The organism is Enterobacter cloacae complex sp. P29RS (assembly GCF_014893445.1).
GTDB lineage: Bacteria > Pseudomonadota > Gammaproteobacteria > Enterobacterales > Enterobacteriaceae > Enterobacter > Enterobacter intestinihominis.
On the sequence record NZ_JADBPZ010000010.1, the window covers coordinates 1 to 115,343 of the forward strand.

Sequence of the window (115,343 nt, forward strand, 5' to 3'; positions counted from 1 at the left end):
CCTGGCACGTTCACCGGTCATGTCGTTACAGAGTAGCAAGGAACATAAAGTGAACGGAATGACCACCACCGCCGTATGTTCCCCTCACCCTAACCCTCTCCCCGGAGGGGCGAGGGGATTGCTCAGTGCTCGGATTAATTTGTGGGGAACCCTCAGCCCACCGGGAGAGGGGATAAGGACAACATCACATCTCGATCTCTATATCGCCTTTTGCCCGGCAGCAGCAGGGCAAAATTTCCCCTTCACTGATAAAGGCCAGCGGTTCGGTCAGCCAGTCTACCTGGCCTGCGACCAGACGGCAGCGGCAGGAGCCGCAGTAGCCTTCACGACACTGGTACTCGACTTCTACCTGATGTGCTTCAAGCGCCACCAGCAGAGAAGGGTGCTCTTCCTGGCACAACACCTCTGTACCCGAAAGGCTCAGCGTTACGCGGCTCATCAGAGCTGGAAATCGCTCAGGTCGTCGGTGTTGACTTCAGAATCAATCTGACCGACCAGGTAAGAACTCACTTCCACTTCCTGCGGCGCGACCTGCACGTTATCGGACACCAGCCAGGTGTTGATCCACGGGATTGGGTTAGAGCGCGTCTGGAACGGCAGGTCGAGACCGACGGCCTGCATGCGGATATTGGTGATGTACTCAACGTACTGGCACAGAATGTCTTTGTTCAGGCCAATCATGGAGCCGTCGCGGAACAGGTAGTCTGCCCACTCTTTCTCCTGCTGGGCCGCCAGCACGAACAGGTCGTAGCATTCCTGTTTGCACTCTTCCGCAATTTCCGCCATCTCCGGATCGTCTGCACCGCTGCGCAGCAGGTTCAGCATATGCTGAGTCCCGGTCAGGTGCAGGGCTTCGTCACGGGCAATCAGACGGATAATTTTGGCGTTGCCTTCCATCAGTTTGCGCTCGGCAAACGCGAAGGAGCAGGCGAAGCTCACGTAGAAGCGGATTGCTTCCAGGGCGTTGACGCTCATCAGGCACAGATAGAGCTGTTTTTTCAGGGTCCGCAGGTTTACGGTGACGGTTTTACCGTTCACGTTGTGCGTACCTTCGCCCAGCAGATGCCAGTAGCTGGTCATCTCGATCAGTTCGTCATAGTAGTGTGCAATGCCTTCGGCGCGCTTCTGGATCTGTTCGTTGGTGACGATATCATCAAACACCACCGCCGGATCGTTCACGATGTTGCGGATGATGTGGGTGTAAGAGCGGGAGTGGATCGTCTCGGAGAACGCCCAGGTCTCAACCCAGGTTTCCAGCTCAGGAATCGAGATCAGCGGTAGCAGCGCCACGTTCGGACTACGACCCTGAATGGAGTCCAGCAGCGTCTGGTATTTCAGGTTGCTGAGGAAGATGTGCTTTTCGTGTTCCGGCAGCGCCTGGAAATCGATACGGTCGCGGGAAACGTCAACTTCTTCCGGACGCCAGAAGAAAGAGAGTTGCTTTTCAATCAGCTTTTCGAAGATGTCATATTTTTGCTGATCGTAGCGTGCCACGTTGACCGGCTGGCCGAAGAACATCGGCTCTTTGAGCTGGTCGTTTTTCGTCTGTGAAAAGGTGGTATATGCCATTGCGGTGAGTCCTGTGGTGTTATTTCCCCTCACCCCGGCCCTCTCCCACAGGGAGAGGGGGAAAGAGTTCCCTCTCCCTGTGGGAGAGGGTTAGGGTGAGGGAATTTATTAGATCTTACATGCGCCGCTTTCGCAGCCATCATCCTGAATTGACGGCGCCAGGTCGTCCTGGGCGTCTTCCGCACCATCACGGGTGTTGTGATAGTACAGGGTCTTCACGCCAAATTTGTAGGCGGTGAGCAGGTCTTTCAGCAGTTGCTGCATCGGAACCTTGCCTGACGGGAAGCGCGTCGGGTCGTAGTTGGTATTGGCAGAGATCGACTGGTCGATAAACTTCTGCATGATACCCACCAGTTGCAGGTAGCCATCGTTGTTTGGCATTTCCCACAGCAGCTCGTAGTTGTTGCCCAGCGTTTCGTAATCCGGTACCACCTGACGCAGCACACCGTCTTTCGACGCTTTGATGCTGACGTGGCCGCGCGGTGGCTCAATACCGTTGGTGGCGTTGGAGATCTGCGAAGAGGTCTCGGACGGCATTAAGGCAGAGAGCGTGGAGTTACGCAGGCCGTGAGTTTTAATGGACTCGCGCAGGCCTTCCCAGTCGAGGTGCAGCGGCTCGCTGACGATCGCATCCAGGTCTTTTTTGTAGGTGTCGATCGGCAGAATGCCTTTCGCGTAGGTGGTTTCATTGAACCACGGGCACGCGCCTTGCTCTTTCGCCAGCTCGTTGGAGGCTTTCATCAGGTAGTACTGAATGGCTTCGAACGTCTGGTGCGTCAGATTGTTGGCGCTGCCGTCGGAGTAACGCTTGCCGTTTTTCGCCAGCCAGTAGGCGAAGTTGATCACGCCGATACCTAAAGTGCGACGGCCCATTGCGCCGCGTTTTGCCGCCGGGATTGGGTAATCTTGGTAGTCCAGCAGGGCGTCGAGCGCACGAACCGCCAGCACGGCCAACTCTTCCAGCTCGTCCAGGCTCTTAATCGCACCCAGGTTGAACGCAGAGAGCGTACACAGGGCGATTTCACCATTTTCATCGTTCACATCGTCCAGCGGTTTGGTCGGCAGGGCGATCTCCAGGCACAGGTTGGACTGGCGCACTGGCGCAACCACCGGATCGAACGGGCTGTGGGTATTGCAGTGGTCAACGTTCTGGATGTAGATACGGCCGGTAGAGGCACGTTCCTGCATCATCAGGGAGAACAGATCGACCGCCTTCACGCGCTGCTTGCGGATGCTGTCGTCTTTTTCGTATTTGGTGTACAGACGCTCGAATTCGTCCTGATCGGCGAAGAACGCGTCGTACAGACCCGGGACGTCGGATGGGCTGAACAGGGTGATATCTTCACCTTTCAGCAGGCGGGTGTACATCAGCTTGTTGATCTGCACGCCGTAGTCCATGTGACGCACGCGGTTGCCTTCCACGCCGCGGTTGTTCTTCAGAACCAGCAGGCTTTCCACTTCCAGGTGCCACATTGGGTAGAACAGGGTCGCAGCGCCACCGCGCACGCCGCCCTGAGAGCAGGATTTTACTGCCGTCTGGAAGTGCTTGTAGAACGGGATACAGCCGGTGTGGAACGCTTCACCGCCGCGGATCGGGCTGCCAAGCGCACGGATACGACCAGCGTTGATGCCGATACCAGCACGCTGGGAGACGTATTTTACGATGGCGCTGGAGGTCGCGTTGATGGAATCCAGGCTGTCACCACACTCGATCAGTACGCAGGAGCTGAACTGACGGGTAGGGGTACGCACGCCAGACATGATTGGCGTAGGCAGAGAAATCTTGAACGTAGAGACCGCATCGTAGAAACGCTTCACGTAGTCCAGACGGGTTTCACGTGGATAATTAGAGAACAGGCAGGCGGCCACCAGAATATAGAGGAACTGAGCGCTCTCGTAGATTTCGCCCGTCACACGGTTCTGAACCAGGTATTTGCCTTCGAGCTGCTTCACCGCCGCGTAGGAGAAGTTCATGTCGCGCCAGTGATCGATAAACCCGTTCATCTGCTCGAACTCTTCTTCCGTATAGTCTTCCAGCAGATGCGTGTCGTATTTGCCCAGCTCAACCATTTTCACTACGTGATCGTAAAGCTTCGGCGGCTCGAACTGGCCGTAGGCTTTCTTACGCAGGTGGAAAATCGCCAGACGCGCAGCGAGGTACTGATAATCCGGTGCGTCGCGGGAGATCAGATCTGCCGCTGCTTTGATAATGGTTTCGTGGATATCAGACGTTTTGATGCCGTCGTAGAACTGAATGTGAGAACGCAGTTCGACCTGGGATATAGATACGTTGTTCAGTCCTTCTGCTGCCCAGTCGAGAACTCGATGGATTTTGTCCAGATTGATACGCTCGGTAGTACCGTCGCGCTTTGTCACCAGCAGACTCTGATTCATGTGGGTTTTTACCTGTCCGTGAAATAAAAAAATATCCCCCGCTTATCCACAGAACCGCCTTGTGACTAACTCTGTGGATAAATACTACATATAGGGGTTTTGCGATAAGAAGAACGCTATATGGTGAGTATTCTAGTATCGAATCTTTTCAGCACAAGGGTTGATTTTGACGTTAAATTGAGGTTGTGAAAGGGTAAAAAAGGCTAAGTCCTCGTACCGTAAGGCCTGGAAGAGATGTCAATATTCCAGAAAAAAAATTCAAAATTTGATCGAGTGCTGATTTCTTCAACGGGAGGTTAGAATTGCGCAACATGATGTCGCGCAATCTTTATAAGAATAACGAATGACGTTAGTCGTTTTTGGCGGTTGTGTGCAACATATAGTTAACATCCACGCCCGGGGCAAGTTTGAATTTATCCGTCAGAGGATTGTAGTGCAGACCCGTCATGTGCTGTTCCTTAAGCCATGTCTGGTCAACCCAGCCCAGCAGTTCGGCAGGCTTGATGAACTTCTTCACGTCGTGCGTCCCTTTCGGCACCATGCGCAGCACATATTCCGCGCCTACCACGGCCATCAGCCAGGCTTTGCCGTTGCGGTTGATGGTCGAGAAGAAGACCTGTCCACCCGGTTTCACCAGTTTTGCACAGGCGCTGACGACCGACTGCGGATCGGGAACGTGCTCCAGCATCTCCATGCAGGTCACCACGTCATACTGGTGCGCATGTTTTGCCGCGTGCTCTTCCACGGTTTCCTGGACATATTCTACCTGTACGCCGGACTCCAGCGCATGAAGACGCGCAACCTGTAGAGGTTCGAAGCCCATGTCCAGACCGGTGACGGTGGCCCCTTCGCGCGCCATGCTTTCCGCCAGGATGCCGCCGCCGCAGCCGACGTCGAGCACTTTCTTACCGAACAGACCGCCGGAACGCTCCGCGATATAGCCCAGACGTAGCGGGTTAATACGATGCAGAGGTTTGAACTCACCTTCGAGATCCCACCAGCGGGACGCCACCGCTTCAAATTTGGCAATCTCTTCGTGGTCAACGTTGTGAGCCACCGGGGATTTTTCGGCATTCATGGGCGCTTTTACTCCTTATTTAGCAAGACAAATGAGTATATCAGGCAATCCCTGTGAATAAAGCGTATAGGTTTACCTGTATCACCGCGGCTGTGTTATAATTTGCGACCTTTGAATCCGGGATACAGTAGAGGGATAGCGGTTAGATGAGCGACCTTGCGAGAGAAATTACACCGGTTAACATCGAGGAAGAGCTGAAAAGCTCCTATCTGGACTATGCGATGTCGGTCATTGTTGGCCGTGCGCTGCCGGACGTCCGCGATGGCCTTAAGCCGGTACACCGTCGCGTACTATACGCCATGAACGTATTGGGCAATGACTGGAATAAAGCCTACAAAAAATCTGCCCGTGTCGTTGGTGACGTAATCGGTAAATACCATCCCCATGGTGATTCCGCGGTGTACGACACCATTGTCCGTATGGCGCAGCCTTTCTCGCTGCGTTACATGCTGGTAGATGGTCAGGGTAACTTTGGTTCTATCGACGGCGACTCCGCCGCGGCAATGCGTTATACGGAAATCCGTCTGGCGAAGATTGCCCATGAGCTGATGGCTGACCTGGAAAAAGAGACGGTTGATTTCGTTGATAACTACGACGGCACGGAAAAAATTCCTGACGTTATGCCAACGAAGATCCCAAACCTGCTGGTGAACGGTTCGTCCGGTATCGCAGTGGGTATGGCAACCAACATTCCGCCGCACAACATCACGGAAGTGATTAACGGCTGCCTGGCCTACATCGACGATGAAGACATCAGCATTGAAGGGCTGATGGAACACATCCCGGGCCCGGACTTCCCGACGGCGGCAATCATCAACGGCCGTCGCGGTATTGAAGAAGCGTACCGTACCGGTCGCGGCAAGATTTACATCCGTGCCCGCGCCGAAGTGGAAGCGGACGCCAAAACCGGCCGTGAAACCATTATTGTTCACGAGATCCCGTATCAGGTGAACAAAGCGCGTCTGATTGAAAAAATCGCCGAGCTGGTAAAAGAAAAACGCGTTGAAGGCATCAGCGCGCTGCGCGACGAGTCTGACAAAGACGGTATGCGCATCGTGATTGAAATCAAGCGCGACGCGGTGGGTGAAGTTGTGCTGAACAACCTTTACTCCCAGACTCAGCTTCAGGTCTCCTTCGGTATCAACATGGTTGCGCTGCACCATGGCCAGCCGAAGATCATGAACCTGAAAGAGATCCTGAGCGCGTTTGTGCGTCACCGCCGTGAAGTGGTGACTCGCCGTACCATCTTTGAACTGCGCAAAGCGCGCGATCGTGCCCATATCCTTGAAGCACTGGCCGTTGCGCTGGCGAACATCGACCCGATCATCGAACTGATCCGCCGTGCGCCGACGCCGGCAGAAGCGAAGGCGTCGCTGGTTGCGCGTCCATGGGATCTGGGTAACGTGGCGGCGATGCTGGAACGTGCCGGCGATGATGCCGCGCGTCCTGAGTGGCTGGAGCCGGAATTCGGCGTGCGTGACGGTCAGTACTACCTGACTGAACAGCAGGCCCAGGCGATTCTGGATCTGCGTTTGCAGAAACTGACCGGCCTTGAGCATGAAAAACTGCTCGACGAGTACAAAGAGCTGCTGGAGCAGATTGCCGAGCTGCTGCATATCCTGGGTAGCGCAGAGCGCCTGATGGAAGTGATCCGTGAAGAGCTGGAGCTGGTTCGCGATCAGTTCGGCGACGAGCGTCGCACCGAAATCACGGCCAACAGCTCTGATATCAACATTGAAGATCTGATCAACCGCGAAGACGTGGTCGTGACGCTGTCTCACCAGGGTTACGTGAAGTATCAGCCGTTGACCGACTACGAAGCACAGCGTCGTGGCGGTAAAGGTAAATCTGCGGCGCGTATTAAAGAAGAAGACTTCATTGACCGTCTGCTGGTGGCCAACACCCACGACACGATCCTCTGCTTCTCCAGCCGGGGCCGTCTGTACTGGATGAAAGTCTATCAGCTGCCGGAAGCGAGCCGTGGCGCGCGGGGTCGACCTATCGTTAACCTGCTGCCGCTGGAAGCGAACGAACGTATCACCGCCATTCTGCCGGTACGCGAGTACGAAGAGGGCGTGAACGTCTTTATGGCAACCGCGAGCGGTACCGTGAAGAAAACCGCGCTGACCGAATTCAGCCGTCCACGTTCCGCCGGGATCATCGCGGTGAACCTGAACGAAGGCGACGAGCTGATCGGCGTGGATCTGACCTCCGGTTCTGATGAAGTGATGCTGTTCTCTGCGGCCGGTAAAGTGGTGCGCTTTAAAGAGAACGCCGTGCGCGCAATGGGTCGTACGGCGACCGGCGTGCGTGGTATCAAGCTGGCGGGTGAAGACAGCGTGGTTTCCCTGATCGTTCCGCGTGGCGAAGGCGCAATCCTGACCGTCACCCAGAACGGCTACGGTAAACGTACGGCGGAAAGCGAATACCCGACCAAGTCTCGTGGCACGCAGGGCGTTATCTCCATCAAAGTGACCGAGCGCAACGGTTCCGTTGTTGGCGCGGTACAGGTGGACGACGCGGACCAGATCATGATGATCACCGATGCCGGTACGCTGGTGCGTACCCGCGTGTCAGAGATCAGCGTGGTGGGTCGTAACACCCAGGGCGTTATCCTCATCCGTACTGCGGAAGATGAAAACGTCGTCGGTCTGCAACGCGTTGCTGAGCCGGTGGATGACGAAGAGCTCGACTCTATCGACGGCAGCGTCGCGGAAGGGGATGATGAAATCGTCCCGGAAGCGGACACCGATGATGAAGCAGCGGATGACGCTGACGAGTAACGTCTCCTGACGCATAAAGGGCCGGTTTCCGGCCCTTTTGTTTTGCGCAAGCAGACAAGTGAACGTTGCGACAAGCCGCGTTTACCGCTACCTTAACCACATTCTTTTTTCCCCGATGGCGGAGCCTCGCCCCTTTGAAATACCTCGTCTCCTTTCGTACCACGTTAAAAGTCTCTCGCTATCTGTTTCGGGCGCTTGCGCTACTGCTATGGTTGCTGGTGGCACTGCTCTCGGTGTTTTACATCGTTAACGCGTTACACCAGAAAGAAGCGGAGATCCGCCAGGAGTTTAACTTAAGCTCGGATCAGGCCCAGCGCTATATCCAGCGCACGTCTGATGTGATGAAAGAGCTTAAGTATATCGCTGAGAATCGACTGACGGCGGAGAACGGCATTCTTGCCCTCCGCGGTCGGGATGAAAAAACCGAAGTACCTGATTTCGAACCGCTCTTCCCGGACTCCGATTGTTCCGCGATGGGCAAAGCCTGGCGTGGCTCACTGGAGTCCCTGTCATGGTTTATGCGCTACTGGCGCGATAATTTTTCGGCCGCTTACGATCTAAACCGCGTCTACCTGATTGGCAACGAAAATCTTTGCATGGCGGACTTCGGTCTGCGGGATATGCCCGTCGAACGCGAAGACGCGCTGAAAAGCCTGCATGAGCGGATAGTGAAATACCGCAATGCGCCTCAGGAAGAGCGCGGGAACAACATCTTCTGGATAAGCCAGGGGCCGCGCATGGGCGTCGGCTATTTCTATGCCCTGACTCCGGTTTACCTCGGAAACCGTCTGCAAGCGCTGCTGGGGATTGAACAAACCATCCGCATGGAAAACTTCTTCACGCCGGGCAGTCTGCCGATGGGCGTGACCATTCTGGATGAGAACGGCCACCCACTCATCTCCCTTACCGGGCCTGAAAACCGCCTGAAGGTGGAGCCCAGCTGGATGCAGGAGCGGTCATGGTTTGGCTATACCTCCGGGTTCCGTGAGCTGGTGCTGAAGAAAAGTTTGCCGCCATCATCGCTGAGCATTGTCTATTCGCTGCCGGTGGACAAGGTGCTGGAGCGCATTCGCATCCTGATCCTTAACGCCATTTTGTTGAACATCGCGGTAGGCGTCGCGCTGTTTATGCTGGCGAGAATGTATGAGCGGCGGATCTTTATTCCGGCGGAAGCGGATGCTCAGCGTCTGGAGGAGCACGAGCAGTTTAACCGTAAGATTGTCGCCTCGGCGCCGGTGGGGATCTGTATCCTGCGTACCCAGGACGGGACAAATATCCTCAGTAACGAGCTTGCCCATAACTACCTGAACATGCTCACGCATGAAGACCGCCAGCGGTTAACGCAGATCATCTGTGGGCAACAGGTTAACTTTGTAGATGTGCTGACCAGCACCCACACCAACCTGCAAATCAGCTTCGTCCATTCGCGCTACCGCAATGAAAACGTGGCGATTTGCGTGCTGGTGGACGTCTCCGCGCGCGTTAAGATGGAAGAGTCATTGCAGGATATGGCGCAGGCGGCGGAGCAGGCCAGCCAGTCGAAATCGATGTTCCTCGCGACCGTCAGCCATGAGCTGCGTACGCCGCTGTACGGCATTATCGGTAACCTCGATCTTCTCCAGACCAAAGAGCTGCCGAAAGGGGTCGACCGCCTGGTGACGGCGATGAACAACTCGTCCAGCCTGCTGCTGAAAATTATCAGCGATATTCTCGACTTCTCTAAAATTGAATCCGAGCAGTTGAAAATAGAACCGCGTGAGTTTTCCCCGCGCGAGGTGATGAACCATATCAGCGCCAACTATCTGCCGCTGGTGGTGCGCAAACAGCTGGGGCTGTACTGCTTTATCGAGCCGGATGTGCCGCTGACGCTGCATGGCGATCCGATGCGTCTGCAACAGGTCATCTCGAACCTGCTAAGCAACGCCATCAAATTCACCGATATCGGCTGTATTGTGCTGCATGTCTGCCGGGCAGGGGAGTACCTGACTATTCGCGTACGCGACACGGGTGTTGGCATTCCGGCGAAAGAGGTCGTTCGCCTGTTCGATCCGTTCTTCCAGGTGGGGACGGGCGTCCAGCGTAATTTCCAGGGGACCGGGCTGGGTCTGGCGATTTGCGAGAAGCTTATCAGCATGATGGACGGGGATATCTCCGTCGATACCGAGCCGGGTATGGGCAGCCAGTTCACCATCCGTATCCCGCTCTACTCGGCACACTATCCGGTGAAAACCACGGTCGACGGGCTGAGCGAAAAGCACTGCTGGCTGGCGGTGCACAACGCCTCCTTACATGATTTCCTGACCTCGATGCTGACCAGCAGCGGCGTGCGGGTCTCACGCTATGAAGGCCAGACGCCGGACGCAGATGATATGCTGATTACTGACGTTGAGCCAGACAAGGCGTGGGCGGGGCGGGGCGTGGTGATGTTCTGCCGCCGTCATATCGGTATTCCGATTGAGCGTTCGCCCGGGGTATGGGTGCACAGTGTGGCGACACCGCACGAAATGTTGGGCTTGCTGGCGCGTATTTACAGTGTACAGCTTGAGGACAGCGATGGCGCTACCGTGCTGGCTTCCCCTGATGAGCTGGCATCGGTGAATGACGATATGATGATTCTGGTCGTCGACGATCATCCGATTAACCGTCGTCTGCTCGCAGACCAGCTTGGCTCTCTGGGCTATCAGTGTAAAACGGCCAATGATGGCGTGGATGCCCTGAATGTCTTAAGTAAGAATCATATTGATATTGTGCTCAGCGATGTGAACATGCCTAACATGGACGGCTATCGTCTGACGCAGCGTATCCGACAGCTGGGGCTGACGCTGCCGGTGGTGGGGGTGACAGCCAACGCACTGGCGGAGGAGAAGCAGCGCTGTCTGGAGTCGGGAATGGACAGCTGCCTGTCGAAGCCGGTCACGCTGGATGTACTGAAGCAGACGCTATCCGTGTATGCGGAGCGGGTGCGAAAAGCGAGACAATAAAAAAGGCCCGAAAGGGCCTTTTTTATGTGTCCGACGGCACTGCGCTTGCGCGGGCCTACGGGGTCTTTAGACCGGGTAACCGCGAGGGTCACCCGGCGTAGACAGCGACGATCAATCTTTGTCCGTTGCGCTCAGCGTCACGGAAGAGAGATAGTTCAGCAGGGCGATATCGTTATCCACACCCAGCTTCATCATCGCGGATTTTTTCTGGCTACTGATGGTTTTGATACTGCGGTTCAGTTTCTTGGCGATTTCAGTAACCAGGAAACCTTCAGCGAACAGACGCAGAACTTCACTCTCTTTAGGCGAGAGACGCTTGTCGCCATAGCCACCTGCGCTGATTTTTTCAAGCAGGCGTGAGACGCTCTCAGGCGTGAATTTCTTCCCTTTCTGTAGCGCCGCCAGCGCTTTAGGCAGATCGGTAGGTGCGCCTTGTTTCAGCACAATCCCCTCAATATCAAGATCCAGAACGGCGCTCAGGATCGCCGGGTTATTGTTCATGGTCAGAACAATGATCGAAATGTCCGGGAAGTGGCGTTTAATGTATTTGATGAGCGTAATCCCATCACCGTATTTATCCCCAGGCATGGAGAGATCGGTAATGAGCACGTGCGCATCAAGTTTAGGCAGGTTGTTAATAAGGGCTGTGGAATCTTCAAATTCACCGACTACATTCACCCACTCGATCTGTTCAAGTGATTTGCGAATACCGAACAGTACAATCGGATGGTCATCGGCAATAATTACGTTCATATTGTTCATGTATAAGGCTACCTTGCTACAGCAAGCTCTTGACGTAAGCGTCAATGTCGCTGATGTATTTTTCAATGCCAGAGGCATCTTTCTCACGAATTAGATGTTCCAGCGTTTCACATAACTGCTTGCCGGGAACCAGATTAAGCATGGCAAACACCCCTTTAAGCCGGTGTGCTGTCTGTGCCAGCGCTGCAAAATCCTGCGCAGCGGACTCAGTATACAACCGCTTAACATCATCTGGTACTGTATCAACGAAGAGCGAATAATATCCGCTGGCATGGAGTTCGGCATTTTCATCGCCGCCTAACGGTGACTCCAGGATCTCTTCCTGCGCCAGATTCTCTTCAATCAGTTGTAATACAGCTTCCTGCATTGCATTGCTCATATTAAAGTTGACGCGCAGCTGCCCAGGGCCGATTTTCCGCACGCCTGGCTCATCATCGCTTAAAAGCAAGCCGGAGGCAGTAAGATTAGACGGATTATCAGTTAAAAATAGATCAAATTCTTGACTCGCGAGCCTTTCGTCCGGGGTAATGCAGGACGCGCCCCAGTTTTCCAGCTGACGAACGACGATATTACGGATCTCACTGGAGGTCACGTCCACCATCACCACCACATCATCCAGCAGACGCTCTTCATCCTCTTCCTGAGGATTCGCCGCCATTTTAACATGCAAGGAGTAGCGGGTGCCGAGGGATTCGCGCGCCTTAATGTTCAGATGACCGCCCAGCTTACGCGCCAGCTGATCGCAGAGCCAGAAGGTGAGGGCATTCGCCTTACCGTAGTGGTCGCGCTGGGTATCGTTCAGGAACGGGAAGTGCAGGTTATCGATTTCGCTCACGGTGACGCCTTCGCCCGTATCCAGAATACGGAACGTCAGACGATCGTCGGTGGACTCATCGGTGCTGACTTCAAGGGTGATCTTGCCGATCTGTGTCGTGGTGACGGCATACTGAATCAACATCATCAGGATGCGACGCAGCGCATCGCGATCGCCGTGACGCTCGTCGTTGGCCGGTAAATGGTTGTTGATCAGCAGCTGGAGCCCTTTGCGCTTGATCACCGGCAGGACTTCCGGAACCACCTCATCAATCAGATCCTGGATGGAGAAGAGCGTAGGGGTGCCCTTCCAGATGTCATTCTCCAGCATGTTCGCAAGCTGGATTTCGTCCACCAGACGAACCAGCGAGTCGGCCTGGCTGCTAAGCTGTCGGCTTTCCGGCGTGCTTAAATCAGCAATCTGCGTGGCGAGTGACTTCAGCGGCTGTTTAAAGGCATCGCCAATGTTTTGCATAAACGCCGCGCGGCCATGCTGGTTTTTCTCATACAGCCTTTGCGCCTGCTTGAGCTTTTTATTCACCAGCACTTCGCGATCCTGATCGCGGATGATGAAGATTTGCGTGCGCGAGGCGACCTGACTGCGGAACTGACGGATCTCATACAGTTCATTATTAATGGTGGCCTGAATGACGCCCTGATGCTGGTCCGCCATGGCCGTAATATTTTGCAGGTTAAGATGCGGCAGAAGGTGATCGGCAATTTTGTTGCTCATCACCGTCCGGTTTGCTTCCTGATCGTGAACAAGCACCCCAAGCGGCAGCACGGAAATAATCTCTTCATTCAGGGCACGAAGAACACGCAACTCGTTGCTGGTCCCGGCTGATACCGACGTCGAGTCGCTCTGGCGGCCCGACTGGAAACGGAAGGTGCTGTAGCCAAACAGCGCCAGCGCCAGCAGGCCGATATTCAACAGCAGCGGCAGCATAATGTTTTGCAGGGTATCAAGCATCAGGGTGCCAAAAGGCACCTGCCACACCAGCCGCATACCTGTTGAGTTGAGCGATGAGGCAATCTCAATCTTCGAGCCATTAAAGGAGATCGCTACGCTGTCCGGGCCTTCTTTATCCGACGGCGTGCGCATATTTTGGGTGCTGTTGTCTGGCTCCAGTCGGAAACTGTCCAGCGGCATATCCGGCGGGATAAGATCGTTAATTGGCAGATCGAAGGCAACCACGGTCGCCAGATGGCCCGGCTGGTTAAAGGTGGTTCGCAGCGTAAAGTAGTGGCCATTCTGCCAGGCAAGACGGCGTAATGACGAGAAACTTTCGCGCTCGTCCAGCGCGTTGGCCTGTTGCAGCATTTCTGCCCGACGGGAATCGACAATGCTGCCAACGGTGGTCTCTTTAAAGCCCGACGAGAGATCCTTAAGCGGCAGGGTCGAGATTAGGATCATGCTGTTGTCCTGACCGTTCAGGTAATACATGGACCACGGTACGGTCTCGGCGCCCCACAGGGTGTCCAGATAGGAGGAGATCCGCTGCGTCATCTCAAGCGTTGCGCTGTCGTGCGAGCCGAAAATCAGGGCTTCCGTCTTGCGCTGCGGTTTTTCAAGGTAATACACATCCTGCTTAAGGCGCGTTTCCTGCAACCCTTCGCCTGATGAGGTGGCAGGTGCGGCGGCGATATTGTCGTAGATTTGCCAGGTCGCGTAGCGCCACGTATCAATGCGCTTATGCACCGCATGGGTGATATCGACAATTTGATAGCTTTTATCTTTAAGCCAGGTATTCACGGCGCTCTGAACCATCACTCCCATTGTGACTAACAGCACAACGATCAACAGAAGAAAGAAACGGGTGATGCTGCCCGGTAGAAGGGAGAATTTGCTCGGGGCGGTAGTTTCAGTCTGACTCATCGATGTGTTTAACCCGTAATGGCCGCGCGGTAATGGGATAGGGCAGTATAAAGGGTAATAACTGAATTTCCAGCGTCGTTATCGGTATGACCTTGACTTTTTATCTGTCGCAACCCGCTTCAACGTCATCCGTGTGAAAGATGTACAAAACCCAGTGAAATGTACAAATATGCTGTTACAACGGCAGTAAAATAGCACGAATTAACAAGAAATTAATTTTGAAAGTGAAAAGGAAAATCTGTAAACGCCGGGCGATGGATTTAGTTAATAGTCGTTATCATTACAGACGGGTAGCACATAAAATGTCTGTTGACGTAAAGAAAGGTAAAAAAAAACCGAATGCGGAGCATCCGGTTCAATTAGGGATAAACAGACATTCAGAACTGAATGACGGTAATAAATAAAGTTAATGATGATAGCGAGGGTTATTTTAGTGGTGTTGACGGGAATTTTTTTGTCATTCAGTGCTGTACTCTTTTTTAAGTTAGTCTTTTGAATTTTATAGGATATATTTTTGTTTTGATTATCCGTGCTATATTTTTAAACTTTTGATGCTTTGTGAAAGTTCCTTGAAATTTACATATTGAAACATCTTGATGGTAAAGTGAAACATCTTCAAAGTTTTCGTATCATATTCCTGTTGGATTATTCTGCATTTTTGAGGAGAATGAACTTGCCGACTGGTTAAGAGGGTTGACCAGTAAGCAGTGGTAAATAATAAGGCATATAACAGAGGGTTAATAAAATGAAAGTTAAAGTACTGTCCCTCCTGGTACCAGCTCTGCTGGTGGCAGGCGCAGCAAATGCGGCTGAAATTTATAACAAAGACGGCAACAAATTAGATCTGTACGGTAAAGTGGATGGCCTGCACTATTTCTCTGATGACGACAGTGCAGACGGCGACCAGACCTACATGCGTCTGGGCTTCAAAGGCGAAACTCAGGTTAACGACCAGCTGACCGGTTACGGCCAGTGGGAATACCAGATCCAGGGTAACTCTGGTGAGAACGAAAACAACTCATGGACGCGTGTGGCGTTCGCAGGTCTGAAATTCGCTGATGCGGGTTCATTCGACTACGGTCGTAACTACGGCGTTGTTTATGATGTGACTTCCTGGACCGACGTTCTGCCGGAGTTCGGCGGCGATACCTACGGTTCTGACAACTTCATGCAGCAGCGTGGTAACGGCTTCGCGACCTACCGTAACCAGGACTTCTTCGGTCTGGTTGATGGTCTGAACTTCGCGTTGCAGTACCAGGGTAAAAACGGCAGCCCAAGCGGCGAAGGCCAGACCAACAACGGTCGTGACGCGCTGCGTCAGAACGGTGACGGCTACGGCGGCTCTCTGACTTACGATCTGGGCGAAGGCTTCGCACTCGGTACGGCAGTCACCAGTTCTAAACGTACTGCTGACCAGAACGCTGCGGGCTACTACGGTGAAGGCGATCGCGCAGAGACCTACACCGGTGGTCTGAAATACGACGCGAACAACATCTACCTGGCTGCACAGTATACTCAGACTTACAACGCGACCCGCGTTGGCGATCAGGGCTGGGCTAACAAAGCGCAGAACTTCGAAGTGGTTGCTCAGTATCAGTTCGACTTCGGCCTGCGTCCATCCGTGGCTTACCTGCAGTCTAAAGGTAAAGACATCGAAAACTATGGCGATCAGGATATCCTGAAGTATGTTGACGTGGGTGCGACTTACTACTTCAACAAAAACATGTCCACCTATGTTGATTACAAAATCAACCTGCTGGATGAAAATGACTTCACCCGTCAGACAGGTATCGGTACTGACGATATCGTCGCGCTGGGTCTGGTTTACCAGTTCTAATTGCTCATACAGCGACAAAGGGGCCATCAGGCCCCTTTTTTCATGCTTTTTTAGGGTCTTACAAATACGCTGTTTTAGTGTACTCTTGCCGCCCTGGCATGAGGATAATAACCAATGGATATGACTTTTTTACGCGCCAGCGTTCTGGCGACTTTTTTACTCCTGACCGCGTGTGACTCTTCTACACAGCCCGCAAAAATCGACGCACCCGCCGCGACGGTGCTGGAAGGGAAAACCATGGGGACCTTCTGGCGCGTCAGCGTGATGAATATCGATAAATCCCGCGCTGAAGAACTACGCGGTAAAATTCAGGCGCAGCTGGATGCCGACGATCAGTTACTCTCTACCTATAAAAATGACTCAGCGCTGATGCGTTTCAATCGCTCCAGCAGCACCTCGCTGTGGCCGGTGAGCGAAGCAATGGCCGATATCGTCACGGAAGCCATGCGCGTGGGCTACAAAACCAACGGCGCAATGGATGTGACCGTTGGGCCGCTGGTGAACCTGTGGGGATTTGGCCCCAACAAGCAGCCGGTGACCACACCCGATCAAGCCGCCATCGACGACGCCCGCGCGCGTACAGGGTTACAGCATCTGGCGGTGATCTCCCAGTACGGTCAGCAATACCTGCAAAAAGACATTCCCGACCTGTTTGTGGATCTCTCCACGGTAGGCGAGGGGTATGCTGCGGATCATCTCGCGGCCCTGATGGCGCAGGAAGGTATTCCCCGTTATCTGGTTTCCGTCGGGGGCGCGCTCGTCAGCCGGGGCATGAACGCCAGCGGCAGGCCGTGGCGAGTGGCCATCCAAAAACCAACCGATCAGCAGAACGCGGTGCAGGCGATTGTCGACATCAACGGGCATGGTATCAGCACCTCCGGAAGCTACCGCAACTATTACGAGCTGGATGGCAAACGTATCTCGCATGTGATTGATCCGCAAACCGGACGCCCGATTACCCACAACCTGGTGTCCGTGACGGTGATAGCGCCAACTGCGCTGGAAGCCGACGCCTGGGATACCGGATTGATGGTGCTCGGCACGGAGAAGGCCAAAGAGGTGGTGCGTCAGGAAGGGCTGGCCGTTTATATGATCACCAAAGAGGCTGACGGGTTTAAAACCTGGAGTTCACCGCAGTTCAACAGCTTCCTGGTGAGCGAAAAAAATTAAAAAGCAAGGTTGCGGGTTTTTGTTCGATGGCGTTCAGGCAAGCTGAGCGTATGCTTGTAAGAGGAGCCGATGATGAAAAACACAACCTATCTTACCGATGAGGATCGCTGGCAGGCTGTTCTGGCCCGCGATCCGCGTGCGGATAACCAGTTTGTCTTTGCCGTGCAGACGACCGGCATTTATTGTCGTCCGTCCTGCCGTGCCCGCCACGCGCTGCGTAAAAATGTCTGCTTTTATCCTGATGCTCACCAGGCCGCGCAGGCGGGTTTCCGCCCCTGTAAGCGCTGTAGGCCGGACCAGGTCGACCCTATGGCGCAGAAAAAGGCCAACGTTGCGCTGGCCTGCCGACTGCTTGAGCAGGATGCCGCGCTGAACCTGGAGGCACTGGCGCAGCAGGTTGGCATGAGTCCGTTCCATTTCCACCGCTTGTTTAAATCCGTCACCGGCATGACGCCGAAAGCATGGCAGCAGGCCGCGCGTGAACAACGCCTGCGTAGCCTGCTTGCACAGGGCGGTAAAATCACCGACGCCGTACTGGCCGCTGGCTTCCCGGACGGCAGCAGCTACTACCGTAAAGCCAACGGCGCGCTGGGCATGACGGCGAAACAGTACCGTAACGGAGAGGCTGCGGTCCGCTATGCCATCAGCGACTGCTCGCTGGGCCACTGTCTGGTGGCGGAAAGCGAGCGCGGGATCTGCGCAATACTGCTGGGTGATGACGACGCCGGGCTGACGGCTGAGCTGCTGTCACTGTTTCCGCTTGCCGTCCGCGAACCGATGGAAGGCGCATTTGCCGGGCGTGTTCGTCAGGTGATTGCCTCTGTCGACAGCCGCGCGACGCCGTTGACGCTGCCGCTGGATATCCGGGGTACCGCCTTCCAGCAGCAGGTCTGGCAGGCGCTGCGGGCTATCCCCTGCGGTGAAACGGCAAGCTATCAGCAGGTGGCGAAGGCCATTGGTAAACCCAATGCCGTACGTGCCGTGGCGGGGGCCTGCGGAGCCAACAAACTGGCGATAGTTATCCCCTGTCACCGCGTGGTGCGTAACGACGGTGCGCTGTCGGGTTATCGCTGGGGCGCAGCGCGTAAGGTGCTATTGTTGAAACGTGAGGCGAACAACCCGGAGGGATAATGCTCGATCTTTTTGCTGATGCTGAACCCTGGCAGGAGCCGCTCGCGCCGGGGGCGACGATCCTGAGACGTTTTGCGCTTTCCCGCGCGGCGGCGCTGTTCGACGGTATTGATAACGTCACCGCCCGTTCGCCGTTTCGCCATATGGTCACGCCGGGCGGGTATACCATGTCCGTGGCGATGACCAACTGCGGCGAACTGGGATGGGCGACGAATGAGCGGGGCTATGTATATGCCGCGAACGACCCGCTGACGGATCGGCCGTGGCCGCCGATGCCGGAGGCGTTTCAGGCGCTGTGTCACGATGCCGCCGTCGCGGCCGGCTATCCTGATTTTCGTCCCGATGCCTGTCTGATCAACCGCTATGCCGTCGGGGCAAAGCTCTCCCTGCATCAGGATAAGGACGAGCCTGACCTGCGCGCGCCGATTGTCTCGGTATCCCTTGGGCTGCCCGCTGTCTTTCAGTTTGGCGGCCTGCGGCGCAACGACCCGCTCAAACGGCTGATGCTGGAGCATGGCGATGTGGTGGTCTGGGGCGGTGAATCACGGCTTTTTTATCACGGTATTCAGCCACTTAAACCAGGCGATCACCCGTTGGCGGGGGCGTTTCGCTACAACCTCACGTTCCGCCAGGCAGCGTACAGAGAATAAAAATAAGAATTATTCTTGATGTGTGTGAAAGGCAGTTTACACTGCTGGCTGATTTTTCTTGTCCGGATTGCTCTGCATGCAACTACTTCTTCTTGTCTGGCGGCAGTATCGCTGGCCTTTTATCGCGGTGATGGCGCTAAGCCTTGCCAGCGCGGCGCTGGGGATCGGCCTGATTGCCTTCATTAACGTGCGTTTGATCGAAATGGTCGACACGTCACTCTCCGTCCTGCCGGAATTTCTGGGTTTACTGCTGTTGCTGATGGCAGTCACGCTCGGGTCACAGCTGGCGCTGACCGCGCTCGGCCACCACTTCGTTTTCCGTCTGCGCAGCGAGTTCATCAAACGGATCCTTGATACTCAAGTGGAACGCATCGAACAGCTGGGAAGTGCTTCTCTGCTGGCGGGGCTGACCAGCGATGTGCGCGCCATTACCATCGCCTTTGTACGCCTGCCGGAGCTGGTGCAGGGGATCATCCTGACCTTTGGCTCGGCAGCCTATCTCGCCTGGCTCTCCAGCAAAATGCTGGCGGTAACGGCGCTGTGGATTGTTATTACCATCTGGGGCGGGTTCCTGCTGGTATCACGCGTCTATAAGCACATGGCGGTGCTGCGCGAAACGGAAGACAAGCTCTATAACGATTATCAGACAGTGCTGGAAGGGCGCAAAGAGCTGACGCTGAACCGCGAGCGCGCCGAACATATCTTCAACCATCTCTATATCCCGGATGCGCACGAATATCGTCATCACATTATTCGCGCCGATACGTTCCACCTGAGCGCCGTGAACTGGTCCAACATCATGATGCTGGGTGCCATTGGCCTGGTGTTCTGGATGGCGAACAGCCTGGGGTGGGCGGATACCAACGTGGCGGCAACGTACTCCCTGACGCTGCTGTTTTTACGCACGCCGCTGCTGTCGGCCGTTGGCGCACTGCCGACGCTGCTGAGCGCACAGGTGGCCTTCAACAAGCTGAAGAAGTTCGACCTTGCGCCGTTTAAGGCTGAGTTCCCGCGCCCGCAGGCCTTCCCGAACTGGCAAACGCTTGAGCTGCGTAACGTGACCTTCCGCTATCAGGATAACGCCTTCTCCGTGGGGCCGATAAATCTGACCATTCACCGCGGCGAACTGCTGTTCCTGATCGGCGGCAACGGCAGCGGCAAATCCACGCTGGCGATGCTGCTGACGGGCCTCTACCAGCCGCAGTCAGGCGAAATTTTGCTTGATGGCAAAGCGCTGAGCGCGGAGAAACCGGAGGACTACCGCAAGCTCTTTTCGGCGGTATTTACCGACGTCTGGCTGTTCGACCGGCTGCTGGGCCCGGAAGGGCAGCAGGCGGATCCGGCGCTGGTGGAGAAGTGGCTTGCGCACCTGCAAATGTCGCACAAGCTGGAGCTTCAGGATGGCAAAATCCTGAATCTCAAGCTGTCGAAAGGGCAGAAGAAGCGCGTGGCGCTGCTGCTGGCGCTGGCCGAAGAGCGCGACATCATCCTGCTGGATGAATGGGCCGCCGATCAGGACCCGCACTTCCGTCGCGAGTTTTATCAGGTCCTGCTGCCGCTGATGCAGGCGATGGGGAAAACCATTTTTGCCATCAGCCATGACGATCACTACTTCATTCACGCCGACCGTCTGCTGGAGATGCGCGACGGCAAACTGAGCGAGCTGACCGGCGATGAGCGCGATGCGGCGTCACGGGACGCGGTGGCGCGCACGGCCTGATTGCAATTGTGCCGGGTGGCCCCCGGCACACTCATTTTTCATATATGCCGTTTTTTTCTCCATCCCGACCCGCCGTTTATTCTTATTTACATATCCCCGCGCTATGCTTAACGCCAACTCATTTAATGGATTTATGATTGATGTCGGTATTAAAGAAAAACAGCGCCAGGCAGCGTGACCAGGAGCGTGCGCGGCTCATCTGGCTCCTGACGACCGATAAAGCGGTCACGTCAACGTTATTGGGTAAGCTAACCCTGGCTGAGCAATATGATGTCGGCACGCTGGCCGACGATATTGCTGAGGTAGGTGCGCTGGTTGCACATTTACCGCCTCCGGATCTGGCGGACACCCTGGAGGCATTGCCTTCCGAGGAGCGCCACGCCCTGTGGCGGCTGGTGCAGGATCATGAGCGCGGTCAGGTGCTGCTTGAAGCCTCGGAAAACGTCTGGGATGACCTTATCGATGAGATGAGCGATCGGGACATTCTTGACGCCCTGCAAACGCTGGATATCGATGAGCAGATTTACCTCGTTCAGCATCTTCCGCGCAACCTGACCGGACGCCTGCTGGCTTCCCTGCCTGCCGAGGAGCGGGCGCGCGTGCGTCAGGTGATGCACTACGAGAAAAATAGCGTCGGCGCGATCATGGAGTTTGGCGTCATCACCGTGCGTCCGGACGTCACCCTGGGTACGGTGCAGCGCTATCTTCGTCGCTTGGGCAGTATGCCGGACAACACCGATAAACTGTTCGTCACCTCGCGGGATAAGACCCTGCTCGGGGAGCTGGAGCTTAAAACGATCCTGCTGAACAGCACCCAGCAGCGGGTAAGTGAGGTCATGGAAACCGAGCCGATGGTCTTCTCGCCGGAAGACGATGCCGAAAAAGCCGCGCGTACCTTCGAACGTGATGACCTGGTGAGCGCGGCGGTGGTGGATTCGGTGGGCAAGCTGATGGGGCGTCTGACCATTGATGAGATCGTTGACGTGGTCTATGAAGAGACCGATAACGACCTGCGTGCCCTTGGCGGTATCAGTGCCGAAGACGATGTTCATGCCTCCGTCGGCAAGGCCGTCAAAACCCGCTGGGCGTGGCTCGCCATCAATTTATGCACCGCGTTCGTGGCGTCCCGCGTTATTGACGGCTTCGAACATACTATTTCCCAACTGGTGGCCCTGGCGTCGTTGATGCCGATTGTGGCGGGGATCGGCGGGAACACCGGCAACCAGACTATCACCATGATCGTTCGCGCCCTGGCGCTGGAAAACATTCAGCCGGGTAATTTTTCGTGGCTGATTTTCAGGGAGATGGGCGTCGCGCTGATTAACGGCCTTGTCTGGGGCGGCATCATGGGCGGCATTACCTGGTGGCTGTACGATGATATGGCGCTGGGCGGGGTCATGATGCTGGCGATGGTGCTGAACCTGCTGGTGGCGGCGATGATGGGCGTGATTATCCCATTAACGATGACCCGGCTGGGGCGCGACCCCGCGGTGGGGTCGAGCGTGATGATCACCGCCATTACCGATACCGGCGGTTTCTTTATTTTTCTTGGACTGGCGACGATTTTTCTTCTGTAGCCAGCGCTTTTTGCTTCAGCCGGGCAGGGAGGATGAACATCATCACAATCCCGCCCAGCACGCCAATCGCCAGGTTGCCGGTGGAAACCGTTGCCACAACCGTCACCAGCATCACGACGGTTTCAGCCACCGGCGCGTTTTTCAGCGTTCCGGGCTGAACGCTATGCCAGCTAAAGGTCTTGACGGCCACAATGGCCATAATACCCGCCAGTACCGCCATCGGGATTTTGGCCATCACCTCGCTGAGCGCCGTAACCAGCACAAGCAGTACGATACCCGCCGCAAGGGTGGAGATACGGCTTCTGCCTTTCCCCATCTCCACGTTAACGATGGTCTGCCCAATCATCGCGCAGCCCGCAATGCCGCCGTAGAACCCGGCCATAATATTCCCCACGCCCAGACCGATGCTCTCGCGGCGCTTGCTTGAAGGGGTAACGGTCAGTTCATCCACCAGTTTTGCCGTCAGCAAGGATTCCAGCAGGCCAACAAAAGCGATACTTAGCGCGCACGGCCAGATAATGCTCAGGGTTTCCAGATTGAGCGGCACCAGCAGTTGCGTAAAGCCCGGCAAACCGCCGCTCATGGAGCCTTCATCCCCTACCGTTGGCAGGATTTGCCCGCTGGTGACGGTGAACAAAGTCAACAGCACAATGGCAATCAGCGGGGAGGGCACGCTTTTGATATAGCGTGGCACCCACAGCACAATCAGCAGCGTCAGCACGAACAGGCCCACTATCAGCGGGCTTCGGCTCCAGAAATGGGGCACCTGGGCAAAGAAAATCAAAATGCCAAGGGCGTTAACAAACCCGGTCATCACCGACTGGGGAATAAAGCGCATCAGCCGCGCCATTCCCAGCGCGCCGAACAGGATCTGAATCACGCCAGCCATCACCACCGCGGGCAGAATGTACTGTACGCCGTGTTGATGGACCATCGGGCCAATCACCAGCGCGACGGAACCGGCCGCCGCCGTCACCATGGCCGGACGCCCGCCGAGCAGGGAAAGGGCGAAACAGAGCACCACGGAGGCGATAAGGCTCACTTTCGGATCCACGCCCGCGACCACGGAAAACGAAATCACTTCCGGGATCAGCGCCAGCGCGGTAATCACGCCGGCCAGGGTTTCGCGCATCAGACGTTGAGGCGAACGTAAAACGGTGGCGACATGGCCTTCTTGGGGTACAGACGAGTGAGGTAATGACATAACAATTCGCTGGTAGGGGCAGGCTTCCGTGCGCGCGATCACAAAGTGCAGCATCATAGCCAGGAAAATCGTCGGGTGCCAGCCTGTATGCCAAAACCCTACAAACAATCCATCATTAAATTTCACAATTACAATAATTTCGTAACCTTTAAACAATATTTAAAAGTTGCTACCGTGCCACCGCAGCGTGTTTCACCTGTAATTTCTACGCATCAAGCACTATTCAACTAAGGCATAAATGATGAAAAAAATGACTGCCGTGCTCTTTTCTCTGGCCGTGGGGCTGAACGCCGTCTCGCTGGCGGCGAAGGCTGACGCACCAAAAGAGCAGGAAACGGATGTCCTTTTAATTGGTGGCGGCATCATGAGCGCCACGCTGGGCACATATCTTCAGGAATTAGAGCCGAACTGGTCCATGACCATGGTCGAGCGCCTTGATGGCGTGGCGCAGGAAAGCTCTAACGGCTGGAATAACGCCGGGACGGGGCACTCGGCACTTATGGAACTGAACTATACGCCGCAGAAAAAGGACGGTTCCATTAGTATCGAGAAGGCGGTAGAGATCAACGAAGCGTTCCAGATCTCACGTCAGTTCTGGTCTCACCAGGTGAACAGCGGTGTGTTGCACAATCCGCACTCCTTCATCAACACCGTTCCGCACATGAGCTTTGTGTGGGGCGATCAAAACGTCAACTTCCTGCGCGCGCGCTACGCAGCCCTGCAACAGAGCACGCTGTTCCGCGGGATGAAATACTCTGAAGATCACGCTCAAATCAAAGAGTGGGCGCCGCTGGTTATGGAAGGCCGCGATCCGAACCAGAAAGTGGCGGCGACCCGCACTGAAATTGGTACTGACGTTAACTACGGTGAAATCACCCGTCAGCTGGTGGCCTCTCTGAAGAAAAAAGAGAACTTTAACCTGCAACTCAGCTCCGAAGTGCGTGGTTTCAAGCGCAACGCGGATAACAGCTGGAGCGTGACCGTTGCCGATCTGAAAAACAACGAAGCCGAGCATGTGATTAAGGCGAAGTTCGTGTTTATCGGTGCTGGCGGCGCGGCGCTGAAACTGTTGCAGGAGTCCGGTATTCCGGAAGCGGACGACTACGCCGGCTTCCCGGTTGGCGGCCAGTTCCTGGTGTCGGAAAACCCTGAAGTGGTTAACCGTCATCTGGCTAAAGTGTACGGTCAGGCTTCTGTTGGTGCACCACCGATGTCCGTTCCCCATATCGACACCCGTATGCTGGACGGTAAGCGCGTAGTGCTGTTCGGGCCGTTCGCTACATTCTCTACCAAGTTCCTGAAAAACGGTTCCCTTTGGGATCTGCTGAGCGCGACCACGACGTCAAACGTCAAGCCAATGATGGACGTGGGGCTGGATAACTTCGATCTGGTGAAATACCTGATTAGCCAGGTGATGCTCTCTGATGAAGAACGCTTCGAGGCGCTGAAAGAGTACTATCCGCAGGCGAAGAAAGAAGACTGGCGTCTGTGGCAGGCGGGTCAGCGCGTGCAGATCATCAAACGCGATCCGAAAGAGGGCGGCGTGCTGCGTCTGGGTACCGAAGTAGTAAGCGATAAGGATGGCACTATTGCCGCGCTGCTGGGAGCATCCCCGGGGGCGTCTACCGCTGCGCCAATCATGCTACACCTGATGGAAAAAGTGTTTAAGGACAAAGTATCCAGCCCGGAATGGCAGGCGAAGCTGAAAACCATTATTCCATCCTACGGTACGAAGCTGAACGGTAACGTTGACGCCACGGAACAAGAGCTGGAATACACCAGTCGCGTTCTGCAACTGCAATACGTCAAACCGCAGGCTGCGGATGCTGCGCCACAGGCAGAGCTGAAGCCTCAGGCGGAAAACAAGCCGGTTGCGGATATCGCGCTGTAAGGTAAACGCAAAACGGTAACATCCGTTACCGTTTTTCGTGTTTTCTCCCTCTCCCACCGGGAGAGGGTTGGGGTGAGGGCACCAGAACGCACCCTTTCCAGGTCGGGTAAGCGTGAGCGCCACCCGACTTATTTTTAACGAACTACTGCTTGTCCTACCGTCTCATCCGCCTTCCATACGCGATATTTCACATCCACGTTTTCCGGCGTATAAACGACAATCGGCAGCTTGCTGTTATAGCGCAGCAGACTGTTATCACCCAGATAGGCGGTGATAAATTTCTTCTCTTTCTTGCCGTCCGGGCACGCCATCATGGTGGAGACTGGCGAGGTTACTTTGTCGAAGACATAGTAGTCATAACCCCAGCCTTCCAGTGTTTTGCTTTCCAGTTGGCCGCCCAGACGATGCTGGTTGCAGTCCACTTCCAGCGTCTGGCCGATTAACAGCTCGACTTTGAAATTCCCTTCATTCTGCTGAGCCGGGAGCTGAATAACCTGGCGCTTCATCCCTTTGTCCGCTTGCGGATACGGGGCAACTTTTTCCAGCGGCTGCTCTTTTGGGGTTTCGCTGGCGAAAGCGCTGGTGCTCGCGCACGCAGCGGCGATAAGGGCGATGGCAAATTTAGGTGCGTTTTTCACTGTCATTCCTTTTTGTTAAAACGATCCCGAAAAGACTAACATAATGTATGTGAATGGTTGGCGTAATTTACTCACATTTTCATTTTAAACGGAGTAAAGCACTGCTTTTATGCTCTTTTATTGGTGTTTAATGCTGTGGTGGAGTCGGTGCAGAGATCGTGTTATTTTACGCGTTAATTATTGTTATTCATCTGTAAAGGGAGAAGAGATGGTACGGGAAAAACTGAAGACACCTGAAGGCCGCAAGTTCCTGCTGGCGTTACTGGTTGTGTTTATGATTGCTGCTGCATGCGTGGGGCGAGCAACCATTGTCGGCGTGATCGAGCAGTACAACATCCCGCTCTCTGCGTGGACAACCAGCATGTTTGTCCTGCAATCAGCGATGATCTTTGTTTACAGTCTGGTGTTCACCGTCCTGCTGGCGATTCCGCTGGGGATTTTCTTTCTCGGTGGGCGTGAGAAGCACTAAGCATTGTGCATGCGAAGACAGGCAATAAAAAACCAGCCATAAGCGGCTGGTTTTTTTGTGTAGTTTTGGTCGGCACGAGAGGATTTGAACCTCCGACCCCCGACACCCCATGACGGTGCGCTACCAGGCTGCGCTACGTGCCGACGCATAAAAGGAATACTACTCGATTCCTTTTTGATTGCAAGGGGGAAGCAACGCTAACTGATTCATAAATAATCAGTTAGCGATAAAGCGCTTCTCGTCTGTCAGCACCTGCAACAGCAAGCTGAGCTGCGGTTTCTGGTCTTTCAGCTTCTCACCTTCGAGGCTGTACGTCTGGTAATTGCCGTTGCTGTTCAGCACAAGGGACAGCGTCGGCGTGGTCACCACCAGCGTGTTTTCGCCAGCAGCCGTGACCCAGTTATGACGCCGCGTGGCGCTAAAGAGGTCTTGTCCCTGCGAGTATTCAATTGCCGGCGTGCTAACGTGCAGCAGCCGCTGCATTAACGTGGTCATGACGTCTTTATGGTCGGTCAGCATATTGATGCGTTGCGCGGGAGTGCCCGGCCAGTGGATCACCAGCGGGACATGCAGGTTCGGGCGCGACCAGTCCATGCCCTTCGCTTCGTCGCCGAGCGGCACGCCATGCCCCGCCGTGATAATGACGACCGTATTATCCAGCTTGCCCGCGTCGCGCAGGGCGGTCAGCACGCGAGCGATCTGCGCGTCAACATCACCCGCCGCACGGCTATAGCGGCGCGCGAAGCCTTTCTGATTGCTGTCATCAAGATTTGTGCCGTTAAACGCAACCCAGGAGAACCAGCGGTTATCTTCCTGTGCATAGCGCTTCAGCCAGTCTATCCACTGGTCAGCAGTCCGATCGTCAGACTGGCTCTGCGCGGCTGGCAGTGAGAAATCAGACAGCAGCGCCTGGCGGTACAGCGAGCTGTTGAAACCATCAGAGGCGAACAGCCCCAGCTGGTAGCCCTGCTGATTAAGCCCGGTAATCAATGCAGCCGGAATACGGGCCGACAGCACGCCGTCCATATAGCTCGGTGAAATACCGTAGAACAGACCGAAAATACCCGCGTCGGTCGAATTACCGGAACTCATATGCTGAGTGAATACGATGTTGTTCTCAGCGAATTCAGCCAGGGCAGGCATCTGCTTCTCATAGCGAGAATAGTTCAGGCCATCGACGGTAATCAGCAGCACGTTCTGACCGCGCCCCATGTCGCGATATTTCAGATCGCTCAGGGGATACTGCACGCTGACCGCTTCCGGATTACCCTGTTCGACCAGACGATGCTGATACTCCTGCGCGTCCAGCAGACCGTGTTTTTCAAGGAAACGACGTGCCGTCATCGGATAGGAGAGCGGCAGATTCGCACGCTGCATGGTAATAGGGCGGTAGAAGTTCGCATCTGCCCAGATATACATCAGGTGCGAACCGATAAATGAGGCGAAAAAGAGCGCCGCGACGGGCTTCGCATAATGTCGGCGTCGGGTCAGGCTGCGGAGCTTTTGCCAGCTCCACGTCGCAAACAACATTTCGATCAGCAGGATAATCGGCACGCTGATAAACATCAGCTGCCAGTCGCGGGCGGTCTCGTTCTGATCCGGGTTAATCACCAGCTCCCAGACGACAGGATTCAGGTGCAGGTGGAACCGGGTAAAGACTTCGCTGTCGATAAGCAACAGCGTCATGCCCGCCGTCGCAAGAATGGCGGACAGGAAGCGCATCAGCCGCTGCGACATGACGATAAACGTCAGTGGGAACAGGATCAGCAGATAGGTGGCGAAGACCAGAAAGCTAAAGTGACCAACAAGGCTCATCCACGAGTAGATACGCCCGGTTAACGTGGTTGGCCAGTCTGCCACAAACAGATAACGGCAGCCGAGCACCATCGCCAACAGAATGTTGAACAGGGCAAACCAGTGCCCCCAGCTGACCATCTGGGAGACTTTTTCACGGTAGCGCTGACGATTCGTCACCATAAACTGTTGTTCGTTTCCCTTAGTGTGCCTGGTCGTCGCTAACGGATGACTGCAAAGCCTGGGCGAAAGATTTGGCGATCGCCTGACGCTGAGCCGGAGCAACGCTGGTATTGATCAGGTTGGTAACCATATTTCCCAAAACCATCAGGGAGAGATCGGTTGGCGTTTTATGTTTTTCCAGTACGTTGACCAGCTCACTGAGCAGTTGTTCAACGTGTTCGTCACTGTAGCGGGAATGTTGTGGCATAAATCAAAATCAGTTTGTTGAGAGAAGGGCGACATATTACCGTAGCAACAGCTTTTTTTCCCCTTTTTTATCTTCTGTTGCACACATGCGTTGGTGGTGGTTGAATACCGCCCGGTCTAAAAGGAGAGTTTATCATGAGTCTGGAAATCAACCAGATTGCCTTGCACCAGCTTATCAAGCGTGATGAGCAAACCCTTGAAGTGGTGCTACGCGATTCGTTACTGGAACCAACGCCTACCGTTGTCGAGATGATGGCGGAGTTGCATCGCGTCTACAGCGCGAAAAATAAAGCCTATGGCTTGTTCAGCGAAGAGAGCGAGCTGGCGGATAGCCTGCGCCTGCAACGTCAGGGCGAAGAGGATTTCCTGGCATTCAGCCGCGCTGCAACCGGCCGTCTTCGTGACGAACTGGCGAAATATCCCTTCGCCGATGGCGGTATCGTCCTGTTCTGCCACTACCGCTATCTGGCGGTAGAGTATCTGCTGGTCACCGTGCTGAATAATTTAAGCAGCATGCGTGTGAACGAGCAGTTGGATATCAGCTCAACGCACTATCTGGATATCAACCATGCGGATATTGTGGCGCGTATTGATTTAACCGAATGGGAAACCAATCCGGAATCGACGCGCTACCTGACCTTCCTTAAAGGCCGCGTGGGCCGCAAAGTGGCCGATTTCTTTATGGACTTCCTCGGTGCCAGTGAAGGGCTGAACGCCAAAGCGCAGAACAAAGGTCTGCTCCAGGCGGTGGATGACTTTACCGCTGAGGCGCAGCTGGATAAATCTGAGCGTCAGACCGTGCGTCAGCAGGTTTACAGCTACTGTAACGAGCAGTTACAGGCCGGGGAAGAGATTGAGCTGGAGTCGCTGTCCAAAGAGCTGGCGGGCGTCAGCGAAGTCAGCTTCCAGGAATTTACCGCAGAAAAAGGCTATGAGCTGGAAGAGAGCTTCCCGGCGGATCGCAGTACGCTGCGTCAGCTGACGAAATTTGCCGGTAGCGGCGGTGGGTTAACCATTAACTTTGATGCCATGCTGCTCGGGGAACGTATCTTCTGGGATCCGGCGACCGACACGCTGACCATTAAAGGCACGCCGCCGAATCTGCGCGATCAGCTCCAGCGTCGCACCTCAGGCGGTAAGTAGCGGCCATAAAAAAACCCCGCAGAAGCGGGGTTTTTCTCGACAGGTTTGCGATTACGCGCGAACGAAGTCGATGTGAGACAGTTTTGGCTTGAACGGGTGACGCTGAACAGCCTGAACTTTCACTTTTTCTTCTTTACCGCCAACAACGATGGTCAGAACTTCGCTGTAGAATTCAGCTTTGTTCTGCATGTTCCACACTTTGTCGTGATCCAGTTCGATTGCAACTGGAGCAGCTTCGCCACCGTAAACGATAGCCGGGAACTTGTTAGCGTTACGCAGGCGGCGGCTCGCACCCTTACCCTGCACGTTACGTACTTCTGCTTCGATAGTGAACATTGATTTCTCTCTGTATTTAAAACCCTGCTACAGGCGACCCAGCAGCAGGTGAGTGTTCTGCCTCACGGATGTGAAGCGGGCGGCATTTTATACTCAAATGGCTCGCGCATCAACGAAAAGTCCCGTTAACCGCGCAATTCGTTTGCCCGGCGAAAGCGTCCTTCATAGTCAAAGACCTTCTCACGCACCTGCCAGAACTGCCCTTTTTTACGGGCGACAACAAAATCAGGATGGCGCAGCAGCGCCTGCTGGCGCACGATATCGGCAACGGTTATCCAGCGCAGCGGCACGCCGGGCGTGCGGGTATGCGGGCGGATAAAGAGCTGTTCGAACGCGGTGCGCTGGGCGGGCGTCTGGACCCTGAACCGCTCGCTGACGTCTGCGCCGTCCTCGTCGTAATAGGTAATCTTTAGCCACTCGCCTTTTTCATCCGCACCGGGCTGTAAGACCATGCCGGAACAGCGCAGCACCAGCGCATCTTTCAGCTTCAGCGCCGCTTTCAGCATGTCATCCGGGTCGACCAACACCGTGTCACACTCCCGACAGCGGCGGGCAGCGATATCGTTCTCGGCGTTGCACTGCGGGCAGTTTTTGAAGCGGAAGCGGAAATCACACTGTTCGCGATGGCCTTCATCGTCTTCAAACCAGCCCTGACAGCGGCGGCCAAAATGTTCGATCAGCGTGCCGTCGGCGGTAGTTTTGCCCCAGAAAGTGTTGGCAAACCCGCAGGCCGGACAAAACACCTGTACCGGCACGTTGTCGCTCTTGCCTTTTGGCGTGCCCACTTCCGGGGAGTAGAGATCGTGCGGATTACCGGCATAATCGAGGATCAGACAGTCGGTTTTGCCCGGTGCCAGGCGCAGGCCACGGCCGACAATCTGCTGGTACAGGCTGACGGATTCGGTCGGGCGAAGAATTGCAATCAGGTCAACGTGCGGTGCGTCAAACCCGGTGGTTAATACGGAGACATTCACCAGGTAGCGGAACTGCTGGGCTTTGAAAGCCTCAATCAGGCTGTCGCGCTCCGGCCCGGGGGTTTCACCGGTAATTAACGCCGCGTCGTTGGTGGGCAGAAGCCCCGTGATTTCACGCGCGTGTTCGACGGTAGCAGCAAAAATCATCACCCCTTTGCGCGTTTGCGCAAATTCTTCAATCTGGCTGATGATATGCGGCGTGATCCGCTTCTGTTTTTTCAGCTCATGGTTAAGATCCGCCTCGCTGAACAGCCCGTTGCTCTGCGCCTGTAAGCGGCTGAAATCGTACTGCACGACCGGCATATCCAGCCGCTCCGGTGGCGTCAGATAGCCATGCTTGATCATGTAGCGCAGCGGAAGCTCATAGATACAGTCGCGGAACAGGGCCTTTTCATCGCCACGCACCATGCCGTGATAATGAAACTGATAAATCCAGCCCTTGCCCAGACGAAATGGCGTGGCGGTCAGGCCAAGCAGGCGTAAGTGAGGGTTCACCTCTCTCAGATGAGTGAGGATTTGCTGATACTGGCTGTCGTCGTCATCGCTGATGCGGTGACACTCATCGACAATCAGCAGGGAAAACTCGCTGCGAAACAGGTCCAGGTTGCGCGCAACGGACTGTACGCTGCCAAACACCACTTTCCCGTGGCTCTCTTTGCGCTTCAGCCCGGCGGCAAAAATATCGGCCTCCAGGCCGAGCGCGCAATATTTGGCGTGGTTTTGCGCCACCAGCTCTTTTACGTGCGCCAGCACCAGCACGCGCCCGCGAGCCAGGCGCGCCAGTTCGGCAATCACCAGGCTTTTACCGGCTCCGGTCGGGAGCACGATGGCGGCGGGTTCCCGGTGCTTGCGAAACCAGGCGAGGGTGGCATCAACGGCTTCTTGCTGATAGGGGCGTAGTGTGAACGTCATGGCTTCTCTATTCAGTTAACTCGCATATAGTATGCCACGAAACTTTTTCCCTTGAGTGGCGCAACCAGACCATTATACTGAACTGTTTCTGACTGCTTCTTTTTCGGACGCGTAGTCCGACTTCCAGCACCATTAAGGCTAAAAAGATTTCATGCGACTTGATAAGTTTATCGCTCAGCAACTCGGCGTAAGCCGCGCTATTGCCGGGCGTGAAATTCGCGCCAGCCGCGTAACCGTGGACGGCGACATTGTGAAAGACAGCGCTTTTAAACTCCAGCCTGACCACCAGGTGGAGTATGACGGCAACCCGCTGACCCAGCAGAATGGCCCGCGCTACTTCATGCTCAACAAACCGGAAGGTTACGTCTGTTCAACGGACGATCCGGATCACCCGACGGTGCTCTACTTCCTCGACGAACCTGTGGCGCACAAGCTGCATGCAGCAGGGCGTCTGGATATCGATACCACCGGCCTGGTGCTGATGACCGATGACGGTCAGTGGTCGCACCGCATCACCTCCCCGCGCCATCACTGTGAGAAAACCTATCGGGTGACACTTGAGTCGCCGGTCTCGGATGACACGGCAGAGCAATTCGCGAAAGGCGTTCAGCTACATAATGAAAAAGATCTGACCAAACCGGCGGTGCTGGAAGTCATTACCCCAACGGACGTCCGTCTGACCATCAGTGAAGGCCGCTACCACCAGGTGAAACGGATGTTTGCCGCCGTGGGCAACCACGTTGTGGGGCTGCATCGTGAACGTATCGGCGCGATTGAACTCGATCCAGACCTGGCGCCAGGGGAATATCGCCCGCTGACGGAAGAAGAGATTGCCAGCGTCGGGCTGCTTTCACGCTAAATTCAGGAGAACCCTGTGACCACCAGGCCACACTCGTCGTTTAAAATCGTATTTATCCTTGGCCTGTTGGCCATGCTGATGCCGCTGTCTATCGATATGTATCTGCCCGCGCTGCCGGTGATTTCCGCGCAGTTTGGCGTACCGGCAGGCAGCGCACAGATGACGCTCAGCACCTACATTCTTGGTTTTGCGCTCGGCCAGCTCTTTTATGGCCCAATGGCAGACAGCCTGGGGCGCAAACCCGTTATTCTGGGCGGGACGTTGATATTTGCCGCGGCGGCGGTGGCCTGCGCGCTGGCGCAGAGTATCGATCAGCTGATCGTGATGCGTTTCTTCCATGGCCTGGCTGCGGCTGCGGCAAGCGTGGTGATTAACGCGCTGATGCGCGACATCTACCCGAAGGAAGAGTTCTCACGCATGATGTCGTTCGTCATGCTGGTCACAACCATTGCGCCGCTGGTCGCCCCCATGGTGGGCGGGGCGGTGCTGGTGTGGTTCAGCTGGCATGCGATTTTCTGGATCCTGGCGATTGCCGCGCTGCTGGCCTCGGTGATGATCTTCGTCTTTATCGATGAAACGCTGCCGGTCGAGCGCCGTCAGAAGTTTCACGTCCGCACCACGCTTGGCAACTTTGCCTCGCTGTTTCGCCATAAGCGCGTGCTGAGCTATATGCTGGCCAGCGGCTTTAGCTTTGCCGGGATGTTTTCGTTCCTGAGCGCGGGGCCGTTTGTGTACATCGAACTGAACCATGTGTCACCCCAGCACTTTGGTTACTACTTCGCGCTGAATATCGTGTTCCTGTTTGTGATGACCATTATCAACAGCCGCTTTGTCCGGCGGGTCGGGGCGCTGAATATGTTCCGCGCCGGGCTGTGGATCCAGTTCGTGATGGCTATCTGGCTGGTATTGAGCGCGTTGCTGGGCGTCGGTTTTTGGGCGCTGGTGGTGGGCGTAGCGGCGTTTGTTGGCTGCGTCTCGATGGTCTCATCCAACGCGATGGCGGTGATCCTCGACGAATTCCCGCATATGGCGGGCACCGCCTCGTCGCTGGCAGGGACGTTCCGTTTCGGGATTGGCGCGATTGTCGGGGCGCTGCTCTCAATGGCGACGTTTAATACTGCCTGGCCGATGCTGTGGGCGATTGCCCTCTGCGCGACTTGCTCCATCCTCTTCTATCTTTACGCCAGCCGGCCCCGTAAGACGGCGCATAAATGAGCACTTAAGGCCCGAAACGGGCCTTTTTGTTGACCCATATCAACCAACCCTCGGTTCGTTTACCCGGTGTTTGTTTCTTTTATGTAAAATCTATTTATGTAAAAAGTCACATCATTGTATTTAAAAAGGTTGAGTTAGATCGCAGAAACGGGTACATATAGCGCCGACGCGAGCCTGCAACGCCTATAAAATCCGCTAAACAGTGCAGGTTGGTGATGATGTGTTACTATAAATGTAAATAAATTGTGAAGTAAATTTGCTTCCGGGGATCTGAACGTGAATACATTACAACTCTCCATTGTCCATCGCTTGCCCCAGAGCTATCGCTGGTCGACGGGTTTTGCAGGTTCGAAAGTTGAACCGATTCCGCAAAGCGTTGCCGGGGAGGATAATTGTCTGGTGGCGCTCAAGCTGCTTAGCCCGAGCGATGAAAATGCGTGGCCGGTTATGGAACGTCTCAGCCAGGCGCTGACGGACATCGAAGTAGACAGCTCCGTGCTGGAATGCGAAGGTGAGCCGTGCCTGTTTGTTAACAGCCAGGATGAATTTGCTGCGACCTGCCGTCTGAAAAACTTCGGCGTGGCGATTGCCGAACCGTTCTCCGGTCAATATCCTTTCTGAGTGCTAGTCAGCGGACAATAGCTGGCGCGTGTAATCCTGCGCAGGCGCAGTGAATACGCGCTGGCACTCTCCCTGCTCAACGACTTCTCCCTGCCGCAATACCACCACCTGATGGCAAAGTGCACGCACCACCTGTAAATCGTGGCTGATAAAGATATAGGCCAGCCGATGCTTTTCCTGTAGCCCCTTCAGCAGCGCCAGAATTTGCGCCTGCACCGTGCGGTCCAGTGAAGAGGTAGGCTCGTCCAGCACGATCAGCTCCGGTTTCAGGATCAACGCGCGGGCAATCGCTATACGCTGGCGCTGTCCGCCGGAAAACTCAGCCGGATACCGGTGCCGGGTCTCGGGATCTAAACCCACTTCCGCCATCACCCGCTTCACGTCGATTTCACGCTGTTGTGCCGTCAGCGCGGGCTGATGAACGCGCAGGCCCTCTTCAATAATCTGCAATACGCTCAGCCGCGGGTTCAGCGAAGAGTTCGGATCCTGAAAGACCACCTGCATCCGCGGGCGGACGGGCAGCATTTGGCGGCGGCTCAGGTTTTGCAGCGGCATGCCGTCAAAGAGAATGCTTCCCTGCGAGGCGATCAGGCGCAGCAGCGCCAGGCCGGTGGTGCTTTTGCCCGAACCGGATTCGCCCACAAGCCCGAGCGACTCGCCCGGACGCAGAGAGAAGCTCATGTTTTTCAGAACATGATTGTGATCGACCACGCGACGCAAAATGCCTTTGCGGATCGGGAATGACACCGACAGGTCCTCAACCTTCAGCAACGGTGCGCTGTCAGCGTTAAGCGGAACCGGGTCGCCAGAGGGTTCGCTATCGAGCAGGCGCTGTGTATACGGGTGCTGAGGCGCGCTCAGCAGGGCAGTTGCCCTGTTCTGTTCGACGCAGCGGCCATTTTGCATCACGGCCACCGCGTCAGCGAGCTTTTTCACGATGCCCAGGTTATGCGTAATAAACAGCAGGCTCATGTTCAGCTCGTCGCGCAGTTCGCGCAGCAGTTGCAGAATTTGCGCCTGCACCGTGACGTCCAGCGCGGTGGTGGGTTCATCCGCAATCAACAGTTCGGGGCGCGTCAGCAGCGCCATCGCGATCATCACGCGCTGGCGCTCGCCGCCGGAAAGCTGATGCGGGAAATCGTTCAGCCGTTTTGCCGCATTACGAATGCCGGTGCGTTCAAGGCAGTCCAGAATTTCCCCCCGCGCTGCCTCTTTACGCATTCCCCGATGAAGTGACAGCACTTCATAGAGCTGTTTTTCCAGCGTATGCAATGGATTGAGCGACACCATCGGCTCCTGAAAAATCATGGCAATCTTATTGCCACGAATGCCGCGCAGGGTTTGCTCATCAGCGTTCAGCAGGGATTGTCCATGGAACAGAATATCCCCGTGCGGATAGCTGACCGGCGGGGAAGGGAGCAGGCGCAGCACCGACAGCGCCGAAACGCTCTTACCGGAGCCGGATTCCCCGACCAGCGCCAGCGTCTCTCCGCGCTGGATCTGCAACGATAAATCCGTCACCACCGGGCGAGATTCGCCCTGCTTTGAAAACGCAATCGACAGATTTTCTATGCTCAGAAGAGGCCGGGTCATGTCATACCGCCTTGTTGGGATCGAAGGCATCGCGCACGGCTTCGCCAATAAAAATCAGCAGGGAAAGCAGCACAGCCACGGAGAGGAATGCGGCGATGCCCAGCCAGGGGGCCTGGAGGTTGTTTTTGCCCTGCAACAGCAGTTCGCCAAGAGACGGTGAGCCCAGCGGCAAACCGAAACCAAGAAAATCAAGCGACGTCAGGGTGGTAATGGAGCTACACAAAATAAACGGCAGGAAGGTGAGGGTCGCCACCACCGCATTGGGAAGCATGTGACGGAAGATAATTGCGCGATCGCTCACGCCTAATGCCTGCGCGGCGCGAATATAATCGTAATTTCGCGTGCGCAGAAACTCCGCGCGCACCACGCCGACCAGTGCCATCCAGCCGAACAGGACGGTGATGCCTAACAGCCACCAGAAGCCAGGCTGTACTACGCTGGACAGCAGGATAATCAGAAACAGCGTCGGCATACCGGACCAGACTTCAATTACGCGCTGCCCCCACAAATCGATTTTTCCACCGTAATAGCCCTGCACGGCGCCCGCCACGACGCCCATCACGCTGCTAAAGAGCGTCAGAAGCAGCCCAAACAGGAGCGAGATGCGGGTGCCATAGAGGATGCGCGCCAGCACATCGCCGCCGTTGGCGTCCGTTCCCAGCCAGTTCTGCGAGGAAGGCGGGGAAGGGAAGGGGGTGGACGTGGCGTAGTTAATACTGTTCGCGCCAAAGCGAATCGGTGCCCAAAGCGCCCAGCCGTGCTGCGCGATCTGTTCACGTAACCAGGGATCCTGATACTCGGCTGGCGTCGCAAACGGACCGCCAAAATCGCTTTCGCTATAGGTAGTAAGCACCGGCACGTACCAGCGATCTTTGAAATGCACCAGCAGGGGTTTATCGTTGGCAATCAGTTCGGAACACAGACTTAAGGCAAACAGGACGGCGAAGATCCACAGCGACCAGTAGCCGCGACGGTTGTGGCGAAAGCGCGCCCAGCGGGCCTGATTGACGGGGCTTAAACGCGACATTAGCGGCCCTCAAAATCGATACGGGGATCGACCAGCGTATAGCTGATATCGCTGATGATATTCAGCAGCAGGCCGATCAGGGTGAAAATGTACAGTGTGCCAAACATCACCGGGTAATCACGGGAGACGGTGGCCTCATAGCCGAGCAGCCCTAAACCGTTGAGAGAGAACATCACTTCTATCAGCAGAGAGCCGGTAAAAAACATACTGATGAACGTGGCGGGAAAACCGGCAATCACCAGCAGCATGGCGTTACGAAAAACGTGCTTCCACATAATCTGCTTTTCACCGACGCCTTTGGCGCGCGCGGTGACGACGTACTGTTTGCGGATCTCATCAAGAAAGGCGTTTTTGGTCAGCATAGTAAGCGCCGCAAAACCGCCGATAACCGTCGCCAGCACCGGAAGCGTGATGTGCCAGAAGTAATCGGTGATTTTCTGATACCACGGCAACGTGCTGAAATCCGCAGAGACCAGCCCGCGCAGCGGGAAGAGGTCGAAATAACTGCCGCCAGCGAAAAAGACAATCAGCAGCACGGCAAACAGAAACGCCGGGATAGCGTAGCCGATGATAATGAACGTGCTGCTCCAGATATCAAAACGGCTACCGTTGTAGACCGCTTTGCGGATCCCCAGCGGAATGGAGACCAGATAAATAATCAGCGTCCCCCACAGTCCGAGCGTGATGGAAACCGGCAGGCTTTGCTTGATCAGGGTTAGCACCGAGGCGCTGCGAAACAGGCTGTCGCCAAAATCGAAACGGACATAATCCCAGAGCATCCTGAAATAACGCTCGTGCAGCGGCTTGTCAAAACCATAGCGATGGGTGATCTCGGCGATCACCTCCGGATCCAGTCCCCGACCGCCCCGGTAGTGGCTTTCGCTGATATTGCCCACGCCCGTCCGGGCATGGCTGGCCCCCATTCCTTCACCGCCGCCGCCCGGCATGCCGCCAGCGTGACCAAATTCTATGGCCGCAATCGCCTGGTCCACCGGGCCGCCGGGGGCAATCTGCACGATAAAAAAGTTAATGGTAATGATGGCCCATAGCGTCGGGATAACCAGCAGCAGCCTGCGGATAAGATAAGCGCCCATCGTCACTCCTCAACGCCGCGCTGCGGGCAGTTTTGCGGCTTTATTCACGTCATACCACCACGTATCAAAACCAAGCGTATAAACCGGGCGAACGGCGGGCAGGGAGAATTTGTCCCAGCGGGCCACGCGATCTTCACCCATGTACCACATCGGCAGCATGTAATAGTTCCAGGTTAACACCCGGTCAAGCGCGCGCCCGAGCGGCAGAAGTTTCTCTTTATCGCCCTGAGCGGCAACGATTTTCGCGATCAGCGCATCAATCACCGGACTCTTTACCCCCGGAGCGTTGTAGGAGGAGTCGATATACCCCGATGCCCAGGAGATTTGCAGGTCTGAACTCGGCCACGGCTGGGCAGCCCACAGGGTTTGCATCATGTCGTAATCGCGACTGCGCTTGCGGTTGGTCAGCTGGGCAATATCGACCTGGCGGATATTCATGGTCACCCCAAGACGGGCAAGGTTCTTCTTAAACGGCAGCACCCACTGATCGTTTGCGCCGGAGGCAATCAGCAGTTCGAAGCTGAGCGGCTTACCAGATTTAACATTTACTCGTAGCCGATTTTTCAACACCCAGCCAGCGTCATCCAGCAGTTTGCTGGCTTTCAGCAGGTTGTCCCGGTCGAACCCGTTTCCGTCGGATTTTGGCGGTTCAAATAGGCGGGTGAACACTTCCGGCGGGAGCTCCGCTTTCAATGGCGCCAGCAAAACCAGCTCGTCCGCGTGGGGATAATCACGGGCGGCATATTCAGTATTCTGGAAATAGCTGTTCGCCCGGCTGTAGGCTCCGTAAAACAGCGCTTTGTTCATCCATTCGAAATCAAACGCCAGGGTAATAGCTTCACGCACCCGACGATCGGAAAAAACCGGGCGCTGAATATTAAACGCCAGCCAGCGCGTGTCCTGCGCGGATTCGTTTTTATGTTCGTCTTTAACGATATAGCCTTTCGCGAAATTTTTTCCGATATACCGGGTCGCCCAGTTTTTGGCGCTGTTCTCGACACGTAAATCAAATGCGCCTGCCTTAAACGCCTCGAAGGCCACGTTATCATCCAGGTAGTAGTCGTAGCGGATTGTATCGAAGTTCCAGCGGCCCCGGTTTACCGGCAGCGTGGCTGCCCAGTAATCTTTCACGCGGGAATAGATCACGTACTGGCCCATTCGCCAGTCGGTAATGCGATACGGTCCTCCGGCCAGCGGCGGGGAAGAGAGGGGATCGCTCAGCTTATGGTTTTTCCAGAATGATTCGGGCATGACGGGCAGGGAGAACAGGCTCAGCATATTCTCTTTGTTTGGCTCAGGGAGTTCGATTCGCACGGTCAGCGGGGCGATGGCTTTCACCGTGGTGCCCTTGTACACCAGACGAAACTGCGGCACGCCTTCGGTCATAAATTTATGAAAGGTGAACGTCACATCGCGGGCGCTAACCGGCGTACCGTCGTGAAAACGCGCCCGCGGATTAATCGCGATTTCTGCCCAGCTAAAATCATCGGCGTAACGCACGTTCTCAGCGACCAGGGGATAATAGCTGCCGGGCTCGTCGTCGGAGGTGACGAACAGCGTGTCATAGAGGGATTCGGTACGCGCTGCCGCCACGCCGCGCAGGGCGAAGCGGTTAAAGTTGTCAAACGTTCCGGTCGCGGAAAGCGTCACGTTCCCGCCTTTCGGGGCGGCGGGGTTCACATAATCGTAGTGAGTAAAGTTGACCGCATACTTCGGCTCGCCAATGACGGCAAAGGCCGTGCTCTCTTTGATGGTCTGCGCCTGGCTCGACAGGCTCACCAGCGCCAACAGCATCAATACAACGCGCATAATCATAGTGCGGCGGATCCCTTTGTTCACAGGCAGGCTCGGTTGAGGAGAATAATAAGGGACAGCGCCGTGATTGTGAAATTATTCCCCGAGCGTGATGTCGGGTTGCCACGTCCTGAACTGCTCCAGCGGCATTGGTCGGCCGATCCAGTAGCCCTGAAGATAGTTCACGCCATGCTCGCGCAGCCACGCCGCCTGCTCGGGCGTTTCAACACCCTCGGCGACGGTTAACATATTCAGGCGTTCTGCCAGCGTCAGCACCGCGTCAAGCACTGGCGAGGTAACGGTTTCAGTCCCGATGGCATTCACGAAGCCACGGTCAATTTTCAGGTAATCCATCGTGAAGCGTTCCAGATAGATCAGCGCGCTGTGGCCGGTGCCAAAATCATCGATGGCGATTTCAAAACCTTCATTGTGCAGCCATTCAAACAGCTGATTTGCCTCGCGGTGGTTGATCATGTCGCGCTCGGTTATTTCCAGCACAATCTGGAAGTGATCGGGCGGAAGGGCAGCGGCAAACGCGCGCATATCCTCCTTAAAGCTTTCCGCATGCAGATGACCGGGCGCGATGTTGATCCCAAACTTGGCACCAGGCGGGAGCACCGTTTGCAGGACAGGGGCATCGCGGATAATCAGGTCAAAAAGATGCAGCGTCAGCGGGACAATCAGCTTCTGCGCTTCAGCGAAGTTAATAAAGGCATCCGGTGGAATTTCGCCCATCACCGGGTGCTTCCAGCGCATCAGGACTTCCAGCCCGGTCATTCTGAGCGACTGCGCATCCACGACGGGCTGATAGACCACGTAGAACTGGTCGTGCTTGATGGCCGTAAGGATCTCTTTCCCGGGATTCAGACGGATAGTGAGAATATAGAAATTCAGCAGACCTGCCGCAATGCCGCAGACCAGGCCGAAGAACACGGCGTAGAGCAGTTCATCGGTCTTCCAGGCTTGCGCATAAACGTTAACGGTCAGAGGAATATTTTTCAGCGTGGCGGTGCGAGCGGGGACGTCAGGCAAATCCCGCGCCTGAACCAGCATTCCGGACTGGGTGGATAACGCGGAGTCGCCAATGACGATCGATATTCCGGAAAATTCATCCTGACGTGACGTATAAAGAAGGTAAGGCGTCAGGTTGATGTTCACGGAGGTAAATACGCCGCCGTCTTTTACCAGCGGATTGCGATACCAGATAGCGATCGCGGGTTTATCCGGCAGCATGGGCGTGCCCGGCAGGAGCGCGATATCAACAGGTTTGCTGATGTGTAGCTGAGGGATAAGCGTTTCCATTGGGGTATTCATCGGACCTGTTGCCGAAGAGCAGAAGGCCTGTTTATCCCGGACCAGCAAAAAGGCGCGCACGTTAATACTGAAGGCCGCGCGTGAGGTGAGCGCCGCACTGACCTCTTCACAGCTGTTCAGCGTGAGCGGCTGGAGCGTATCAATAGAGGTTTTAAGCTCGTCGAAAAAGCTCTCCATGTAGACGCTTAAATCCGTAATGAGGGTATCGTACCTGACTTCTCGCTTGTGATAACTCCAGTAAAACTGTAACGCACTCAGAAGCAGGGCGGTAAACAACCCCGTCAGAATACTGAGAAACAGTATCTTGCGGTTGCTGGAGAAGTAGCGGGTAAACATAGATGTCGTGATTCCTGAAATGACGCTGGATGTCTATCAGTGTAACGGGCAAAAAAAAACACTGCCGGAGCAGTGCTTTTTTAATCGTATCGCCAGCCAAGGGATAACCAACGATACGACAGCAATATTAACTACGGCTCAGAACGCGGCGAGCTTCGTTGTAGCGCTTCTTCCAGTAAGGTTCGTTCATGCTGGAAATCGTCACACCACTGCTGGTGGAAGCATGGACAAACTGATCGTTACCGATATAGATGCCAACGTGTCGACCGGTTGAACCTGCTCTGAACAGGACTAAATCGCCCGTACGCAGTTTAGTGCGCGAAATGGACTTGCCCATTTCCTGCTGTTCATAAGTAGAACGCGGAAGGTCTAACCCAAACTGCTCACGGAAAGTACGCTGTACGAATGCGGAGCAATCGATGCCTTTCTTGGTGCTGCCGCCCAGGCGGTAACGCACGCCTTTCCAGTCAGCATACTGATCCATAATACGCGACTTAACGTCGAGATTACGTACCATATTTTCAAATTCATCCTGAGAGGCTTGCAGTGAAGAGGAATCTTCCATTCCCACAACACGCGTCTCAGGATGCATATTCTTCGCGGTGTTCGTCGTACTACATGCCGAAAGCAGAACCGCCACTGCAATCGCCGGGATCCCCCGCAAGATATATCTCAAAATTGGTTGAGATTTGACCATTTTGTTTGTTTTCCCTTGAAGTCCTTAACGAAAATATCGTTATAAAAATGCCAACCGTGACGAGACTAATTATCTGTTCACAATGAGACAATTCTTTATGGTGAAATCTGTGGCACAACGCACAAAATTATTCACCACGATAATAATTATCTCAATGGGGCAAAACGAGTTCGAGGTTAACCGATTGCAAAGGGCATTGCGAGCAAAAAAGACCGTTTTTTTATAAGAAAATGTGATACACAACGTTACAGCGCGGAATTGCTCAAAATGCCGCCATTCATACCGGTAATCCCTGCAATTGCTTCATTTTTATCACGAATTGTATGACGGAATGATGACAGCGCTGAATGATGCCGGAAAGAAGTGACTCAGGGATCGAAAACGATCCCTGATGAATGGTGTTAATTAGCGTTATTTATTTGTTTCAGACTTGTTTAAATTTGCCGGGAAGATAGCGATCAAAAATACCTATTACGCGATCGCTCAGGGGAGTCATCAGCACCCAGGGTAAACCAATTAACACCGCCGTGAGGGAGCCTACGGCGATATCTGTCAGCCAGTGAGCGCCAATCATCACCCGCGGGAATGCAAATACCACCACAATAACCAGGGCGATGGCGAAGGCTTTTTTACCGAAATAGCGCAGCATGAAGCCAGCAAAAATCAGCAGCATCATACCGTGGTCGCCCGGGAAGCTGTCCTTCGAGGCGTCTTTGGTTGGAATATGAAGCAGCTCGCTGACGCGGTTAATATTCGGGAAAGAGAGCGACGGACTGGCGCGTTTAACCGGCATCAGATGCTGCGCCAGCTGGTTGATAATCACGGCTGCCAGCAGCATGACCAGGCCGATAATCAGAATACGGCGACGACCCGTTTTGTCTTCCTTCAGCCAGAAGGAGAGCATCAGACAGCCCATTGCCAGCAGCGAACAGCCGTCAAACGCGCGGTTGTTGGTGATCGCCACCAGCCACAGGAAGGCTTCACTCTTCGCCAGCGCCTGGTTAAAGAAGTGGAACAGCCCGGAATCCAGCGGGAACCAGAATCCGTGATCCGCCGGGATATACCAGGAGAAAAAGATCGCCAGACCGGCAGCGTTGAGCAATAAAATAGCAGGAAGTCGAGTCGTCATAGTCTTCAGCAATGTGTGAAATCAGGGGCAACGTTAGCCGCCCAAACTTAAACGAAGCTTCAACAGGCTTGACTGGAGGGCATTCCAGTCGGTATTAACCGCACTAATTAACTCTATCCGGCTGTCGGGTGGCGCGACGTTCTGGGTTTCTATAAAGAAATCCTCGCCCTGACGATTAATGCGCACCAGACCATCCGGGGTGCGCATGATCCCTTTTACCCGCTCAACCGGCGCCAGTCTCGCCCATTCCAGTATACCAATGGTGTCGAAAACCGTATCGGCATCGAAGATCCAGCCGCAGGCCTGGTGTCCCTGGCCGCTGTTCAGATTTCGACGCCAGCGCTGATGTTCCGGCAGGCTCAGCGCTGCCAGACCTTGCTTCGCGCCGTGGCTATGTGAATGCTCTGCGCTGGCAGGCAGTTGCGTCTGGTTGAGGCGGGGAAGATCGAGCAGGGCGCCATCAATGTTGCCCTGGGTGGTCTGCACATACTGACGTCCACCGCCAGCCTGCTGCCACCAGGACTCGAACGCGGCCTGACTCTCAGCCGTCGCGCGATCGGATTTATTCGCCACGATAATATCTGCCGAGGCGAGCTGGTCGCGGAAATTGTCGTTATTGATCGCTTTTTCATCCAGCAGCTGGCGGGGGTCGAGCAGGCAAAGCGTCGCACGCAGCTCAAGCCACGGCTCGTAGACCGGGGCGGTCAGTAAATCAAGAATTTGCTTCGGATGACCCAGCCCAGTGGGTTCAATCAGCAGACGGTCAGGCTTGCCCTGACGCAGCAGCGTATTCAGCCCGACCTGCATCGGCAGACCATTCACACAGCACATACACCCGCCCGGGATCTCTTTCACCATCGCGCCGCTGTCGGCGAGCAACGCGCCGTCGATCCCCACTTCGCCAAATTCGTTGACCAGCACGGCCCACTTTTCCGCCGGATCTTTATTGGCCAGCAAATGCAGAATGGACGTAGTTTTACCGCTGCCGAGAAAACCGGTGATCAGGTTGGTTTTGGTCACGTGCGCTCCGATAAATAATTGTGATGTAGTAACAACTATCTATCATCCTGACGAAAAAATCGGGCATTGAGAAGAGGGAGGGCGAACGGAGCGTAAAACCGTTCGCCTTAAACGCAATAATCGCTAAATTTTTAACGTTTCGATAACGGCCTGACGCGCGCCGAGCCGGACGAGGCGCTGGTACGCGCCGGTGATTGCCTCGACAAAGACAGGGTTTTGCGGCAGGTCGTCGCCAAAGATTTCTTTTAGCCTCAGCAGGGCGCTAACGCGTTCTGCGTCACTGCTGGTAGCGACAATGGCCTGAAACTTGTCGCTCAGCGGATCGCGCACGTCAATGGCGTTGCCCTGGTCGTCCGTCCCGCTGACGTAGCGCATCCAGCCTGCGACGCCCAGCGCCAGTAATGGCCAGGCGGTGTTACGCTCAAGATGCATGCGGATCCCATCCAGCATGCGCTGAGGCAGCTTCTGACTGCCGTCCATAGCGATTTGCCAGGTGCGGTGCTGTAGCGCCGGGTTGGCGAAGCGGTCAAGCAGGCTGTCAGCATAGGCTGTCAGATCGACGTTGGTGATGCGCAGCGTAGGGGCCTGCTCATTCAGCATCAGCCTGCGGGCAGCCTCGCGGAAGCTGTCGTCCTGCATACATTCATTTATGTGCGCGTAGCCGGCAAGGTAGCCCAGATACGCCAGGAAGGAGTGGCTGCCGTTCAGCATCCGCAGCTTCATCTGCTCCCAGGGCAGGACATCCTCAACCATCTGTACGCCTGCAACCTCCCATTCCGGACGCCCGGCGACAAAGTTATCTTCCACTACCCACTGAATGAACGGTTCACAGCTGATGGCGCAGGGATCTTCAACGCCAAGTTCCTGGGTGATTTCCGCGAGTGAGGCGTCAGTGGCGGCGGGCACGATTCGGTCGACCATGGTGCCAGGGAAGCTCACGTGCGCCTCGATCCATCCGGCCAGCTCTGCGGATCGCTTTCCGGCCATGCCGAGAACGGCATTTTTCACCACGTGGCCGTTGTCGGGAATATTGTCGCAGGAGAGCACGGTAAACGCTGGCAGGCTGCGCTCGCGGCGGCGATGAAGCGCTTCGACCAGAATACCCGGCGCGGAATGCGGCTCAGACGGATGCTCAAGATCGTGCAGAATGCGGCTGTTGTGCATATCCAGTTTCCCCGTCGCCGGATCGATGCAGTAGCCTTTTTCGGTAATGGTGAGGGAGACAATGGCCACCTGCGGTTCGCAGAACTTCTCAATAATGGCTGCCAGCGAGTCGAGTTTTGCGTTCAGGCACTCTTTTACCGCACCGATAATAATGGGCTGATTGCCTTCGGCACCTTTCTCCAGCACGGTAAACAGATGATCCTGCGCGCGGAGCTGGCGCATGAGAACATCGCCGCTAAAGAGGCTAATCTCACAAATACCCCAGTCGCCTCCTTTGGCGTTCAGCACCCGGTTTGTTAACAACGCCTGATGCGCCCGGTGGAACGCGCCAAAGCCGAAATGGACGATGCGGGAGCGTAACTGCTCGCGATCGTAGCGGGGCTGCTGGACATGAGCAGGAAGCGCGGTGGAGGCAATAGTCTTCATGTAGTACACACCTGATTAACCATTAATTAACAATGCCAGTGTAAAGTTATATGACAACAAATTAAATTGGTAAGCCGTAAATATCCCGGTTATGTGAGTTTGATCAATCAATGTCGCGCGCTGTGTTGACCACTTCGATTAAACATGTATGGTAGTCGTCATTGAGGTAATCCATATTGGTATAACAACTTGAGAGGGTGGGGCAATGGAACAAACCTGGCGTTGGTACGGGCCGAACGATCCGGTTTCTCTTGATGATGTGCGTCAGGCTGGCGCAACGGGTGTGGTCACGGCGCTGCATCATATTCCGAACGGTCAGGTGTGGCCGGTGGAGGAAATCCTAAAGCGTCAGGCACAGCTGGCAGAGAAGGGTCTAACCTGGTCTGTCGTGGAAAGTATTCCGGTTCACGAAGATATCAAAACCCACTCCGGTGAGTGTGAAACCTGGATTGCGAATTATCAGCAGAGCATTCGTAACCTGGCGGCCTGCGGTATTGATACCGTCTGCTATAACTTTATGCCAATTCTGGACTGGACGCGTACCGACCTGGAATATGAAATGGCCGATGGTTCGAAGGCGCTGCGTTTCGATCAAATCGCTTTTGCGGCTTTCGAGCTGCACATTCTGAAGCGTCCGGGGGCGGAAGCAGACTACACCGCCGAAGAGCAGCAGCAGGCGCTGGCGTGGTTCAATGCCGCCAGTGAAGCGGACATTGAGAAGCTGGTTCGCAATATAATCGCGGGCCTGCCGGGGGCGGAAGAGGGCTATACCCTCGATCAGTTCCGCGCGCGCCTGGCGGAATATGGCGATATCGATAAAAACCAGCTGCGTGAAAACATGGCGCACTTCCTGCGCGCTATTGTGCCGGTGGCAGAAGAAGTCGGCGTGCGGCTGGCGGTCCATCCGGACGATCCTCCGCGCCCAATCCTCGGCCTGCCGCGTATCGTGTCGACCATTGAGGATATGCAGTGGCTAAAAGAGACGGTGGACAGCATCTACAACGGCTTTACCATGTGTACGGGCTCTTACGGCGTGCGTGCGGATAACGATCTGGTGCGGATGATCGAAACCTTTGGGGATCGCATTCATTTCACTCACCTGCGTGCAACCTGCCGTGAAGAGAATCCAAAAACCTTCCATGAAGCAGCCCACCTTGGCGGCGACGTGAACATGGTTGCGGTGGTGGATGCCATTCTCTCTGAAGAAGTACGTCGTAAGCAGGCGGGGGATGTACGTCCTATCCCGTTCCGTCCGGATCACGGGCATCAGATGCTGGACGATCTGCGCAAGAAAACGAATCCAGGGTATTCGGCGATTGGCCGTCTGAAAGGGATGGCGGAAGTGCGCGGTATCGAGCTGGCGCTGAAAATGACGAAGTATCCAGAGCTTCTGTAAGCCTGATTGCCCGGTGGCGCTACGCTTACCGGGCCTACGAAAAACCGGCTCTGAGGCCGGTTTTTGTGTTTTTGTAGGCCGGGTAAGGCGCAGCCGCCACCCGGCAAACGCCACAATCAGTCAGCGCGACCCATATAGCGTTTTTCTTCGATATGGATACGGATTTTCTCGCCCGCTGACAGGTATTCTGGCACCTGTACGACCAGACCGGTAGTCAGGGTAGCCGGTTTGTTACGCGCGCTTGCAGACGCGCCTTTGATGCCCGGTGCCGTTTCAACGATTTCCAGATCAACGGTCTGCGGCAGCTCCAGCGCCAGCAGCACGCCATCCCAGGTCAGCACCTGCATGTCCGGCATTCCACCTTCAGGAATAAACAGCAGCTCTTCTTCGATCTGATCTTTGGTGAAGATATACGGGGTGTAATCTTCTTTATCCATGAACACGTATTCGTTGCCGTCGATGTAGGAGAAATCAACGTAGCGACGGGTCAGGGTCACGGTATCCACGATATCGTCGCCTTTAAAACGTTCTTCCACTTTCAGGCCGGTACGGACATCGGAGAAACGCATTTTATACAGCGTTGCTGCGCCACGGGCGCTGGGTGCCTGAATGTCGATATCTTTTACAATCAGCAGTTTGCCATTGTAATTCAGTACCATACCTTTCTTAATTTCGTTCGCTCTTGGCATTGCAGTAATCCTGTTTACGGGAGGTAAAAAATATCGCGCCAAATTACTCGCGCGCGGCCATTCAGGCAAGCGGAATTCGTGGGTTTTGCTATCAATACATAAAAGGTGTTACTGTGCGCGCAATGCCCGACTGCGCGGGCATCTGCCACCAATAGAGAGCATGTATGGATTGTCGTTCCGACTGTGGCGCGTGCTGTACCGCACCGTCCATCTCAAGCCCCATTCCAGGCATGCCACAAGGCAAGCCTGCCAATACCCGCTGCGTTCAGCTCTCTGAATCTAACCTGTGCATGATCTTTGGCTCGCCTTTACGCCCGAAGGTGTGCTCCGGGCTCCAGCCTGACGCCGAAATGTGCGGCAGTACGCGCCAGCAGGCCATCACTTACCTGCTTGAGCTGGAAGCGCTCACCGCGCCTTAAACGTCTTTGATCCGCGTCAGGCAGCTCAGCGTCAGGACGCACATCACCAGCGCAATCCAGAACACCGTATGATAGTTCCAGATTTCAGCCACAACGCCCGCCAGTGAGCCTGCAATAATCCAGCCCACGCGGGTGGTATTAGTATAAAGGGTGGTGGCAGCGCCTGCCTGACCCGGCATCAGATCCTGGAAGTAGAGCATGCCGATACCGGCCAGAATGCCGATATAAATGGCGTTCAGCAGCTGTAAAGCAAGAAGCAGCGCTGGCGTATGAACCGTCAGCATACCGATATAAAACAGCAGCCCGGCAACGGCGGCGATGCGCATCAAAAAGCGCTTGCCGAAGCGCTTCGCGTAATAGCCCGCAATCAGCATGGTGGGGATCTCAAGCCCCGCGGCGGTTCCCATCATGATCCCGGCCAGCTTCTCCGGCAGATGCAGCTCATCAATAATAAACAACGGCATATTAATGATATAGAGGCTGTTCGTTCCCCACATCAGCGTACAGATAATGAATAACAGTAGTGCGTCGCGCCGGTTACGCCGCGGTGCTTCCAGCGTACCGGTCGCCACTTTCGGCTCTTTACGCATGGAAGGCAGGAAGAACCATACCATTGCGCCACACACCACGAAGGCTACCGCCGCGCTGAGGTACATTACCGTAAAGCCAAAACCCATTGCCAGCGCGTAGGCGAGCGGGGGGCCAATCACCCACGCAAGCGACACCTGCGCGCGCAGTATCGAGCTGAACATCACCGCTTCCCGCCCGGTGCGGTCGGCATGCTCGCGGGCAAGGGCGAACATCTGCGGGTTGGCGGTCGAGCCGAAGCTGCTCAGGAACACCCCAACAAACAGCAGAATGAAATAGTTGCGGTTCCAGGCAAACAACACGCAGGCGAAAACGCCCAGCAGACAGCAAAAAACAATCAGGCTTTTGCGATCGCCTTTTCTGTCGGAACGCCCGGCCAGAAACTGGCTGACCAGGATGCCAATGATGGCGCTCCCGGTGAAGAAGAAGCCAACCATCGCCGGGCGGGCGTGGACTTCGTTGGTCAAAAACAGGCTCAGCGTAGGCGTTTGTAACGCACCGGCAATACCGGTGAGGAAAGCAACAATCAAAAACGCCGTTGACGTCAAATCAAAGGGCTTTGGTGAGGCGGCAGCGGGGGTGTTATGCATGTTCAGTCTTTGCGAGTAACAGAGAGAGGCGGAGTTTACGCCGCCTGTCATTAAATAAACAGAGGGCAAAATCAAGATTGCCACAATAAATCAAAATAGCATTTCAGTTTAACGCTGTTTCGCTGAAGCGTGCTGAACCTGTTTGCTGAACATCAGCAAAAACCTCCCTATTGAAGAAGAAATGTGCTGCACTTCTAAATTCTGCAACAAGAAATGTAACTTTTCTTGCAACCTTTTGTAGAAAAGACAAGACTTTTTGAAACGTTTCAGCGCTATCTTGCATGTCCTGTAGAAGCAGGTTAGCGCATATTTTCTCAGTTAAGCTGAAACGATTCAATTTCAGCAGGAGAGGAGAATCATGTTCCAGTTATCTGTTCAGGATATCCACCCGGGCGAACAGGCCGGGAATAAAGAAGAGGCTATTCGCCAGGTCGCCGCTGCGCTCGTGCAGGCTGGCAACGTGGCGGACGGCTACGTCAACGGCATGCTGGCGCGTGAACAGCAGACCTCCACCTTCCTCGGTAACGGTATTGCAATTCCGCACGGCACCACGGACACCCGCGATCAGGTGCTGAAAACCGGCGTGCAGGTTTACCAGTTCCCGCAGGGCGTGCTCTGGGGCGAGGGGCAGGTGGCTTACGTGGCGATCGGTATCGCGGCCAGCGGTGACGAACATCTGGGCCTGCTGCGTCAGCTGACGCACGTGCTGAGCGAAGATGCCGTCGCGGAACAGCTTAAATCCGCCACCACTGCTGAAGAGCTGCGTGCCCTGCTGATGGGCGAAAAACAGAGCGAAGCGCTGAAGCTGGATAATGAAACCCTGATGCTGGACGTCGTTGCGTCCGATCTGGTGACGCTCCAGGCGCTGAACGCGGCTCGCCTGAAAGAGGTGGGGGCGGCTGATACCGCCTTTGTGACCCGCACCATCAATGATAAGCCTTTAAACCTGGGTCAGGGCATCTGGCTGAACGACAGTGCTGAAGGCAACCTGCGCAGTGCTATCGCGGTCAGCCGTGCTGCGGTTGCCTTTGAGACAGACGGCGAACGCGCCGCGATGCTGGTAACCGTTGCCATGGCTGACGATCAGCCGGTATCCGTCCTGAAGCGCCTTGGCGATCTGCTGCTGAACAATAAAGCTGAAAAATTGCTGAACGCAGACGCGGCGACGGTGCTGGCCCTGCTGACCAGCGACGATGCGCTGACGGACAACCTGCTGAGCGCGGAGTACGTGGTGCGTAACGAACACGGCCTGCATGCCCGTCCGGGCACCATGCTGGTGAATACCATTAAACAATTTGAAAGTGAGATCACCGTGACCAATCTGGACGGTTCGGGTAAACCAGCCAACGGGCGCAGCCTGATGAAAGTTGTCGCGCTGGGTGTGAAGAAAGGCCATCGTCTGCGTTTTACCGCGCAGGGTGCTGATGCTGAACAGGCGCTAAAAGCGATTGGCGACGCCATCGCGGCCGGTCTGGGGGAGGGCGCATAATGAGCAGACGTGTTGCGACCATTACGCTGAACCCGGCTTACGATCTGGTGGGCTTCTGCCCGGAAATTGAGCGTGGCGAAGTTAACCTGGTGCGAACCACCGGCCTGCATGCCGCAGGGAAAGGGATTAACGTGGCGAAGGTGCTGAAAGATCTCGGCATCGACGTCACCGTTGGCGGCTTCCTTGGCAAAGACAACCAGGACGGTTTTCAGCAGTTGTTCAGTGAACTGGGCATCGCCAACCGTTTTCAGGTTGTGCAGGGCCGTACCCGTATTAACGTTAAGCTGACCGAGAAAGACGGTGAAGTGACCGATCTGAACTTCTCCGGCTTCGAAGTGACCCCGGCTGACTGGGAGCGCTTCGTTGCCGATTCCCTGAGCTGGCTGGGCCAGTTTGACATGGTGTGCGTCAGCGGCAGCTTGCCGTCCGGCGTCAGCCCGGAAGCGTTCACCGACTGGATGACGCGCCTGCGCAGCCAGTGCCCGTGCATTATTTTTGACAGCAGCCGCGACGCGCTGGTCGCCGGTCTGAAAGCCTCGCCATGGCTGGTTAAGCCTAACCGCCGTGAACTGGAAATCTGGGCGGGCCGTAAGCTGCCAGAATTAAAGGATGTGATTGACGCTGCCCATGCGCTGCGCGAGCAGGGTATCGCTCATGTGGTGATTTCGCTGGGTGCAGAAGGTGCCCTGTGGGTTAACGCCTCCGGGGAATGGATTGCCAAACCGCCTTCTATGGAAGTGGTCAGCACCGTGGGTGCCGGGGATTCGATGGTTGGCGGCCTGATCTACGGTCTGCTGATGCGCGAATCCAGTGAACATACCCTACGCCTTGCTACCGCCGTTGCGGCCCTGGCCGTGAGCCAGAGCAATGTCGGTATTACCGATCGTACCCAGTTAGCCGCGATGATGGCGCGCGTTGACTTAAAACCTTTTAACTAACAGCAGGAGAGGAATAATGAAAACGCTGCTGATCATTGACTCCGGTCTCGGACAGGCTCGTGCCTATATGGCGAAGACCCTGCTGGGCGCGGCGGCACAAAAAGCGCATCTGGATATCATTGATAACCCGGGTGATGCTGAAATGGCGATTGTTCTGGGCGACAAAATCCCCGCGGACAGCGCCCTGAACGGCAAAAAAGTGTGGCTGGGCGATATTAACCGCGCGGTGGCACACCCTGAACTGTTTCTGAGCGAAGCAAAAGGTCATGCGACGGTTTACAGCGCACCCGTTGAGGCCGCGCCGGTCGCAACCGCTGGGCCTAAACGCATTGTTGCGGTAACGGCTTGCCCGACAGGTGTGGCTCACACCTTTATGGCGGCTGAAGCCATTGAAACCGAAGCGAAAAAACGCGGCTGGTGGGTGAAGGTTGAAACTCGCGGCTCTGTTGGCGCGGGTAATGCCATCACACCGGAAGAGGTGGCCGAAGCCGATCTGGTGATCGTGGCGGCCGATATCGAAGTGGATCTGGCGAAGTTTGCCGGTAAGCCGATGTACCGCACCTCAACCGGCCTGGCGCTGAAGAAAACTGCGCAGGAGTTTGATAAAGCGCTGGCGGAAGCCAAACCTTATCAGGCGACCGGTGCGGCTAAAACGCCTGGCGAAGGTAAGAAAGAGTCTGCGGGTGCCTATCGTCACCTGTTAACCGGGGTTTCCTACATGCTGCCGATGGTGGTGGCGGGCGGCCTGTGTATTGCGCTCTCCTTTGCCTTTGGTATCGAAGCCTTTAAAGAGCAGGGCACGCTGGCGGCAGCCTTGATGCAGATTGGTGGCGGCTCCGCGTTTGCGCTGATGGTGCCGGTGCTGGCGGGCTTTATCGCCTTCTCCATCGCTGACCGTCCGGGTCTGACGCCGGGTCTTATCGGCGGTATGCTGGCCGTGAGCACTGGTTCTGGCTTTATCGGCGGTATTATTGCCGGTTTCCTTGCCGGTTACGTGGCGAAGCTCATCAGCTCTAAGCTGAAGCTGCCGCAGAGTATGGAGGCGCTGAAACCTATCCTGATCATCCCGCTGATTTCCAGCCTGGTGGTCGGTCTGGCGATGATTTACCTGATTGGTAAGCCGGTCGCGGGCATTCTGGAAGGTCTGACCCACTGGCTGCAAACCATGGGGACGGCGAACGCGGTGCTGTTGGGCGCAATCCTCGGCGGTATGATGTGTACCGACATGGGCGGTCCGGTAAACAAAGCGGCATACGCGTTCGGCGTTGGCCTGCTGAGTACCCAGACCTACGCGCCTATGGCGGCGATCATGGCGGCAGGTATGGTGCCTCCGCTGGCGCTTGGCCTGGCGACAATCATTGCCCGTCGTAAGTTCGATAAAGCGCAGCAGGAAGGCGGCAAAGCGGCGCTGGTGCTGGGTCTGTGCTTCATTACCGAAGGCGCAATCCCGTTTGCGGCGCGCGATCCAATGCGTGTTCTGCCATGCTGTATCGTCGGCGGTGCGGTAACGGGAGCTATCTCCATGGCGGTAGGTGCGAAACTGATGGCACCGCACGGCGGTCTGTTCGTCCTGCTGATCCCTGGCGCCATCACGCCGGTGCTGGGCTACCTGCTGGCGATTGTTGCCGGTACGCTGGTGGCAGGTCTGTCTTACGCGGTGCTGAAGCGTCCGGAAGCGGAAGTGGTCGCAAAAGCAGCCTAAAAGAGGTGTCGGGTGGCGGCTTCGCCTTACCCGACCTACAAAAAAGCCGGGTCGCGTTAAGCGCCCGGCTTTTTTTATGCCGCCTGTTCAGCGGTCTGCTGTGCCTTCAGCCAGGCAATCTCTTCTGCCCAGATATCCGGATTGATGGTTTCCAGCACCATTGGAATGCCGTCGAAGCGGGGATCCTGCATGATAAAGCGGAACGCATCGTGGCCGATATTACCTTCGCCCAGGCTGTGGTGACGGTCTACGCGGCTGCCGAACGCGCTTTTCGCATCGTTTAAGTGCATACCGCGAAGATACTTAAAGCCAACAATACGCTCGAACTCCTCGAAGGTATTTTTTGTGGCCTCGGTTGTGCGCAGATCATACCCGGCGGCAAACGCGTGGCAGGTATCAATGCACACGCCCACGCGGGATTTGTCTTCCACGCCGTCGATGATCGCCGCCAGATGCTCAAACTTAAAGCCGAGGTTGCTGCCCTGACCGGCGGTATTCTCAATCACCGCCGTCACGCCCTGGGTTTTATCCAGCGTCATGTTGATGGACTCGGCAATGCGCGCCAGACAGGCGTCTTCGTCGATTTGCATCAGATGGCTACCGGGATGGAAGTTCAGCAGCGTCAGCCCCAGCTGTTCGCAGCGCTGAACCTCATCCAGGAATGCTTCGCGGGATTTTTCCAGCGCCTCAGCAACCGGGTGGCCGAGGTTAATCAGGTAGCTGTCGTGCGGGAGGATCTGCCCAGGCCCATAGCGGTATTTCTCGCAGGCGGCTTTGAAGTCATCAATCACTTCCGCGGTGAGGGGAGCTGCGCGCCACTGCCGCTGGTTTTTGGTGAACAGGGCGAAAGCGGTCGCCTCGATTTCGGCGGCGCGAATGGCGGCATTCGCAAGGCCACCGGCAGCGCTGACGTGCGCTCCAACATATTTCATAAAAAAACTCCTGTTAACCCGAAATGCCTATGATAGCGGGTTAACAGGAGAAGGACGAGATGGTTTATGCCAACAGGCTGTGTACCGCAAGGTTAATCGCACCGCCGCCAACAATCAGCCAGATGAACAGCACCAGCGCCATCAGCAGCGGTTTCGCCCCGGCTTTTTTCAGCGCGCTGACGTGCGTGGTGACGCCCAGCGCCGCCATTGCCATCGCCAGCAGGGCCGTATCCAGCGTGACCAGCATATCCACCATCGCTTTTGGCAGCAGGTGGAAAGAGTTGAAGATAGCGACCACGATGAACAGGATCGCAAACCACGGAATGGTGATTTTGCTTTTCTCGCTGCCGCCTGCAGGAGTCAGCTGTTTAACCCGCGCCGCGAGGAAAATCAGGAACGGGGCCAGCATCATCACGCGCAGCATTTTGGCAATGACCGCCGCGTTTTCCGCTTCCGGGTTAATGGCGTGACCTGCCGCCACCACCTGCGCCACTTCGTGCATGGTTGAGCCGATATAAATGCCGTAGGTTTCCGGGCTAAACCAGTGCGCCACCAGCGGATACATGGCTGGATACAGGAAGATCGCCAGCGTACCGAAGATAACTACCGTCGCGACGGCAACCGTGACTTTACTGGCTTCGGCTTTGACTACCGGCTCTGTTGCCAGTACAGCCGCTGCGCCGCAGATGCTGCTACCCGCACCGATCAGCCAGCTGGTCTGTTTGTCCAGTCCAAAGATCTTCTGGCCGATAAAGCACGCCAGTAAAAAGGTGCTCGAAAGGGTCAGGACGTCGATGGCAATCCCGCTGACACCCACATCCGCAATCTGCGAAAAGGTGAGACGGAAGCCATAAAGGATGATCCCGAGACGTAATAAATGCTGCTTGGCGAAAATCACGCCGCCGTCGCAGGATTTCCAGATGTGCGGGTAAACGGTGTTCCCGACCACCATGCCGAGCAGAATGGCCAGCGTCAGGGCGCTGAACCCTGCGCCGGCAACAGCTGGTATACTGCCACCCCATAAGGCCACGCCGGTAACCACGGCGCTGAGCGCGAGACCCGGCACGAAGTGCCACACTGTACGATGATGTTGTAAGGTGATTTCTGACATAACCTTCTCCTTTGTCTGGCTAAAGGTTACGGCGCTCTGGCTTAAAAATAAAATTGATTATATATTTATAATCAATCTTTATAAGTGGTAAGCAACCATGCACATTACATTGCGTCAGCTGGAAGTATTTGCCGAGGTGCTGAAAAGCGGCTCGACAACCCAGGCGTCACAAATGCTGGCGCTCTCGCAGTCCGCCGTTAGCGCGGCCTTGACCGATCTTGAAGGGCAACTGGGCGTCCAGCTTTTCGACAGGGTAGGAAAGCGACTGGTGGTGAACGAACATGGCCGCCTGCTGTATCCGCGTGCCCTGGCCTTGCTTGAGCAGGCAACGGAGATCGAACAGCTGTTCCGCGAGGACAACGGCGCTATTCGCGTCTACGCCAGCAGCACGATCGGTAACTACATCCTGCCGGAAGTGATCGCCCGCTACCGCCGGGATTTTCCGACCCTGCCGCTGGAGATGAGCGTCGGCAACAGCCAGGACGTGATTAACGCGGTGATTGATTTCCGCGTGGACATCGGTCTTATCGAAGGGCCGTGCCACAACGTCGATATCATTGCGGAGCCCTGGCTTGAGGATGAGCTGGTGGTGTTTGCTTCCCCGGCCTCTTCTTTACTCCAGGGCGAGGTTACGCTGGAGCGTCTGGCGCAGGCGCAGTGGATCCTGCGAGAGCAGGGCTCCGGCACGCGTGAGATTGTCGATTATCTACTGCTGTCCCATCTGCCGCAGTTCCAGCTAGGGATGGAGTTAGGTAACTCCGAGGCCATTAAGCATGCCGTACGTCATGGCCTGGGCATTAGCTGTCTTTCCCGACGGGTGATCGCCGAACAGCTGGAAACCGGCTCTCTGGTTGAGATCCCCGTTCCGCTGCCGAAGCTGGTGCGCACGCTGTGGTGCATCCACCATCGTCAGAAACACCTTTCCAGCTCGCTCCAGCGTTTTCTGCGCTATTGTGCCATTTAACGTTCCCCGGTGGCGCTTCGCTTACCGGGGCCAGGTGCGCTTATCACTCCACATTTTTATGCTTTACTTATAATCCTGGCCGAGTCATGAAGCTCTCTTATAACTGAGCATTTCTGCCGGAAGCAACGCAGATCGTCTGCTACAATCGCGCCTCATTTATTGAATGGACAGCATTTTCACATGGTTTCAGAAACTAAAACCACAGAAGCGCCCGCGCTACGTCGCGCACTTAAGGCGCGTCACCTGACGATGATCGCCATTGGCGGCTCCATCGGTACGGGTCTTTTCGTTGCCTCTGGCGCAACAATTTCGGCAGCCGGCCCGGGTGGGGCATTATTCTCTTATATCCTGATTGGCCTGATGGTCTACTTCCTGATGACCAGCCTGGGCGAACTGGCGGCATACATGCCGGTGTCTGGTTCGTTTTCGACCTACGGACAAAAATACGTTGAGGAAGGCTTCGGCTTCGCGCTGGGCTGGAACTACTGGTACAACTGGGCGGTGACCATCGCCGTTGACCTCGTCGCCGCACAGCTGGTGATGACCTGGTGGTTCCCGGACACGCCAGGCTGGATCTGGAGCGCCCTGTTCCTGGCGGTCATCTTCCTGCTGAACTACATCTCCGTGCGCGGTTTCGGCGAAGCGGAATACTGGTTCTCTTTGATTAAAGTGGCAACCGTCATCATCTTTATCGTCGTCGGTGTGGCGATGATCGTTGGTATTTTCAAAGGGGCCGAACCGGCGGGCTGGAGTAACTGGACAATAGGCGATGCGCCGTTTGCCGGGGGCTTCTCGGCGATGATTGGCGTGGCGATGATTGTCGGCTTCTCCTTCCAGGGCACCGAACTGATTGGCATTGCGGCCGGTGAATCCGAAAACCCGGAGAAGACCATCCCGCGCGCGGTGCGTCAGGTGTTCTGGCGTATCCTGCTGTTCTATGTGTTCGCGATCCTGATTATCAGCCTGATCATTCCGTATACCGACCCAAGCCTGCTGCGTAACGATGTGAAAGACATCAGCGTCAGCCCGTTCACCCTGGTCTTCCAGCACGCGGGTCTGCTCTCTGCGGCGGCGGTGATGAACGCGGTGATCCTGACGGCGGTACTGTCTGCGGGTAACTCCGGTATGTACGCCTCTACCCGCATGCTCTACACCCTGGCCTGCGACGGTAAAGCGCCGCGTATTTTCTCGAAACTGTCTCGCGGTGGCGTGCCACGCAACGCGCTGTATGCGACCACGGTGATTGCGGGTCTCTGTTTCCTGACCTCCATGTTCGGCAACCAGACGGTCTACCTGTGGCTGCTTAACACCTCTGGTATGACGGGCTTCATTGCCTGGCTGGGCATTGCCATCAGCCACTACCGTTTCCGTCGCGGGTACGTCAAGCAGGGTCATGATCTGAATAACCTGCCGTACCGGTCAGGGTTCTTCCCGCTGGGGCCGATCTTCGCCTTTGTTCTGTGCCTGATCATTACCCTGGGCCAGAACTATGAGGCCTTCCTTGCGGACACCATTGACTGGGGCGCCGTCACGGCCACCTATATCGGCATTCCGCTGTTCCTGATCATCTGGTTTGGCTACAAACTGACGAAAGGAACGCGCTTCGTTCGCTACAGTGAAATGGATTTCCCGGAACGATTTAAACAATAACCGCACTTCCTCTCTTTTAGCCCGCTCAATCGAGCGGGCTTTTTTATGGGCAGATCAGAAGCTGTAGGTCATGCCTACGGTATAGCGACGGCCATCCAGCACGGTGTCATACGTATCGTAGTCAATCTGCTTATCGAGCATGTTATATACACCGGCAGTAACCAGCAGGTTTTTGTTGGCGTTGTAGCGCATACCGACATCCACCTGAGTGTAGGACGGTGTGCCCTGAGACATAGACGTGCGGCTCAGGTACTCAGACGTTTTACCGCGCAGGTTCAGACGGCTCCAGAAGCCGACGTCGGGCGTCGCCTGCCAGTCCAGGGTGGTGTTGAACATGTGTTTTGGCATTTTGTTCAGTGGCTTGCCGGAGAACTGGCCGCTCTTCTGCTCGGATTCCGTATAGGTGTAGTTTGCAGTCCAGTTCACATCGCGCGTGATTTTCCAGCCGAAGGAGGACTCCACACCGCGCATATTGGCTTTGTCCACGTTGACGCGATCGCTGACGAAATCATAGCTATGATCGCCAATCGTACAGGCGGGATCGGCGCTGCTGTTACAGCGGCGAACTTCCGTAATCTTGTCCTTGAAGTCGGTATTAAACAGGGTCACACCGGCATTAAGGTTATCGTTGTTATCCCAGAGCAGGGCGAGCTCTTCGCTCAGGCTCTTCTCGGGTTTCAGATCCGGGTTGCCGACGATGATACCGTCAAGACGGCCGCCACCTGTCACCTGGCCCCAGCTGGCAGACGACTGACGCAGATCCGGCGCACGATAGCCAGCAGAAACACCGCCTTTCAACGTCCACTGATCGGCCAGGTGCCATACGCCGTAACCGCGCGGCGTCCAGTTCGTCCCGTAGTTTTGGTCTTTATCCATACGCAGGCCGCCGGTCAACGTAAAGCTTTCCGTCATTGACCATTCATCTTCGGCAAACAGGGCCCAGCTCCAGCGCGTCAGTTTGTTCAGGCCGTCAGCAGCTTCCAGCTGATTACCCTTGTCGCGCAGTTTCTCATAGCGGTACTGCCCGCCGAGGGTCAACGTATGATCGCCGAGGAAGATCTGGTTCTGGTTGTTAAAGGTGGTGTTGTAGGAACGCATTTTGCGACCTGGATTATTGGTCTCTTCCTGCTGGATATAGCTGGTGGTATTGAAGTCGTCGTAATAACCACTGTGAGTTAACGAGTAGGTCGTGTGCTCATAGCGCGAGTCGCTTTTGGTATTTGGCGTACAGGTTGTTCCCCGGCAGGTTTCAGCTGCTTTCGACATCCCCGGGGTGCTGTTTCTGTCCTGAAGCTCGCGAGCAAAGTCGAGATCGAAATCGTTCTTCTCGTCCGGCGTGAAGTTCAGCGTAATGCCACCGTTACGCATTTTCTGCTCGTTATAGCCGTTCACGATTTTATCTTCTGCGCGGCGTGACAACAGCCCCGTCACTTTTGCACCCAGCAGCCCGTCAATCAGGGGACCAGAGGCGTAGGCGTTGGTCTGGAAGATATCGCCGGAGTCATGATTTTCCTGGAAGGTTGCATCGCCATGCAACGAACCGGTCCAGGCTTTGGTGTTCGAGACTTTTTTGGTAATGACGTTAATGACGCCCCCCATAGCATCGGAGCCGTAAAGCGAGGACATCGGGCCGCGGATGACCTCGATGCGCTCAATGGACTCCAGCGGCGGCAGCCAGCCTTGTTCAATACCCGAGTTGTCGCTGTTTGGGCGGGTGCTTCGCGTACTGACGCGTTTGCCGTTCACCAGGAACAGGGTGTACTGAGAGGCCATGCCGCGAATACTGATATCACTGCTACTTCCACCGCCGGTGACGACGACGCCCGGGACATCTCTCAGGGCATCGGTAACATCACGGTAGGCTTTATCTTCAATCTGCTGTTTTGAAATCACAGAGATGGAGGCGGGGGCATTCTGGATCTTTTGTTCAAAACCCGTCGCGGTAACGACAACGGTATCCTGATCGGCTGCGTGAACGAAGGGGGAACATGTGGCAGCGCCAATGGCGACGGCCAGGAGCTTAATGCGTGGTATTGTCATTTGTACATTCCGTATAAAAATGAAAAAAACTCCATCGGGATAACCCTGAGAACTGTATGTTTTTGTCTTGTAAGAACTCTTTGAGATGGAGAAGAGCCTGGAATTGTACAAAAGAATGTAGAATTGTAAACACAAATGATAATTGAAATCATTTGTGTTTGAGTGAGGGCGACGGAAAACAGGCTGGATTCAAGCGGATAGGATTATGTAAATGAGGGGAAAGGCCCGACAGGCGAGAGGCTATCGGGCAAACAGCTGTATTTACGCGAACAAATGTGTCGCATGGAAGCGAAGATGATCTTCAATAAAGGACGCCATAAAGTAATAGCTGTGATCGTATCCCGGCTGTATGCGCAGCGTCAGCGGCCAGTCCTTCTGGCGCGCGGCTTCCGCCAGCACCGCAGGCTGTAACTGCCCGGCGAGGAACTGATCGGCATCACCCTGATCCACCAGCATCGGGATAGCGTCTTCTGGCTGGCTTGCCAGCAACAGCGCACAGCTGTCCCATTCCTGCCATTTCTCTGCATCCTCACCCAGATAGTGCGTGAAGGCTTTTTGCCCCCACGGCACCTGCGTTGGGTTCACAATCGGCGCAAATGCGGACACGCTGGTGTATTTCCCCGGATTTTTCAGCGCCATTATCAGCGCCCCGTGGCCACCCATCGAATGTCCGCTTATCGCGCAGCGCTCGCTGACCGCGAACTGAGAGTGCACCAGGGCAGGGAGTTCATCGCGAATGTAGTCATACATGCGGTAATGGCTCGCCCAGGGTTGTTCCGTGGCGTTGAGATAGAACCCGGCGCCTTTACCCAAATCGTATCCGGCATCGTCGGCCACGTCATCGCCACGCGGGCTGGTATCTGGCATCACCAGCGCAATGCCCAGTTCGGCAGCAATACGCTGGGCACCCGCTTTGGTGGTGAAGTTTTCGTCGTTGCAGGTCAGGCCTGAAAGCCAGTACAACACCGGTGGATTGTCCGCAGGGGGCAGGAAAATGCTGAACGTCATAGCACAGTTCAGCGTGGTGGAGTCGTGCCGCCAGCGCTGCTGTCGACCTTCAAAACAACGATGCTCTTCGAGCAGTTCCATGCAGGGCTCCTTATCCGAAAGACTATTCATAAAACGCATAATACAGAGTTTTCATTGACCTGTGAGCAACTTTCACTTTCGCAGGACGGCGAGATGTTGCATCATAAATTTACTTTTCTTTAACAATTGGAGCGATCATGGCGCTGCGTATCGCGCTCAGCGGATTTGTGGTTCTGGTCGTGGCGATGGGGATAGGGCGCTTCGCCTTCACGCCTCAGGTGCCGCTGATGATTGCCGCCGGGCAACTCACGCTTACCAGCGCGGGGCTGGTGGCGGCAATGAACTACCTGGGCTATCTGGTGGGGGCATGGGATGCTATGCGCGCTCATCGCTTCGTTGAAACGCGTCTCTGGCTTGGCATCACTGGCGCGGTGGCGCTGACGCTGCTCTCTGCGGCGGCAGATAATGCTGTCGTTCACGGTCTGCTGCGCTTTGTGATCGGCTGCATGAGCGGCTGGTCGATGGTGCTGATTGCCGCCTGGACCAACGAGCGGCTGGGGCAGCTGGGCAAGCCGGGGCTTAGTGCAGCCGTCTTTGCCGGACCCGGGGCCGGCATCGCCCTGAGTGGCCTGCTGGCGGTCTATATTCAGGCGAGATCCCTGTCTGCCGGCGCGGCATGGCAAATCTACGGCGTACTGGCGTTGGTGCTGATTGCGCTGGTGGCGCGCTACCTGCCGCGCGCGGGCCAGCTTCATCGCCCCGGTACCGCGCCTGAGCCGTTGCTGCTGACCGCGGATCTCAGGCGTCTGGTCTGGAGCTACAGCCTGGCAGGGTTCGGCTATATCCTCCCTGCGACCTTCCTGTCGCAAATGGCGGCGGTGCGTTTCCCGGGCAGCCTGTTTGCCCAGTTTGTCTGGCCAATATTTGGCGCCGCCTCGGTGGTGGGGATTGCGCTCAGTATTGCCCTGCGGCATACATCAAGCGCTAACCGCAGGCTGGCGATTGTTCTCTGGTTACAGGGGATAGGCGTGCTGGCGGCCTGGCTGCTGCCGGGCATTGGCGGCTTGCTGACGGGTGGGCTGCTGGTGGGCGGCGGGTTCCTCTGCGCCGTGCAGCTCTCTCTTCTGTACGGTCGCGAGCTGGCGCCAGATCATACGCGTTATATGGCGGGACTGCTCACCACCGGGTATGCCATTGGTCAGCTGATTGGTCCGGTCACGTCGGCAATCTCGACCTGGCTCACGCACCGGCTGGAACCCGCGCTGGGGCTGGCGGGGATCGCGCTGTTCGCTGGCGGAGCGTTAGTCTGGAACCGTCAGGCTGAAAGGCAACAGCAATTGCAATAATTATCGACGTGAATACTGGATTATGTGCGTCGCCTCACGCACAATGAGCGCACACTTTTGCCACAACGAGGGCAAAAGACGCCACACCTGCAGGAGAAAAGAATGTCATCACTCAGTAAAGAAGCAGCCCTTGTCCATGAAGCGCTGGTTGCGCGCGGTCTTGAAACGCCACTGCGCCCGCCCGTGCAGGAGCTGGACAATGTTACCCGCAAGAGTCTGATCGCCGGCCATATGACGGAGATCATGCAACTGCTGAATCTCGATCTGAGCGACGACAGCCTGATGGAGACGCCGCACCGCATCGCGAAAATGTACGTCGACGAAATTTTCTCCGGCCTGGATTACGCGAACTTCCCGAAAATCACCGTCATTGAAAACAAGATGAAGGTCGATGAGATGGTGACGGTACGCGATATCACGCTGACCAGCACCTGCGAGCATCACTTTGTGACCATCGATGGTAAAGCGACGGTGGCCTATATTCCAAAAGATACGGTCATTGGCCTGTCCAAGATCAACCGCATCGTGCAGTTCTTTGCCCAGCGTCCTCAGGTGCAGGAGCGTCTGACGCAGCAGATCCTGACCGCACTGCAAACCCTGTTGGGGACTAACAACGTGGCGGTGTCTATCGACGCGGTTCACTACTGCGTGAAAGCGCGTGGCGTGCGTGATGCAACCAGCGCGACTACCACCACCTCGCTGGGCGGCCTGTTCAAATCGAGCCAGAACACCCGCCAGGAGTTTCTGCGCGCCGTGCGCCACCACAACTAATCAGACAGGGCAGGGACCATGGAGCGAAACGTCACGCTCGATTTTGTTCGCGGCGTCGCCATTCTCGGTATCCTGCTGCTGAATATCAGCGCCTTCGGTCTGCCGAAGGCCGCCTATCTGAACCCTGCATGGTATGGCGACATCACGCGCAGCGACGCCTGGACGTGGGCAATCCTTGATCTCTTCGCACAGGTTAAATTTCTGACCCTCTTTGCGCTTCTGTTTGGCGCGGGACTTCAGCTTCTCCTCAAACGCGGTACGCGCTGGATCCAGTCGCGTTTAACGCTGCTGGTTATCCTCGGTTTTATTCACGGGCTGCTTTTCTGGGACGGCGATATTCTGCTCGCGTATGGTCTGGTGGGCCTGATTTGCTGGCGGCTGATCCGCGACGCGCCCGGTGTAAAAAGCCTCTTTAACACTGGCGTGATGCTCTATGTCATGGGACTGACCGTGTTATTGCTGCTTGGCATGATCGCTGATGCTTCCACCAGTCGTTCGTGGATCCCGGATGCGGCCAATCTGCAATATGAGCAGTTCTGGAAGCTGAAAGGCGGCATGGAAGCGATCGGCAACCGGGCCGATATGCTCGGCGATAACCTGCTGGCGCTGGGGGCGCAATACGGCTGGCAGCTGGCGGGGATGATGCTGATGGGCGCAGCCCTGATGCGCACCGGCTGGCTGAAAGGAGAATTTAGCCTGCGACACTATCGTCTCACAGGCGCTGGCCTGGTACTGCTCGGCGTGATGATTAACCTTCCGGCGGTGATCGTACAGTGGCATCTTCAGTGGGATTACCGCTGGTGCGCGTTCCTGTTGCAGGTGCCGCGAGAGCTGAGCGCGCCGTTCCAGACCATTGGCTATGCGGCGCTGATCTATGGCTTCTGGCCCCGGCTTTCTCGCCTGTGGATCGTCAGTGCGGTGGCCTGCGTTGGACGGATGGCGTTAAGCAATTACATCCTGCAAACGCTGATATGCACCACGCTTTTCTACCGATTCGGCCTGTTTATGAAATTCGACCGCCTGACGCTGCTGGCGTTTGTTATTCCGGTCTGGATTGTTAACGTGGTGTTTTCAGTTATCTGGCTGCGTTTTTTCCGCCAGGGCCCGCTGGAGTGGGTATGGCGACGGTTAACCGCCCTTGCGTCGGGCGTGTCATTGCGTAATACATCCAGATAACGATCTGGATCACAATCATTAACAAAACGGATGTAAGCGTTTTCATCTGTGTGAGCTTCTTCACGTAGTCTCCTCTCTCTCGCTGCCAAAATAGCCACCTTGCTAAACACAGGGGGTGTCTGTGAGTTGCTGCAATCCTTTTAAGGGTGGTGAATATGATCACCATTCGTGACGTCGCCCGCCAGGCGGGTGTTTCTGTTGCTACTGTCTCCCGCGTGCTGAACAACAGTGCGCTGGTCAGCCCTGAAACGCGTGAAACCGTAATGAAAGCCGTGACCCAGCTGGGGTACCGGCCAAACGCCAATGCTCAGGCGCTGGCGACGCAGGTCAGCGATACCATTGGTGTCGTGGTGATGGACGTGTCGGACGCCTTCTTCGGCGCGCTGGTCAAAGCGGTGGACGTCGTTGCTCAGCAGCACCAGAAATATGTGCTGATTGGCAACAGCTATCACGAGGCTGAAAAAGAGCGTTATGCCATTGAGGTACTGATCCGCCAGCGCTGTAACGCCCTGATTGTGCACTCAAAAGCCCTGAGCGATGAAGAGCTGGCCGGGTTTATGGAGCAGATCCCCGGTATGGTGCTGATCAACCGTATCGTCCCCGGTTATGCGCACCGCTGTGTCGGTCTGGATAACATCAGCGGCGCGATGATGGCGACGCGGATGCTCATCAGCAACGGCCATCAGCGCATTGGTTATCTGGCTTCAAGCCACGGTATTGAAGACGACATGATGCGCCGCGAGGGCTGGCAAAACGCCCTGAAAGAACAGGGCATTGCGCCGCTGGAGAGCTGGGTTGGTACCGGTTCGCCGGACATGCAGGGCGGTGAAGCGGCAATGGTTGAACTGCTGGGGCGTAACCTTCAGCTGACCGCCGTGTTTGCCTATAACGACAGCATGGCGGCAGGTGCGCTTACCGCGCTGAAAGATAATGGCATTGCGGTGCCGCAGCATTTATCGCTGATCGGTTTTGATGATATTCCGATTGCCCGTTACACCGATCCGCAGCTGACAACGGTGCGTTACCCCATTGCGTCGATGGCGAAACTGGCGACAGAGCTGGCGTTACAGGGGGCGGCAGGACTGTTAGATCCTGACGCAACGCATTGTTTTATGCCGACTTTAGTACGCCGCCATTCGGTCGCTATCCGACAAACTGTGGCTCCGATCACTAACTGATAACATCACGTGATGTAACCGTTTTCAATCTGTGAGTAAATTCACAGTATCTTAACAAGCCGCTGTCTATGATGTCAGCGTTTTAGGGGCTGAAACACAATGTAACGGTGATTATTCACTTTTACCGTTACCAGAATGCCTCAAACAACGAATAAAACGCATTTCTGGAGCGTTACCGAACACGGAAGCTGGACATTTTATAAGTGAACTTCGGCGATCAGTAACGTTTTATTAACATCTGCCCGCCGACCGTTTTTCACAAGAACTACCCTGCATAAAAAAAACCGGAGATACCATGAATAAGAAGGTGTTGACTCTGTCTGCTGTCATGGCAAGCATGCTTTTTGGCGCAGCAGCACACGCAGCGGATACCCGTATTGGCGTGACTATCTATAAATACGACGACAACTTCATGTCCGTTGTGCGTAAAGCAATTGAAAAGGATGCTAAATCAGCGCCAGACGTGCAGCTGCTGATGAATGACTCCCAGAATGACCAGTCTAAACAGAACGATCAGATTGACGTTCTTCTGGCAAAAGGCGTGAAAGCGCTGGCTATTAACCTGGTTGACCCGGCTGCGGCAGGTACGGTGATCGAGAAAGCACGCGGCCAGAACGTGCCGATTGTCTTCTTCAACAAAGAGCCTTCCCGTAAAGCGCTGGACAGCTACGATAAAGCGTATTACGTGGGTACTGATTCCAAAGAGTCCGGGATTATCCAGGGCGATCTGATTGCGAAACACTGGGCGGCGAACCCAAACTGGGATATGAACAAAGATGGTCAGATTCAGTTCGTTCTGCTGAAAGGCGAACCGGGCCATCCGGATGCTGAAGCACGTACCACCTACGTTATTAAAGAGCTGAACGACAAGGGCCTGAAAACCCAGCAGCTGGCGTTAGACACCGCAATGTGGGACACCGCTCAGGCGAAAGATAAGATGGATGCGTGGCTCTCTGGCCCGAACGCCAACAAAATTGAAGTGGTCATCGCCAACAACGATGCAATGGCAATGGGTGCTGTTGAAGCGCTGAAAGCACACAACAAATCCGCCATTCCTGTATTCGGTGTGGATGCCCTGCCAGAAGCGCTGGCGCTGGTGAAATCTGGCGCAATGGCCGGTACCGTGCTGAACGATGCTAACAACCAGGCGAAAGCCACCTTCGATCTGGCGAAAAACCTCGCTGATGGTAAAGGCGCTGCTGACGGCACCAGCTGGAAAATTGAAAACAAAATCGTTCGCGTTCCTTACGTGGGCGTAGACCAGTCCAACCTGGCTGAGTTTATCGGTAAATAAGTTATCTGAATTGTCTTCACTGGGCGCAATTCGTTGCGCCCTTTTATAACGCGATATGCGAGGCCAACAAGGTATAATTATGGTCAGCACAACTACTCAGTCGTCCGGTGAATACTTGTTGGAAATGACCGGTGTTAACAAGTCATTCCCCGGTGTTAAGGCGCTCGATAATGTTAATTTAAAAGTTCGTCCTCACTCTATTCATGCGTTAATGGGTGAAAACGGTGCGGGTAAATCAACATTATTAAAATGCCTTTTTGGGATCTATCAAAAAGATTCTGGCAGCATTCTTTTTCAGGGAAAAGAGATCGACTTCCATTCAGCGAAAGAAGCGCTGGAGAACGGTATCTCGATGGTACACCAGGAATTAAACCTGGTTCTGCAACGTTCAGTTATGGATAATATGTGGTTGGGCCGCTATCCAACCAAAGGTGTCTTTGTCGATCAGGATAAAATGTATCGCGACACCAAAGCCATTTTCGATGAGCTGGATATTGATATTGACCCGCGCGCACGCGTCGGGACATTATCCGTTTCCCAGATGCAGATGATCGAAATTGCCAAAGCGTTCTCCTATGATGCGAAAATCGTGATCATGGATGAACCGACATCGTCATTAACGGAAAAAGAGGTTAACCACCTTTTTACCATCATCCGTAAGCTGAAAGATCGCGGCTGCGGCATTGTCTATATCTCACATAAAATGGAAGAGATCTTCCAGCTGTGCGATGAAATTACCATCCTGCGCGATGGCCAGTGGATTGCCACCCAGCCGCTGGAAGGGCTGGACATGGACAAGATCATCGCCATGATGGTTGGCCGTTCATTGAACCAGCGCTTCCCGGATAAAGAAAACAAGCCGGGCGAAGTGATTCTGGAGGTGCGTAACCTGACCTCACTGCGTCAGCCGTCCATCCGCGATGTCTCTTTCGATTTGCACAAGGGCGAGATCCTTGGTATCGCAGGGCTGGTGGGCGCTAAGCGCACCGATATCGTGGAAACCCTGTTTGGTATCCGTGAGAAAGCCGAAGGCACCATTACCCTGCACGGTAAGAAAATCAACAACCACAACGCCAATGAAGCCATTAATAATGGTTTTGCGCTGGTGACGGAAGAGCGGCGTTCCACCGGTATTTACGCTTATCTTGATATTAACTTTAACTCGTTAATTTCTAATATTCGCAATTACAAAAACAAGGTCGGGTTGCTGGATAATTCCCGCATGAAGAGCGATACCCAATGGGTGATTGACTCCATGCGCGTGAAAACGCCGGGCCACCGCACGCAAATTGGCTCACTCTCGGGAGGGAACCAGCAGAAAGTCATTATTGGTCGCTGGCTGTTAACCCAGCCTGAAATACTGATGCTGGATGAACCTACGCGCGGTATCGACGTGGGTGCAAAATTCGAGATTTACCAGCTGATCGCAGAGCTGGCGAAAAAAGATAAAGGGATCATTATTATTTCTTCCGAAATGCCGGAATTGTTAGGGATCACAGACCGTATTCTGGTTATGAGCAATGGTCTCGTTGCCGGTATTGTTGAAACCAAAACGACAACGCAAAACGAAATTTTGCGTCTTGCGTCTTTGCACCTTTAAGATCAGGGGCTCCTCATGAGTGCGTTAAATAAAAAAAGTTTTCTCACTTATCTGAAAGAAGGCGGTATTTACGTTGTTCTTTTAGTCTTGCTGGCGATAATTATTTTCCAGGACCCAACGTTCTTAAGTCTGCTGAACTTAAGTAATATTCTGACCCAGTCTTCCGTACGTATTATCATCGCTCTGGGCGTGGCAGGGCTCATCGTTACCCAGGGGACAGACCTTTCGGCAGGGCGCCAGGTGGGTCTGGCGGCGGTTATTGCGGCAACCCTGTTGCAGTCGATGGAAAACGCCAACAAGGTGTTCCCGGAGATGGCGACCATGCCGATTTTCGTGGTGATCCTGATCGTATGCGCCATCGGCGCGGTAATTGGCCTGATTAACGGCATCATCATTGCTTACCTGAACGTGACGCCATTCATCACCACGCTTGGCACGATGATCATCGTTTATGGTATCAACTCCCTGTACTACGATTTCGTCGGCGCGTCTCCAATCTCTGGCTTCGAAAGCGGCTTCTCGACCTTCACGCAGGGGTTTGTTGCGCTGGGCAGCTTCCGTCTCTCCTATATCACCTTCTATGCGCTGATTGCGGTGGCGTTCGTCTGGATCCTGTGGAACAAAACCCGCTTCGGTAAAAACATCTTTGCTATCGGCGGCAACCCGGAAGCGGCGAAAGTCTCCGGCGTCAACGTGGCTCTGAACCTGCTGATGATTTATGCCCTGTCCGGTGTGTTCTACGCCTTCGGCGGGATGCTGGAAGCAGGCCGTATCGGCTCTGCCACCAACAACCTCGGCTTTATGTACGAACTGGATGCGATTGCGGCCTGCGTGGTCGGCGGCGTCTCCTTCAGCGGCGGCGTGGGTACCGTGCTGGGCGTGGTGACCGGTGTGATCATCTTCACCGTGATCAACTACGGCCTGACCTACATCGGCGTGAACCCGTACTGGCAGTACATCATCAAGGGCGCGATCATTATCTTCGCGGTTGCCCTGGATTCACTGAAGTACGCGCGTAAGAAATAAGTTCTTCAGAATGGAAAGGCCCGCTCACGTAGCGGGCCTTTTTTTGCCCGGTGGCGCGACGCTTACCGGGCCTACAAAATCGCGATCGTAGGTCGGGTAAGGCGAAGCCGCCACCCGACATCAGTTATTACTTCTTCTGCATTTCCAGCAGCTGCTCCGGCGTCACCGCCGGATAACCTTGCGCATTTTCAGGCACTTCGTGCATCGTTGGGATCGGCACCAGCGGGCCTAAAAAGCGCGGTTCACGCTTGAACAGGTACAGGTCAGCCAGCGCGCCAAAACGGGCGCCAAACTCGCGTACGCGCACGCTCAACATATCCTTTGGCGACGGCACGGCGTAGCACTGGGCCTGGATCCCCATATGCAGGGCGATAAACAGCGCCCGCTCGCAGTGGAAACGCTGGGTGATGATGATGAAATCGTTGGTGTCGAACACCTTGCGGGTACGCACGATGGAATCAAGCGTGCGGAATCCGGCGTAGTCGAGCACGATATCGGCCGGGTCGACGCCTGCGGCAATCAGGTCTTTGCGCATCGTCACCGGCTCGTTATAGCTTTGCAGGGCGTTATCGCCGCTCAGCAGCAGATAGTTCACCTTGCCGCTGTTATAGGCGTTCAGCGCGCCCTGAATACGATATCGGTAATACTGATTGATGACGCCGGTGCGATAATACTTGGCGGTGCCAAGCACCACGCCAACCTGGCGGTAGGGGAGGTCCTGTAGGTCATCAAAAATGTAGGGAGCTGTTTTCCAGCTCATCCAGCGGTCGAGACCCAGCACGATCAACAGCAGTATGCCGACCAGGACAGACAGGCTGTAAAACACGCGCTTTAACATGCAGATGGCTCGTACCGATGATGAAATTTCCCTCAGGCTACTGTACCCGCCTGGTTAGCGCAAGAAACAGCGATTCAACTGAGGGGTTTTTCGTCAGACTGGCGGGCAGATCTGCCCGCCGAACAGATTATGCCAGCAGCATGCGGTCGATGGTTGAACAGCCCAGCGCTTTCAGCGTGGCTGCGGTCGCGTCCCACTGGATCAGCGGTGCATCGGCCTTTTCAGCGAGGATCGCGCGCTGAATATCCGGGTAGTCATACCCGTTCAGGCTGAGCAGGTTCAGGGCGCCCTGGAGCGGAGGCAGCGTCGGGTTAAACGCGGCGTTCTCTGCATAGCTGCCGGTGAAGATGCGGCCGTCGCGGCACTGAAGGGCGACGCCGCTTGGTGATTTGCTGTATGGCGTGTGGCTTTTATTGGCGGCGGCAATGGCCGCTTCGCTGAGCGCATCCCCTGAGAGCGCGTAACCGTGGTCCTGCTCGTCCATCAGCAGGGTTTTGATCTCAAGATCTTTAGGGCCAAAAGCATCCGGCAGGTAATCACCCAGCGTATGCGGCGCGCGTCCCGGCAGGTTGATACGCAGTTCGAGACCGCTGTTCAGCTCATTCATAAACTGGCGGCAGTGGCCGCAAGGGGTATAGTTGACGGTGATGGCGCGCAGGGCCTTTTCGCCGCGCAGCCAGGCGTGACTGATGGCACTCTGCTCCGCATGAACGGTTTGCTGCATGGTCGCACCGAGAAACTCCATGTTCCCGCCGAAGTACCAGGTCCCGCTCACGCCGCGCGCAATTGCGCCTACGTTAAAATGGGAAAGGTCAGCGCGGGCGCAAGCAGCCGCCAGCGGCAGCAGGGCGAAAGCCAGCGCGTCTTCGTCCAGCCCCGTTGCCTGTTTAAGCGTCGTGACCTGATCTGCCGTCAGCAGGGCGGGGAAATGCGCATCCGCCAGAACCGGAGCCAGGGCTGATTGCAAATTCTCTGCAAGCTGAGAGAAAGCAGCTTGAAAACGTGGATGCATGACGTTGCCTCATCAAGGTTAATGGATCGGTAGTGTACGGAGCCGTACGGCCTTTATATGTGATCCAAATCTCATTATGTATGCAACTTATGAAATGAAAATGAAATTTGCGCGACGCATCGCAAATTTTAGCCCATTACTGCCAGAATTATCGGGAAGATAAACGGCGCGAGCAGGGAGGTTATAATCCCGCAGATCACCAGTGCCAGCGAGCTGAATGCCCCTTCCTGATAATCCAGCTCCGCGCAGCGTGCGGTGCCCAGCGCGTGCGAGGCGGTACCCATCGCCAGACCGCGCGCCGCTTTGGTCCGAATTTTCATGATATTCAGCAGCGTATGACCAAACACCGCGCCCAGGATACCGACGAAAATCACGCACACGGCGCTGATGGCCGGAATGCCGCCGATACTGCCGCCCACGGCCATGGCAATCGGCGTAGTAACGGATTTAGGCAGAATAGAGGCGGCGATCTGCGGCGATGCGCCCATCAATAAGGCCACCGAGGTACCGGTGATCATCGCAACAAGGCTACCCACAAAGCAGATGGTTATGATGGATTTCCAGCGCGCGCGGATCTGATGCAGTTGCTCATATAAAGGAAACGCCAGCGCCACCACGGCAGGCTGCAACAAATCGTTGAGGATCTTGCTCCCGGCGAAGTAACGTTCATAAGAAATGCCGGTGAGCAGCAGAAAAGGAATAATCACCACCATGGCGACCAGCAGCGGGTTGAGCAACGGCATTTTGAAACGAACCGCAAGCTTACGCGCAGCAAAGAACACCACCAGGGTTAACGGCAGGGACCACCAGATATTCGCCATCATTTTTTTGTTTTCTCCCCGATGACCTTACGTTCGCCATGCACAATGTGTGAGCTCCAGCTGACGACCAGGAAAACTACCAGCGTACTGATGGCGCAGGAGACCACTATCGGGCCGAACTGCGCCTTAAGCACATCGTAATACTGCATAACCCCAACGCCGATAGGCACAAAAAGCAAGGCCATATAGCGAATGAGAACGAAGCACCCCGGGTTGACCCATTTCGCGGGCAGCACCTGTAATGCCAGCAGCACAAACAGGATCAACATGCCGATAATGCTGCCGGGGATGGTAATAGGCAGCAGCGACGCGATAAAAATGCCGGCGTACAGGCAGGCATAAATCAGGACGAAGGCGCGAAGGTATTGCCAGATAGTATTCAGTGATTTGCTCATGGTGAAAGTCCTTGCTGAGACGTATTCATCATACAATTAAACCTGAAAATGTGCCACGGATCACATCATGAATTTTGGGCATACCAGACATTCCAGAATGGAACGCCGGGCTTTCAACATACATAGAGAGCAGCTACTATAGCGCGTCTTTTTTCACAGGTACTCAGAATGCGTGTTTTACTGGCCCCGATGGAAGGCGTGCTCGACTCTCTCGTGCGCGAGCTGCTTACCGAGGTGAACGATTACGATCTCTGCGTGACGGAGTTTTTGCGCGTGGTCGATATGTTGCTGCCAGAAAAATCATTTTATCGTCTCTGTCCGGAACTGCATCGTCAGAGCCGCACCCCCTCCGGTACGCTGGTGCGCATTCAACTGCTCGGCCAGTATCCTGAGTGGCTGGCGGAAAACGCCGCCCGCGCGGTAGCGCTTGGCTCGTACGGTGTCGATCTTAACTGCGGCTGTCCGTCAAAGCTGGTCAACGGCAGCGGCGGCGGGGCGACGTTACTCAAAGATCCGGAATTGATTTATCGCGGCGCAAAGGCCATGCGTGAGGCGGTGCCATCGCATCTGCCGGTGACGGTCAAAGTGCGTCTGGGATGGGACAGCGGCGACAAGCAGTTTGAAATTGCCGACGCGGTGCAGCAGGCGGGCGCCACCGAGCTGGTGGTGCACGGGCGAACCAAAGAGGATGGTTATAAAGCCGAGCGCATTAACTGGCAGGCGATTGGCGAGATCCGCAAACGGCTTACTATTCCGGTGATTGCTAACGGCGAAATCTGGGATTACGAGAGCGCGCAGGCCTGCCTCAAAGAGACCGGCTGTAATGCCGTGATGATTGGCCGCGGTGCGCTGAACGTGCCGAACCTCAGCCGGGTGGTGAAATACAATGAGCCGCGGATGCCGTGGGCGGACGTGGTGAAACTCCTGCAAAAATACACGCGGCTGGAAAAGCAGGGCGATACCGGGTTGTATCACGTCGCGCGCATTAAGCAGTGGCTGAGTTATTTACGGAAAGAGTACGACGACGCGCTGGGATTATTTCAGGAGATCCGTACGCTACAGACGTCGGCGGATATTGCCCGTGTGATCCAGTCGAAGCACTGAGTGAAGTGTGAATACGTTTGCCCGGCGCGGAGCCGGGCAAACGTATCAGAAAATCATTTTGAATACACCGGTTACCACCAGCAGCCCTATCAGAAATATAATCAAAATAGCCCACAATAATATTTTCATTCGCCTCTCCTGCGTATGTCTGTCGTCAGTAAGTGTAGCAGTCAATTCATAATTGGTATGAATAGGTGAAATTAAATCATTCGCTTGAGGAATAAATTTCCGGATATGAAAATGTATAACAATATGCGGATTGCCACGCGTTACTAAAAAACGGAACGTCAGTAAGCGTAAGTTGCGCCTTTATTTTTTTTGAGTTTATGGCGTAATGAAACGTTCTCTTACTTTATCTCTGAGTGCTCCCCTTATTTTTATGCTGTCCGCCTGCGCGCCGGAACATGCCACGGTGTCTCCAGTGAAAACGCAAGCCGCCGCCGCTGCTGTAAATACCCAACTAAGTCATGCCGACTGGCCAAAAAACGAATGGTGGAAAGATTTTAATGACCCTCAGCTTAACGCGCTGATTGCTAAAGCGCTGGCGGATGCACCGGATATGCAAATTGCCCGGCAGCGCATCACCCTGGCAGAAGCACAGGCGAAAGCCGCTGTCGCTGCTGATGGTCCACAAATGGATTTTTCCGCAGATGTGGAACGGCAAAAGATGTCGGCAGAGGGGCTGATGGGGCCATTCGCCCTGACTGACCCGGCGGCGGGGACAACCGGACCCTGGTACACCAACGGCACCTTTGGTCTGACGGCCGGATGGGATCTGGATTTATGGGGTAAAAACCGCGCCCAAATTGAGGCCCGCATCGGTAAAGTGAATGCGCAAAAAGCGGAGCTGGAGCAGACCCGACAGCTGCTCGCCAGCAGCGTCGCGCGGCTGTACTGGGACTGGCAGACCGAGGCCGCGGTGGGTGACGTGCTCGCGCAGATCAAACGGGAGCAGGAAAATATCATCGGTGCCGATCGTGAGCTTTATCAGCACGGCATTACCTCCTCGGTGGAAGGCGTTGAAACAGATATCAATGCCAGCAAAACCGATGAACAGCTCGCTGACGTGCACGGCAAAATGAAGGCCATTGAGGCGCGTCTGAATGCATTGACCAATACCCCTTCAGTCACGCTCGCCCGGCATGCCTTACCTGACGCAGAGGCGTCGCTGCCGTCAACGCTCGGTTATGAGCTGCTGGCTCGCCGCCCGGATTTGCAGGAGGCGCACTGGTATATCGAAGCGTCCATGAGCGAAGTGGATGCCGCCAGAGCCGCGTTCTACCCTGACATCAATTTGATGGCGTTCTTACAGCAGGATGCGTTGCACCTTAGCGACCTGTTCCGCTCATCTGCTCAGCAAATGGGCGTAACCGCGGGGCTGACGCTGCCAATTTTTGACAGTGGTCGGTTGAATGCGAACCTGGATATCGCCCAGGCGCAAAACAACCTCTCCGTGGCGAACTACAATAAGGCCGTAGTGGACGCCGTAAACCAGGTTGCCCGGACGGCCAGCGAAGTGGAAACCCTGACCGCCAAAAATCAGCACCAGCAGCAGATCGAAAAAGATGCGGCGCGCGTCGTTGCGCTGGCACAGGCGCGCTTCAGCGCGGGGATCATTGCCGGCTCGCGGGTGAGTGAAGCAAAAATTCCGGCGCTCAAAGAGCGTATTGCCGGGTTGATGCTGAAAGGTCAGTACGTGGATGCTACGCTCCAGCTCACCTCCGCGCTGGGTGGCGGATATCATCACAGCTAAAATCGCGCATTATCTATACTTACCTCTTTGCAGATTTTCAGGAGGTGAGTATGACGCGAGTCGCAATTGTTACCGCATCGGATTCAGGAATTGGCAAAACGACGGCCCTGATGCTGGCCGAACGCGGGTTTGATATCGGGGTGACCTGGCATTCAGATGAGGAAGGGGCGCTGGCAACCTGCCGTGAAATTGAAGCGCGCGGGCAGAGTGCCGAGGCCATCCAGCTCGACTTAAGCAATTTGCCGGAAGGCGCAAAGGCCATTGAAACCCTGATTACGCGTTTCGGGCGGCTGGATGTGCTGGTTAACAATGCCGGGGCGATGAACAAAGCGCCATTTCTGGACCTGTCGTTTGACGACTGGCGGCACATATTCACCGTTGACGTGGACGGCGCGTTTCTCTGCTCGCAAATCGCGGCGCGTCAGATGGTGAAGCAGGGAGAAGGGGGGCGGATCGTGAACATCACCTCGGTGCATGAACATACACCATTGCCGGACGCCAGCGCCTATACGGCGGCCAAACATGCGCTGGGCGGGTTAACAAAGTCGATGGCGCTGGAGCTGGTTAAACATAAGATTCTGGTGAACGCCGTTGCGCCTGGTGCGATCGCCACGCCGATGAATGATATGGACGACAGCGAAGTGAAAGAAGGCTCAATGCCGGAAATCCCGCTGGCACGGCCAGGGCATACCAAAGAAATAGCCAGCCTGGTGGCGTGGCTGTGTGACAGCGACGCCAGCTACACCACCGGGCAGTCGTTTATCGTCGACGGCGGTTTTATGCTGGCGAATCCGCAGTTTAAGCCAGCAGAATAAACATTCCCCTCACCCCAGCCCTCTCCCCAAAGGGGAGAGGGTGTATAGAGTTCCCTCTACCCTTTGGGGAGAGGGGTAGGGTGAGGGGCAGCAGGCCGCACTCACTCTTCATCCCGCCGCTTTTCACGATGCTTGAGCCACAGCCGTACCCCAATCACCACCGCAACAACCAGGATCAGCCAGGCCCAGTGTTTAAGATGCTGATCGAGATTATGCAGCCACGGGCCTATCACTTCGCCACCCATGTAGCCAAGCGTGGTAAAAATCAGCGCCCAGGCAATCGCCCCGATAATGTTCAGCGGCAGGAAAATTTTCGGCGGTAAGCGGCTCGCGCCAATCAGTATTGGCCCAATGATGCGAAAGCCATACATAAAGCGGGTGCCAATCACAAACATATAGGGATGCCGCTGGATAAGCCGCTGAGCACGACGAATTTTCTTTTGATGCTTAGCAAAACGTTGTAAAAGCGTCGGACCAAAGCGCAGACCCAGAAAGTAGAGCAGCTGGTCGCCAATCATACCGCCCAGTGCGACGGCGGCGACCACCAGCGGGAATTTCAGCAATCCCTGATGTGCGGCCACTCCGCCCAGCAGCGTGATGGTTTCACCTTCTGCCACGCTGCCGATGACCAGCGCGGCGTATCCATATTGTTCAATAAGACCGTTGATATCCATTAAGTAAATGTCGTCTCCCTTACTGTGCCTGCGTTAATCATATACCCCATCCATCAACCACGCGGCAATCAACGGAAATTTCCCACTGTACATAAAATAATCTAAAGCCTGCATTATACTTTAGCTATCGCTGACGGGCCGACAACAAGGGGGCGTTATGAACCATGTCTGGGGACTTTTCTCCCATCCCGATCGTGAAATGCAGGTCATCCGTAACGAGAACGAAACGGTCGCGCATCACTACACCCACCACGTCCTGCTGATGGCAGCGGTGCCGGTGGTCTGCGCGTTTATTGGTACTACGCAAATAGGCTGGAACTTTGGTGACGGCACCGTGGTTCAGCTTTCCTGGTTTACCGGACTGTACCTGGCCATTCTGTTTTATGGCCTGATGCTGGCCGGGGTGGCGGTAATGGGGCGGGTCATCCACTGGATGGCGCGCAACTATCCGCAGCGCCCGTCGCTGGCACACTGTATGGTCTTCGCCGGATACGTCGCGACCCCGCTGTTCTTAAGCGGTATTGTTGCGCTCTATCCACTGGTCTGGCTGTGCGCGCTGATCGGTACGGTTGCCCTCTTTTACACCGGTTATCTGCTGTATGTAGGAGTGCCAACCTTCCTCAACATCAATAAAGAAGAGGGCCTGAGCTTCTCCAGCTCTACGCTTGCCATCGGCGTGCTGGTCCTTGAGGCGCTACTGGCCCTGACAGTTATTCTTTGGGGTTATGGATACCGTCTCTTTTAAGTCCCCTGCATTGCTGGCGTAAATGCCAGCAATGCAGCATCTGGTTATGATTCTCCGCTGGCGACAACGCACGGTGACCGCTATGATGCCGAAGCCAGCCTGTGTTTATCCGTCGACACAGGCGGTGTACGTCATAACGTGCGTGAATCATTATCAGAAGTCTCATCATGCTGAAATTTCGAGTGTCACTCCTTAGTCTTGCGCTACTGTTGGGCGTCTCCGCTACCGCGCCAGCCATCGCCAAAACGCCCGCAGTTGCCATCGCTGCTGCGCAACCCCAGATTGCGTCCGGCAGCGCGATGATCGTTGACCTGAATACCAACAAGGTGATCTACGCCAGTCACCCGGATCTGGTGCGCCCGATCGCTTCCATAACCAAAGTCATGACCGCGATGGTGGTGCTTGATGCACGACTGCCGCTGGATGAAAAGCTAAAAGTGGATATCAGCCACACGCCAGAGATGAAAGGGATCTACTCTCGCGTGCGTCTGAACAGTGAAATCAGCCGTAAAAATATGCTGCTGTTGGCGCTGATGTCCTCAGAGAACCGCGCGGCGGCGAGCCTTGCCCACCATTATCCTGGCGGTTACGACGCGTTTATCCGCGCGATGAATGCCAAAGCCAAAGCGCTGGGGATGAAAAATACCCATTTCGTGGAGCCAACCGGTCTGTCGATCCATAACGTCTCGACGGCGCGTGATTTAACCAAGCTGCTGATCGCCAGTAAGCAATACCCGCTGATTGGTCAGCTCAGCACCACGCGTGAGGAGATGGCGACATTCTCGAACCCGGCGTATACGCTGCCGTTCCGCAACACTAACCATCTGGTGTATCGCGATAACTGGAATATTCAGTTAACCAAGACCGGATTCACCAATGCGGCAGGGCACTGCCTGGTGATGCGCACCGTGTTTAACGGTAAACCAGTGGCGCTGGTGGTGATGGATGCCTTCGGCAAATATACCCACTTTGCGGATGCCAGCCGCCTGCGCACCTGGATTGAAACCGGGAAAGTGCAGCCGGTGCCGGCTTCAGCGCTGGCGTATAAAAAGCAGAAAGCGGAACAGATGGCGACGGCGCAGAACGACTGAGTCGCCTGTCTGTGCCGGGTGGCGGCTTCGCCTTACCCGGCCTACGGCCCTAAAGCGGCCCCGATACGTAGGCCCGGTAAGCGGAGCGCCACCGGGCGAAAGCGCCTACTCCGGCAGCGTCCAGTCACCATCGTTGAGTGGACGCTGCATGATCAACGTATCCCGCCAGTCGCCCTTCTTATACCCCACGCTGCGCAGTTGACCGACAACCTCGAAGCCATGTTTTTTATGCAGCCGTAACGATCCCGCATTATTGTTTCCGTCACCGACCACAGCAATCATCTGCCGCCAGGGACCTTGCTCGCACCGTGCAATCAGGGCATCCATCAGCGCCGAGCCAAACCCGCGCCCGGTGGTGCTGGCATCCACATAGATGGATTCCTCAAGGGTGTACCGGTAGGCCTGACGTGGACGATAAAACGTGGCGTAGCAGTAGCCGACGACAATGCCGCGATACAGCGCAACCAGCCACGGTAAACCGCTGTCGGTCACACTCTTCATCCGCTGACGCATCTCATCGACGGTGGGGGGAACTTCCTCGAAGGACGCACGGCCATGAAGCACATGCCAGGCGTATATCGCCGAGATGGCATGTGCATCGTCAGGAAGGGCGTCGCGCACCTCGATTTCAGTTTCGGGTAAAATCTCTACAGCCGACATGTTCTGCCCGCTCCTTGTTTGGAAAGCCAGAGAAACGTTTCTCTGGCAACAGGCAGATACTCTAGTACGATTGAGGAGAGCTTAACAATCTCTTAAATTTGGCTATAGGCGTTCATCAGAGGCTTGCGTATTGTGCTCCTCTGTTTCGGCACTCTCTTTCCAGTATTTCTTCCGCGTTGTCTTACCAATGCCGGGGTTCATACTGTTTGTAGGGTCATTTTTGCGATAAAACTGTTTAAGCGTCTCCGGCGCTTTGTACAAATGCCCCACGTTATGCTCGGCAGGATATTGCGCGCCACGCTCGTGCAGCAACGCCAGCATTTGCTCTTTCAACGCATGCGCATCCACCCCTTTTTTGACGATGTAATCCTGGTGGAAGACATAGCACATGAAGTGGCCGTAATAGAGCTTGTGCACCAGCTTGCTGTCAATCTCCGGCGGCAGATGTTCAAACCACTCGGTATCGTTGCGACGCAGGGCAATATCCAGCGCCAGAATATCCTCTACCTCTTCGGAATGCACAGCCTGATAACGGATAGCCGCACCCGCCGCGGCGAAGCGGTGCAGGAAGGCTTTGCTGCCTTCTTCCGGCGTGCAGGCGAAGAAATCCCCGTCGGCAGTTTTGAAGAACTCGGTGAGCCAGCTCTGCGCTTCGGCAATTCCGTCCCCGGCCATTTTCAGCAGCAGGTGGTGCTCATACTTATCGCGCCAGGTCTTCATCCGCTCCGGTAAATGCGCCGGGAAGGCGTTGCCCAGTTTCTGCATAAAGCGGTCGGTGAAGTGCGGTTTGAACAGCGATACTTTCTCCAGCATCGCGTCGGTGCGACCCTTCATGGTGAAGAAGAACGGCATTTTGTCGGTGCCGAGCTTGTCGATCATCAGGAAGGTATCTTTGCCGTAGCGCTCAGCGATGTCATAAATGTCCCGGTGCATATACTCGCCCGCCACCGGCAGGTGAGTGAACTCGGCCAGAATATGACGGCGGATCTCCGTCAGCACCTCCGGCTGATTGGTGCCAATGTAAAACACCTGCTGCTTTTTCTCTGCCGGGAAGGTATCGAGGCGCACCGCAAAAACGGCCAGCTTGCCCGCGCAGCCGGAGGATTCAAACAGGCGATCCGGATCGGCGTTATAGCGCGCTGGCGTATCGGCATTGATATCGCGCACGCGGGTGATGTAATCGTGGTCATGCGCGTGACGGCCATCGTGCTGAACGTCTTCGTCCTTCACGCGGTCATCGTCAAGTTTGCTGAGGATCTGCTCTGGCGTTACACCCAGATCGATCCCCAGATGGTTAACCAGCGTCAGCTTGCCGTTTTCATCGATACGGGCAAACAGCGACATCTCCGTGTAGGCCGGGCCGCGCTGCACCAGCGAGCCGCCGGAGTTATTGCAGATCCCGCCGATCACCGAGGCACCAATGCACGAAGAGCCGATCACCGAGTGCGGTTCGCGACCCAGCGGCTTAAGCGCCTTTTCCAGCGAGTAGAGCGTGGTGCCGGGGAAGGCGAGTACCTGTTCACCCTTGTCCAGCAGGTGCAGTTTGTCGAGGCGCAGGGTGCTGATAATCACGATGTCACGATCGTAATCGTTGCCGTTCGGCGTGGAGCCTTCAGTCAGGCCGGTGTTAGCAGCCTGCATTAAAATAATCTTGTCTGCCGCAACACAGGCGCTGAGCACGCGCCACAGTTCGAGCAACGTACCGGGGAAGACCACCGCCAGCGCGTCGCCCTGGCCGGAGCGAAAGCCCTTACGGTAGCGGGCGGTTTTGGCCGGGTCGGTAAGCAGGTGAGAGTGACCAACCAGGCGCGACAGTTCGTTAATAAAAGTAGTGTTATCGTTAGTTCGAACAGAAGACATCTTCCACTCCTTGTGGTGGGGCAAATTTCTCGCTGTAAAGCATAGCGCGATTAGCCGTTGAGCGGTCGGGTATTCATGAGAAAAATCAGAGAATAACCCTGCAAGGTTTTCAGGCTTTGTGGCACACTGCGCTTTTCGCACGGTCTGGCCGGGTGCTTCCCGCGGTTATTGATGAGAGAGAATAACAACATGAAATGGCTATGTTCTGTAGGTGTCGCCGTCAGCCTGGCGCTCCAACCTGCGCTGGCAGAGGATTTGTTTGGTAATCACCCGCTCACGCCTGAAGCCCGCGACGCCTTTGTCACGGATTTACTCAAAAAGATGACGGTCGATGAGAAAATCGGCCAGCTGCGCCTGATCAGCGTCGGCCCGGAGAACCCGAAAGAAGCCATTCGCGAGATGATCAAAGACGGGCAGGTAGGAGCCATTTTTAACACCGTTACCCGCCAGGATATCCGCAAAATGCAGGATCAGGTGATGGAACTGAGCCGCCTGAAAATTCCGCTGTTCTTCGCCTACGACGTGGTGCACGGCCAGCGTACCGTCTTCCCGATTAGCCTCGGCTTAGCCTCCTCCTTTAACCTCGATGCGGTGAAAACCGTCGGGCGCGTATCGGCATATGAAGCCGCAGACGACGGCCTGAACATGACCTGGGCGCCGATGGTAGACGTCTCCCGCGATCCGCGCTGGGGCCGTGCTTCGGAGGGCTTTGGGGAAGATACTTATTTAACCGCTACGATGGGCAAAACCATGGTGGAAGCGATGCAGGGCAAAAGTCCGGCAGATCGTTACTCGGTGATGACCAGCGTCAAGCACTTCGCCGCCTATGGCGCGGTGGAAGGCGGCAAAGAGTACAACACCGTGGACATGAGTCCGCAGCGCCTGTTTAACGACTATATGCCGCCGTACAAAGCGGGGCTGGACGCGGGCAGCGGCGCGGTGATGGTGGCATTGAACTCTCTCAACGGCACGCCTGCCACCTCCGATTCGTGGCTGCTGAAAGATGTGCTGCGCGACCAGTGGGGCTTCAAGGGCATCACCGTTTCGGATCACGGGGCGATTAAAGAGCTGATCAAGCACGGCACAGCGTCTGACCCGGAAGATGCGGTACGCGTGGCACTCAAGTCCGGGATCAACATGAGCATGAGCGACGAATACTACAGCAAATACCTGCCGGGGCTGGTGAAGAGCGGCAAGGTGACGATGGCGGAGCTGGACGATGCCGCTCGCCACGTGCTGAACGTGAAATATGACATGGGGCTGTTTAACGATCCTTACAGCCATCTGGGGCCGAAGGAGTCTGATCCGGCGGACACCAATGCTGAAAGCCGCCTGCACCGCAAAGAAGCCCGCGAAGTGGCGCGCGAAAGCCTGGTGCTGCTGAAAAACCGTCTCGACACGCTGCCGCTGAAAAAATCCGGCACCATTGCCGTGGTCGGTCCGCTGGCCGACAGCAAGCGTGACGTCATGGGCAGCTGGTCCGCCGCAGGCGTGGCGGATCAGTCCGTTACCGTGCTGACAGGCATTAAGAGCGCTGTGGGTGATAATGCAAAAGTGGTTTACGCCAAAGGCGCAAACGTCACCGACGAAAAAGACATCGTGACCTTCCTCAACCAGTATGAGGAAGCGGTGAAGGTGGATCCACGCACGCCGAAAGAGATGATCGACGAAGCGGTTAACGCCGCGAAGCAGTCCGACGTGGTGGTCGCCGTGGTGGGTGAAGCGCAGGGGATGGCGCACGAAGCCTCCAGCCGGACCGACATCACGATCCCGCAAAGCCAGCGTGACCTGATCGCGGCCCTGAAAGCCACCGGCAAGCCGCTGGTGCTGGTGCTGATGAACGGGCGTCCGCTGGCGCTGGTGAAAGAAGACCAGCAGGCTGACGCCATTCTGGAAACCTGGTTTGCCGGTACCGAAGGCGGTAACGCCATTGCCGACGTGCTGTTTGGCGATTACAACCCGTCCGGCAAGCTGCCGATGTCCTTCCCGCGCTCCGTCGGGCAGATCCCGGTTTACTACAGCCACCTGAACACCGGTCGTCCGTACAACGCCGACAAGCCGAACAAGTACACGTCCCGTTACTTCGACGAGGCTAACGGCCCGCTCTATCCGTTTGGCTATGGCCTGAGCTACACCACGTTTAAGGTCTCTGACGTGAAAATGTCGGCGCCGACCCTGAAGCGTGACGGCAAAGTGACCGCCAGCGTGGAAGTGACCAACAGCGGCAAACGCGAAGGCGCGACGGTGATCCAGATGTACGTTCAGGATGTCACGGCCTCCATGAGCCGTCCGGTGAAACAGCTGCGCGGCTTCGAAAAGGTCAACCTGAAACCGGGCGAAACCAAAACGGTCAGCTTCCCGATTGACGTAAATGCGCTGAAGTTCTGGAATCAGCAGATGAAATACGATGCCGAGCCTGGCAAATTCAACGTCTTCATCGGCGTGGATTCCGCCCGCGTGAACAAAGCCGAGTTTGAACTGCAATAATCTTACCTTTCTCCCTATCCCCCGCCTGGCGGGGGATGCCTCTCATCTGGTACGAAAAACGGTTAAATTCACTGTTTTAAGCTACGCTTTTCTCTCAAGCCTATGAAAAAGGCCACAAAATAATGAGGAAAGTAGAATGACGATTACTAAGGGGATAACAGGGTCGGCGGTGCTACTGGCGGCGCTGAGCCTGCCGTTACAGGCCGCAGAGCCGGTTAAGGTGGGTTCCAAAATTGATACCGAGGGCGCGTTGCTCGGCAATATCATTTTGCAGGTACTCGAAAGCCATGGCGTGAAAACGGTCAATAAAGTGCAGCTTGGCACCACGCCTGTCGTGCGCGGTGCTATCACTTCCGGCGAGCTGGATATCTACCCGGAATACACCGGCAACGGGGCATTCTTCTTCAAGGATGAAAACGATCCGGCCTGGAAAAATGCCAAAGCCGGGTACGAAAAAGTCAAAAAGCTGGACGCGGAAAAAAATAAGCTGGTCTGGCTTACACCGGCACCGGCCAACAACACCTGGACCATCGCGGTGCGCAAAGATATCGCCGAGAAAGGCAAGCTCACCTCGCTTGACGATCTCAGCCGCTACCTGAAAGAGAAGGGCGAGTTTAAGCTCGCGGCCTCGGCAGAGTTTATCGAGCGCGCTGATGCCCTGCCAGCGTTTGAAAAAGCTTATGATTTCAAGCTCGATCAGGCACAGCTACTCTCTCTGGCGGGCGGCGACACGGCGGTGACCATTAAGGCGGCGGCGCAGAAAACCTCCGGCGTCAACGCGGCGATGGCTTACGGCACCGACGGCCCGGTCGCGGCGCTTGGTCTGCAAACCCTGACCGACCCGAAAGGCGTTCAGCCAATTTACGCCCCAACCCCGGTCGTGCGCGAGGCGGTGCTGAAAGCCTACCCGGATATCGACGATTGGCTCAAACCGGTGTTTGAAAAACTGGATGCGAAAACGCTGCAACAGCTGAATGCCAGCATTGCCGTAGAGGGGCTGGATGCCAAAAAAGTGGCTGCCGACTTCCTGAAACAACAAGGGCTTGTGAAGTAACGGGATAAGGCTGTGCCAATAAAATGTCATAACCGCGTCCTGCTGCTGTTGGTCTGTGTGGCCATCGTGGCGGTCGCGTTACCTTTTGTGAATGTCGCGCCAAACCGTCTGGTGTCGGGCGAACCGCGCGCGCTGTGGCAGATCTGGGCATTTACGCCGCTGCTGCTGGGCGCGGCGCTGGCGAGTACCGTAGTCTTAGCCTTCTGGCCGGGGCGAAACGCGCTGTGGCTGACGCTTCTGCTCAGCGAAGCGCTGTTTATCGTACTGTTCTGGAGCGCGGGACAGGCGGCAACGCAGATGGCCTCGGTTGAAAGCCCGCTGGCGCGCACGTCGATTGGCAGCGGCCTGTGGCTGTGGCTGGCACTCTGCCTGCTGGCCTGTAGCGATGCCATTCGCCGCCTGACGCCGATACCTGTGTGGCGCTGGCTGCTGAACGCGCAATTCTGGGTTATCCCCCTGCTGATCCTCTTCAGCGGCGATCTGAATCAACTCTCGCTGTTAAAAGAGTACGTCAACCGCCAGGAGGTGTTTGACAACGCACTGGCTCAACATCTGACGATCCTGTTCGGGACGCTGGTCCCGGCGCTGCTGCTGGGCGTGCCGCTGGGCATGTGGTGCTACCGACATCCCAGCCGCCAGGGTGCCGTCTTTACCGTGCTCAACGTTATTCAGACCATCCCCTCCGTTGCCCTGTTTGGCCTGCTGATTGCCCCCCTCGCTGGTCTGGTTAAATCCTTCCCTGCGTTGGCCGCGGCAGGCATTGCCGGAACCGGGCTGACCCCGGCGCTGATTGCCCTTGTGTTGTATGCGCTGCTGCCACTGGTGCGCGGCGTGGTGGCGGGCTTAAGCCAGGTTCCGCCCGACGTGCTGGAAAGCGCCCATGCGATGGGGATGAGTGCGCGCCAGTGTTTCTGGAAAATACAGCTGCCGCTTGCGCTTCCGCTGCTGGTTCGCAGCCTGCGGGTGGTGACGGTGCAAACCGTGGGGATGGCGGTGATTGCCGCGCTGATCGGGGCGGGCGGCTTTGGGGCGCTGGTGTTCCAGGGGCTGCTCAGCAGCGCGCTGGATCTGGTGTTGCTGGGCGTTGTGCCCACGATTGCGCTGGCGGTCGTTCTGGATGCCCTGTTTGCCCTGTGGCTCGCGCTGCTCAGGAGAAGAGCCAATGATTGAATTTCATGATGTGAGTAAAACCTTTGCGGGCCGTCCGGCGGCAAGCCATCTCAATCTGCATTTTGCCGAGGGGGCGTTCTCGGTATTGATCGGGACGTCGGGGTCGGGAAAATCGACGACGCTGAAGATGATCAATCGGCTGGTGGAGCACGACAGCGGGACGATTCGCTTTGCCGGAGAGGAGATCCGCAGCCTGCCGGTGCGGGAGCTGCGGCGGCGTATGGGCTACGCCATTCAGTCCATCGGCCTGTTTCCCCACTGGACGGTGGCGCAGAACATTGCCACCGTGCCACAGCTGGAAAAATGGTCCCGGGGGAAGATCAATGAGCGTGTCGACGAGTTGATGGCGCTGCTGGGCCTGGACGCGTCGCTTCGCGACCGCTACCCACACCAGCTTTCCGGCGGACAACAGCAGCGGGTCGGGGTGGCGCGCGCGCTGGCCGCTAACCCGCAGGTACTGCTGATGGATGAGCCCTTCGGCGCGCTGGATCCGGTCACCCGCGGCGCACTTCAGGCCGAGATGAGCCGCATCCACCGTATTCTCGGGCGCACCATCGTGCTGGTGACGCATGATATCGACGAAGCACTGCGGCTGGCCGATCGTCTGGTACTGATGGATCACGGCGAAATCGTCCAGCAGGGTACGCCGCTTGAGCTGTTAGCGTCGCCGGCAAACGATTTTGTGCGTGAGTTCTTTGGCCGCAGCGAGCTGGGTGTCAGGCTGCTCTCGCTGCGCACCGTCAGGGACTATCTGCGTCCGCAGGATGCGCAAATCGGTGGTGAACCGCTGCATGACGGGATGAGCCTGCGCGATGCCCTTTCGGCGTTTGTCGCCCGGCAGTGTGAGGTGTTACCCGTTGCGGACGGGCAGGGTACGCCATGCGGGACGATCCATTTTCGCGATCTGCTGGCGGGGGAGGTGACGCGTGAAGTGGGTCCGTGATCCGTTACTCTGGCTGACAGGGCTGTTTATCGCCTTACTCTACCTGATGCCGCACAGCGCGGCGCTGTTTAATGCGCTTATTCCCGGGCTGCCGCGCCCGGTGTACCAGCAGGAGAGCTTTGTTAATCTCACCCTGGCGCACTTCTGGCTGGTAGCGGCGTCAAGCGTGATTGCCATCGTGCTGGGCACAGGTGCCGGTATTGCGGTGACGCGGCCTGCGGGCAGGGAGTTCCGTCCGCTGGTGGAGACCATCGCCGCAACGGGGCAGACCTTCCCGCCGGTGGCCGTGCTGGCGATTGCCGTGCCGGCGATCGGTTTTGGGCATGAGCCTGCCATCATTGCGCTGATCTTGTACGGCGTGTTGCCCATTCTGCAAGGGACGCTGGCGGGCATTGCGGCGGTGCCTGCATCGGTGCTGAGCGTAGCGGAAGGGATGGGAATGAGCGCCTGGCAGCGGCTACTGAAGGTTGAACTGCCGCTGGCCGCACCGGTGATTATTGCCGGTGTGCGGACGTCCGTGATCATCAACATTGGTACGGCAACCATCGCGTCGACGGTCGGGGTCAATACGCTGGGGACGCCAATCATTATTGGGTTAAGCGGGTTTAACACGGCCTATATTATTCAGGGGGCGGTTCTGGTTGCGCTGGCGGCGATTGTGGTGGATCGCCTGTTTGAACGCCTGGCCGGATACCTCAGCCAACACCGCCGCGAACAATAAACGAATAACCTGCAAGCATAACGCCACCGATACCGCTGACGGCCATCAGTGCAAAAAGGGTAATTACGGCCAGTTTCGTTGCCTTCATCATGTGCTCCTGTTGTTAACGGAACAATTATACGGTGAAGCGCAGCTGTTAATGAACCATTAAATGCCGTTACAACGCATTTGGCCCCAGCGAGTAAACGGGATAACCATGTTCGCGCCATTCCGTCAGGAGCTGCTGCTGGGAAGCGGAGGGGACTTCGCCACACCAGACCAGCAGCGTCTGCCCCTCAAACAGTTCCGGCCTGAGCTGTGCCAGGGAGTGTGCAAGCACGTCAACGCGCCAGCCCTGCTGGGTGGCAATCCAGGCTTCGAGCCACAGCCGGGTGGTATCGTGGACGTTCCAGCCGATCACCAGCGCATCTTTGCTGTTTTTATTCCGCGCTGAGGCAAGACAGACGGAAATATAGTTAATCAGCACGCCATCAAGCATGCTGAGCAGTGCCTGTAAGGTGGTTTGCTGACACTGAAGCCGACGCCGTAGGGGAATAAAAAGATGGGTGATCAGGGTTTGCGCGGGGTAGTCTCGACCCTGTTCTTTGATCCAGCCGCGCAGACGCTGCAAATTGCCGGTCTGCAACAGCCTCAGCAGCGTTTCCTGCTGCTCGCGCCAGAGATGCTGCGTATCAGGATCGTCCTGGCTCAGAAGCGACTTCACCTTGCCTACCTGTACGCCATTGTCGATCCAGCTTTTGATCTCGCGGATCCGGTCAATATCCGCATCGTTAAACAGGCGGTGCCCGCCGTCCGTTCTTTGCGGCTTAAGCAATCCATACCGTCGCTGCCACGCCCGTAGCGTAACGGGATTGATATCACACAGGAGTGCCACTTCACCTATCGTGTAAAGCGCCATTTTCGCCCCCAGGCTTGCGCGTCCCCAGCTTAACTGTAGACCCACTTTGCGGAACCAGGAAGATTTGATTCTTTTTTGTACAAATTATACGAAAGACAGGTTATCTCCGGCAAAAGGTGTGATGACGGACACGATTTATCGCTTTTTTGGCACGTTTCAAAGAAAGTTAACCGCCATCAGTGTATGTTACGCGTTTTTAGAATGTGCGGTTTGTGAGTATGTACGAGTTTAATCTGGTGCTGCTGTTGCTTCAGCAGATGTGCGTGTTTCTTGTCATCGCCTGGTTGATGAGCAAAACGCGCCTGTTCATTCCGCTGATGCAGGTCACCGTCCGTCTGCCGCACAAATTCCTCTGCTACGTCGTATTTTCCATATTCTGCATTATGGGGACCTGGTTTGGTCTCCATATTGAAGATTCCATCGCCAATACGCGCGCCATCGGCGCGGTAATGGGCGGGCTGCTCGGAGGCCCGGTCGTGGGCGGTCTGGTGGGGTTAACCGGCGGCCTGCACCGCTATTCGATGGGCGGTATGACGGCACTAAGCTGCATGATCTCCACCATTGTCGAAGGGCTACTCGGTGGTCTCGTCCACAGCTATATGATTAAGCGCGGACGGCCGGATAAAGTGTTCAGTCCCCTTACCGCCGGGGCGATTACCTTCGTGGCGGAAATGGCGCAGATGGCGATCATCCTGCTGATCGCGCGCCCGTTTGACGATGCGTTACATCTGGTCAGCAGCATTGCCGCACCGATGATGGTCACCAATACCGTTGGTGCGGCGCTGTTTATGCGCATTCTGCTCGACAAACGCGCCATGTTCGAAAAATACACCTCGGCATTTTCTGCCACCGCATTAAAAGTTGCGGCGTCGACGGAAGGGATCCTGCGGCAGGGATTCAACGAGGAGAACAGCATGAAGGTGGCGCAGGTGCTGTATAAAGAGCTGGATATCGGGGCCGTGGCGATTACCGATCGCGAAAAGTTGCTGGCGTTTACCGGTACCGGGGACGACCACCATCTTCCAGGTAAGCCGATCTCCTCGGCCTACACTTTGCGCGCTATTGAAACGGGTGAAGTGGTGTATGCCGACGGGAATGAAGTGCCGTACCGCTGTTCCCTGCATCCGCAGTGCAAACTTGGCTCTACGCTGGTCATTCCCCTGCGGGGCGAAAACCAGCGCGTCATGGGCACCATTAAGCTTTACGAAGCCAAAAATCGCCTGTTCAGCTCCATCAACCGCACGCTGGGGGAGGGTATCGCCCAGCTGCTTTCGGCGCAAATCCTGGCGGGGCAGTATGAACGGCAAAAAGCGCTGCTGACGCAGTCAGAAATTAAGCTCCTGCACGCTCAGGTGAATCCGCATTTCCTGTTTAACGCGCTCAACACGCTGAAGGCGGTGATCCGCCGCGACAGCGATCAGGCCGCGCAGCTGGTGCAATTTCTGTCGACATTTTTCCGCAAAAACCTGAAGCGTCCCTCGGAGATCGTCACCCTCGCGGACGAGATTGAGCATGTAAACGCCTATCTGCAAATTGAAAAAGCGCGCTTCCAGTCACGATTACAGGTGTCGTTATCCGTCCCGGATGAGCTGGCGTATCAGCATCTTCCGGCCTTTACCCTGCAACCGATTGTGGAGAACGCCATTAAGCATGGGACGTCGCAGCTGCTGGGAACCGGAGAAATCATGATTTCCGCTTCCCGTTTCAACCACCATCTGGTGCTGGATATTGAAGATAACGCGGGGCTGTATGAAGCCTCCGCGTCAGGCGGTCTGGGCATGAGCCTGGTGGATAAGCGCCTGCGCGCACATTTTGGTGATGACTGCGGTATCACCGTCGCCTGTGAGCCAGACCGCTATACCCGAATTACCTTACGATTGCCGCTGGAGGAGAGCGCATGTTAAGAGTGCTGATTGTTGATGATGAGCCGTTAGCACGGGAAAACCTGCGTGTCCTGTTGCAGGAGCAGAGTGATATCGAGATTATGGGGGAATGTGCCAATGCCATTGAAGGCATCGGTGCTGTGCATAAACTGCGCCCGGACGTGCTGTTCCTCGATATTCAGATGCCGCGCATCAGCGGTCTGGAGATGGTCGGCATGCTCGACCCGGAGCACCGCCCCTATATCGTCTTTCTGACGGCCTTTGATGAGTACGCGGTAAAGGCGTTTGAAGAGCACGCGTTTGATTATCTGCTGAAACCGATTGAAGAGAAACGCCTTGAAAAGACCCTGACCCGTCTGCGCCAGGAGCGTACCGCGCAGGACGTGACGCTGCTGCCGGAGCATCAGCAGCCCCTGAAGTTTATCCCCTGTACCGGGCACAGCCGGATTTACCTCCTGCAAATGGACGACGTTGCCTTTGTCAGCAGTCGTCTGAGCGGGGTATACGTCACCAGCGCTGAAGGCAACGAAGGCTTTACCGAGCTTACGTTACGCACGCTGGAGAGCCGCACGCCGCTGATCCGCTGTCATCGACAGTATCTGGTGAACATGGCGCACCTGAAGGAGATCCGCCTGGAAGATAACGGCCAGGCCGAACTGGTGCTACGTGCAGGGCAAACCGTGCCCGTCAGTCGTCGCTATCTGAAAAGTTTGAAAGAGGCGATAGGGCTGTAAAACTGGTACACTGCGCGCCATTGCATCATCGACATTCGAAGGCTCTATGCTAAGTAACGATATTCTTCGTAGCCTGCGCTACACCCTGAAAGCGAACAATAATGACATGGTGCGCATTCTTGCGCTCTCCGACATGGAATCCACGTCCGCCGGGTTCGACACCTGGATGACTAAAGAAGATGAAGAGGGTTTTGTTCGCTGCCCGGACATCATTCTGTCGGGCTTCCTGAACGGCCTGATCTACGACAAGCGCGGCAAAGATGAATCTGCGCCTGAGCTGGCGCTTGAGCGTCGGGTGAATAACAACACGGTGCTGAAAAAGCTGCGTATTGCGTTCTCCCTGAAAACTGACGACATTCTGGCGATCATGACCGAGCAGAAATTTCGCGTGTCGATGCCGGAAATCACCGCCATGATGCGCGCGCCGGATCATAAAAATTACCGCGAGTGTGGGGATCAGTTTCTGCGTTATTTCCTGCGTGGGTTGACGCAGCGGGTGCATAACCAGAAGGGGTGATTTTTAGCCGGGTGGCGGCCTCGCCTTACCCGGCTAAAAACTCGTTGGCCCGTGCAAGCGTAGCGCCGCCGGGCAAAAAAAAGCCGGATTCTCATCCGGCTTATTTATTACTTCACCTGCTGACCCGGCTTCGCGCCTTCGTCAGGGCTTAACAGGAAGATGTCTTTTCCGCCCGGGCCTGCGGCCATCACCATCCCTTCAGAGATGCCGAAGCGCATTTTACGCGGCGCCAGGTTTGCCACCATCACGGTCTGACGACCGATCAGCACCTGCGGATCAGGGTACGCGGAACGAATGCCGGAGAAGACGTTACGTTTCTCGCCGCCCAGATCCAGCGTCAGACGCAGCAGTTTGTCAGAACCTTCCACGAACTCCGCGTTTTCGATCAGCGCCACGCGCAGGTCGACTTTGGCGAAATCATCAAAGGTGATGGTCTCCTGAATCGGATCGTCCGCCAGCGGGCCGGTCACCGGCGCGGCAGCCGCTTTCACCTCTTCTTTTGATGCTTCCACCAGCGCGTCAACCTGTTTCATCTCGATGCGGTTATACAGCGCCTTGAAGGTGTTTACCTTGTGGCCGAGCAGCGGCTGCTGGATGGCATCCCAGGTCAGTTCGGTGTTCAGGAATGCTTCCGCGCGGGCTGCCAGCTGCGGCAGAACCGGCTTCAGCCAGGTCATCAGCACGCGGAACATGTTCAGACCCATGGTGCAGATCGCCTGCAAGTCGGCGTCGCGGCCTTCCTGTTTCGCCACCACCCACGGCGCCTGCTCGTCGACATATCGGTTGGCCACGTCTGCCAGCGCCATGATTTCGCGAATGGCTTTACCAAATTCACGACTTTCCCAGGCTTCGCCAACCGCAGCGGCGGCGTCGGTGAAGGTTTTATACAGCTCAGGATCGGCCAGTTCGGCAGAGAGCACGCCGTCAAAGCGTTTAGCGATAAAACCTGCGTTACGGGACGCCAGGTTCACCACCTTGTTGACGATGTCCGCGTTCACGCGCTGCACGAAATCTTCCAGATTCAGGTCGATATCGTCGATGCGGGAAGAGAGCTTCGCGGTGTAGTAGTAGCGCAGGCTATCCGCATCGAAGTGGTTCAGCCAGGTGCTGGCCTTAATAAACGTCCCGCGAGATTTGGACATCTTCGCGCCGTTGACCGTTACGTAGCCGTGTACGAACAGGTTAGTCGGCTTGCGGAAATTGCTGCCTTCAAGCATCGCTGGCCAGAACAGGCTGTGGAAGTAAACGATGTCTTTACCGATGAAGTGGTACAGCTCGGCGGTGGAATCTTTCTTCCAGTACTCGTCGAAGCTTACGGTGTCGTCGCGCTTGTCACACAGGTTCTTGAAGGAGCCCATGTAGCCGATTGGCGCATCCAGCCAGACGTAGAAATATTTGCCCGGCGCGTTCGGGATTTCGAAGCCGAAGTATGGCGCATCGCGGGAGATATCCCACTGCTGCAGACCGGATTCAAACCACTCCTGCATCTTGTTCGCCACCTGCTCCTGCAGCGCGCCGCTGCGGGTCCACGCCTGCAGCATTTCGCTGAACGACGGAAGGTCGAAGAAGAAGTGCTCGGAGTCACGCATCACCGGCGTGGCGCCGGAAACCACGGATTTCGGCTCGATAAGCTCGGTCGGGCTGTAGGTCGCGCCACACACTTCGCAGTTATCGCCGTACTGGTCCGGGGATTTACATTTCGGACAGGTGCCTTTGACGAAACGGTCCGGCAGGAACATGCCTTTTTCCGGATCGTACAGCTGAGAGATGGTGCGGTTTTTAATGAAACCGTTCTCTTTCAGACGGGTGTAGATCAGCTCTGACAGCTCGCGGTTCTCGTCGCTGTGCGTGGAGTGATAGTTGTCATAGCTGATGTCAAAGCCAGCAAAATCGGTCTGATGCTCCTGACTCATTTCGGCGATCATCTGTTCCGGGGAAATTCCCAGCTGCTGCGCTTTCAGCATGATTGGGGTGCCGTGGGCATCGTCCGCACAGATGAAGTTCACCTCGTGGCCGCGCATTCGCTGGTAACGGACCCAGACATCAGCCTGGATATGCTCCAGCATGTGGCCGAGGTGGATTGAGCCGTTGGCGTACGGCAGGGCGCACGTTACCAGAATTTTTTTCGCGACTTGAGTCATAGTAGGCATTACTTCTTTTAACTGTGAAAAGGGTTTTCGATATTACCAAAAGGGGCATTATTAAGTAAGCACAAACCACGGCCTTTCAGGTAAACTTGTTCATCTAAGGTCTTATTCACAAGAACAAAGGAGTCGGGATGAGTTCTCAATCCCAGGCCAAATCACCGGAAGCCTTACGAGCAATGGTCGCCGGGACGCTGGCTAATTTTCAGCATCCAACCCTGAAGCACAATCTCACGACGCTGAAAGCGCTTCATCATGTCGCATGGCTGGACGATACGCTGCACATTGAGCTGCAGATGCCGTTCGTCTGGACCAGCGCCTTTGATGCCCTGAAAGAGCAAACCAGCTCTGAGCTGCTGCGCATTACTGGCGCAAAAGCAATTGACTGGAAGCTAAGCCACAGCATCGCCACGCTCAAGCGCGTGAAAAATCAGCCGGGCGTTAACGGCGTGAAGAACATCATCGCCGTCAGTTCTGGCAAGGGTGGGGTGGGTAAATCGTCGACCGCCGTGAACCTGGCGCTTGCTCTGGCGGCAGAAGGGGCGAAAGTCGGCATTCTGGATGCTGATATTTATGGCCCGTCCATTCCGAACATGCTGGGTGCTGAAAACCAGCGTCCAACTTCGCCGGACGGCACCCACATGGCACCGATCGTGGCGCACGGTCTGGCGACCAACTCCATTGGTTACCTGGTCACGGACGATAACGCAATGGTCTGGCGCGGCCCGATGGCCAGCAAAGCGTTGCTGCAAATGTTGCAGGAGACAATGTGGCCTGACCTCGATTATCTGGTGCTGGACATGCCGCCGGGCACCGGTGATATCCAGCTGACGCTGGCGCAGAACATTCCGGTCACCGGCGCCATCGTGGTCACCACGCCGCAGGATATCGCGCTGATCGACGCCAAAAAAGGCATCGTCATGTTCGAGAAGGTGGAGGTGCCGGTACTCGGCATCGTCGAGAACATGAGCATGCACATTTGCAGCAACTGTGGACACCATGAGCCGATCTTCGGTACCGGCGGTGCGGAGAAGCTGGCGGCGCAATATCACACCCAGCTGCTGGGGCAACTGCCGCTGCATATCACACTGCGTGAAGATCTGGATAGCGGTAAGCCGACGGTGGTCAGCCGTCCTGATAGCGAATTCACGGAAATCTATCGTCAGCTGGCGGGGCGCGTTGCGGCGCAACTGTACTGGCAGGGGGACGTGATCCCGAGTGAGATCGCCTTCCGCGCGGTGTAACGCCTCTGCGCGTTAGTGCCGGGTGGCGGCTTCGCCTTACCCGGCCTACCTCGATTTTGTAGGTCAGATAAGCGTAGCGCCACCTGACTTTACCCAAGCCGATAGTGCATCAAATAATACTCTCCTTCCGGAGAATCCCCCGTAGCCTCAATGTGCCAGCCGTGGCGCTGGTAAAACGCAACCGCCCGCTCATTCTTCACCAGACACTTCAGCGCGCCTGTACTGGTAAACGTCCTCTGTACTTGTTCCAGTAACAAACGGCCAACTCCCAGACGCTGATACAGCGGGTCGACAAACAGATTGTGCAAAAAGTTATCATTTTCCCAGACGGAGGCAAACCCTACCCGGTGACCGTCGTGAATCGCAACCCAGATCTGCTCGTCACGCGTTGCGGCGTCAAAATCCTCAAGCTGCCATTCAGAATTGTCCAGCCATGGCCAGGCCACGCGTCGTGCATGCAGGTACAGCGTGCGCAGAAATGGCCGGTCGTCCTCCTGCCAGGGCCGGATCATCGTATCAGCGGTGATAGAAAATATCTCCGTTATAGGCTTTGTAGATTTTGCCATCAGCATCGCCAATCAGAACGTAATTTTCACCCATGTAGGTCCAGTGCGTACCGGCATCGGGCGCGGGAAGGTTACGTAGCTGGTACTGTTTGATGGTGTACTCTGGCGTCTGATACTGCGCGGGCGCGGTATCGCCAATCTTAAATTTGGTGAAGTCGGCGATGAACTCCTGCTCTTCATAAGCCTTAATGCCGGAAGGCGCGGCGGCCGTTTGCGGGGCTGCGAATGCGGAGCCCGCCAGAGACAGTAATACACCCAGAAGCACCAATTTACGCTTAGCCATTTTTTCTCCAGTGATATCGTTACGGATACGCTTGTCTGCGGGGGACAGTGCGGCAGACAGCCCATTTTAAGTATCAAAACAGGGTGTGTTTGAAAAAAAATGTAACAAAAGTGAACGGTTTTGTGTAGTGCCAGCGGTTGTGAGTATTTTTGATATGAATGCGTGCTGACGGGAATAATTCATTGTAACTATCGTTTTGCTGAATTAATTCTGAAAATACATTGTTGCCGTAATTTTATAAACTGTAGATCGTGCTTTTTTTTGCCACAGGCTTTAAGATTTTCAGGAAGATTATATTTTAATTAATTGCCCGTCACAGATCGGGCAATTCGTGTCTTCACTTTTAGATTACGTTTTAGTATTCCCTTGAAAAGAAACTTATTTCAAGCGTGGGTTAGCGCAGGGCTGCGCCCCGTCGGGCGTTCGCTACGAGCAGGGATGATAAGTATATATAAATGAAAAACACAACAGCATTATCTGTAATATTCTTAGCAATAAGTCAGTTGGCGGGGTGCGTAATTTCTCCCGGCCAAACGTTAAGTTCCGCAGGCAAAAAAATAATTGCGCCGGCTGATCTCAATAATAGTTTAGATAAACAAATCGAAATTTATCCACTTACGCCCGGATTAATTGAGAAACTACGTCCCGCTGCAGCTAAATCTCAGGCAAATCCTAATCTTGATGAGCAGGTCAAAAACTGGGAATACCGTATTGGAATCGGTGACATCCTGACGGTCACCGTCTGGGATCACCCGGAGCTGACTACGCCCGCGGGACAGTATCGCAGCGCAAGCGATACGGGAAACTGGGTCAATGCCGATGGCACGCTCTTTTATCCTTACGTGGGTAAACTGCACGTGGCGGGAAAAACGGTTTCCAGAGTGCGCGAGGAGATCACCGCGCGGCTGGATAACGTCATTGAAAGCCCCCAGGTCGACGTCAGCGTTGCCGCTTTCCGTTCGCAAAAAGCCTACGTTACGGGAGAAGTGGCGAAATCTGGCCAGCAGGCCATCACCAACATTCCGCTGACGGTTATGGATGCCGTTAATGCCGCAGGTGGGCTTACTGCTGATGCGGACTGGCGGAACGTGGTGCTGACTCACAACGGCCAGGATTCCCGAATTTCCCTGTATGCCCTGATGCAGCATGGCGATTTAACCCAGAATAAGCTGCTCAACCCTGGCGACATCTTGTTTATTCCCCGCAACGATGCGCTGAAAGTATTCGTGATGGGCGAAGTTGTTAAACAGAGCACGCTGAAGATGGATCGCAGCGGCATGACGTTGGCTGAAGCGCTCGGCAATGCCGGTGGCCTGGACCAGAATATGGCTGATGCGACGGGTATTTTTGTTATCCGCTCGGTACGCGAGTCCGGGAAAATTGCGAATATCTATCAACTGAATGCAAAAGACGCTTCGGCCATGGTGCTGGGCACCGAGTTTCAGCTTGAGCCTTACGACATTGTCTATGTCACCACTGCTCCACTCTCCCGATGGAATCGCGTAATAACACAGCTTGTTCCGACAATCAGCGGGGTGCATGACCTCACCGAAACGGTTCGTTATATCAGATCGTGGCCGCAATAATGTTCGAATCAATACTCGTAGTATGTACCGGAAATGTCTGCCGTTCTCCGATTGGAGAACGGCTTTTGCGCCAGCACTTGCCCGACAGACACATCACCTCGGCGGGAATACTCGGCCTTGAGGGGTATCCGGCGGATGAGTGCGCCCAGGACGTGGCCTGGCGGCATGGGATCTCCCTCGACGGTCATGTGGCGCGCAGGCTGACACGCAGGCTGATGCAGGGATCCGATCTCATCCTGGTTATGGAGCCGGAACATCTTCGCTTCATTGCAGCCATGGCACCGGAAAACAGGGGGAAGTCGCTGCTTTTTGGGCAGTGGCTGGAGCCGCAGGATATCCCAGACCCCTATCGTAAAAGCCGTGAAGCGTTTGAATATGTGTTCGGGCTATTGGGTAAAGCCAGCCAGGAATGGGCACGTCGTTTAGGACAGAAAGGAATAAAGCATTAATGTCGTCTTACACAACAGACAGTTATGGTGCAGGGGCACCCGAACAAAATGAAATCGATCTCGTTCGTTTGCTCGGCGAAATGATCGACCACCGCACGATGATATTGTGCGTGACTTTCCTTTTCACTTTATGCGCGGGCCTCTATGCCTGGGTTACGCCACCTGTTTATCAGGCGGATGCTATGGTGCAAATAGAAAGCAAACAGGATAACGGCCTGCTCAAAGGCTTGAGCCAGCTGGGCACCGATATTTCGCCGGATGTTGCCCCTGAAATTTTACTGTTGAAATCTCGCATGATCCTCGGCGAGACCGTCGACAAATTAGATCTGACGTATCAGGCAAAGCAGCGCGTTTTGCCTGTGGTGGGGCGTCTCTGGCAGCGTCTGCAAGGGCGTGGCCAGGGCAACATAACGTTAGGCGAACTCCAGATCCCGCAGGTGGAGGGCAAAGCGCAAGAACTCACGCTGACCGTACAGGAAGCGGGAAGGTATCACCTGACGGGCGAAAACATTGAGGCAGACGGCCAGGTGGGTAAAACGCTGGTTACGCAAGGGATCGTGCTGCGGGTGACCTCGATTGAGGCGACGCCAGGCACACAGTTTTCGCTTAAGTCGTTGACGCGCCTGGAGACGATCAATGCACTGAAGAAGCGTCTGACGGTCGTGGAATCGGAGAAACAGAGCGGTATTGTGACCTTAACCCTGACGGGTGAAGATCCTGACAAAATCGCACGGGTGCTGAATGCGATTGCTGAAAATTATCTTCAGCAAAATATCGCGCGCCAGGAGGCTCAGGATTCGCGTAGTCTGGATTTTTTACAGGAGCAGTTACCGAAAATCAGAGCGGACCTGGATCAGGCTGAAGCGCGGCTGAATGCCTACCGGGCGCAGCGCGACTCTGTGGATCTGTCTTTAGAGGCAAAATCCGTCCTGGATCAGGTTGTGAACGTTGAGAATCAGCTAAATGAGCTGACGTTCCGGGAGGCAGAAATTTCCCAGCTCTTTAAAAAGAGTCACCCTACCTACCGTGCATTGCATGAAAAAAGACAAACCCTTGTGCGGGAACGGGATCGTCTTAATAACCGTGTGTCCTCGATGCCCTCCACGCAGCAGGAGATTTTACGCCTGAGCCGCGATGTTGAGTCGGGCCGCACGATTTATTTACAGCTATTGACGCGTCAGCAGGAGCTGAATATTTCCCGCTCCAGCGCTGTCGGGAACGTGAGGATCATTGATGAGGCGGTTACACTCCCGGATCCGATAAAACCGCGAAAAGCGCTAATCATTGCGCTTGGCGTGCTGTTCGGGCTCATCCTTTCAATGGGGACCGTACTGGTACGTCAGGCGTTCAAACGTGGGATCACGCTTTCCGAACAGCTGGAAGCGCAGGGGATGCCGGTTCTGGCGACGTTACCACGTTCACAGTGGCTGTGGAGTAAAACGCATTTGCGCAGAAAAAATCCGTTTTCTCGTCGCTGGACACACAAAACCTCGGATGTACCTTTCCTGCCAGTCGATCGACCTGCTGATATGTTTGTTGAAGCGGTACGCGGGCTGCGAACCAGTCTGCATTTCACCATGATGGAGGCTGAGAATCGCATTGTGATGATTTCTGGCCCCACGCAGGACTGCGGAAAAACGCTGGTGGCGACGAACCTGGCGGCCATTGCCGGGCAGAGCGGTCAGCGGGCGCTGTTTATTGATGCGGATATGCGCCAGGGTTATGTGCATAATATTTTTGGCCTGGAGAACCGCCACGGATTATCCTGCCTGCTGGAAGGGAAGCGCGACTTTGGGGAGGTCATTCAGCATGCTGAAAAAGGGGGAATTGACGTCATCACCTGCGGCCCGGAACCCCTGCGTCCGTTAGAAATGCTGTTAAGCGAACGGTTCATTGACATCATGTCCTGGGTTAACGAGCACTATGACATTGTCATCATCGATACACCCCCAGTTCTTGCCGTCAATGATGCTGCGCTGGTTGCCAGAGCAGCCGGAACAACGCTAATGGTTGCCCGTTACGATAAAACCAGCGTGAAAGAGATGGAGAATACCGTTAAACGTCTACAGCACGTTGGCGTGAAGGTCAGCGGCACAATCCTCAACGATATTGTTAAATCCGCAGCGCTGTTTTACAGCTCGGGGTACAGCCAGTATGACTACGGTTATGCTTCGAGGAAAAAAGGATAGGGGCGTCAGGACGGGAAAATAAACCCTCTCCCGGATGGGAGAGGGAAAAGCATTACTTCGCCATCACTTCCTGCGCGGTACGCTCAACCAGAGACAGCAGGACTTTAACGTCCTCCAGCGTCACGGTTGGGTTCAGCAGGGTCAGCTTCAGGCAGGTGACGCCGTTATGCTCGGTCACCCCGACGTTTGCGCGGCCGGATTCCAGCAGCGCATCGCCAATTTTCTGGTTCAGCAGGGCGATACCGGCGTCATCCATCTGGGTCTGCGGACGGAAGCGGAACAGCACGCTTGCCAGCTGGGGTTGCATAACCAGTTCCAGAGCAGACTGCTCTTTTACGTAAGCCGCAACCTGCTGTGCCAGCGTCACGCCGTGATCGATAATTGCCGCGTATTGCTCCTGACCCAGCGCTTCCAGGCTCATCCACAGTTTCAGCGCGTCGAAACGACGGGTGGTTTGCAGAGATTTGGAAACCAGGTTAGGCACACCCGCTTCTTCATCGAACTCAGAGTTCAGATAAGCTGCCTGATAGCGCATCAGCTCATAATGACGCGCTTCTTTCAGCAAGAAGGCACCGCAGCTGATGGTCTGGAAGAACTGCTTGTGGAAGTCCAGCGTTACGGAGTCCACAAGTTCAATGCCGTCCAGATAGTGACGATACTGCTCAGACATCAGCAGCGCGCCGCCCCAGGCCGCATCAACGTGTACCCAGATATTCTGTTTCGCAGCCAGCTCAGCAATAGCACGCAGCGGATCGATAGCACCCGCATCCGTCGTGCCGGCCGTGGCCACAATCGCCAGAATCTGTTCGCCGTTCGCGTTGCACTGTTCGATTTTCGCCGCCAGATCGGTGAGATCCATGCGGGAGAATTCATCAGTTTTCACCTGCACCACGGACTGGTAGCCCAGGCCCATCAGCGCCATGTTTTTCTGCACGGAGAAGTGGGCGTTTTCAGAGCACAGCACGCGAATTTTGCGCAGATCGCCCACCAGACCGTCCTGCTGTACCGAGTGGCCCTGACGCGCGAAGAACGCATCACGCGCCAGCATCAGGCCCATCAGGTTACTCTGGGTGCCGCCGCTGGTGAAGACGCCTGCGTCGCCAGCCTGATAACCCACGCGGGTACGCAGCCATTCGATCAGCTTGATCTCAATAATGGTTGCGGACGGGCTTTGATCCCAGGAGTCCATACTCTGGTTGGTGGCGTTAATCAGCACTTCCGCCGCCTGGCTTACGACCAGGCTTGGGCAGTGCAGGTGCGCCACGCACTGCGGGTGATGAACGGACAAACTGTCTTTCAGGAAGAACTCCACGGCGCGTTCAATCGCCGCTTCGTTGCCCAGCCCTTTCGGGTTGAAATCCAGCTTAATACGGTCGCGCAGCTCCGCGACCGTTTTGCCCTGGTACATCTCAGGTTGTTTCAGCCATTGCATCACAGCCTGAGTGCTTTGTTCAATCGCCTGCTGGTAAGCTTCAATGCTCTGGGCAGAGGAGAACAAAATTGGGTTTGAATCAGACATCGTAATCAACAACTCCGGTTACGCCGGGCGAACGCCCGCAGCAAGCAGTGCCTGCTCGAATTTATCCAGGAAGACTTTCAGCTCGTCATCGCTGATCAGCAGTGACGGCAGCAGACGCAGAACGATACCGTTACGGCCGCCACGCTCCAGAATCAGGCCTGCTTCGAAGCACTTCTTCTGGATCAGTGCAGACAGCTCGCCATCGCCCGGGAAGCAACCCATGTGGTCGGCGGCTTCATGTGGCTTAACGATTTCAATACCGATCATCATGCCCAGACCGCGAACGTGGCCGATCACCGGATAGCGTTTCGCCATCTCTTTCAGCTGGCCTTTCAGCCATTCGCCCTGTGCGGCAACTTTGCCCGCGATATTCTGGTCTTTCAGGATCTTCAGCGTCGTCAGACCGGTTGCCATCGCCAGCTGGTTGCCGCGGAAGGTACCGGTGTGGTGACCAGGCGCCCACGCATCGAACTGCTTCTTGATACCGAGCACAGCCAGTGGCAGACCGCCGCCAACTGCTTTGGACATCACGATGATGTCAGGCTCAATGCCTGCGTGTTCGAAGGCAAAGAATTTACCGGTACGGGCAAAGCCAGCCTGAACTTCGTCGAGGATCAGCAGAATGCCGTGTTCCTGAGTCACTTTACGGATGCGCTGCAACCACTCAGCCGGAGCCGGGTTCACGCCGCCTTCGCCCTGAACAGCTTCCAGGATCACCGCGGCAGGTTTACGCACGCCGCTTTCAACGTCGTTGATCAGGTTATCGAAGTAGTAGGTCAGCGCCTTCACGCCCGCTTCACCACCGATACCCAGTGGGCAGCGGTACTCGTGTGGGTAAGGCATGAACTGGACTTCTGGCATCATACCGTCAACCGCTTCTTTCGGAGACAGGTTACCGGTGACGGACAGTGCACCATGGGTCATACCGTGGTAACCACCAGAGAAACTGATGATACCGCTGCGACCGGTTACTTTTTTCGCCAGCTTCAGCGCCGCTTCAACGGCGTCAGCCCCGGACGGGCCAGTGAATTGCAGGCAGTACTCTTTGCCCTGACCAGGCAACAGAGAGAGGAGGTATTCTGAAAACGCGTCCTTCAACGGCGTAGTCAGATCCAGGGTATGTAACGGCAAGCCGCTGGTAATGACATTTTGGATGCTTTGCAGCACATCAGGATGATTGTGGCCAAGCGCGAGGGTGCCTGCGCCTGCTAAACAGTCAAGGTATTCTTTATTATCTGCATCGGTGATCCACACGCCTTCTGCTTTCGTGATCGCTAAAGGCAGTTTGCGCGGATAACTCCTGACGTTAGATTCAAACTCGGCCTGACGGGCCAGATAGGTTTCGTTGCTTTTGTGGGCATCTACGGTGTCAATACGGACTTTATCCGTCATCATATCACTCCTACAACCGCCGCTTCGTTATGAGCAACGATTGAATAAAAAGTTAAAAAACAGATGGGGCCTGAAAAAAACGCCGCCAATATAGAGCCTTTTGTCACCGGGCTCAATGGTTAATTTGTTTACTGTTTTGTGACACAGGGCACAGGGGAGGGGATAACCTCATTTTCTGGCAAAAATATGCAGTTTATTCTCAATAAAAACAGTGGTTTATATATGGATTGTCAGCATTGTAAAATCAGATGAAAGAGTGTGGCAAATTGTGCGCCTGGCAGGCTAAAAGGAGGCGGAGAGCCTCCTTAGACTGTTTATTTTTGGGTAACGCGTAAAACGCCGTGTTCACGTCCCTTTGTTTTATTCCATGACGCGTCCGTAATACCGTTTTCATCCAGGCTTATCGATATCACAAAACCGTTACCATGGATCTCATAGAAATTCGCATTCAGACGTTTAACGCTGGCTTTTTTGCCGTTCACGGTAGCGCTAAAAAAGCCGTTAGAAAGGGTAGCGTTAACCGTATCCGACGAGAACGAGGCTTCGCGAAGGGGATCGTGAACGGATGCCGTTGGTTCGTGTTGTGCCGCGTTTTCCGCTTTGGTTTTGCTGATATCGCAAGATCCATCGCCAGCGCTAATTTGCGTGCATCCCGAGCGCTCTAACTGAGCACGATAGTGTGCGCTAATGGCGTGTGCAGGCGAAATACACCCAGCAAGTACGGCAGCGCTTAACACTAGCATCATTGATTTTTTCATTTTATCACCTTAAAAACGACACAAATAATAAGAAACGTACATAATGCCGATCCAGACCCCGACCGAAATAAGCAATAGATACAGGGCAGCTGAAATAAAAATGTGTTTGAGCATGTTATTGGCCATCATCATACTTTCCATCAGCGAAGTACTGTCGCCCTGAAAAGCTTCCTCTATTATGAATGTAGTCGAGTTACGTGTTTTTCTTAAAAGCCAATCCCGATGCCTGCGCCCATAGCAAGATCATTATTTGTAGAATCGCTTACGCCAGCTTTAACGATGGTGTTGCTACCAACGTGGAAGGATGCACCCACACTAACAGCTTGCTCGTCTTTAAAGCTACCTACACCAGCAGAGAACATGACAGCCTGTTCTTTCTCTACTTGAGGCATAGAGGCGATAGCTACAGCGCTAGCAGCACCTGAACGGGCTTCTTTCTTATTGCTATCAACTTCATCTTTCAGGCTCTTGAATTGAGAGTTAGTGTTAGCTTGCGCTTGTGCGAACACTTGTTGAGCAGCTTTCAGATCTTTAGCTTGTGCTGTAGTTTGGGTATTGAGTGACTTAACCAGATTGATAGTTTTAGTATCAACTTCTTTCTTAGTGATGGTAGTTGTGATTCCGTTAGAGCCAGCTTTACCTGCATCCCCTTTATCACCTTTAGCGCCAGTGTCGCCCTTATCACCTTTGATGGAATCTCCTTTATCTCCTTTCTCACCCTTAACACCTGGAGCACCATCTTTCCCAGCTATTCCTTGTGCGCCTGTATCACCTTTTAAACCTTGCGCACCAGTTGCACCTGCAGCGCCTGTAGCACCCGTTGCCCCGTCTTTACCGTCAACACCATCTTTACCATTAACACCGTCTTTAGGTGGTGTTTGGTTCTCTAAAGCGGTGATCCGTTGATCATGGTTAATCAATACAGAACCTTGTAACGCGCTTTCATCTTGCAATGATTTAATATCGGAACCATTGTTAACAACACCTTGTAAAGCAGTGTCTGCTTTGTTTTTAATGTCATTAATCAAAATATTTTGTTTGTTGTCGGTGGAGGTCTGATCAGCTTTGTTGTCCTCTACTTTCTGATTCAAAGTAGAGTTAAATTGTGCATTAGCATTAACACCAGCTTGAGCAGCATCAGCTTTATTTACAGCAGTGTTAGCAGTATCTTGTGCATTATTGATAGCAATGTTTGCCTTCTCAACATCCCCTTGCAGATTATAGATTTGTGCGTCTTGTTGAGTGTTGCTAGCCTTGATGTTATCAAGGTTATATGCGGTGTTGTTAGTCCCTTGAACCTGAATAAAAGTACCTGAATTGGTAACATTATCGTTAAGATTTACATTTACATCAGCAGCTTTAGCTACGTTCATTGAACCAGCAAAAAGAGCACCGATAATAGCGACAGCGATGACGGTTTTACTAACAGGTTTCATTTGAAATGACTCACAGTGTTTGGCAGATAAAATATACGCTAGCGATATTGCTAACGTTTGTTTAAGCAGAGCTGAATGGGTAAGTTTAAGTGTGTCGAATTTTATAGTTGTATTTAATATTTATGTTGGTAACGGAGCGAAACTATAGATATTTCGCGGCGAGAAATATTGATTTTGATCATGTTTCTTATTAATGATAAGAATGATGAGAAATAATGCTCTTGCATTGTTTCTTCTTTAAAATCAATTTGTTGTGATGCGCTTGCGAACTGTCTTAATTTAACCTTATGATTTTTATGAGATTTTATTTTAACACTTATGCGGTTTTTATTTAAGTGATGGAAATTAAGGTTTACACGGGGTTTTCAAATGAAAATAACAACCTTTAAAGCTGAAAGTAAACATTATCGAGCGGGTGTATTTAAATAATGGGCAAGATATTCTTCCGTAAGATTTCCAATGTAAACATTAAATAAAGATATTTGTAATGTGAATTCAATGTTAGTTATTTATTCAGTACAAATAATACCGGAAAACGAACAATAGAATTTCTCATTTTTTGTGTAACCTGAACCCGTCTGTACCTTATAAGGCAGTGAGATAAAGGGAAAATGGTTGTCAGCAGGCTCAACCACGGGTACACTAAATAATAAAGTATTGTTTAAGCTTTTGTTTTATAAATGATTTGACTCGGGGTGCCCTTCTTTGTGAAGGCTGAGAAATACCCGTATTACCTGATCTGGATAATGCCAGCGTAGGGAAGTCAGATGCCTACCCGGTCATCGCTTCTTTCCGCACGGCAGGAGCGAAACCATGCAGCCTGACCTGCTCGACTCACACGTTTTACATCAATTCCGAACCCGTTCCCCGCTCACGCACTGTATGACCAACGATGTCGTGCAGACCTTCACCGCCAACGTTCTGCTCGCGCTCGGTGCTTCCCCGGCAATGGTGATCGAAGCCGAGGAAGCGGAACAGTTTGCCGCGCTTGCCGATGCCCTGCTCGTCAACGTTGGCACGCTCACCGCGCCGCGCGCCCAGTCGATGCGTCGGGCTATTGAGAGCGCGGTAGCCGCGGGCACACCCTGGGTTCTGGACCCCGTCGCGGTTGGCGCGCTGGCGTTCCGCACCCGTTTTTGCCAGCAAATATTATCCCTTAAACCTGCGGCCATTCGTGGCAACGCCTCCGAAATCCTCGCCCTTGCCGGAATGAGTGCGGGCGGACGTGGGGTCGATTCCACCGATACGGCAGCGAGCGCGTTGACCGCTGCGCAGGCGCTTGCCCGCCAGACCCACGCCGTTGTAGTCGTCACAGGGGAAGTGGATCACATCACCGACGGCCAGCGAACCCGTACGGTCGCGGGGGGCGACCCGCTGATGACCCGCGTGGTAGGAACTGGCTGTGCGCTCTCGGCGGTCGTCGCCGCCTGCTGCTCGCTGCCTGGCGACAGGCTTGATAACGCGGCGGCAGCCTGCGGCTTTATGAAGCGCGCAGGGTCAGTTGCCCTGACTCAAAGCCGGGGGCCCGGCAGCTTTGTCTCCGCGTTTCTGGACGCGCTTTACGCGCTGGAGGAACAGGTATGACACGTATTAATGCCCTGACTATTGCGGGAACCGATCCAAGCGGCGGAGCGGGGATCCAGGCAGACCTGAAAACCTTCTCTGCGCTCGGCGCATACGGGTGCTCGGTTATCACCGCGCTGGTTGCGCAAAACACGCGCGGCGTACAGTCGGTGTATCGCATTGACCCGGATTTTGTCGCCGCGCAGCTGGATTCGGTATTCAGCGACGTACGTATCGACACCACCAAGATCGGCATGCTGGCAGAGGCGGACATTGTTGAAGCGGTCGCTGAACGTCTCAAGCACTACCAGATAAAAAACGTGGTGCTTGATACCGTGATGCTGGCCAAAAGCGGCGATCCGCTGCTCTCCGCCTCGGCTGTCGACACCCTGCGTAAAAAGCTGCTGCCGCAGGTTGCGCTGATCACGCCAAACCTGCCTGAAGCCGCCGCGCTGCTGGATGCGCCACACGCGCAAAACGAACGTGAGATGAAAGAGCAGGGGAATGCGCTGCTGGCGATGGGGTGTCGCGCGGTGCTGATGAAAGGCGGCCATCTTGATGATGCAGAAAGCCCGGACTGGCTTTTCACCCACGATGGCACGCAACGTTTCACCGCGCCACGCGTCCAGACCAAAAACACCCACGGCACGGGCTGTACGCTCTCGGCGGCGCTGGCGGCGCTGCGTCCTCGTCACGCCACATGGGCGGATACGGTGCAGGAGGCGAAGGTCTGGCTCTCGGGCGCGCTGGCAAAAGCCGATTCTCTGGAAGTGGGTCACGGTATTGGTCCGGTTCACCATTTTCATGCATGGTGGTAAGCCGTATACTGGCATGAAACTCATGCCAGAGAAAAACAGAGATGGAACAAGCGCATACCCGGTTAATTGCTCAACTCAAGGAACGAATTGCCGCACCGGACAACACGCCGCTGTATCTGAAATTTGCCGAAACGGTCAAGAACGCGGTGCGCAGCGGTGTGCTCGCGCACGGTAATATTTTGCCCGGCGAGCGCGATCTGAGCCAGCTGGCCGGTGTGTCGCGTATTACGGTGCGTAAAGCCATGCAGGCGCTGGAAGAGGCTGGCGTCGTTACCCGCGCGCGTGGATACGGGACGCAAATCAACAATATCTTTGAATATTCGCTGAAAGAGGCGCGCGGCTTTTCTCAGCAGGTGGTGCTGCGTGGCAAAACGCCCAACACCCTGTGGGTCAATAAACGCATCGTGAAGTGCCCGGAAGAGATCGCCCGCCATCTTTCCCTTGCGCCGGAAAGCGATGTGTTTTTGCTTAAGCGCATCCGTTACGTGGATGACGATGCGGTATCGATAGAGGAGTCCTGGGTACCGGTAGGATTAATTCCCAACCCGGACGACATTGGCGTCTCGCTTTATGATTACTTCCGCAGCCAGAATATCTTTCCGCAGCGCACCCGTTCGCGCGTCAGCGCCCGGATGCCGGACAGCGAGTTTCAGGCGCATATCAAGATGGACGATAAGATACCGGTGCTGGTGATCAAGCAAGTCGCGCTCGATCAACAGCAGCGGCCAATTGAGTACAGCATCAGCTACTGCCGCAGCGACCTATACGTCTTTGTGTGCGAGGAGTAGGGCCTCGCGCGTGGGGGCGCAGTCTCCACCGCGATGGCTGACTACCCAGGCGGCCACGGCATTGCCAAGCTGCACCGACTCTGGCAGTGACCATCCCGCAGCCAGCCCGGCAAGGGTACCTCCCGCATGGCTGTCACCGGCGCCGATGGTATCGACCACGGTAGCAGGAAACGCCGGAACGTGTCCGGAAGCGTCACCGTCGTACCAGACCGCCCCGTCTTTATCATGGCGTACGATTAGCGCAGCGCCAAACCGTTGCTGCCACTGAGTGCCGAGCTGTTCCACGTTCACGCCAAGCCATTCGGCGGCAAGTTCCGCCTCCTGCCGATTGAGCGAGACAACCGGTTTACGGGCCATAATCCGCGCCATCAGCGGGTCGGGAATATCCGCGATGCGCGGACCGAAATCGATAAAGAGCGTCACATCCTGAAGACGTTCCACCCAGGCCGTCAGCAGCTCGCCGCTGGGCGACGCCAGCTGGTAGCCGGACAAATAGATCAGGCTTTTCTCTGGCACGCTTAACCCGTCCAGCCAGCGTTGCTGCCACTGATTCTCCACACCGCTAAACGACATGAAGGTCCGTTCACCGTCAGGCTCCACCAGCGCCAGGCACCAGCCGTTATCGCCCGTTTCCGCTTCCACGGCGCTGTGCAGATCCTGCTTCGCCATGGCATTACGGATAATATCGGCCCACACGCCGTGGCCAACGGGAAGCGCGTTTTGCGCTGCAATGCCGAGCCGCTTGAGGGCGATGGCGATATTCAGCGCACAGCCGCCAATATTCACTCCCTGTTGCTTCAGCTCGATATCACACCCGCGCCAGGGCAGGGCGTAGGCGTCGGCAATCACGTCGATGACCGCCGCGCCGAGCACCGTTACGGGGCGCGTAGCGTGAAGGGTTTCGAGACGGCGGGCAAAAGCACTCATACGCCCTCCCTTTGCTCCCGGAAGTGCAGTAGTTTTTCGCAGTAGCGTCCGAAATCAAGCTGGTTTACGGCATCAAGTTCGCTTTTAAGCGCCGGATCAATGGCCTGTACACCGTGCAGCGCGCCACAGATGGCCGTTGCCATCGCGCCGATAGTGTCCGTATCACCGCCCAGGTTAGCGCATAACACCGCGCAGCGGTTCGGATCGGTGCCCGCAAGTTCGACCATCGCAATCGCCGCCGGAACGGACTCCAGGGTGCTCGTGCCCGCGCCAATAAGCTGATAGATCTGCTCGCTGGCGGACTCCGTACCGTTGGCTTCGCGCACGGTTTTCAGGGCCAGCTCAATACGAGCGGAAAGCGATGCGCTGAAAGTGGTCGTGTTCGCCTCCTGCGCCGCACGGGCAATACCCGGCAGGGCATCGGCGATGTTCTGCCAGCGCTCGCCGTCGATAGCGCGTGAAACCGCCCACGCGATCACCACCGCACCGGCGATGGCGAGATCCGATTTATGGGTCGGGCTGGAGGCTAACGCAACCTGTTCAACAAAATGTGCCAGACGCGTGGCCGGTAGCAGGCATCCCAGCGGGGAGGCGCGCATCGCCGCCCCGTTGGTGACGCCGTTATTTTCCAGCTCGCTCACCGGTTTGCCGTCACGGATGGCGTTCAGGGCAATTTTGGAGGTCGGGCCGAGCACATTCTTATTGAACGCGTCAAAATCCAGCGCCCAGTCCAGAATATGCTTACCGATAACGTCAGGATTAATTTCCCCGTCGCATTCGATAATCGCGTCGGCCAGGCACAGCGCCATCGACGTATCATCCGTAAATTCGGCCTGATTAAAGTAGCAGGCGGCATTATTCTCAGCCGGGCCGGGTAAGAAACGGTCGATCCAGCCGAAGTGCGCTTTCACCCGCTTGCGCGGCCACAGTTCAGACGGCATCCCCATCGCATCCCCTAACGCCTGCCCGTAAAGAGCACCGAGAATACGGTCTTGTTTCATTTAACTTCCCCTCGTGTCAGCGCGGTATCGCCATCAACCACCTCAATTGCGGTGATCTCTTTATCCGATTCGCGGAAAAACAGCATAAACAGCACGGCAATCACTACAATCATGATTGCACCAAACGTCCACATTCCGGCCCAGTTGAAGGTCAGCCCATTCACCGGCTCTTTATAGGCGAACATTTTTTCCATCATCACGCCGCCGAGACGGTAACCCAGCAGGCTACCAAAGCCCTGACAGCACAGCGTGATCAAGCCCTGCGCCGCGTTGCGCATATGCACGGGCGCTTTTTTATCCACGTAGATGTACGCGGTGACGTAATAGAAGTCATAGCTTACGCCGTGCAGCAGAATGCCGAGGAACAGCAGGGCGTAGGTGAAGTATTGTTCGGCGCCGCCGTAAACAAAGAAGCCGTAGCGAATGGCGGCGGTGATCAGGCCCAGCAGCAAGACCTTCTTAATACCAAAGCGTTTGGTAAAGAACGGCAGAGCGAGCATGAAGAAGATTTCAGAGAACTGGCCGAGGGTCATCCAGCCGGTGGCGTTTTTCATCCCCACTTCGGTGAGATAGCCGTTGGCAAAGATGTAGTAGAAAGCCAGCGGCATGGCGAACAGGAATGAGCAGAAGAAGAACACCAGGAAGTTTTTATCGCGCAGCAGGATCAGCGCATCCAGCCCCAGCATCACTTTGATATCCAGCTTGCCGGTGCTCTTCGGCGGGGTATTCGGCAGGAAAAGTGCGAAGACGCCGAGCAGAAGGGAGCTGGCAGCGGTCATCAGCAGCGGGATATTGGTGTCAGAGATGTCGCTATAGCCCATCATCTGCGGCAGGAAGCCGCACGCCAGGCCGGATGCAATCCAGCCGATGGTGCCCATCACGCGGATGCGCGGGAAATCAGCCTCCACGTCATCGACGTTCGCAAAAGCGATGCTGTTCGTCAGCGCGATGGTCGGCATATAGGTCAGGGAGTAGGCCAGCAACAGCGGGAAGAAGGTGCTGAACTGGGTTTGCTGTGCTGCGAAATACATCAGAATCGCGCCAGCGAACATCAGCACGGCCAGCACTTTCTGGGCGGCGAAGAAACGGTCGGTCAGCGAGCCGACCAGGATAGGAGAGAGGATCGCGGCAATAGCGGTACAGGCATAGGACCAGCCAATTTCCCCGGCGGTAAACCCGCTCTTGCTCAGCCACAGCCACAGCGGCACAAACCACGCGCCCCAGATAAACCATTCAACAAACATCATGAATGACAGTTGGACTTTCGTTTTCATTTTTTAATCCTGCATGTCAGAGGTACGCATGTAACATACCATGTGATAATACCTTTTAAATACCTTTAAGGCGATTGTTTGATCAGTGTAACAAAAATGTTGTACATGAAACGAGCCAGCAGATTGTGCTTAAAAAAGTTGCAAATGGTGGAAAATAGGTTAAGTCGGTACCAGGCTTAGTCTGCCTGCAAAAACGTGGGCTTGGATCACACGCTCCGACATCATGTCGGACATACGGGAGCATCACTATGACTGATATTGCGCAGCTGCTTGGCAAAGACGCCGACAGCCTTTTACAGCATCGTTGTATGACCATTCCAGCCGACCAGCTTTATCTGCCTGGCCATGATTACGTAGACCGCGTCATGGTCGACAACAACCGTCCTCCTGCCGTACTGCGAAACATGCAGACGCTTTATAATACCGGCCGCCTGGGCGGAACCGGGTACCTCTCTATTCTGCCCGTTGACCAGGGCGTTGAACACTCTGCGGGGGCATCGTTTGCCGCGAACCCGCTCTATTTTGATCCGAAAAATATCGTCGAGCTGGCAATTGAGGCAGGCTGTAACTGCGTGGCCTCCACCTACGGCGTGCTGGCCTCCGTGTCGCGTCGCTATGCCCACCGCATTCCGTTCCTCGTTAAGCTGAACCACAACGAAACCCTGAGCTACCCAACCGAATACGACCAGACGCTCTACGCCAGCGTCGAGCAGGCGTTCAATATGGGTGCGGTGGCGGTCGGGGCAACCATCTATTTCGGTTCTGAACAGTCGCGTCGTCAGATAGAAGAGATCTCCGCGGCGTTCGAGCGCGCCCACGAGCTGGGCATGGTAACCGTGCTGTGGGCCTATCTGCGTAACGGCTCGTTCAAAAAAGACGGAGTGGATTACCACGTGTCTGCGGATCTGACCGGCCAGGCAAACCACCTTGCGGCGACCATCGGCGCGGACATCGTGAAGCAGAAAATGGCCGAGAATAACGGCGGCTATAAAGCGGTGAACTTTGGCTATACCGACGACCGCGTCTACAGCAAGCTGACCAGCGACAACCCGATCGATCTGGTGCGCTACCAGCTGGCGAACTGCTATATGGGCCGCGCCGGGCTGATTAACTCCGGCGGTGCGGCAGGCGGTGAAACCGACCTGACCGATGCGGTGCGCACGGCGGTGATTAACAAACGCGCGGGCGGCATGGGGCTGATCCTCGGCCGTAAGGCGTTCAAAAAATCTATGGCCGACGGCGTGAAGCTGATCAACGCGGTTCAGGACGTCTATCTGGACAGTAAGGTCACGATCGCTTAAGTCTTTTCCCCTCACCCTAACCCTCTCCCCAACGGGGAGAGGGGACTGTTCAGTGCATACGGGAAGAGGGCCGCCACCCGGCAACACATCAGCGCAAAAGCTGACAGTCCGGCGGCAACCGGCACTGCAACGCCCCGGGCAAAACTTCGATGCGGAATCGCTCGCCGCTGAGCGGCTCTCCGTCGAGGTTAAAGGTCATGCCGTGTGGGGCGATCACTTCAAACCACGCGGATTTCCCGTCGATGATATTGGGGCTCTCCTCTGGCTGCGTCAGCGTCGTAAACAGCGCCGGCAGCAGCCCGTCACCGGTAAAAATGCGCAGCTGTAATTGACCGTCATTAATCAGCGCTTCCGGGCAAAGCTGCTGTCCGCCGCCTGCCTGACGCCCATTGCCGATACCAATCACCAGCGCGTCGCCCTGCCAGTGGAAGTTTTCACCTTGGATTTCACAGCTGTCGGGCTTGAGGGTGTCCATGCGCATCAGGCCGTGGATCAAATATGATACGCCGCCCAGCGCCGCCTTGAGTTTTTCGGGCGTTTCGCTGGTGATGCGCGTGCCGAACCCGCCGGTCGCCATATTGATAAAGCAGGTTCTTTCATTCACCTGCGCAATATCGACGGCGGTCGCTTTCCCGAGGATAGCCAGTTGCAGTGCTTTGCCTAAATCCTCAGGTATACCGGCGCTGGTGGCAAAATCGTTGGCGGTACCGAGCGGTAAAATCCCCATCGCCGGGCGAGCTGCGTCGTTGAGGTCAATGAGCGCACCGGCGATCTCGTTGATCGTTCCGTCGCCGCCGCCGGAAATGATGGTCTGAACACCTAACCTGATGCCCTCGTCGATGTAGCGCGCCGCATCGCCTTTTTCAAACGTTACTCGCACGTGTATGCATGCTCCGTCTTCACGCAATTCGGTAATCGCCTGGCGCAGCAGATCGTTGCCTGCACTCTTGCCGTTAAGAATTAATAAACTGTCTGGATAGGTTGCCATCCGGGTTGCTCCCTTTTTTAGCTATAGAAAGAGTGTATCCCAGAGAGGGAAAAAGCGGGTAAGAACAGGATGAAAGGCAAAAAATAAGCCCGCGTAAGGGCTTTGAAATCGACTAAAGAACCCCGTAGCGCTTACAGTGCATACTACTGCCGCTCAATTGACTATTGTGGTCAACGTTTGAGGTGTGACATTGGCCTTGCCTCGATTTTGAGCTGCTTACGCCAGACCCGATTATGTAGCGTTAGCGCAATGGAGCGGTAAAAAATCGATGAATTCATCCACATAATGTTCAAAAAGAAACATCCCAGCCCCAGCAAAGAGGTTATTTGCGGTGTGTAGTTCTCAACAGGGCCGAATAAAAGCGAAATCCCCGTCCAGATGAAATAAATGATGCTCATTATGCCTGTCAGCGTAATGACGAAAATATGCAGTTTATATCCAGGTAAAGAACCTCGTGTAGTCAGAAACATCGTGCTCATCACTACCAGACAATACACAATCGCTGCAATGAATACTCCCATCATAACCTTAAATTCGGGTAAGCCGAGCCAGCGAAACAGCAACAACCAGAGGGACACTTGCAGCATGGCGTAG

General features: G+C 55.4%; 99 protein-coding genes, 1 tRNA gene and 1 riboswitch (1 of these 101 running past the window's edge). Of the genes, 49 read left to right on the forward strand and 51 right to left on the reverse strand.

The annotated features are described in order from the left end of the window. Window positions 1-184: 184 nt before the first annotated feature. The 4 genes from yfaE to ubiG form a co-directional block, all read right to left on the reverse strand. Window positions 185-439 carry a class I ribonucleotide reductase maintenance protein YfaE gene (gene yfaE / locus IM282_RS09310; protein WP_003859419.1) on the reverse strand — a complete coding sequence of 85 codons (255 nt, stop codon included), beginning with the start codon at window positions 437-439 and terminating at the stop codon, window positions 185-187. Continuing rightward, window positions 439-1,569, reverse strand: coding sequence for a class Ia ribonucleoside-diphosphate reductase subunit beta (nrdB, locus tag IM282_RS09315; RefSeq protein WP_022648802.1), 1,131 nt, complete (start codon window positions 1,567-1,569; stop codon window positions 439-441). Before nrdB ends, yfaE begins: the two co-directional genes overlap by 1 nt. A 108-nt stretch (window positions 1,570-1,677) precedes the next feature. Further along, window positions 1,678-3,963 (reverse strand): class 1a ribonucleoside-diphosphate reductase subunit alpha, encoded by a 2,286-nt coding sequence (gene nrdA, locus IM282_RS09320; RefSeq protein ID WP_023300610.1) that lies wholly within the window; start codon window positions 3,961-3,963, stop codon window positions 1,678-1,680. A gap of 349 nt (window positions 3,964-4,312) precedes the next feature. Next, window positions 4,313-5,041 (reverse strand): bifunctional 2-polyprenyl-6-hydroxyphenol methylase/3-demethylubiquinol 3-O-methyltransferase UbiG, encoded by a 729-nt coding sequence (ubiG, locus tag IM282_RS09325; RefSeq protein ID WP_006811346.1) that lies wholly within the window; start codon window positions 5,039-5,041, stop codon window positions 4,313-4,315. 146 nt (window positions 5,042-5,187) lie between these two features. Between ubiG and gyrA the strand changes: the two genes are divergently transcribed. Further along, window positions 5,188-7,824, forward strand: coding sequence for a DNA topoisomerase (ATP-hydrolyzing) subunit A (gene gyrA, locus IM282_RS09330; RefSeq protein ID WP_023300608.1), 2,637 nt, complete (start codon window positions 5,188-5,190; stop codon window positions 7,822-7,824). Window positions 7,825-7,958: 134 nt separating this feature from the next. After that, window positions 7,959-10,805 carry a two-component system sensor histidine kinase RcsC gene (rcsC, locus tag IM282_RS09335; RefSeq protein ID WP_023300607.1) on the forward strand — a complete coding sequence of 949 codons (2,847 nt, stop codon included), beginning with the start codon at window positions 7,959-7,961 and terminating at the stop codon, window positions 10,803-10,805. 111 nt (window positions 10,806-10,916) lie between these two features. On the opposite strand, the gene rcsB is transcribed toward rcsC, so the two are convergent. Together rcsB and rcsD are read right to left on the reverse strand one after the other, a co-directional pair. After that, window positions 10,917-11,567, reverse strand: coding sequence for a response regulator transcription factor RcsB (gene rcsB, locus IM282_RS09340; RefSeq protein WP_003859405.1), 651 nt, complete (start codon window positions 11,565-11,567; stop codon window positions 10,917-10,919). Between the two features lie 16 nt (window positions 11,568-11,583). After that, window positions 11,584-14,256 carry a phosphotransferase RcsD gene (rcsD, locus tag IM282_RS09345; protein ID WP_023300606.1) on the reverse strand — a complete coding sequence of 891 codons (2,673 nt, stop codon included), beginning with the start codon at window positions 14,254-14,256 and terminating at the stop codon, window positions 11,584-11,586. A gap of 745 nt (window positions 14,257-15,001) precedes the next feature. Between rcsD and IM282_RS09350 the strand changes: the two genes are divergently transcribed. The 6 genes from IM282_RS09350 (at window position 15,002) to mgtE (ending at window position 22,341) form a co-directional block, all read left to right on the forward strand. Beyond that, entirely contained in the window at window positions 15,002-16,093 is a 1,092-nt protein-coding gene (locus IM282_RS09350) for a porin OmpC (protein WP_023306624.1), read from the forward strand. 114 nt (window positions 16,094-16,207) lie between these two features. Beyond that, complete coding sequence (gene apbE, locus IM282_RS09355; protein ID WP_045620899.1) at window positions 16,208-17,263, forward strand: FAD:protein FMN transferase ApbE; 1,056 nt, start codon at window positions 16,208-16,210, stop codon at window positions 17,261-17,263. Window positions 17,264-17,335: 72 nt separating this feature from the next. Further along, complete coding sequence (gene ada / locus IM282_RS09360) at window positions 17,336-18,394, forward strand: bifunctional DNA-binding transcriptional regulator/O6-methylguanine-DNA methyltransferase Ada (protein ID WP_023300604.1); 1,059 nt, start codon at window positions 17,336-17,338, stop codon at window positions 18,392-18,394. Then, a complete protein-coding gene (gene alkB / locus IM282_RS09365) occupies window positions 18,394-19,044 on the forward strand; it encodes a DNA oxidative demethylase AlkB (RefSeq protein WP_192970346.1) in 651 nt (216 codons plus the stop codon). Before ada ends, alkB begins: the two co-directional genes overlap by 1 nt. 76 nt (window positions 19,045-19,120) lie before the next feature. Further along, complete coding sequence (locus tag IM282_RS09370; RefSeq protein WP_003859392.1) at window positions 19,121-20,764, forward strand: multidrug ABC transporter permease/ATP-binding protein; 1,644 nt, start codon at window positions 19,121-19,123, stop codon at window positions 20,762-20,764. Window positions 20,765-20,904: 140 nt separating this feature from the next. Next, a complete protein-coding gene (mgtE, locus tag IM282_RS09375; protein WP_006811337.1) occupies window positions 20,905-22,341 on the forward strand; it encodes a magnesium transporter in 1,437 nt (478 codons plus the stop codon). On the opposite strand, the gene IM282_RS09380 is transcribed toward mgtE, so the two are convergent. Further along, window positions 22,304-23,599 (reverse strand): SulP family inorganic anion transporter, encoded by a 1,296-nt coding sequence (locus IM282_RS09380; RefSeq protein WP_045308675.1) that lies wholly within the window; start codon window positions 23,597-23,599, stop codon window positions 22,304-22,306. The two genes, mgtE and IM282_RS09380, sit on opposite strands and share 38 nt — an antisense overlap. A 187-nt stretch (window positions 23,600-23,786) precedes the next feature. Here IM282_RS09380 and mqo point away from each other — a divergent pair, with 187 nt between their 5' ends. Continuing rightward, window positions 23,787-25,436 (forward strand): malate dehydrogenase (quinone), encoded by a 1,650-nt coding sequence (gene mqo, locus IM282_RS09385; RefSeq protein ID WP_032622479.1) that lies wholly within the window; start codon window positions 23,787-23,789, stop codon window positions 25,434-25,436. A 134-nt stretch (window positions 25,437-25,570) separates the two neighbouring features. Here the strand turns inward: mqo and eco are convergent, their stop codons facing one another. Then, on the reverse strand, window positions 25,571-26,080 hold the full coding sequence (eco, locus tag IM282_RS09390; RefSeq protein WP_032622478.1) for a serine protease inhibitor ecotin: 510 nt from the start codon (window positions 26,078-26,080) through the stop codon (window positions 25,571-25,573). Window positions 26,081-26,282: 202 nt separating this feature from the next. On the opposite strand from eco, the gene IM282_RS09395 reads away from it, so the two are divergent. Next, window positions 26,283-26,543: a DUF2534 family protein gene (locus IM282_RS09395; protein ID WP_006811332.1), complete on the forward strand. Its 261-nt coding sequence runs from the start codon at window positions 26,283-26,285 to the stop codon at window positions 26,541-26,543. 66 nt (window positions 26,544-26,609) lie between these two features. Here the strand turns inward: IM282_RS09395 and IM282_RS09400 are convergent. From IM282_RS09400 to IM282_RS09410, 3 genes are all read right to left on the reverse strand, one after another. Continuing rightward, window positions 26,610-26,686: transfer RNA gene (locus tag IM282_RS09400), tRNA-Pro, on the reverse strand. Between the two features lie 73 nt (window positions 26,687-26,759). Further along, a complete protein-coding gene (yejM, locus tag IM282_RS09405; protein ID WP_192970347.1) occupies window positions 26,760-28,520 on the reverse strand; it encodes an LPS biosynthesis-modulating metalloenzyme YejM in 1,761 nt (586 codons plus the stop codon). Between the two features lie 19 nt (window positions 28,521-28,539). Next, entirely contained in the window at window positions 28,540-28,767 is a 228-nt protein-coding gene (locus tag IM282_RS09410) for a YejL family protein (protein WP_001135586.1), read from the reverse strand. Window positions 28,768-28,901: 134 nt separating this feature from the next. On the opposite strand from IM282_RS09410, the gene yejK reads away from it, so the two are divergent. Next, the gene (yejK, locus tag IM282_RS09415) at window positions 28,902-29,909 is read left to right on the forward strand and encodes a nucleoid-associated protein YejK (RefSeq protein ID WP_017693031.1); all 1,008 of its coding nucleotides are present in this window, start codon (window positions 28,902-28,904) and stop codon (window positions 29,907-29,909) included. 51 nt (window positions 29,910-29,960) lie between these two features. On the opposite strand, the gene rplY is transcribed toward yejK, so the two are convergent. Beyond that, complete coding sequence (rplY, locus tag IM282_RS09420) at window positions 29,961-30,245, reverse strand: 50S ribosomal protein L25 (protein ID WP_022648733.1); 285 nt, start codon at window positions 30,243-30,245, stop codon at window positions 29,961-29,963. Between the two features lie 125 nt (window positions 30,246-30,370). Beyond that, entirely contained in the window at window positions 30,371-32,131 is a 1,761-nt protein-coding gene (locus IM282_RS09425; protein WP_022648732.1) for a DEAD/DEAH box helicase, read from the reverse strand. A 151-nt stretch (window positions 32,132-32,282) separates the two neighbouring features. Between IM282_RS09425 and rsuA the strand changes: the two genes are divergently transcribed. The 3 genes from rsuA to IM282_RS09440 all read left to right on the forward strand — a co-directional run bounded on the left by rsuA (window position 32,283) and on the right by IM282_RS09440 (window position 34,826). Further along, on the forward strand, window positions 32,283-32,990 hold the full coding sequence (rsuA, locus tag IM282_RS09430; protein ID WP_022648731.1) for a 16S rRNA pseudouridine(516) synthase RsuA: 708 nt from the start codon (window positions 32,283-32,285) through the stop codon (window positions 32,988-32,990). Window positions 32,991-33,005: 15 nt separating this feature from the next. Beyond that, complete coding sequence (locus tag IM282_RS09435) at window positions 33,006-34,205, forward strand: Bcr/CflA family multidrug efflux MFS transporter (protein WP_022648730.1); 1,200 nt, start codon at window positions 33,006-33,008, stop codon at window positions 34,203-34,205. Between the two features lie 276 nt (window positions 34,206-34,481). Next, window positions 34,482-34,826, forward strand: a complete 345-nt coding sequence (locus IM282_RS09440; protein WP_003859372.1) for a YejG family protein — start codon at window positions 34,482-34,484, stop codon at window positions 34,824-34,826. Window positions 34,827-34,829: 3 nt separating this feature from the next. On the opposite strand, the gene yejF is transcribed toward IM282_RS09440, so the two are convergent. The 9 genes from yejF to IM282_RS09485 all read right to left on the reverse strand — a co-directional run bounded on the left by yejF (window position 34,830) and on the right by IM282_RS09485 (window position 46,420). Continuing rightward, window positions 34,830-36,419 carry a microcin C ABC transporter ATP-binding protein YejF gene (gene yejF, locus IM282_RS09445; protein ID WP_063147703.1) on the reverse strand — a complete coding sequence of 530 codons (1,590 nt, stop codon included), beginning with the start codon at window positions 36,417-36,419 and terminating at the stop codon, window positions 34,830-34,832. Between the two features lies 1 nt (window position 36,420). After that, window positions 36,421-37,446 carry a microcin C ABC transporter permease gene (locus tag IM282_RS09450; RefSeq protein WP_192970348.1) on the reverse strand — a complete coding sequence of 342 codons (1,026 nt, stop codon included), beginning with the start codon at window positions 37,444-37,446 and terminating at the stop codon, window positions 36,421-36,423. Next, window positions 37,446-38,540, reverse strand: coding sequence for a microcin C ABC transporter permease YejB (locus IM282_RS09455; protein WP_003859369.1), 1,095 nt, complete (start codon window positions 38,538-38,540; stop codon window positions 37,446-37,448). Before IM282_RS09455 ends, IM282_RS09450 begins: the two co-directional genes overlap by 1 nt. 9 nt (window positions 38,541-38,549) lie before the next feature. Further along, a complete protein-coding gene (locus tag IM282_RS09460) occupies window positions 38,550-40,355 on the reverse strand; it encodes an extracellular solute-binding protein (RefSeq protein ID WP_192970349.1) in 1,806 nt (601 codons plus the stop codon). A 75-nt stretch (window positions 40,356-40,430) separates the two neighbouring features. Beyond that, window positions 40,431-41,984: a cyclic di-GMP phosphodiesterase gene (locus tag IM282_RS09465; protein ID WP_038416427.1), complete on the reverse strand. Its 1,554-nt coding sequence runs from the start codon at window positions 41,982-41,984 to the stop codon at window positions 40,431-40,433. Between the two features lie 127 nt (window positions 41,985-42,111). Then, window positions 42,112-42,681 carry a bifunctional murein DD-endopeptidase/murein LD-carboxypeptidase gene (gene mepS, locus IM282_RS09470; RefSeq protein ID WP_003859364.1) on the reverse strand — a complete coding sequence of 190 codons (570 nt, stop codon included), beginning with the start codon at window positions 42,679-42,681 and terminating at the stop codon, window positions 42,112-42,114. A 424-nt stretch (window positions 42,682-43,105) separates the two neighbouring features. Continuing rightward, on the reverse strand, window positions 43,106-43,810 hold the full coding sequence (locus tag IM282_RS09475; RefSeq protein ID WP_038416426.1) for a phosphatase PAP2 family protein: 705 nt from the start codon (window positions 43,808-43,810) through the stop codon (window positions 43,106-43,108). Between the two features lie 33 nt (window positions 43,811-43,843). Beyond that, window positions 43,844-44,830 carry a GTP-binding protein gene (locus IM282_RS09480; RefSeq protein ID WP_059295359.1) on the reverse strand — a complete coding sequence of 329 codons (987 nt, stop codon included), beginning with the start codon at window positions 44,828-44,830 and terminating at the stop codon, window positions 43,844-43,846. 123 nt (window positions 44,831-44,953) lie between these two features. After that, a complete protein-coding gene (locus IM282_RS09485) occupies window positions 44,954-46,420 on the reverse strand; it encodes a mannitol dehydrogenase family protein (RefSeq protein ID WP_163347143.1) in 1,467 nt (488 codons plus the stop codon). Window positions 46,421-46,625: 205 nt separating this feature from the next. Between IM282_RS09485 and uxuA the strand changes: the two genes are divergently transcribed. Further along, window positions 46,626-47,816 carry a mannonate dehydratase gene (gene uxuA, locus IM282_RS09490; RefSeq protein WP_192970350.1) on the forward strand — a complete coding sequence of 397 codons (1,191 nt, stop codon included), beginning with the start codon at window positions 46,626-46,628 and terminating at the stop codon, window positions 47,814-47,816. A gap of 116 nt (window positions 47,817-47,932) precedes the next feature. Here the strand turns inward: uxuA and yeiP are convergent, their stop codons facing one another. Further along, a complete protein-coding gene (gene yeiP / locus IM282_RS09495) occupies window positions 47,933-48,505 on the reverse strand; it encodes an elongation factor P-like protein YeiP (RefSeq protein ID WP_003859355.1) in 573 nt (190 codons plus the stop codon). 164 nt (window positions 48,506-48,669) lie between these two features. Here yeiP and IM282_RS09500 point away from each other — a divergent pair, with 164 nt between their 5' ends. Continuing rightward, on the forward strand, window positions 48,670-48,924 hold the full coding sequence (locus IM282_RS09500; protein WP_048966258.1) for a YkgJ family cysteine cluster protein: 255 nt from the start codon (window positions 48,670-48,672) through the stop codon (window positions 48,922-48,924). On the opposite strand, the gene setB is transcribed toward IM282_RS09500, so the two are convergent. Both setB and IM282_RS09510 read right to left on the reverse strand, forming a co-directional pair. Further along, on the reverse strand, window positions 48,921-50,102 hold the full coding sequence (gene setB / locus IM282_RS09505) for a sugar efflux transporter SetB (RefSeq protein ID WP_038416423.1): 1,182 nt from the start codon (window positions 50,100-50,102) through the stop codon (window positions 48,921-48,923). The two genes, IM282_RS09500 and setB, sit on opposite strands and share 4 nt — an antisense overlap. A 103-nt stretch (window positions 50,103-50,205) precedes the next feature. Then, window positions 50,206-50,385, reverse strand: a complete 180-nt coding sequence (locus IM282_RS09510) for a hypothetical protein (protein ID WP_192970351.1) — start codon at window positions 50,383-50,385, stop codon at window positions 50,206-50,208. 75 nt (window positions 50,386-50,460) lie between these two features. Between IM282_RS09510 and fruB the strand changes: the two genes are divergently transcribed. Genes fruB through fruA form a run of 3 tightly spaced genes read left to right on the forward strand, consistent with a single transcriptional unit; the run spans window position 50,461 to window position 54,231 of the window. Then, window positions 50,461-51,591, forward strand: coding sequence for a fused PTS fructose transporter subunit IIA/HPr protein (gene fruB / locus IM282_RS09515; protein WP_192970352.1), 1,131 nt, complete (start codon window positions 50,461-50,463; stop codon window positions 51,589-51,591). Further along, the gene (gene fruK, locus IM282_RS09520) at window positions 51,591-52,529 is read left to right on the forward strand and encodes a 1-phosphofructokinase (protein ID WP_006811313.1); all 939 of its coding nucleotides are present in this window, start codon (window positions 51,591-51,593) and stop codon (window positions 52,527-52,529) included. Before fruB ends, fruK begins: the two co-directional genes overlap by 1 nt. 16 nt (window positions 52,530-52,545) lie before the next feature. Next, window positions 52,546-54,231, forward strand: a complete 1,686-nt coding sequence (gene fruA / locus IM282_RS09525; RefSeq protein ID WP_022648704.1) for a PTS fructose transporter subunit IIBC — start codon at window positions 52,546-52,548, stop codon at window positions 54,229-54,231. A 74-nt stretch (window positions 54,232-54,305) separates the two neighbouring features. Here the strand turns inward: fruA and nfo are convergent, their stop codons facing one another. Further along, the gene (gene nfo, locus IM282_RS09530; protein WP_023300589.1) at window positions 54,306-55,163 is read right to left on the reverse strand and encodes a deoxyribonuclease IV; all 858 of its coding nucleotides are present in this window, start codon (window positions 55,161-55,163) and stop codon (window positions 54,306-54,308) included. Between the two features lie 64 nt (window positions 55,164-55,227). Further along, window positions 55,228-56,274 (reverse strand): YeiH family protein, encoded by a 1,047-nt coding sequence (locus IM282_RS09535; RefSeq protein WP_192970353.1) that lies wholly within the window; start codon window positions 56,272-56,274, stop codon window positions 55,228-55,230. 97 nt (window positions 56,275-56,371) lie between these two features. Here IM282_RS09535 and yieE point away from each other — a divergent pair, with 97 nt between their 5' ends. Together yieE and IM282_RS09545 are read left to right on the forward strand one after the other, a co-directional pair. Then, window positions 56,372-57,238, forward strand: coding sequence for a DNA-binding transcriptional regulator YeiE (gene yieE, locus IM282_RS09540; protein ID WP_017383387.1), 867 nt, complete (start codon window positions 56,372-56,374; stop codon window positions 57,236-57,238). Window positions 57,239-57,418: 180 nt separating this feature from the next. Next, complete coding sequence (locus IM282_RS09545) at window positions 57,419-58,888, forward strand: amino acid permease (protein ID WP_022648700.1); 1,470 nt, start codon at window positions 57,419-57,421, stop codon at window positions 58,886-58,888. Window positions 58,889-58,942: 54 nt separating this feature from the next. Here IM282_RS09545 and IM282_RS09550 read toward each other — a convergent pair whose 3' ends face one another. Both IM282_RS09550 and fghA read right to left on the reverse strand, forming a co-directional pair. Further along, entirely contained in the window at window positions 58,943-60,928 is a 1,986-nt protein-coding gene (locus IM282_RS09550; RefSeq protein WP_048966255.1) for a ligand-gated channel protein, read from the reverse strand. 261 nt (window positions 60,929-61,189) lie between these two features. After that, a complete protein-coding gene (gene fghA, locus IM282_RS09555; protein ID WP_038416422.1) occupies window positions 61,190-62,017 on the reverse strand; it encodes an S-formylglutathione hydrolase in 828 nt (275 codons plus the stop codon). 137 nt (window positions 62,018-62,154) lie between these two features. Here fghA and IM282_RS09560 point away from each other — a divergent pair, with 137 nt between their 5' ends. The 7 genes from IM282_RS09560 to mglC all read left to right on the forward strand — a co-directional run bounded on the left by IM282_RS09560 (window position 62,155) and on the right by mglC (window position 70,348). Continuing rightward, window positions 62,155-63,303 (forward strand): YbfB/YjiJ family MFS transporter, encoded by a 1,149-nt coding sequence (locus tag IM282_RS09560; protein WP_155019452.1) that lies wholly within the window; start codon window positions 62,155-62,157, stop codon window positions 63,301-63,303. 102 nt (window positions 63,304-63,405) lie between these two features. Next, window positions 63,406-64,074: a GTP cyclohydrolase I FolE gene (gene folE / locus IM282_RS09565; RefSeq protein WP_017383384.1), complete on the forward strand. Its 669-nt coding sequence runs from the start codon at window positions 63,406-63,408 to the stop codon at window positions 64,072-64,074. Between the two features lie 18 nt (window positions 64,075-64,092). Further along, the gene (gene yeiB, locus IM282_RS09570; protein WP_022648696.1) at window positions 64,093-65,250 is read left to right on the forward strand and encodes a DUF418 domain-containing protein YeiB; all 1,158 of its coding nucleotides are present in this window, start codon (window positions 64,093-64,095) and stop codon (window positions 65,248-65,250) included. A 155-nt stretch (window positions 65,251-65,405) separates the two neighbouring features. Next, window positions 65,406-66,428 (forward strand): HTH-type transcriptional regulator GalS, encoded by a 1,023-nt coding sequence (gene galS / locus IM282_RS09575; RefSeq protein WP_003859324.1) that lies wholly within the window; start codon window positions 65,406-65,408, stop codon window positions 66,426-66,428. A 295-nt stretch (window positions 66,429-66,723) separates the two neighbouring features. Beyond that, window positions 66,724-67,722 (forward strand): galactose/glucose ABC transporter substrate-binding protein MglB, encoded by a 999-nt coding sequence (mglB, locus tag IM282_RS09580; protein ID WP_022648695.1) that lies wholly within the window; start codon window positions 66,724-66,726, stop codon window positions 67,720-67,722. Window positions 67,723-67,801: 79 nt separating this feature from the next. Continuing rightward, window positions 67,802-69,322 (forward strand): galactose/methyl galactoside ABC transporter ATP-binding protein MglA, encoded by a 1,521-nt coding sequence (mglA, locus tag IM282_RS09585; protein ID WP_003859320.1) that lies wholly within the window; start codon window positions 67,802-67,804, stop codon window positions 69,320-69,322. A 15-nt stretch (window positions 69,323-69,337) separates the two neighbouring features. Beyond that, window positions 69,338-70,348: a galactose/methyl galactoside ABC transporter permease MglC gene (gene mglC, locus IM282_RS09590; protein WP_022648694.1), complete on the forward strand. Its 1,011-nt coding sequence runs from the start codon at window positions 69,338-69,340 to the stop codon at window positions 70,346-70,348. Between the two features lie 127 nt (window positions 70,349-70,475). Here the strand turns inward: mglC and sanA are convergent, their stop codons facing one another. The 4 genes from sanA to IM282_RS09610 form a co-directional block, all read right to left on the reverse strand. After that, entirely contained in the window at window positions 70,476-71,186 is a 711-nt protein-coding gene (gene sanA / locus IM282_RS09595) for an outer membrane permeability protein SanA (RefSeq protein WP_022648693.1), read from the reverse strand. Window positions 71,187-71,313: 127 nt separating this feature from the next. After that, window positions 71,314-72,198: a cytidine deaminase gene (gene cdd / locus IM282_RS09600; protein WP_192970354.1), complete on the reverse strand. Its 885-nt coding sequence runs from the start codon at window positions 72,196-72,198 to the stop codon at window positions 71,314-71,316. Between the two features lie 128 nt (window positions 72,199-72,326). After that, complete coding sequence (locus tag IM282_RS09605) at window positions 72,327-73,022, reverse strand: CidB/LrgB family autolysis modulator (RefSeq protein WP_022648691.1); 696 nt, start codon at window positions 73,020-73,022, stop codon at window positions 72,327-72,329. After that, a complete protein-coding gene (locus IM282_RS09610) occupies window positions 73,019-73,414 on the reverse strand; it encodes a CidA/LrgA family protein (protein ID WP_022648690.1) in 396 nt (131 codons plus the stop codon). Before IM282_RS09610 ends, IM282_RS09605 begins: the two co-directional genes overlap by 4 nt. Before the next feature lie 168 nt (window positions 73,415-73,582). On the opposite strand from IM282_RS09610, the gene dusC reads away from it, so the two are divergent. Next, on the forward strand, window positions 73,583-74,518 hold the full coding sequence (dusC, locus tag IM282_RS09615) for a tRNA dihydrouridine(16) synthase DusC (protein ID WP_048965914.1): 936 nt from the start codon (window positions 73,583-73,585) through the stop codon (window positions 74,516-74,518). 45 nt (window positions 74,519-74,563) lie between these two features. On the opposite strand, the gene yohP is transcribed toward dusC, so the two are convergent. Further along, complete coding sequence (gene yohP, locus IM282_RS09620; protein ID WP_000698460.1) at window positions 74,564-74,647, reverse strand: small membrane protein YohP; 84 nt, start codon at window positions 74,645-74,647, stop codon at window positions 74,564-74,566. 205 nt (window positions 74,648-74,852) lie between these two features. Between yohP and mdtQ the strand changes: the two genes are divergently transcribed. Next, a complete protein-coding gene (mdtQ, locus tag IM282_RS09625; RefSeq protein ID WP_045308653.1) occupies window positions 74,853-76,271 on the forward strand; it encodes a multidrug resistance outer membrane protein MdtQ in 1,419 nt (472 codons plus the stop codon). A 50-nt stretch (window positions 76,272-76,321) separates the two neighbouring features. Beyond that, on the forward strand, window positions 76,322-77,086 hold the full coding sequence (locus IM282_RS09630) for an SDR family oxidoreductase (protein ID WP_063849706.1): 765 nt from the start codon (window positions 76,322-76,324) through the stop codon (window positions 77,084-77,086). A 101-nt stretch (window positions 77,087-77,187) separates the two neighbouring features. Here the strand turns inward: IM282_RS09630 and IM282_RS09635 are convergent, their stop codons facing one another. Continuing rightward, complete coding sequence (locus tag IM282_RS09635) at window positions 77,188-77,760, reverse strand: DedA family protein (protein ID WP_063853852.1); 573 nt, start codon at window positions 77,758-77,760, stop codon at window positions 77,188-77,190. Between the two features lie 157 nt (window positions 77,761-77,917). Here IM282_RS09635 and IM282_RS09640 point away from each other — a divergent pair, with 157 nt between their 5' ends. Both IM282_RS09640 and pbpG read left to right on the forward strand, forming a co-directional pair. Beyond that, complete coding sequence (locus IM282_RS09640; protein WP_003859296.1) at window positions 77,918-78,505, forward strand: Yip1 family protein; 588 nt, start codon at window positions 77,918-77,920, stop codon at window positions 78,503-78,505. 167 nt (window positions 78,506-78,672) lie between these two features. Then, a complete protein-coding gene (gene pbpG, locus IM282_RS09645; protein WP_032623916.1) occupies window positions 78,673-79,596 on the forward strand; it encodes a D-alanyl-D-alanine endopeptidase in 924 nt (307 codons plus the stop codon). A 105-nt stretch (window positions 79,597-79,701) separates the two neighbouring features. Here the strand turns inward: pbpG and IM282_RS09650 are convergent, their stop codons facing one another. Both IM282_RS09650 and dld read right to left on the reverse strand, forming a co-directional pair. After that, on the reverse strand, window positions 79,702-80,256 hold the full coding sequence (locus IM282_RS09650; RefSeq protein ID WP_022648685.1) for a GNAT family N-acetyltransferase: 555 nt from the start codon (window positions 80,254-80,256) through the stop codon (window positions 79,702-79,704). A gap of 102 nt (window positions 80,257-80,358) precedes the next feature. Next, window positions 80,359-82,116, reverse strand: a complete 1,758-nt coding sequence (gene dld / locus IM282_RS09655; RefSeq protein WP_023330164.1) for a D-lactate dehydrogenase — start codon at window positions 82,114-82,116, stop codon at window positions 80,359-80,361. 189 nt (window positions 82,117-82,305) lie between these two features. On the opposite strand from dld, the gene bglX reads away from it, so the two are divergent. The 5 genes from bglX to IM282_RS09680 all read left to right on the forward strand — a co-directional run bounded on the left by bglX (window position 82,306) and on the right by IM282_RS09680 (window position 88,491). Beyond that, window positions 82,306-84,603, forward strand: a complete 2,298-nt coding sequence (bglX, locus tag IM282_RS09660) for a beta-glucosidase BglX (RefSeq protein ID WP_192970355.1) — start codon at window positions 82,306-82,308, stop codon at window positions 84,601-84,603. Window positions 84,604-84,739: 136 nt separating this feature from the next. After that, window positions 84,740-85,657, forward strand: coding sequence for an ABC transporter substrate-binding protein (locus tag IM282_RS09665; protein ID WP_063137689.1), 918 nt, complete (start codon window positions 84,740-84,742; stop codon window positions 85,655-85,657). Window positions 85,658-85,669: 12 nt separating this feature from the next. Further along, window positions 85,670-86,827 carry an ABC transporter permease gene (locus IM282_RS09670; protein ID WP_063137688.1) on the forward strand — a complete coding sequence of 386 codons (1,158 nt, stop codon included), beginning with the start codon at window positions 85,670-85,672 and terminating at the stop codon, window positions 86,825-86,827. After that, window positions 86,820-87,770, forward strand: coding sequence for an ABC transporter ATP-binding protein (locus IM282_RS09675; RefSeq protein ID WP_192970356.1), 951 nt, complete (start codon window positions 86,820-86,822; stop codon window positions 87,768-87,770). The genes IM282_RS09670 and IM282_RS09675 overlap by 8 nt, the downstream gene beginning before the upstream one ends. Beyond that, complete coding sequence (locus IM282_RS09680; RefSeq protein ID WP_108367148.1) at window positions 87,754-88,491, forward strand: ABC transporter permease; 738 nt, start codon at window positions 87,754-87,756, stop codon at window positions 88,489-88,491. Before IM282_RS09675 ends, IM282_RS09680 begins: the two co-directional genes overlap by 17 nt. On the opposite strand, the gene IM282_RS09685 is transcribed toward IM282_RS09680, so the two are convergent. Both IM282_RS09685 and mlrA read right to left on the reverse strand, forming a co-directional pair. After that, window positions 88,466-88,579, reverse strand: coding sequence for a protein YohO (locus tag IM282_RS09685; protein ID WP_022648678.1), 114 nt, complete (start codon window positions 88,577-88,579; stop codon window positions 88,466-88,468). The genes IM282_RS09680 and IM282_RS09685 overlap by 26 nt on opposite strands. 69 nt (window positions 88,580-88,648) lie before the next feature. Continuing rightward, window positions 88,649-89,389 carry an HTH-type transcriptional regulator MlrA gene (mlrA, locus tag IM282_RS09690; protein ID WP_022648677.1) on the reverse strand — a complete coding sequence of 247 codons (741 nt, stop codon included), beginning with the start codon at window positions 89,387-89,389 and terminating at the stop codon, window positions 88,649-88,651. A gap of 218 nt (window positions 89,390-89,607) precedes the next feature. Between mlrA and IM282_RS09695 the strand changes: the two genes are divergently transcribed. From IM282_RS09695 to IM282_RS09705, 3 genes are read left to right on the forward strand one after another with little or no spacing between them, the layout of a single operon-like run. Then, window positions 89,608-91,293, forward strand: coding sequence for a sensor histidine kinase (locus IM282_RS09695; RefSeq protein WP_023300577.1), 1,686 nt, complete (start codon window positions 89,608-89,610; stop codon window positions 91,291-91,293). Next, on the forward strand, window positions 91,287-92,006 hold the full coding sequence (gene btsR, locus IM282_RS09700) for a two-component system response regulator BtsR (RefSeq protein WP_023300576.1): 720 nt from the start codon (window positions 91,287-91,289) through the stop codon (window positions 92,004-92,006). Before IM282_RS09695 ends, btsR begins: the two co-directional genes overlap by 7 nt. A gap of 46 nt (window positions 92,007-92,052) precedes the next feature. Then, window positions 92,053-92,523 carry a DUF1456 family protein gene (locus tag IM282_RS09705; protein WP_015572337.1) on the forward strand — a complete coding sequence of 157 codons (471 nt, stop codon included), beginning with the start codon at window positions 92,053-92,055 and terminating at the stop codon, window positions 92,521-92,523. A gap of 107 nt (window positions 92,524-92,630) precedes the next feature. On the opposite strand, the gene metG is transcribed toward IM282_RS09705, so the two are convergent. Then, window positions 92,631-94,664 (reverse strand): methionine--tRNA ligase, encoded by a 2,034-nt coding sequence (gene metG / locus IM282_RS09710; protein WP_048966454.1) that lies wholly within the window; start codon window positions 94,662-94,664, stop codon window positions 92,631-92,633. A gap of 137 nt (window positions 94,665-94,801) precedes the next feature. Between metG and apbC the strand changes: the two genes are divergently transcribed. Continuing rightward, window positions 94,802-95,911, forward strand: coding sequence for an iron-sulfur cluster carrier protein ApbC (gene apbC / locus IM282_RS09715; protein WP_192970357.1), 1,110 nt, complete (start codon window positions 94,802-94,804; stop codon window positions 95,909-95,911). Window positions 95,912-96,000: 89 nt separating this feature from the next. Here apbC and IM282_RS09720 read toward each other — a convergent pair whose 3' ends face one another. Then, window positions 96,001-96,477, reverse strand: a complete 477-nt coding sequence (locus IM282_RS09720; protein ID WP_045620917.1) for a GNAT family N-acetyltransferase — start codon at window positions 96,475-96,477, stop codon at window positions 96,001-96,003. Next, the gene (locus IM282_RS09725) at window positions 96,428-96,760 is read right to left on the reverse strand and encodes an RcnB family protein (protein WP_022648672.1); all 333 of its coding nucleotides are present in this window, start codon (window positions 96,758-96,760) and stop codon (window positions 96,428-96,430) included. The genes IM282_RS09720 and IM282_RS09725 overlap by 50 nt, the downstream gene beginning before the upstream one ends. Before the next feature lie 455 nt (window positions 96,761-97,215). Between IM282_RS09725 and IM282_RS09730 the strand changes: the two genes are divergently transcribed. From IM282_RS09730 to IM282_RS09740, 3 genes are read left to right on the forward strand one after another with little or no spacing between them, the layout of a single operon-like run. Further along, a complete protein-coding gene (locus tag IM282_RS09730; RefSeq protein WP_022648671.1) occupies window positions 97,216-98,346 on the forward strand; it encodes a polysaccharide export protein in 1,131 nt (376 codons plus the stop codon). Continuing rightward, complete coding sequence (locus IM282_RS09735; protein ID WP_022648670.1) at window positions 98,346-98,795, forward strand: phosphotyrosine protein phosphatase; 450 nt, start codon at window positions 98,346-98,348, stop codon at window positions 98,793-98,795. The genes IM282_RS09730 and IM282_RS09735 overlap by 1 nt, the downstream gene beginning before the upstream one ends. Then, window positions 98,795-100,984: a polysaccharide biosynthesis tyrosine autokinase gene (locus tag IM282_RS09740; protein ID WP_058677655.1), complete on the forward strand. Its 2,190-nt coding sequence runs from the start codon at window positions 98,795-98,797 to the stop codon at window positions 100,982-100,984. Before IM282_RS09735 ends, IM282_RS09740 begins: the two co-directional genes overlap by 1 nt. Before the next feature lie 52 nt (window positions 100,985-101,036). On the opposite strand, the gene IM282_RS09745 is transcribed toward IM282_RS09740, so the two are convergent. From IM282_RS09745 to IM282_RS21955, 4 genes are all read right to left on the reverse strand, one after another. Next, window positions 101,037-102,503: an aspartate aminotransferase family protein gene (locus IM282_RS09745; protein WP_038416407.1), complete on the reverse strand. Its 1,467-nt coding sequence runs from the start codon at window positions 102,501-102,503 to the stop codon at window positions 101,037-101,039. Between the two features lie 18 nt (window positions 102,504-102,521). Beyond that, the gene (locus IM282_RS09750; RefSeq protein ID WP_032622473.1) at window positions 102,522-103,898 is read right to left on the reverse strand and encodes a diaminobutyrate--2-oxoglutarate transaminase; all 1,377 of its coding nucleotides are present in this window, start codon (window positions 103,896-103,898) and stop codon (window positions 102,522-102,524) included. A 311-nt stretch (window positions 103,899-104,209) separates the two neighbouring features. Further along, window positions 104,210-104,653, reverse strand: a complete 444-nt coding sequence (locus IM282_RS09755) for a hypothetical protein (RefSeq protein WP_022648666.1) — start codon at window positions 104,651-104,653, stop codon at window positions 104,210-104,212. 206 nt (window positions 104,654-104,859) lie between these two features. Next, on the reverse strand, window positions 104,860-106,089 hold the full coding sequence (locus IM282_RS21955; RefSeq protein ID WP_171932517.1) for a YadA-like family protein: 1,230 nt from the start codon (window positions 106,087-106,089) through the stop codon (window positions 104,860-104,862). Between the two features lie 681 nt (window positions 106,090-106,770). Then, window positions 106,771-106,867, forward strand: a riboswitch (TPP riboswitch). Between the two features lie 35 nt (window positions 106,868-106,902). On the opposite strand from IM282_RS21955, the gene thiM reads away from it, so the two are divergent. The 3 genes from thiM to IM282_RS09775 are packed head-to-tail and all read left to right on the forward strand — an operon-like array spanning window position 106,903 to window position 109,258. Beyond that, window positions 106,903-107,673 carry a hydroxyethylthiazole kinase gene (gene thiM / locus IM282_RS09765; protein ID WP_023306588.1) on the forward strand — a complete coding sequence of 257 codons (771 nt, stop codon included), beginning with the start codon at window positions 106,903-106,905 and terminating at the stop codon, window positions 107,671-107,673. After that, window positions 107,670-108,470: a bifunctional hydroxymethylpyrimidine kinase/phosphomethylpyrimidine kinase gene (gene thiD / locus IM282_RS09770; RefSeq protein WP_023300565.1), complete on the forward strand. Its 801-nt coding sequence runs from the start codon at window positions 107,670-107,672 to the stop codon at window positions 108,468-108,470. The genes thiM and thiD overlap by 4 nt, the downstream gene beginning before the upstream one ends. Window positions 108,471-108,511: 41 nt before the next feature. Further along, the gene (locus tag IM282_RS09775; RefSeq protein WP_022648658.1) at window positions 108,512-109,258 is read left to right on the forward strand and encodes a GntR family transcriptional regulator; all 747 of its coding nucleotides are present in this window, start codon (window positions 108,512-108,514) and stop codon (window positions 109,256-109,258) included. On the opposite strand, the gene IM282_RS09780 is transcribed toward IM282_RS09775, so the two are convergent. From IM282_RS09780 to IM282_RS09790, 3 genes are read right to left on the reverse strand one after another with little or no spacing between them, the layout of a single operon-like run. Further along, window positions 109,232-110,185 carry a PfkB family carbohydrate kinase gene (locus tag IM282_RS09780; protein WP_023306586.1) on the reverse strand — a complete coding sequence of 318 codons (954 nt, stop codon included), beginning with the start codon at window positions 110,183-110,185 and terminating at the stop codon, window positions 109,232-109,234. The two genes, IM282_RS09775 and IM282_RS09780, sit on opposite strands and share 27 nt — an antisense overlap. Then, window positions 110,182-111,186 (reverse strand): ADP-ribosylglycohydrolase family protein, encoded by a 1,005-nt coding sequence (locus tag IM282_RS09785; RefSeq protein ID WP_023300562.1) that lies wholly within the window; start codon window positions 111,184-111,186, stop codon window positions 110,182-110,184. The genes IM282_RS09780 and IM282_RS09785 overlap by 4 nt, the downstream gene beginning before the upstream one ends. Continuing rightward, window positions 111,183-112,460, reverse strand: coding sequence for a nucleoside permease (locus IM282_RS09790; protein ID WP_022648655.1), 1,278 nt, complete (start codon window positions 112,458-112,460; stop codon window positions 111,183-111,185). The genes IM282_RS09785 and IM282_RS09790 overlap by 4 nt, the downstream gene beginning before the upstream one ends. 248 nt (window positions 112,461-112,708) lie before the next feature. Here IM282_RS09790 and fbaB point away from each other — a divergent pair, with 248 nt between their 5' ends. Continuing rightward, on the forward strand, window positions 112,709-113,761 hold the full coding sequence (gene fbaB / locus IM282_RS09795) for a class I fructose-bisphosphate aldolase (RefSeq protein WP_022648654.1): 1,053 nt from the start codon (window positions 112,709-112,711) through the stop codon (window positions 113,759-113,761). A gap of 88 nt (window positions 113,762-113,849) precedes the next feature. Here fbaB and yegS read toward each other — a convergent pair whose 3' ends face one another. Both yegS and IM282_RS09805 read right to left on the reverse strand, forming a co-directional pair. Beyond that, window positions 113,850-114,749: a lipid kinase YegS gene (yegS, locus tag IM282_RS09800; protein WP_192970358.1), complete on the reverse strand. Its 900-nt coding sequence runs from the start codon at window positions 114,747-114,749 to the stop codon at window positions 113,850-113,852. 170 nt (window positions 114,750-114,919) lie between these two features. Then, window positions 114,920-115,343 carry the 3' portion of a hypothetical protein gene (locus IM282_RS09805; RefSeq protein ID WP_023306583.1) on the reverse strand. The gene runs 182 nt beyond the window's last position, so 424 of the gene's 606 nt are visible here — the last part of the coding sequence; the start codon falls outside the window, past its right edge — the gene reads right to left on this strand; the stop codon is at window positions 114,920-114,922.

Coding starts and splice junctions, on each gene's coding strand:
- yfaE (WP_003859419.1), bottom strand. CDS start 439: ATGAGCCGCGTAACGCTGAGCCTTTCGGGTACAGAGGTGTTGTGCCAG.
- nrdB (WP_022648802.1), bottom strand. CDS start 1,569: ATGGCATATACCACCTTTTCACAGACGAAAAACGACCAGCTCAAAGAG.
- nrdA (WP_023300610.1), bottom strand. CDS start 3,963: ATGAATCAGAGTCTGCTGGTGACAAAGCGCGACGGTACTACCGAGCGT.
- ubiG (WP_006811346.1), bottom strand. CDS start 5,041: ATGAATGCCGAAAAATCCCCGGTGGCTCACAACGTTGACCACGAAGAG.
- gyrA (WP_023300608.1), top strand. CDS start 5,188: ATGAGCGACCTTGCGAGAGAAATTACACCGGTTAACATCGAGGAAGAG.
- rcsB (WP_003859405.1), bottom strand. CDS start 11,567: ATGAACAATATGAACGTAATTATTGCCGATGACCATCCGATTGTACTG.
- rcsD (WP_023300606.1), bottom strand. CDS start 14,256: ATGAGTCAGACTGAAACTACCGCCCCGAGCAAATTCTCCCTTCTACCG.
- IM282_RS09350 (WP_023306624.1), top strand. CDS start 15,002: ATGAAAGTTAAAGTACTGTCCCTCCTGGTACCAGCTCTGCTGGTGGCA.
- apbE (WP_045620899.1), top strand. CDS start 16,208: ATGGATATGACTTTTTTACGCGCCAGCGTTCTGGCGACTTTTTTACTC.
- ada (WP_023300604.1), top strand. CDS start 17,336: ATGAAAAACACAACCTATCTTACCGATGAGGATCGCTGGCAGGCTGTT.
- alkB (WP_192970346.1), top strand. CDS start 18,394: ATGCTCGATCTTTTTGCTGATGCTGAACCCTGGCAGGAGCCGCTCGCG.
- IM282_RS09370 (WP_003859392.1), top strand. CDS start 19,121: ATGCAACTACTTCTTCTTGTCTGGCGGCAGTATCGCTGGCCTTTTATC.
- mgtE (WP_006811337.1), top strand. CDS start 20,905: ATGTCGGTATTAAAGAAAAACAGCGCCAGGCAGCGTGACCAGGAGCGT.
- IM282_RS09380 (WP_045308675.1), bottom strand. CDS start 23,599: ATGCTGCACTTTGTGATCGCGCGCACGGAAGCCTGCCCCTACCAGCGA.
- mqo (WP_032622479.1), top strand. CDS start 23,787: ATGAAAAAAATGACTGCCGTGCTCTTTTCTCTGGCCGTGGGGCTGAAC.
- eco (WP_032622478.1), bottom strand. CDS start 26,080: ATGACAGTGAAAAACGCACCTAAATTTGCCATCGCCCTTATCGCCGCT.
- IM282_RS09395 (WP_006811332.1), top strand. CDS start 26,283: ATGGTACGGGAAAAACTGAAGACACCTGAAGGCCGCAAGTTCCTGCTG.
- yejM (WP_192970347.1), bottom strand. CDS start 28,520: ATGGTGACGAATCGTCAGCGCTACCGTGAAAAAGTCTCCCAGATGGTC.
- IM282_RS09410 (WP_001135586.1), bottom strand. CDS start 28,767: ATGCCACAACATTCCCGCTACAGTGACGAACACGTTGAACAACTGCTC.
- yejK (WP_017693031.1), top strand. CDS start 28,902: ATGAGTCTGGAAATCAACCAGATTGCCTTGCACCAGCTTATCAAGCGT.
- rplY (WP_022648733.1), bottom strand. CDS start 30,245: ATGTTCACTATCGAAGCAGAAGTACGTAACGTGCAGGGTAAGGGTGCG.
- IM282_RS09425 (WP_022648732.1), bottom strand. CDS start 32,131: ATGACGTTCACACTACGCCCCTATCAGCAAGAAGCCGTTGATGCCACC.
- rsuA (WP_022648731.1), top strand. CDS start 32,283: ATGCGACTTGATAAGTTTATCGCTCAGCAACTCGGCGTAAGCCGCGCT.
- yejF (WP_063147703.1), bottom strand. CDS start 36,419: ATGACCCGGCCTCTTCTGAGCATAGAAAATCTGTCGATTGCGTTTTCA.
- IM282_RS09450 (WP_192970348.1), bottom strand. CDS start 37,446: ATGTCGCGTTTAAGCCCCGTCAATCAGGCCCGCTGGGCGCGCTTTCGC.
- IM282_RS09455 (WP_003859369.1), bottom strand. CDS start 38,540: ATGGGCGCTTATCTTATCCGCAGGCTGCTGCTGGTTATCCCGACGCTA.
- IM282_RS09460 (WP_192970349.1), bottom strand. CDS start 40,355: ATGATTATGCGCGTTGTATTGATGCTGTTGGCGCTGGTGAGCCTGTCG.
- IM282_RS09465 (WP_038416427.1), bottom strand. CDS start 41,984: ATGTTTACCCGCTACTTCTCCAGCAACCGCAAGATACTGTTTCTCAGT.
- mepS (WP_003859364.1), bottom strand. CDS start 42,681: ATGGTCAAATCTCAACCAATTTTGAGATATATCTTGCGGGGGATCCCG.
- IM282_RS09475 (WP_038416426.1), bottom strand. CDS start 43,810: ATGACGACTCGACTTCCTGCTATTTTATTGCTCAACGCTGCCGGTCTG.
- IM282_RS09485 (WP_163347143.1), bottom strand. CDS start 46,420: ATGAAGACTATTGCCTCCACCGCGCTTCCTGCTCATGTCCAGCAGCCC.
- uxuA (WP_192970350.1), top strand. CDS start 46,626: ATGGAACAAACCTGGCGTTGGTACGGGCCGAACGATCCGGTTTCTCTT.
- yeiP (WP_003859355.1), bottom strand. CDS start 48,505: ATGCCAAGAGCGAACGAAATTAAGAAAGGTATGGTACTGAATTACAAT.
- IM282_RS09500 (WP_048966258.1), top strand. CDS start 48,670: ATGGATTGTCGTTCCGACTGTGGCGCGTGCTGTACCGCACCGTCCATC.
- setB (WP_038416423.1), bottom strand. CDS start 50,102: ATGCATAACACCCCCGCTGCCGCCTCACCAAAGCCCTTTGATTTGACG.
- IM282_RS09510 (WP_192970351.1), bottom strand. CDS start 50,385: ATGCAAGATAGCGCTGAAACGTTTCAAAAAGTCTTGTCTTTTCTACAA.
- fruB (WP_192970352.1), top strand. CDS start 50,461: ATGTTCCAGTTATCTGTTCAGGATATCCACCCGGGCGAACAGGCCGGG.
- fruK (WP_006811313.1), top strand. CDS start 51,591: ATGAGCAGACGTGTTGCGACCATTACGCTGAACCCGGCTTACGATCTG.
- fruA (WP_022648704.1), top strand. CDS start 52,546: ATGAAAACGCTGCTGATCATTGACTCCGGTCTCGGACAGGCTCGTGCC.
- nfo (WP_023300589.1), bottom strand. CDS start 55,163: ATGAAATATGTTGGAGCGCACGTCAGCGCTGCCGGTGGCCTTGCGAAT.
- IM282_RS09535 (WP_192970353.1), bottom strand. CDS start 56,274: ATGTCAGAAATCACCTTACAACATCATCGTACAGTGTGGCACTTCGTG.
- yieE (WP_017383387.1), top strand. CDS start 56,372: ATGCACATTACATTGCGTCAGCTGGAAGTATTTGCCGAGGTGCTGAAA.
- IM282_RS09545 (WP_022648700.1), top strand. CDS start 57,419: ATGGTTTCAGAAACTAAAACCACAGAAGCGCCCGCGCTACGTCGCGCA.
- IM282_RS09550 (WP_048966255.1), bottom strand. CDS start 60,928: ATGACAATACCACGCATTAAGCTCCTGGCCGTCGCCATTGGCGCTGCC.
- fghA (WP_038416422.1), bottom strand. CDS start 62,017: ATGGAACTGCTCGAAGAGCATCGTTGTTTTGAAGGTCGACAGCAGCGC.
- IM282_RS09560 (WP_155019452.1), top strand. CDS start 62,155: ATGGCGCTGCGTATCGCGCTCAGCGGATTTGTGGTTCTGGTCGTGGCG.
- folE (WP_017383384.1), top strand. CDS start 63,406: ATGTCATCACTCAGTAAAGAAGCAGCCCTTGTCCATGAAGCGCTGGTT.
- yeiB (WP_022648696.1), top strand. CDS start 64,093: ATGGAGCGAAACGTCACGCTCGATTTTGTTCGCGGCGTCGCCATTCTC.
- galS (WP_003859324.1), top strand. CDS start 65,406: ATGATCACCATTCGTGACGTCGCCCGCCAGGCGGGTGTTTCTGTTGCT.
- mglB (WP_022648695.1), top strand. CDS start 66,724: ATGAATAAGAAGGTGTTGACTCTGTCTGCTGTCATGGCAAGCATGCTT.
- mglA (WP_003859320.1), top strand. CDS start 67,802: ATGGTCAGCACAACTACTCAGTCGTCCGGTGAATACTTGTTGGAAATG.
- mglC (WP_022648694.1), top strand. CDS start 69,338: ATGAGTGCGTTAAATAAAAAAAGTTTTCTCACTTATCTGAAAGAAGGC.
- sanA (WP_022648693.1), bottom strand. CDS start 71,186: ATGTTAAAGCGCGTGTTTTACAGCCTGTCTGTCCTGGTCGGCATACTG.
- cdd (WP_192970354.1), bottom strand. CDS start 72,198: ATGCATCCACGTTTTCAAGCTGCTTTCTCTCAGCTTGCAGAGAATTTG.
- IM282_RS09605 (WP_022648691.1), bottom strand. CDS start 73,022: ATGATGGCGAATATCTGGTGGTCCCTGCCGTTAACCCTGGTGGTGTTC.
- IM282_RS09610 (WP_022648690.1), bottom strand. CDS start 73,414: ATGAGCAAATCACTGAATACTATCTGGCAATACCTTCGCGCCTTCGTC.
- dusC (WP_048965914.1), top strand. CDS start 73,583: ATGCGTGTTTTACTGGCCCCGATGGAAGGCGTGCTCGACTCTCTCGTG.
- yohP (WP_000698460.1), bottom strand. CDS start 74,647: ATGAAAATATTATTGTGGGCTATTTTGATTATATTTCTGATAGGGCTG.
- mdtQ (WP_045308653.1), top strand. CDS start 74,853: ATGAAACGTTCTCTTACTTTATCTCTGAGTGCTCCCCTTATTTTTATG.
- IM282_RS09630 (WP_063849706.1), top strand. CDS start 76,322: ATGACGCGAGTCGCAATTGTTACCGCATCGGATTCAGGAATTGGCAAA.
- IM282_RS09635 (WP_063853852.1), bottom strand. CDS start 77,760: ATGGATATCAACGGTCTTATTGAACAATATGGATACGCCGCGCTGGTC.
- IM282_RS09640 (WP_003859296.1), top strand. CDS start 77,918: ATGAACCATGTCTGGGGACTTTTCTCCCATCCCGATCGTGAAATGCAG.
- pbpG (WP_032623916.1), top strand. CDS start 78,673: ATGCTGAAATTTCGAGTGTCACTCCTTAGTCTTGCGCTACTGTTGGGC.
- IM282_RS09650 (WP_022648685.1), bottom strand. CDS start 80,256: ATGTCGGCTGTAGAGATTTTACCCGAAACTGAAATCGAGGTGCGCGAC.
- dld (WP_023330164.1), bottom strand. CDS start 82,116: ATGTCTTCTGTTCGAACTAACGATAACACTACTTTTATTAACGAACTG.
- bglX (WP_192970355.1), top strand. CDS start 82,306: ATGAAATGGCTATGTTCTGTAGGTGTCGCCGTCAGCCTGGCGCTCCAA.
- IM282_RS09665 (WP_063137689.1), top strand. CDS start 84,740: ATGACGATTACTAAGGGGATAACAGGGTCGGCGGTGCTACTGGCGGCG.
- IM282_RS09675 (WP_192970356.1), top strand. CDS start 86,820: ATGATTGAATTTCATGATGTGAGTAAAACCTTTGCGGGCCGTCCGGCG.
- IM282_RS09685 (WP_022648678.1), bottom strand. CDS start 88,579: ATGAAGGCAACGAAACTGGCCGTAATTACCCTTTTTGCACTGATGGCC.
- mlrA (WP_022648677.1), bottom strand. CDS start 89,389: ATGGCGCTTTACACGATAGGTGAAGTGGCACTCCTGTGTGATATCAAT.
- IM282_RS09695 (WP_023300577.1), top strand. CDS start 89,608: ATGTACGAGTTTAATCTGGTGCTGCTGTTGCTTCAGCAGATGTGCGTG.
- btsR (WP_023300576.1), top strand. CDS start 91,287: ATGTTAAGAGTGCTGATTGTTGATGATGAGCCGTTAGCACGGGAAAAC.
- IM282_RS09705 (WP_015572337.1), top strand. CDS start 92,053: ATGCTAAGTAACGATATTCTTCGTAGCCTGCGCTACACCCTGAAAGCG.
- metG (WP_048966454.1), bottom strand. CDS start 94,664: ATGACTCAAGTCGCGAAAAAAATTCTGGTAACGTGCGCCCTGCCGTAC.
- apbC (WP_192970357.1), top strand. CDS start 94,802: ATGAGTTCTCAATCCCAGGCCAAATCACCGGAAGCCTTACGAGCAATG.
- IM282_RS09720 (WP_045620917.1), bottom strand. CDS start 96,477: ATGGCAAAATCTACAAAGCCTATAACGGAGATATTTTCTATCACCGCT.
- IM282_RS09725 (WP_022648672.1), bottom strand. CDS start 96,760: ATGGCTAAGCGTAAATTGGTGCTTCTGGGTGTATTACTGTCTCTGGCG.
- IM282_RS09730 (WP_022648671.1), top strand. CDS start 97,216: ATGAAAAACACAACAGCATTATCTGTAATATTCTTAGCAATAAGTCAG.
- IM282_RS09735 (WP_022648670.1), top strand. CDS start 98,346: ATGTTCGAATCAATACTCGTAGTATGTACCGGAAATGTCTGCCGTTCT.
- IM282_RS09740 (WP_058677655.1), top strand. CDS start 98,795: ATGTCGTCTTACACAACAGACAGTTATGGTGCAGGGGCACCCGAACAA.
- IM282_RS09745 (WP_038416407.1), bottom strand. CDS start 102,503: ATGTCTGATTCAAACCCAATTTTGTTCTCCTCTGCCCAGAGCATTGAA.
- IM282_RS09750 (WP_032622473.1), bottom strand. CDS start 103,898: ATGATGACGGATAAAGTCCGTATTGACACCGTAGATGCCCACAAAAGC.
- IM282_RS09755 (WP_022648666.1), bottom strand. CDS start 104,653: ATGAAAAAATCAATGATGCTAGTGTTAAGCGCTGCCGTACTTGCTGGG.
- IM282_RS21955 (WP_171932517.1), bottom strand. CDS start 106,089: ATGAAACCTGTTAGTAAAACCGTCATCGCTGTCGCTATTATCGGTGCT.
- thiM (WP_023306588.1), top strand. CDS start 106,903: ATGCAGCCTGACCTGCTCGACTCACACGTTTTACATCAATTCCGAACC.
- thiD (WP_023300565.1), top strand. CDS start 107,670: ATGACACGTATTAATGCCCTGACTATTGCGGGAACCGATCCAAGCGGC.
- IM282_RS09775 (WP_022648658.1), top strand. CDS start 108,512: ATGGAACAAGCGCATACCCGGTTAATTGCTCAACTCAAGGAACGAATT.
- IM282_RS09780 (WP_023306586.1), bottom strand. CDS start 110,185: ATGAGTGCTTTTGCCCGCCGTCTCGAAACCCTTCACGCTACGCGCCCC.
- IM282_RS09785 (WP_023300562.1), bottom strand. CDS start 111,186: ATGAAACAAGACCGTATTCTCGGTGCTCTTTACGGGCAGGCGTTAGGG.
- IM282_RS09790 (WP_022648655.1), bottom strand. CDS start 112,460: ATGAAAACGAAAGTCCAACTGTCATTCATGATGTTTGTTGAATGGTTT.
- fbaB (WP_022648654.1), top strand. CDS start 112,709: ATGACTGATATTGCGCAGCTGCTTGGCAAAGACGCCGACAGCCTTTTA.
- yegS (WP_192970358.1), bottom strand. CDS start 114,749: ATGGCAACCTATCCAGACAGTTTATTAATTCTTAACGGCAAGAGTGCA.